Origin of the sequence: Chroococcidiopsis cubana SAG 39.79 (assembly GCF_003991895.1) — a bacterium.
GTDB lineage: Bacteria > Cyanobacteriota > Cyanobacteriia > Cyanobacteriales > Chroococcidiopsidaceae > Chroococcidiopsis > Chroococcidiopsis thermalis.
In genome coordinates, this window is record NZ_RSCK01000008.1 from 1 (window position 1) to 115,343 (window position 115,343).

The following is a 115,343-nucleotide window of genomic DNA, read 5'->3' on the forward strand; positions in this document are numbered from 1 at the left end:
AAGGGGGACAAGGGGGACAAGGGGGAACTCGCTCTTCCCCACGACCGAAGGGAGTGGGGATTAGGGGGCGCAGGGGGACAAGGGGGACAAGGGGGACAAGGGGGACAAGGGAGAATAACAACCAACTACCAACTACCATTAACCGTCAACTACTAACTACCAACTACCAACTACCAATTACCCACACCCTTCATGAAAGCACTAGTTACTGGCGCTAACGGTTTTACAGGTTCTCATTTAGTCCGTGCTTTAACCCAACGAGGAGATACTGTTGTTGGTTTGATACGCAAGTCTAGCAATCTTTCCCGTCTGGCTGACTGCCCCATAGAGCTAGTTTACGGCGATATTAGCGATCGCCATGCTCTGCGCGCTGCTATGGCTGGTGTAGACGTGGTGTTTCACACGGCGGCTTATGTGGAATTAGGCATAGTCGATGCAGCTAAGATGGAACGGGTCAACGTAGAAGGAACCCACGCTGTCTTAGATGTTGCCCAAGAATTGAAAGTAGGAAAAGTCGTTTACTGTAGCACTGTAGGAATTTACGGCGATACCCAGGGAAAAGTGATTGATGAAACTTTTAATCGCACTCAAACTGACTTTTCCTCTGCTTATGACGTGACTAAATACAAAGCACAAAAGTTAGCCGACCAATTTGCTGCCCAAGGTTTACCTGTAGTTAGTGTCATGCCTTCGGGTATTTTTGGCTCTGACGATCCCCATTTCGGACCCGTACTGAAACAATTTCTTAAAGGCGGACTGAAATTATGGGCGGGGGGCGATCGCATTACGGGTATCGTTCACGTCGATGACTTAGTAGAAGCGATGCTTTTAGCTGCTGAAAAAGGCAAAACTGGCGAACATTTCATTATCTCTGCCGGAGATTTGCCTACGAAGGAAATGTTTCAAATTATCTCCCAAGAGTCAGGAATTCCCGTTCCCAAGGAAGCACCTAAATCTCTTGTAAAGCTTGTCGGTAATGTTCTCGATCCAATTGGCAGACTGCTAAAATGGCAACCTCCCCTCAGCCGCGAACGAGTTCATTACGTGTACGATCGCTGCGTGCGGGTTGATGCGACAAAGGCAAGAAAAGAGTTAGGCTGGCAACCGCGATCGGTGGAAGAAGTATTGCGTCAAATTGTGAAAGAACTAACGCAATCATCGGTATAACGCTTGTAGGGGCGCACAGTTGTGCGCCCCTGCCCAAATCGAAATTTTTATTGGGGTGCGTTATCTAACACACCCTACGATTCCTACTTCTGCGTCAACATCCCATCTTCTAAATAGCTGACGCGATCGGCAACGTCAATAATTCTGGGGTCGTGCGTCACCATCAAAACAGTGCAACCTTGCTCTTTTGCCAAATTGCGAAGTAACTGAATTACGTTGTGACCGCTTTGAGAATCTAAAGCTGCTGTGGGTTCGTCTGCCATAATCAACTTGGGATTACCAGCCAAAGCACGGGCGATCGCGACTCGCTGTTTTTGTCCGCCGGATAGATCGCTAGGTTTTTGATTCACCTGCGCCCCTAATCCTACTTGTTCTAGCAAAGTTCGTGCTTGTTTTTGGGCGATCGCACCATTAATCCCCTTATAGTTCAGCACTAACTCGACATTTTCTGCTGCCGTTAGCGCCGGAAATAAGTTAAAACCTTGGAAGATAAAACCAATATTATGTAATCTAAATTTCGCCAGCTTTTCCCGAGACATTCTAGTAATCTCTTTGCCAAGCAAGTAAACGCATCCTTCTGTTGGCGTAAGCAATCCTGCCAAAATTGAGAGTAAGGTTGTCTTACCCGAACCGGATGGTCCCATAAGTAATTGAATATCACCAGCTCGAATTTCGAGATCGATCCCCTTCAGCACGGGATACTGCTGTTGTCCTGACTGAAATGCCATTTCTATCCCTTTAGCGACAATGGCTGACGATTCTGGGATATTTGCACCACAGTTCGATTCCGCCGATCTTTTGCGGTGCTTGATTGAAGGCTTAATTGCAGTGGCGAAATTGATTAAAGAGGCTGTCATTATTGCAAATATTGAATCGATATGGTTTTAACTTCACGAAAATTTGGAGTAGCCAGGAAAAATATTAAACTTTGTAATGCATGAATGTATTCTACTTACCTTATTTATTTCTCCCTATATAGCTTTCGGAATAAATGAAGCATTTATGAAGTTGTATATAGATATTGTAAATAGTTTTTTTCTCTCCCTGGGAAGAAGGAAATTATGCCTTAAAGACGATTGCCGGATCGACCCGCGTTACTTTTTGAATGGCAAAGATTGCCGAACCGACACAAATTGCTACCGTAATGCCAAACACGGCGATCGCCGTAGCAGGGGTAATCAAGATCGTGATACCCTGCGTCGCAAAAGTCCATGCACCGACTCCAAAGCAAAGAACTATACCTGGGATATAGCCCAAAACCGCCATCCAAAGCGATTGTTCGATAATTACGCCATATATAGTCCAATCGGATGCCCCCATTGCTTTAAGCGTGCCAAACTCGCGCAAATGGTCAGAGACGGAAGAATAGAGAATTTGACCCACAATGATGCCCCCTACGATAATGCCTACAGTTGCACCCAACCCCAAAATAAAACCCACCCCCGTTCGGCGCTGCCAGAACTGCTGCGTTTTCTTAATCAACTCAGCTTGAGTATATGCAGTGGTATTGGGAATAGCTGTTTCTAATCTCTGCTTGAGCTGTTGCAGGTCTTGCCCAGATTGAGCGCGAATTAAAATGAAAGAAATCGTATCTGAAGCTGCTAGCTGACGTGGTTTAGCTTGAGGACTCTGTTTCTGATTTGTCGGTATACTCGTACATTGAATGTCTTCTGAACCAGTCTGCAACTTACAGGACAACCTAGCATTCTGACCACCAGTTGCATAAGCATTGGCATTCTCTAAAGACGTGAAAACAAAAGGATTAGAAGTAATCGAGCGATTACCTTGAGTCAAGCCTACCAAACGCACTGGTAGAGAACCGAGTTCTGCTATGTCGCCAACTTTGCTCACGTTTAGCGATCGCAACGTGCTAGTATCTGCGATCGCTGTGTAAGGTTGTTGCAAAGCTTGCCTACTACCCTGGATCAAATTGTTGGGGTTAAATAGTTGTCCTTGCGGATCGAAACCAATCACCCGTACCAAATTGATATCGCTGCTGGAATGTCGCCAAACAGCACTCTTAAAAATCAGTGCTTCAGCGCGTGCTACTCCTGCTACCTCCTGAGCTTGGTCTAATGTTGTTGCTGGTAGCGGCAAGCTGAGTTCTGGCTGGACTAATGTATCAGAAGTTACCCAAATATCAGCATTGGCATTATATATTAACTGTGCTGCCGATCGCGTAAATCCATTGAAGATACCTGTTTGAATAGTTACCAGGCTCACGGCGAACATAATTCCTGCTTGCGCTACCAAAAAGCGAGGAATATCTTCCAGCAGGTTTTTACGAGCGAGTGAAACCATAAGACAAGAGCGTGTATAGGAATATCTTACCGAGCAACAACTTTTGTTTTTCTGACAGTAGACAGTTTGTTATTTGTCATTTGGAATTGGTAATTGGTAATTGGTAGTTGATAGTTGACGGTTAATGGTTGCTGGTCACTGGTCACTGGTCACTAGTCACTGATAACTGGTAACTGCTCCCTAGACTTGAAACCATGCAGTTAAGGCTACTGCTAAAGCATCAGCAGCGTCGTCTGGCTGAGGGATGTAGTCTAGATTTAATTCGCGGGCTACTGCGAGTTGGACATCGCGTTTATCGGCATTGCCCCACCCCGTCAGCGCTTGCTTAATTTGGGCGGGAGTAAACTCGATGTAGGGGATGTTGTGCTGGGCTAGGACAAGCATTAAAACTCCCCGTGCTTGAGCTACGGAAATAGTACTAGCCATGCGGTAAAAGAACAGCTTTTCAATTGCTACTAAGTCCGGTTGCCATTCTTGAAGTATGGTATGTAAATCTTCATAAATCGTACAAAGTCGGCTGCCGATCTCGTTTTTAGCAGCAGTTTGAATTATGCCAAAGTCTAGCAACTTGACCGAAGTGGCGATCGCTTGGGTCGGAATTGGGGCAGACTTTAATGAAGTTGCTGTTGCGATCGGATCTCCTACTGGCGTACAAATAGCACCGAAGCCTAAAATTGCTAGCCCGGGATCTAATCCCAGAATCCGTTTTTCTAGGCGTTTTTCCAGCCGTTGTTCAATTTGTTGTTTCGATCCCACTGAACCCTTTTACCTCGTTCCCATGTCTAGATTGCTATCATTGTTCCGCAAGTTCTCTTTTGCAAGTTCTCTAAAGTGACTTAGTTTCTAGTTGGTCGATCGTCTGATATACATTGTCATATCTACCTGCATCAGATTCACCTGCGTTATGTCCACCTGCCACGTATCCAGTTATGCCTTTTAATACTCCTAAACGAATTCTCAAGTATTTTCGGCAGGACTCCCGCGCTGTCACTCCCTATCGTGTCAACCAATGGTTTAAGTGGTTATCTCCTGGTTTATCAATCAAGCGCTGGTTATTAATTAGTGCTAGTGGAGTGTGTTTTGTTGGTTTAGGTTTGGCAATCTGGATTAAACTAACACCAATTTTTTATGCAATTCAATTAGTTGAAGGGTTTCTCAATAAAGTTACAACTATTTTACCTAGCTATATTAGCGGTCCTTTAGTTTTGTTATTGGGCTTTTTGTTAATTCTCTGGGGGCAATCTCGAACCGTAGGTTCAATTACTGAGGTATTCCGCACGGATGGCGATGAAGAACTGATCGATTTACTGTTGAACTATCGCCGCTTAAACCGAGGACCAAAAATTGTGGTTGTGGGTGGTGGTACGGGACTATCAACGCTATTACGGGGATTGAAAACATACAGTGCTAACATTACTGCTGTTGTCACCGTAGCGGACGATGGCGGTTCCTCTGGAAGGTTGCGTCGCGAAATCGGCGTTTTACCCCCAGGAGATATTCGTAGTTGCCTAGCAGCGCTAGCATCAGAAGAAAAATTATTGACAGAACTATTTCAGTATCGCTTCAAAGCTGGAGATGGATTAGTCGGACACAGTTTTGGCAATTTATTTTTGACCGCTATGAGCGATATTACTGGAGATTTGGAACAGGCGATCGCGGCAAGTTCCAAGGTTCTTGCTGTCAGAGGTCAAGTGTTGCCAGCAACTCTCAGCGATATGCGTTTGTGGGCAGAATTAGCGGACGGTCGCCGGATAGAAGGGGAGTCTAATATCACTCATGCTAAGGGTAGTATTATCAGACTCGGTTGCACTCCTACCAATCCCCCAGCACTACCCAAAGCCTTGCAAGCGATCGAGGAAGCAGACTTTATTGTTATTGGTCCTGGCAGTCTTTACACTAGTATCATTCCTAATTTGTTAGTACCAGAAATCGCCGCCGCGATCGCCAAACGGTGTCAAAAAGGCAATCCTCCGATTCCCTGTATCTACGTCTGCAATATCATGACTCAACCAGGTGAAACTCAAGGTTATTCTGTTGCAGATCACATTCGCGCGATCGATCGCGCTTGCGGGCGACATTTATTTAGTGCTGTACTCGTACAAAAGCAATCTCCTTCAGAAACTAGCTTAATCCGCTACGCTCAAGAAAATTCTCATCCTGTCTTTCTCGATCGCGAAGAAGTAGCACAGTTAAAGCGACGAATTATCCTTGCTAACGTGATGGATGAAGACGAACAAGGTTTAGTACGTCACAACCCGCAACGCTTGGCAGGAGTCCTATTTCGCTGGTACAGTCGGGCGAGTAAGATGAGAGGATGAGGTTAAAAGTCAAAAGTTAAAAGTCAAAAGTCAAAAGTCAGGAGTCAGGAGACAGAAGTTATGACTAACCAGTAGTAACTGATAACTGATAACTGATAACTACTCATTCAAATCATGAGAGAGACAATTGTACTTTCGTTAACAAATGCAGCAGCAACGCGATCGCTTGGTGTTAATTTAGGGCGCTGTTTGCCTGCTGGTAGTACGATTTTGTTAGAAGGCGATCTAGGTAGTGGGAAAACGACTTTGGTACAGGGGATTGGTGCGGGTTTGGGGATTCACGAGCCAATCCAGAGTCCTACTTTTACGTTAATTAGCGAGTATTTAGAAGGTCGGATACCTTTATATCATTTCGATTTGTATCGTTTAGAACCAACAGAAATTACAGAATTACAACCAGAAATTTATTGGGAAGGAATAGAGTTTGCCCCTGGAATTGTGGCAATTGAATGGGCAGAAAAGTTAGATTACAAGCCGTTAGATTATCTCCTGATTCGACTGATGCATCGAGGCGATCGCGATCGCATAGTTGAACTTACCTGTATTGGAAACTTTCAATTAGATTATGCCTTTATTACCTGAATTAATCGCCGTAGCCGTTTTACAATTTCTAGTGATTATTGCACCTGGAGCAGATTTTGTGGTGATTTGTCGTAATAGTTTAGTTTATTCGCGGCGAACGGGAATTTATTCTGCTCTCGGTTTAACTTTGGGAATTTTGGTTCATGCTAGTTATTCTTTAATTGGGATTGGTTTTATTATCTCGCGATCGATTGTTTTATTTGCTTTGATTAAGTATTTAGGTGCTGCTTATCTAATTTACCTTGGTTATAAATCATTAATAGCGAAACCACAACGGCAACTAGATCGGCAGTCTAGACGCTCGCAGACTAGTCAAGATCTTAGTAAGCTAGCAGCCGTTAGAATGGGTTTTGTTAACAATATTCTCAATCCTAAAGTGACTTTATTTTTTTTAAGTTTATTTACTCAAGTTATCAACCCGCTTACACCTATACCCGTTCAAATTTGGTACGGCTTGCAAATGGGAATAATGACTTTTACTTGGTATACATCAGTAGCGCTCGTCATGTCTCACCCCATACTTAAAGAAAAATTACTTTCAGTTACCCATTATTTAGAAAAGGCAATGGGAGCAGTTTTAATTGCTTTAGGAATCAGGGTTGCATTATCGGGAGTAGAGAAATAAATTATCGCCGCGCCGACTGTTCGACTGGATTGCGATCGCAAATTTCATAACGTCCTTTACCAGTAGTTTTTGCCCGATACATAGTGAGGTCAGCCTTGTGTAACAAATCTTCCGGTCGTTCGTAACCTGTAAGATTAAAGGCAACGCCAATACTAGCGCTAGTATCGATCGTATGTCCGCCGAAGTGAAAAGGTAAATTTAATTCTCGTTGAATGCGCTCGGCAACATGTACGGCATCATTCGTATTTTTAATATTTTCTAGTAAGATAGTAAATTCGTCTCCTCCTAACCTGGCTACTAAGTCGTCTGGGCGCAGACAAGCTTGCAGACGATGTGAAATTGCAATTAACAAGCGATCGCCAATTGCATGTCCTAGAGTATCGTTAACTGATTTAAACCGATCTAAATCAACAAATAAAACAGCTAATAAAGAATGTTCTTGTTGACTGCGATCGATCGCGCTATCTAAACGTTGCATAAATAAAGTACGGTTAGCCAATCCAGTTAAAGGATCGTGCGAAGCCTGATGCATCAGTTTTTTCTCAGTGATGTGACACGCGAGAATTTCGGCGCGGAGTTGCTGATTGACTTCTGCCAATTCTCCAGTCCGTTCGCGAATTTTATTTTCTACTTCGTCGTAGGCTGACTGTAAGGCAACTTGCGATCGTTGTCGTTCCCAAGCTGATAATGCCAAAGCAACTAAATTCGCGATCGAAGCTGTAAAATTTTGTTCTTCAATTAACCATTGGCGTGATGTTTTCTTGTGTCCGTGGCAGACAATACCTACAATCCTACCATTGAGGTAAATTGGTGCGTTCACCATTGCGCCAATTCCAAGTTTTACCAAAAATCGCTCTGCCATTTTTTTGGTTTTGGGTTCGGTGCGTACATCTGCTGTTGCTAATGCTCGCTCTTGACGCAAGGCTTTAAAGTAACCAGGATAATCTGACGCTTGCCACTCCATCCCTGTTGTATACGCAGCAGTACTGCATTGATATAGAGCCGCACACTGTAATTTTCTGCCTCCAGGACTATACACCCACACGCTGGCATACTCCACCTCTAGAGTATCGGCTGCTGCTGCCGTAATTTCACGTAAACGAGCGTTGAGGTCGCTATTTTCTGCCGTTTGTCGCTTAGCTAGCTCGGTTAAAATCTTGCTGTATTTGTAATAGCGTTCTTCCCTCGCTCGTTGTTGATATTGAGAATCTGCTAAGGCTTGCAGCATATGATTAATTGCATCTGCTAAGCTTGATAGTTCATCTTTATTTGCTGCTATATTTTGGGATACTGCATCTCCCGTGCTGAGACTGCGAACATTGCTGCTGAGGCTAGAAAGCCTTGAAAACACTAATCGATCGAGTAGCAGTAGCACGATCGCGCTCACGCTTACACTAACGACCAATAAGCATAAAAATAAGTAGCGAATGCTAGCTTGTCCTTGATGGTAGATATTTCTGGGCATTTTAACGCTCACAATGACAGCAGGTTGCCCGTAAATATCCCTAATCAGAGTATATCCAGCAATAGTTTCTTCGTTGAGAGGACGCACCAAAACTTGCTGCTGCAATAAAGCAGTCCTTGCTGCTTGGAGATCGGCAGGTAGGCGATCGTCATTAACTGCCTGTAGAGCAAAATCGAGATGAGTGCGTTCGGATATGCGAGCGATCGCATCGCGGTTGAGATAGCGACCGAGAATTAAGACTCCATGACTCAATTTGCTCCGATCTGTTTTGCGAATCGGTCTGACAGCAATTAATATTGGGGTACGTTGAAGCAGAATTAATCCGGCGATCGCATTATCTCCCCGCAACAGTTCCTTGCTAGCCAAATGTTGCTGAAGATCGCTACCAACGGGTAAGCATTTTTGACAGGTCGGCTCGGAAAATTTTCCGTAAACAATTTCCCCCGATGAATTGACAAAAGCTACTAAGTTTAGCTGGACGTTAGTGAGACTAAGATTATCTACATTATTGTCAATATAGCTTTGATTCGAGTTGTCAAAGAACACGTAAGTTTCGTCCCATTCAGCCCAATCTGTAGCAATCAGATTGACTCGAAAAATTTCTTCATCCAAAGCTTTTTGGACTCACTCAACCCGAGCGCGAGTCTCCTGTTGCTCTAACTGGATAAAGCTACCAAGTAAAACGGTAGCCGAGGTAGTGTAAAGAACTGTAACCAGGCTAACTATAGTAGTTCCGACAATTGGCAGTATTTTTTGGCGTAGTCTCATGGGTTTGACTTTGCTAACCCTTAAAAGCTTGACTAAAGAAGTTTCCAAACCCCATAATTGCAGCACGGCTAAGTGTAATTTCAACCCAGTTATCGCCTTCAATAATTTCAATTTAAAAAAGTAAATTTAAAAAGCGATCGTCTGCTACCAATGAGGATTGTTAACCCGTCGAGGTGAATAACATTCTTAGGAAATCATAAAGTTCTATAGGGCTACCACCGTAAATTTACTGATGTCGTGAACTCCTAACATTTCCTATTTTTAAGTCCTCCGTAGGTTTGCGGTATTATCTTATTTGATATGAGTTTTAGAATTTATTAATATTTAGCTATTTAAAAAATATATCCGTAAATTTGCTGAAGTTGTTGTTAGGGAGCAGGGAGGAAGAGAGCTGAGGGAGCTGAGGAAGCGCAAGGTTGCGCTCGGGAGCAAGACAATTCGCAATTCGCAATTAATTCACCACACCCCACACCCCACACCCCACACCCCACACCCTTTCTTCACTGATAACTGTCAACAATTACTCGCCAAAACTCAAAGCTTGCCCTCTAACTTGAGTATTTAACTTGCCGCGATCGTAGACGAGTTGACCGCCGACAATGGTGTAGGCAGCCCAACCAGTTAAATTCCAACCTTCAAAGGGACTCCAGCCACATTTTGTCTGTAATTCTTCTCGTCTGACGGGATGGTAGTTATTCAAATCGACGAGGACGAGATCGGCATCATAACCTGGGGCGATCGCCCCTTTATTAGGTATTTCGTAAGCTTTGGCTACAGCTGTAGACATCCAATGAGATACCTGGGCGACGGTACAGCGCCCTTGCATTGCCTGTGTCAGCATGAGAGGCAAAGATGTTTCTACCCCTGGCATACCAGAAGGTGTATTGGGATATTGCTGGGCTTTCTCTTCTAAGGTGTGTGGCGCATGGTCTGTGGCGATAAAATCGATGACACCATCGAGTAAAGCTTGCCAGAGAACTTCATTGTCGTGAGGCGATCGCAGGGGTGGATTCATCTGCGCCCAAGTCCCGATTGTTTCGTAAGCACTGGTATTAAGTAACAAGTGCTGGGGTGTAACTTCCGCCGTTACCCAACTCGGTTTGTCTTGCCGCAATAACTCCGCTTCTTCTGCTGTAGACATATGGAGAATATGCAGGCGACGTTGGTACTTTTTCGACAGTTTGAGCGCTAATTGTGTCGCTAGAAGCGCGGCTTGATTATCTTGAATTTGCGAGTGAATTGCCGGATCGTGAATGCCAGCAAATTCCTGTCGTCTTTGGTTAATGCGGGCTTGATCTTCAGCATGAACGGCAATTAAGCGATCGCCCCGTGCAAAAATTGCTTCTAAATACGCTTCTCCATCTACCAATAATGCCCCGTGCATCGAACCCATAAAAATCTTGATCCCTGGTGTGGGGTGGGCAGTCAGCAAGTCGGGGAGATTTTCAGCAGTTGCTCCGATAAAAAAGCCATAATTGACTACACACTTTTGCGCAGCTCGTTGTAGCTTGTCATCTAGCGTTTGTTGAGTCGTCGTCAGCGGACGAGTGTTAGGCATCTCCAAAAATGAAGTCACTCCACCCTTAGCACAAGCACAGCTAGCGGTGAATAAATCTTCTTTATGTTCCAGTCCTGGTTCGCGAAAGTGGACTTGCGGATCGATCGCCCCTGGTAGCAAAGTTAAACCCGTTGCGTCAATTTCCGTCACGGCTGCGTCGCTGGGAGTGGGAATATTTGGGGCAATTTCAACGATCTGGCGATCGCGAGTCAGAACATCTCCCAAGAGAAATTCTCCAGAGGGCAACAGGATACGAGCGTGGCGAATGAGTAAGCTAGAAGTAGATGACATATAGAAGTGGTAAGTCGGAAGTTGGGAGACAAGGGAGACAAGGGAGAAAGAAATTTACAATCTCCACACCCTACACCCTACACCCTACACCCTACACCCTACACCCCACACCCCACACCCCACTAGCCACTAGCCACTAGCCACTAGCCACTGATAACTGATAATAGAGAGAATACAATTTCTATAGATCCGATTAACAAGCAACATTTTTCACCAAGTTACGTTTTTTTACCTACTACCCCCTAAACACAAGATTTAGCATCTATGTCGCGAGTCCAAAATCAAGTGCCAGAGCAGAATTCTCCTCAAGACAACGAAGGTTCGTGGATTGGAGAACTAGGCAGAACAATTATCTTGAGTGTAATTTTGGCTTTGGGTATTCGTACCTTTGTGGCAGAAGCCCGCTGGATTCCCTCGGAATCAATGGTTCCGACACTCCAAAAGTATGACAAGCTGATTGTGGACAAAGTCAGTTATCATTTTGTCGAGCCGGAACGGGGCGATATTGTAGTATTTTCACCTACAGAGACAATTAAAAAAGATAATCCTAACCTGAAAGACGCTTTTATTAAACGCATTGTTGGACTGCCAGGGGATAAAGTAGAAGTTAAAGGAGAGCGGGTCTATATCAACGATCGCCCCTTACAGGAAAAGTATATTGAAGCTCCGCCACAGTACCAGTACGGACCTGTCACCGTACCACCGAATTCTTACCTAGTTTTAGGTGATAACCGCAACAACAGTTATGACAGTCATTTTTGGGGATTTGTCCCTAGAGATAATATCATTGGTCGGGCAATTGTCCGGTTTTGGCCTCTCAACCGAATTGGAGAGTTGAATTAAATTAGACTCTACAGCCAGATTTTGACAACGCGACCGTTGACTTGTTGACCCAACCAAGGGGTATTGTGAGAGCGAGATTTTAAAGTCTGCTGCGTCACAGTCCAAGTGTGTTGGGGGTCGAAGAGAATCAATTCCGCTGGCGAGTTGGGAGCGATCGCATTTACATTCTGTTGCAAGCACTCAGATGGACGGTGACTTAAGGCTTGCCATAACTCTAAGGCGGAAAATTCTCCAGTTGCTACGAGATTTTGCCAGAGTAAGGGTAAAGCGAGTTCTAAGCCAATTGCCCCAGCAGGTGCTTCCGCAAAGGCAACCGTTTTTTCTTCATAGGTATAGGGCGTGTGGTCGATCGCGATCGCGTCTATAACCCCCGTCCGCACGCCTTGGCGTAGGGCTACAACATCTTCAGGATTGCCTAAAGGTGGTTCTACCCGTAAAGCAGGATTGTAACTGCTCAAGGCTTTGGTATCGAGCAATAGATGCATCCAAGTCGTACTAGCGGTAATTGGTAAACCGCGTGCTTTTGCCGTTGCGATTAACTCAACGCTACGGGCAGTAGAAACCCGCATCAGATGCACGGGAGTACCAATCGCGGCAACTAATTCTAGCAGAGCAGCCAGAGCAGTTGTTTCGGCGATCGCGGGGTTTCCTGGTAAGCCAGATCGCATAGAGTAAACACCCTCTCGCACCACTCCATTGCCAACCAGACCACGGTGACAAGCGCAGAGCGCTACTGGCTTATCTAAAGGTTTGAGATATTCCAACATCCGCCGCAACAGCCCCCAATTTTCAATTGGCTGACCGTCAGCAAAACCCACAATTCCCGCCGCTCCCAATTCTGCTAACTCCGTCATTTGCTGTCCCTGGACTCCGGTTGTGAGCGCACCCCAAAAAGAGAGCTGGGGGAGCTGAGGGAGCTGAGGGAGCTGAGGAGACAAGGGAGAGGGGGAAGACAAGGGAGCAAATTTCTCAGTTCTTCCTTGTCCCCCTTGTCCCCCTTGTCCTTTTCCCAGTAGCCTAGACACCACAGCCGAGTTATCCACAGGCGGAACGGTATCGGGTAACAAATTAACGCGCGTGAAGCCGCCAGCAGCAGCAGCTGCTGCAAGAGTTGCCAGCGTCTCTCGTTCTTCAAACCCTGGTTCTCCCGAATGGCTGTAGAGATCTACCAGCCCCGTGCCTAAGATCGAGCCTTGACAGTCATTAACTTGAGTATCAGCTGGATAATCGGTCAATTGTGGCGCTATTGCCGCGATCGCGCCATCTACAATTAACACGTCACATGCTTGGCGATCGCTCCCCGTCACCGGATCGATAACCCGTACTTGTCGTAGTAATTCACTCATCGTCATTTGTCATTTGTCATACCCTACGGGAAGGGCTTCGCCCTATGTCATTTGTAATAAATCGTGGTTAGTTGTTCTTGGTTTTGACTTTTGACTTTTGACTTTTGACTTATTCATGACCAATGATATTTACAACGCTCCAGCTGCGGTCTTGTCGAGTACGCCTCCGCCTAAGTGGGTGGTAATATTCATTGCTTGCAACACGGGTAAACCATTTAAGCCTTGAGGATAATCAATGACTGTCACGGCTCCGTTACCTTGGCGGAAGTTCCAAAACTGAGCGGTGGATAAACCTAAAACGTGGCATAGCAAAACTTTGTTTGTGGCATCGTGTGCCACCACTATACCTGTCTGAGGGCGATCGGTGACCGAAGATAGCATTGTCTGCCAATCAACAACGCTGCGTTCCCAGACTTGCTGTAAATTTTCTCCTTCTGGCATTTGCACCTCACCTGGTACTGTCCGCCACCGTTCTAGTTCCCCTGGAAATGTTTGTTCGATTTCTGCTTCTAATTTTCCTTCCCAAAGTCCGTGACCGATTTCTCTGAGTCCGTCATATAACTTCAGTTGAGTTTCCGGGTGATGCTGCAAAATAATTTCGGCTGTTTCCTTGGGACGCAGCATCGGACTGCTGAAGGCAAAATCGAGTTTTACGGTTTTGAGAAATTCTGCGGCTTTACGGGCTTGTTCTCTGCCATTGTCATTGAGGGGAACGTCTATTTGCCCTTGAAATTTGGTCTGGCGATTCCACTCGGTTTCGCCATGCCGAATCAGTAAGATTCTTTGTCCTTGATGGTTCGGTCGGAAAGATGGTAAAACATCTCTGCCCAGGTGGGCGAGTTGATTCATTGATTCAAGCTGTACGGAACCGCCTTGACCCTGACTTTCACTAGGCGGGAAGGGGGGTTTAAAATTTAAAACGCTAATCCCGCAATTGGATTGTTGGATGGAATGATAGCGGCTGGGAGAAATGCCAATTGCGGTACTGAGGAGGGCGCGGTTAATGCCGTTGTGTCCCACAATTAAGATAGTTTCCCCAGCATGGCGGGAGAGAATATCTTGCCAAAATTGCCGTGCTTGTTGATAGAGGGCGAGGACGGGAAAATGCTCTTTTGTGCCTTGAGGCGTTTGTAGCTCCATTTTGAATTCGTGAGGAAACTCGTGCCACAAGCGGTAGTCTGTGGGAAATTTCTCCTTGACTTCATGGACTGTGAGCTTTTCCCATAGGGGTAAGTCAATTTCTAGTAATTGTTCTGTAACTGTTAGAGGTGTTGTCGTGGCGAAACAGTTGCGAACGATTTCTGCTGTTTGTCTGGCACGTTGCAGCGGGCTGGAGTAGATAGCGGCAAAGTTGAGATTGCTAAGGGCTGCGCCGACTTTGAGAGCATCTTCACGCCCTTGTTCTGTTAAGACTGAAACATCGCTACGTCCTTGGATGCGACGTTCGGCGTTATAGCTGCTTTGTCCGTGGCGCACGATTACAACACGAGTGGTCATTTAGATAAGAGCTAAGGTTTAGAATTCAAATTTATTGCCAGGGTCATTTTAACTTGCAGCGATCGCCATCGCTAGGGAAAAATTTTTCCCCCTGGCTGTTTCTTGCCATAATGCTCAAGAAGGGCGATCGCATTCTAGAGTGTGGCATGACAATTAAGCGGGTAGTTTTAAGTGTGTTGACGGTGTTAACAGTTTTACTGGCTGGAGCATCTTTATGGCAAAGTTGGCAGCAGCCCCAGTTTCAAAGTCGCTTGGAACTCTACGAAACTAATCTTCTCTTGCGTGCTGCCGAGTGGCAACCCCAAGATAGTGGGGGTAAAGATTTGACTAATGCTCGTAAAGCTTTGTTGGGAGATAAGCCCATAGAATCAGCAATCGAGCAATATCAGGAAGCTAAGACTTCAACCCAGAAAAACATTAAGAAAGCTTTAGCACAACTCAAACAAGCGCGATCTCTACCTGAATCCGCACCAGCTACTCCTCAGCCTAAATCTGCCACTCCACCAGTGACAGAAACGTCTCGTGCTAACCAAGAGACTATATCACAGCGATCGCTCGCTCGACTAGAAAAACTCAACGCCGAACTCACCTTACGCTTGGGAATTCTCCAAGCACAGCAAGGAAAGACGGCGGAGGCGGTGAAGACTTGGGAAGAGTTGATAAGACAAGGGGGACAAGGGGGACAAGGGGGACAGGGGGAGAGTATTTCACTTACGACACCCCACACCCCACACCCCACACCCTACACCCCAATTATTGAAACAGCTAACGCCCTCATCGGACTGTGGAGCAATCCGGCGCGGTTGTTGCCTGACGCACAGCAGTTGATTCAAACTAATTTAGACGGATGGTTTCGCGATCGCGCTTTGTTGCGTCTCTACGAACTTCAGCAACGACAAGATGCATTTGCACAACTACAAGCGACACAACAAGAATTAGCCGAACGAGCGATTGTCAAGCTAGCAATTATTGGTAGTTTACCCTGGTTGGCAGGCGTGACTGGCTTAGGGTTGCTGATTTTTTTGATAGCTCAGAGATTGAGAAAAGGCAAAGAATCTGTTCTATCTCGAAATGAAGATACAGTTTGGGTTACACCTTGGACTGGGGAAATAGTTTGGCAAGTATTTATTGTCGGTTTTTTCCTGATGGGACAAGTGTTAATTCCCCTAACACTTTCATTTCTTGGTGTCAAGCCTGTAGGCGGACAAATTAGGATTCAGGCTTTCTACGTTTTGGTTAATTACTTACTACTAGCTGCGGGAGGGCTGGGAGTTTTATATTTATCGATTAAATCGTTTTTTCCCCTCCCTGAAGGCTGGTTTCGTTTTAACTGGCGAAGTAACTGGATATTATGGGGTTTTGGTGGGTATTGCGTTGCTTTGCCTTTGGTATTGATCGTGTCAATTATCAATCAACAATTGTGGCAAGGGCAAGGCGGTAGCAATCCGCTCTTATCGTTAGCGTTGGAAGCACGAGATAGTGTAGCTTTGAGTATATTCTTTTTTACTGCCGCGATCGCTGCTCCTTTGTTTGAAGAATTTCTGTTTCGCGGTTTTCTGTTACCTTCTCTTACCAGATATATGTCTGTTTGGTGGGCAATTATTTTGAGCGCTTTCTTGTTTGCCTTAGCTCATCTCAGTCTTTCAGAAATTTTACCGTTGATGACGTTGGGAATAATTTTAGGGATAGTTTACACGCGATCGCGCAATCTTTTAGCACCAATGTTGCTGCACAGTTTGTGGAATAGTGGGACGCTGGTGAGTTTGTATATTTTGGGGAGTGGTGCTACTTGAGAAAGTCAAAAGTTAAAAGTCAAAAGTCAAAACTTTGGAAAAGAGAGTATAGGCAATTGCATCAGCTTGGCAAAAATTCAAAATCCAATATTTGCGACAAGCTGTAGGGACATTCAATAGGAAAATGCTGTAAAAATATTGTTGTTTCTTCTGCGGCTTGCTCGCTTGCCCTAGTATAAACAAGCGGTAAGACTTCTACTAAGAAATCGCCAGCTAAACTCGGATTATCTTGTAATAAATCACTCAGTTCAGTTCTAGCATTGCGAATCGAAGCTTTCCAACTATTACTACGATGTTCTGGTTGATATTGCCATTTGAGCAGATGCATTAATAAAATTACTAAATGGCTTTTTACTGCCCTTTTTTCGCTTCTGCCCAAAGTCTCGATTTCCTCAATTAAATTATCCCAGTCTACCAAATTATATTGTTTATCTTTTATCATCTGGACAGTCTGTTGCGTCCATTGATAAAAGTCTTTTTCGTAAAGATTTTTCATGGTACGATTATCACTCTACTGTCCTATTAAGGTCATCTGCTGCTAGCGTAGCATAAGGTGAGTTGAGTATTGTGTGGAAAAAAGGTTACATGCGATCGCACAATCTTTTTGCTCCAATGCTGCTATGTCCGAGAGCTTGAGTCAGCAAAATTTAAGAAATATTAAATTCGCGATGGTTTTGATGCATGTAGTAGCTAACTGGGAACGCTATCTATTGAAATAGCCAGCAATAGTAGTGCTGCTTGTCAGGTAGGTAATACCTATTTTGACTAATATCAAAAAATCAAATTTTTCATTCCAAACTTGGAACTTTAGTTGATTTTATCGGAATCATGAATAATTCTATCTATGCATTTCACTTTTCAATAGCCAAACTTAGGTCTGACATAGGTAAAAATGCCTTTTTTAAGCAGACAATTCACATCTACACAGATCGAGTTGTAGCCGAGATTTGTGGGGAAACAATTGATATTACTCAACTAGATTTGACCGATATGGGCGATCTCAATAAATGGGACAGGGAAAAACAGTATTTTTTTCAAGTAATTTTAAATGATGGTAGAAAGCTAGTTGGCTATGTTGAAAAGGAAAGAAGGCAAGAATTTATGACGGCAAAGAAAGCCATAAAAGCTGCTAAAAAAGCTTATAAGGACAGCAATTCTAACTCGGATAACTCAGCCAAAAAATCTGGTTATAGAACTTCTGGGATAGCTAGACAAATTGAGTCTCTTTCAATACTTCATGCCCAAGGTGTCATAAATGATGCTGAGTTTGAAGCCGCGAAAAGAAAAATTCTTGGTATTTAACTTAGCTTGTAAGTTTTGAAAAAGCTTTAAATTTGGTTAAAAACAATTTGTACGAATCAGCAGGCTTTCTCTACTGGTGGCAATAACGCTAGAGTGGTTACTGAGCCTTTTTTGCAAGTCACTCTTAGTTGTCATATGCAACTTGTCCCAAAAACCGAACCACAGCCAGTAGATACTAGCGCGATCGCCACGTCAACCGAAAGCATTACTCTGGATGTCCAGGGAATGAAGTGCGCGGGTTGTGTCAAAACTGTAGAAAAACAATTATCTCAACATCCCGGCGTAATTTCTGCTTGCGTGAATTTGGTGACGGAAGTTGCAGTTGTAGAGTGCGAAACTGGTGCAGTCGAACCAGCCGCCTTAGCAGAAAGATTAACGGCGGCGGGGTTTACAACGCAAGCAAGGACAGCGGAAACAGCACAAACAAACGTTGGCGAAGATGTTGAAGAAAAGCATCGCCAAAAAATGCGATCGGCACAGAGACAACTGACAGTAGCATCCATACTGCTCGTTCTCTCTAGTATCGGGCATTTGAGCGAGTTAGGCGGACCAGTCTTACCGATTTTAAGTAATATCTGGTTTCACTGCGGTTTAGCTACAGTTACCCTACTCCTACCAGCACGAGAAATTTTAGTAGATGGCTGGCGAGGATTACGTCACAACGCGCCGAATATGAATACTTTAGTGGGCTTAGGCGCACTAACGGCATATACGGCAAGCCTGATAGCTTTACTCTTCCCTCAACTGGGTTGGGAGTGCTTCTTTGACGAACCCGTGATGTTGCTGGGATTTATTTTACTGGGCAGGACGTTAGAACAACAAGCCAGAGGACGCGCCGCCACCGCATTTAGAAATTTACTTGCACTACAACCCCAAGTTGCACGATTAATTCCAAATCCAGAAAAAGTCACGTCCCAGGGACAAAATACGAGTATTGAAATTCCTGCCGATCGCGTCCGTGTTGGAGAATGGTTGCAAGTCTTACCATCGGAAAAAATTCCCGTGGATGGAGAAGTGGCGATCGGACAAACAACAGTAGATGAGTCGATGCTGACAGGGGAATCGATTCCCGTGATGAAACAAATCGGGGATACTGTAGCAGCGGGGACGTTAAATCAATCGGGTGCGATCGCCATTCGCGCCACTCGTACAGGTAAGGATACCACCCTATCTCAAATTGTGGCATTAGTAGAAGCAGCCCAAACCCGTAAGGCTCCAGTGCAGAAATTAGCCGATACGGTAGCTGGTTATTTTACCTACAGCGTGCTAACAGTTGCAGCTTTAACATTTACCTTTTGGTACTTTTTCGGCACTCATATTTGGTCTGATGTCTTAACTGTGACAGATTGGCATCACGCGCATCACTCGCTACACACTCAACATTTAGCTCATTACTACGCCACGCATCACTTCTGTACGGGCGCACAGCCGTGCGCTCCTACGCACTATTCTCCCTTATTGCTCAGTTTAAAACTAGCGATCGCGGTGATGGTTGTTGCTTGTCCCTGCGCCTTGGGACTCGCTACTCCTACAGCAATTTTAGTCGGTACGGGTATGGCAGCCGAACGGGGATTGTTAATTAAAGGTGGGGATGTCCTCGAACGAGTACACCAACTGGACACAGTGGTATTTGATAAAACTGGAACCCTAACCACTGGGTGTCCCGTGGTGACGGATTGTATTGAAGTCGGGAGTCGGCAGTCGGGAGTCGGGAGTCGGGAAGACAGCGACAAGGGAGAAGATCTAGCCACTAGCCACCAGCCACTAACCACTCACTCCTCACTCCTCACTCCTCACTCCTCACTCCTACAATTAGCAGCAGCGGCGGAAAGCGGATCGATTCATCCTCTGGCGACAGCAATTCAACAGGTAGCCAAGCAACAGGGTTTATCAATTCCAGTAGCGAGTGAATTTCATACCGCACCAGGATTGGGAGTATCTGCTGTAGTCGAAGGACAACAGGTACTCCTGGGTAATGAAGACTGGTTGACTCAACAGGGAATAGCGATCGATGAAGCCACGCAAACCCAAGCTCAAACACTTGCAGCCGCAGGTAAAACAACGATCTACATTGCTGTAGCGGGGCAGTTAGCAGGTCTAATTGCGGTGATGGATACCCCCAGACCAGAGGCAAAGAAAACCGTTGAGAGCCTGCAAAAAATGGGGCTGAGAGTCATTATTTTAACTGGAGATAGACAAGAAGTTGCGAGTGCGATCGCCCAACAACTGGGCATCAAGCAAGTCTTTGCCAACATCCGCCCCAACGGAAAAGCAGGAGTGATTCAAGAACTTCAGGAAGGTAAGCAAGAAAGCAGGGGAGCAGAGGAGACTAGGAGCAGAGGAGAAATCCAAAATTTCCCTACCCCTCACTCCTCACTCCTCACTCCTCACTCCTCAGTAGTCGCAATGGTAGGGGACGGAATCAACGATGCGCCAGCCTTAGCTCAAGCTGATGTGGGGATTGCCTTGCAAGCTGGAACAGATGTAGCGATGGAGACGGCTGGGATCGTGCTGATGGGAACGAAATTAACCGATGTTGTGGAAGCAATTCATCTTAGTAGAGCGACATTTAACAAAATTCGCCAAAATCTATTTTGGGCATTTGCTTATAATGTTTGCGGAATTCCCATCGCAGCAGGTGTATTACTACCAATATCGGGATTCGTCCTCAGTCCTGCGGCGGCGGGAGCGCTGATGGCATTTAGTTCTGTTAGTGTCGTCAGTAACTCCTTGTTATTACGTCGTTTAAAAAATAGACTCGATCTCAACTAATCGAGGTTAAACTAGGTCAAGAATGATTACTCAAGAGTGTGGTTGAGTAATGGATACCTCAAAAGGTTACATATTCTAGAGAGTCAAAACCTACAACAAATCACAACCCGCTTTCAATGCCTTCACAACCCAATCAGAACCATCTACTAATTATAGAAGACGATCAAGGGCGCAAAGAGTTTGTTTTAGACGGTCCTGTTTATTCTATTGGTAGAGACTCCCGCTGCGATATTCGGCTGTTTTCACAGTTTGTATCTCGCCGCCATGCCACTTTAGTTCGATTGCCACAGGAGGATGGCAGTTCCTTCTATCGAATTGTAGACGGTGATGCTAAGGGCAAGCCGAGTGCTAATGGATTATTAATTAACGGTCGCAAGCTTCAAGTCCACGACCTGCAAGATGAGGATGAAGTTGTTTTTGGTCCGAGGGTACGGGCAATCTACTATCTCCTCAAACGCGATACTATTCCCTCAGCGCCACTAGATGAATATGACGTGACGCTGATTGGACCCAATATGATGCCAGATTTTGACGATTAGACCAATTCGCAAAACAGCAACCTGGATGCAAACTCATGCAGGAAGGCAGAAGGTAGAAGGCTTCGATCTGAATCGACTAAACCGCAGTTTCTACTAACTGCCATTGGCAATTATCTACGATCGCCTGCTTGACTAAATTAAATATTTGGTAGCAGTGATTATCTGTTTGAAGTGGTAGTTCTTCATTTTTGACAATCAAATCTACCCGTGTTGCTGAGGTAGTAGCGGTAGTTTTATCGATGAGTGCTTCCACCTTGACTAGCTTTGAAAACGAGACTTGACCCAGACGTTCTCGCGCCATCATGTAATCGCTGTTATCGTGTTGAATATCTAAATGGCACGAGTGCAAAACTTGACTCAATAATTGGCGCAAAAACTCTACATCATCTGCAACTGTAAACGAACAAGTGTAGCGAGCCATAGCAAACACCCCTCACCTGGGTAATGGTCGCTACTATAATAGCCAAGCTTTCATTGAGTGTCCCTGAAAAATTACGTAGACACCTCCAGTCAAGTTGCTGCTCCAAAAGTCAAAAGTCAAAATTAACTTTGAGTTCTAAATTGATTTGGTCAATCAAATGGTGACTAAATGTTGGAATTGATGTTGGAACTGAAGGTATTGAGAAATTATTTCAGCAGATATTGTGGATTGCCGAGCGACAGCAAGCATCCTCAACAGCAAACTTTTAAGAGAACGCCATTGCTCGGACTATAATCCAAAATCTCAAATCTAAAATTTTTAGATTCTACCTCCGTTTAAGAAAGCTGCTAAAGCCTCTTCCCAACTGGGAATGAGTTTGGCAGTTTGCACGGAGTTAGCAGTAGCATGGGTGGATGGTTGTACTTGATTCGTGCCAGAAGTTGTGATGCGAACGATTCGCTTTTGCACGTATTCAGCAATTTTGTCATTAAAAATGCCAATCTGCCGATCGAGAAAATCAATGTGATTTAGGTGATTGGCAATTAGGAACCGATGGTGCGATCGCACGGGTTGAAAATAGGAATCCTGCGGCTGCTGCTGGCGTAGATCGATCGCGATATCGCTGACATTAGAAGTATTCGTTTCTCCTTCGGCGATCGCCACTAGTAAAGCACGGGCAGAGATGTGCATGATATCGCTAACCATAGATACGAGTTTAACGTTGGCTGATTCTAAAACTTTGTAAAGGCGATCGACCACACTCAGGCGTTCTTTGACTAAGAAATGACGCTGGCGCATCAAGTCTCGTAAGTCTCTTTGCGGTACGGGGTGAATAAAACTGTTGCGGATCAAACCATGACGCAGCAATTCGGCTAGCCATTCAAAATCCGGCGTATCGGTATTACGTCCTGGCACATCTTTGATCCGCTGGGCATTGACAACTAAAACGCTAAAATTAGCCTCCAGAATGTGATAAACCGTTTTCCAGTCTTCACCAGTAATATCTAATGCGATATGAGTCACGCCATTGCTTCCTAGCCAATCAGATAAAGCTAGTAAGTCCGGCACTTTATTGTTGAAGCTGTGCGTCTGACTTACCCTCTCTCCTTTTGAGTTTGAGGTAATACAGCACGCCAGTACAGCTTTTTTCTGGACATCCAAACCCGCACAGTAAGGGTGTATTACTTCCATATAAATCGGACAGCTAGACTAATTTAGTTAGGCTAGCGGAGCAACAGCATAGTGTGCAACTAGTTAAACTACATACTTGTATAAAAAGGGCTAAAGGGGAGTCGCAGAAGAGAGCTGAGGGAGCAGAGGGGCAGAGGGGCAGAGGGGCAGAGGAAGCAGAGGAGCGACAAACAACCATCAACCATCAACCCATTACCCATTACCCATTACCCATTACCCATTATCATTTCAAATACTGTTGAAAGAAATTCATAGTCATTTCCCATGCTTCTTTGGCTGGGGCAGCGGCGTAGCTATCGCGGCGATCGCTTAAAAAGCCATGTCCGGCGTTGGGAAAGACGGTGAGAATATAACGTTTTTTGGCTTGGGAAAGGGCTTGGCTAATACGGGCATGTTCGTCGGCGGCTATCATCTCATCATCCGCGCCGTAAATTAACATAATGGGCGATCGCATGGCATCAACTCGATCTAGTAGGGGCTTCCGCCCTATTCTGTCCACGGCGATGCCACTACCGTAAAAACTTACTACTGCTTTAAGCCGAGCGGCGTGAGCGGCATTGGCTAAAAATGCATGTCTGCCACCCATACAAAAACCCGTCACGCCAATTTTATCGGCAGCTACCTCTTGGCGTTTGGCTAAGAAGTCTAAACCTTGTCCGACTTCAGCCATTACGGTGTCGTCATTTAAAGATTTGAGTTTGGCTACTGCTGCTTGTATATCCTTGTAGTCATAAACATCGCCATGATAGAAGTCGGGGGCAAGGGCAACATAGCCTGCTTGGGCAAAGCGATCGCAGACATTTTTAATATTTGGGTTTAAGCCAAATGCTTCCATAAAAACCATGATGGCGGGAAAAGTGCCGCTGCCTTGAGGACGAACGTAATATCCCTGTAAATCTTTACCCAAAGTAACCGTTTCGCCTTTGGCTGTAGGTTTGGTTTGAGCGTTGCCCTTGCCTACCTGTACCAGTAGAGGTGTAGTAGCAACACCAGCAGATAAAATCAATAAATCGCGTCTGTTCATGAGGTTCGGTCAATAAAAAAAATAACGATTGGGATTTAGCTTAATTCGAGCGTGCATCACCGTAAACAAGTTATTCTCTTACAGCAATAATTGCTGGTACTTGGCGCTACTCTCCACGCTCAGCGCTGGCGTGTCTAGCAAAAATATGTACGATCTATAAAGACAACCATTCATAAATCTTCATACCCCCTCGTGATTACTCCGCAGCTAGCATCGACGGCATCTATCGAGAAACAGATTTGGCACTGGCAAGGCTACAAGATTCAATATACCGTCATGGGCGAGGGTAATCCCTTGATGCTCGTACATGGCTTCGGTGCTTCAATCGGTCACTGGCGCAAAAATATCCCCGCGTTGGCGGCTGGTGGTTATCGAGTCTTTGCCATAGACTTACTTGGTTTTGGTGGTTCTGATAAGCCGCCACTCAACTATACGATGGAAGTATGGCAAGAACTACTAAAAGATTTTTGGACGGAACACATTCAAAAGCCTACGGTATTTGTCGGTAACTCGATTGGGGCGTTGCTAAGCTTGATGACAGTTGCCAACCATCCAGAGATAGCTGCTGGGGGAATTTTAATTAACTGTGCGGGGGGATTATCTCACCGTCCCCACGAACTCAATCCACCTTTACGAGTGGTGATGTCGGCGTTTAATCGCTTGGTACGTTCTCAAATTACGGGAAAAATTATTTTCAATCGGGTTCGCCAAAAGCCCCAGATTCGCCGGACTTTACTTCAGGTTTACCGCAACCGAGAAGCCGTAACAGATGAACTAGTAGATATTTTACATGCGCCTTCCTGTGACCCCGGAGCGCAACAAGTATTTGCTTCCATTTTAGCTGCGCCTCCTGGTCCCACCATTGCAGAACTTTTACCGAACGTCCAGCATCCTCTCTTGGTGATTTGGGGTGCGGACGATCCTTGGACACCAATTACTGGTGCTAAGATTTTTCAACAAGTAAAGGAGAAGGGGCACAATGTTGAAATTGTTCCCATTCCTAATGCTGGTCATTGTCCTCACGATGAAGTTCCAGAATTGGTCAATGCGCAAATATTAGAATGGCTTGATAGTTAACATGTAGAGACATTACATGTATCGTCTATAGCGGTTTTCAATTGGATGCAATACACGTCTGGTAGGGGCGCTTTCTCTGTGCGCCCCTACAAATGTTATCCACACAATCGAGAATTGCTATAAACTCTTCTGGCTTATCGAAAAATGCAGGCAATAAAAAACCTGGCTGCTGCGATCGCCCGTTCAAATGAATGTATACAGTAGAGACTTTCCACAGAAAGTCTCTACTGCCTTTGGATCAAACCGACGACTTTTCCAGCATCAACTTAGAACGCTTCAGCAGTTCGGGTACGGCGACGGGATAATCGCCTGTGAAACAAGCCGAACAGAAACTATTAGGGTCTTCTCCTGTGGCTAACAGCATTCCTTCCCAACTGAGGTAGGCAAGGGAATCGACTTCAATTTGTTTGCCAATTTCTTCCACTGATTTAGTCGCAGCAATCAACTGGTCTTGATTATCCGTGTCAATGCCGTAGAAACAGGGATGAGTGACAGGAGGGGAGGAAATTCGCATATGCACTTCTGTTGCACCCGCCTCGCGTAGTGTCTTAACGAGTTTGCGGCTGGTCGTTCCGCGCACGATAGAATCATCAACGATGATGACTCGTTTTCCAGCCAAGACATCTCTGAGGGGATTCAGTTTCATTTTGATGCCTGACTCGCGCATCATTTGAGTTGGTTGGATGAAGGTGCGCCCAACATAGCGATTTTTAATCAACCCCTCGGCATAGGGAATCCCAGAGGCTTGAGAAAAGCCAATTGCGGCGGGGATACCGGAATCAGGTACGCCCATGACCATATCTGCTTCCACAAGAGATTCTTTTGCCAGTTGTCTGCCCAATCGCAAGCGATAGGTGTACAAGCTTTCATTGTGCATGACGCTATCTGGACGGGCAAAGTAAATCATCTCAAAGATGCATAGTTTGCGCTGGGGTTCTTGCGCCCAGTGATAGGAGGCTATGCCTGCCTCAGTAATCCATACTAGTTCGCCTGGTTCTACGTCTCGCAGGTATTCTGCACCAATAATATCTAACCCGCAGGTTTCAGAAGCTAAAACGTAGCGATGGGGATTGTTGCCCAACGTGCCGATGACAAGGGGACGAATGCCGTTCGGGTCGCGCACTCCCATCAACCCTGCTGGGGTTCCGACCACTAAACTAAAAGCGCCGTGGCAGCGTTTGCAAGCGGTAATTGCCCCATCTAACCAATCTTCGCCATCGTTAACTGCTTCGGCGATCGCAAAGGCGATCGCTTCTGAGTCTGTCGTCGTGTTAAAGTTACACTGCCGCTGGAGTAATTCGTCTCGTAAAGCTTTAGTATTGACTAAATTTCCATTATGTGCTAAAGCAAAACTGCCTAAGCGAGTTTCGACCACCGCAGGCTGGGCGTTCACTACCCGACTAGAGCCAGTAGTAGAGTAACGGGTATGACCGACTGCCATCCTACCAGGCATTTGTTGCAAAATTGACTCGTTGAAGACTTGAGAAACCAGCCCCATTTCTTTGTGTAGGTGAATTGTCGTGCCGTCAAACGTAGCAATTCCGGCTGACTCTTGCCCTCGGTGTTGTAGGGCGTACAAACCGAAGTAAGTAAGTTTGGCAACGTCCTCTGCGGGTGCGTAAATGCCGAAAACGCCGCAAGCTTCTTCTTGCTTGTCAGAGGGTTCTGAAGGATGAAGCGATCGCATGTCCATACTGTGACTTACATCCTGCATACTTCCTGAAGTGGGCTGGTAGAAATCCATGCTACAGTGTTGCTCCTGAGCGGCGAGTTGACTTTGTGGAATTGACTTGGCGAACTAGATAATCCAAACTCATGAGTTTGAAAACATTAACTAATACTTAAAAAAATGTTAATCAAGATACATACAACAGTATCGTCATAAATTTTGTTAAGAGCAAGATTTTGGTCAATTATTTTTTTGTCACTTAGCTACGGCAGGGTAGCTGAGTCAGATAGCCGCCGTTCGATAGCGTTGAAAAAGCGATCGCGCATCATCTCAATCGTAGCGGTTATAATTGCCTGTCGGTCGGTTGTGAAAACCTGTAAATCTTGGGTAGGACTGCCGACATGACCGAGTTTTTGCCAGTTATCTCCCAGTTGCTCTGCTAAATAGGATTCCCAGACTTGTTGATGTTGTGGTGAGACGGAAACCAAAATTCGCGCCCCACCTTCACCAAATAAAATTTCATCCCAGCGTTGCGGTAAATCGTCGGTTAACCCCAGGTTAATTTCAGCCCCCAATCCAGTACTGATGCAGGCTTCGGCAAGGGCGACTATCAATCCACCTTCAGCAACGTCGTGCGCTGACTTTACCCAACTTTGTTGAATGCCTTCTCGACAGGTAGCTTGGACGCGCCGTTCGAGGTCAAAGTTTACTTGGGGTGGCTTTCCGGCGACTATGCCGTGAATTATGGCAAGATATTCGGATGCACCCAGTGTGATTTTAGATTTCAGTGGAAGTCCCAGAAGATAAATAATATCTCCTTCGGTTTGCCAGCCTTGGGTACAGGTTTTAGATAAGTCGGGAATTAAGCCCACCATCCCGACTACGGGAGTAGGGTAGATTGGTTGTGGCTTGCCTTCAGAGTCGAAGGTTTCGTTGTACAGGGAGACATTTCCGCCAGTTACGGGGGTTTGAAATTCTTGGCAGGCTTCTGCTAAACCGCGACAAGCTTCGCCAAGTTGCCAATAACCAATTGGTTTTTCAGGACTACCAAAATTGAGGTTATCTGTCACCGCAACTGGTTCCGCCCCTACACAGCTCAAATTACGGGCGGCTTCTGCAACAACTGCCTTTGCACCTTCATAAGGATCGAGGTAGACGTAACGCGGGTTGCAATCGACTGTGGCGGCTACGCCTTTGGAGAATTCGGAATTCGGAGTTCGGAATTCGGAATCATTTTTGACTTTTAACTTTTGACTTTTGAATTCTTCTAATGGGCGCAATCTGACAACTGCGGCATCTGCACCACCGGGAAAGATGACTGTATTATTTTGGACTTGGTGGTCGTATTGACGATAAACCCAACGTTTAGAGGCGATCGTTGGGGTATCGAGTAAAGTTAGTAATATCTGGTTCCAATTTTGGTGCTGACCTTGGATGTTAATTCCAGCAATGGTACAGGTTGGTAGAGATTCAGCCTGCCACTCCCAAGCTTTACGGGCATATTCTGGCGGTTCGCTCAATATTTCTCGGTGGTAGAGGGGTGTGTTTTCTGCCAATGCGTTAGCAGGAATTTCAGCAGCTACCTTGCCCTGAAATAAAATTCTGACAATTGGCTCCTCAATTACCGTACCAGCCACGACAGCATGAAGTCCCCAACGGTGGAAAATATCGATTAATTCCTGTTCTCTACCCTTGTGGGCGACAAATAACATTCGTTCCTGAGATTCCGAGAGCAGATATTCATAGGGAACCATGCCCGTCTCGCGCACGGGAATTCGATCGAGGTCGAATTCAATGCCTACCCCGCCTTTAGCCGCCATTTCGGATGTCGAACAGGTAATCCCTGCTGCACCCATATCTTGGGCTGCAACGACAATTCCAGTTTTAAATGCTTCTAAACAAGCTTCAATTAAAGATTTTTCTAAAAACGGATCGCCCACTTGCACGGCGGGACGGTCTTGTTCTGACTCTTCGCTCAATTCTGCACTGGCGAAACTCGCTCCTTTCATCCCATCGCGTCCGGTGGTGGAACCGACATATAAAACTGGATTCCCCGTACCAGATGCTCCCGATTTGACGATCTCCGGCGTTTCCATCAATCCTAATGCCATCACATTGACTAAGGGATTACCAGAGTATGCCGGATCGAAATAAACTTCTCCCCCGACTGTGGGGACTCCCACACAGTTACCGTAATGAGAGATTCCTGCAACCACACCGTTGAATAGCTGTCTGGTACGAGCATCATCTAAGGAACCAAAGCGCAGAGAGTTAAGTAAGGCAATGGGACGCGCCCCCATCGTAAAAATATCGCGCAGAATGCCTCCGACTCCAGTTGCAGCCCCTTGAAATGGTTCTACGGCTGAAGGGTGATTGTGCGATTCAATTTTAAAAGCCAGTTGCAGCCCGTCACCCAAATCGACAACACCTGCATTTTCGCCTGGTCCTACCACAATGCGTTTACCAGTAGTAGGAAACTGTTTTAATAGCGGTCGAGAATTTTTGTAACAGCAATGTTCCGACCACATCACACCAAACATGCCTAACTCTGCTTTATTAGGGTGTCGTCCCAGTCTTCTGACAATTTCTTCGTATTCTTCCGGCTTAATGCCTTCAGCAGCGATTTCTTCAATGGAAAAAGGTGCGGCAGGAGTGGCAGACATAAGGACGTTGCGCAAAGAGAACAGAAAATCATTCTATCTCTATCTCTATATTTGTTGATGGTTGATGGTTGTTGGTTAACTGATAACTAGTCACTGGTCACTGGTCACTGGTCACTGATTAATTGCCCGATCGCTTCTACTAATTCATCGGAAACGACTGGTTTGGCAAGATGAATTTGAAAACCTGCGGCGATCGCGCGATCGCGGTCTTGTTCTCTAGCATATGCTGTTAAGGCGATCGCAGGAATTTTTCCGCCTTGTTCTGGAGGTAATGTCCTGACTTTCTGGATAAATGTATAGCCGTCTGTGGCTGGCATCCCAATATCGCTCACTAAAATATCTGGTAGCGATTTTTCCAACGCTTCTAGTGCTGCTACTGCCGAATCAACGACGATTGACTGCGCCCCATATTCTTCTAGAGTCAGTGCTAAAAATTCTCGCGTATCGCGATCGTCTTCTACGACTAATACTTGTATGTTGTTGAGTCGGGAGTCGGTACGGGCGCACGGCTGTGCGCCCGTACAGGGGAGTTGGGTGTCATTAATTCCGAATTCCGAATTCTGAATTCCGAATTCTACTGTCTCTAGCAGGGGTAACATAACTCTAAATGTTGCTCCCTGTCCGACTCCTAGACTTTCGGCGCAGACTGTTCCCCCATGCAGTTCTACCAAGTGACGTACTATTGCTAAACCCAGACCTAAACCGCCATAACTGCGAGTAATCGATGCATCTGCTTGGCGAAAATAATCGAATATATGGGGCAAAAATTCAGCACTAATACCAATTCCGGTATCTGTAACTGCGATTTGGGCGTAGTTAGTTGTTGGTTGTTGGTTGTCGATCGTAGACGCTAACGCTAAACTCTGTGAAGGTTGACAGTTGACGGTTGATAGTTGTTGCTTCTCTGCTCCTCTGCCCTCTTCCCCCTGCTCCCTGCACTCCCAGGTTCCCTGCTCCCTGATAGTTGTTGTGGGCGCTACTGTTGATAATTGCAATTTCACTTCTACGCGCCCGCCGGATGGAGTGAATTTGATGGCATTGGAAAGGAGATTCCAAACAATCTGCTGCAACCGACTCGGATCTCCTAAGACGATTGGTTGTTGGTTGTTGGTAGTTGGTAATTGAGAGTGGCTAGTAGCTAGTGGCTGGTGGCTAGAATTGCTTCCTTGTCCCCCTTCGCCCCCTAATCCCCACTCCCTTCGGTCGTGGGGTCCCCGAGTTCCCTCTTGTCCCCCTTGTCCCCCTTGTCTCTCTTCTCGACTCCCGACTCCCGACTCCCGACTCCCTGCTCCCTCAAACACTAGTTCGATGCACTTAGTTTGAGCTGAGAGACCAACGGTTTCTAAAGCATTGGTAATGACTGTTTCTAAATTGATAGGTTGGGGATTGAGGGTGAGTTTGCCGCGAATGATGCGCGAGATATCTAACAAGTCTTCAATCAACCGAGTCTGTAATTGAGCGTTACGTTCGATCGTTTCTAGGGCGCGGTTGAAAATCTCAGGGCTGAATTTACGAGTCCGTAATAATTTCGCCCACCCCAGGATTGCATTGAGGGGCGATCGCAATTCGTGGGACAGTACGGCTAAAAACTCGTCTTTAACTTGATTTGCTCGTTTAAGTTCCTCGGCTTGCTGTTGCAGTTGAGCTTCTCGCGCTCGTAATGCTTGTTCTGCAAGTTTGGACTGGGTGATATCGCGGGTGATTGCTAGTAAGGTTTGCACCGAACCGTCTGGATTAAATTCTGGTACGACTCGCGTTTGGTAATAACGAATGCCATTGCCCGGTGCGGGAAAATCATATTCAAAAAAGTCTTCTTTTTGAGTTGCAAAGACTTGGCGCAAACTCGACTGCCAAAGCGTACAAATTTCTGGTGATACACCCACTTCAGCATGAGTTTTTCCAACATACATTTCGGGTGGCTTGCCTGTAGCTTGTGCGACTACCGGATTCACGTACAGATGACGCAAATCTCGGTCGAATCGAGCAATAATATCGGGAGAATTTTCCACCAAAGCGCGAAATTCTTCTTCGCGACGGTTGAGTTCTGCTTCGGCAACAACACGGGCGCGACGTTCTGCTGCTTCGCGTAGCGATCGCTCTACGGCAGGAATCAGGCGTTCTAAGCGTTGTTTCAGTACGTAGTCAGTTGCACCACCTTTGAGGGTTTCAATTGCCACTTCTTCGCCCATTGTGGCTGTCACGAAAATGAATGGCACGTCTGGGCAGAGCTGTCGAGCCATGCCCAGGGCAGAAATGCCATCAAAACCAGGCAAGGAATAGTCAGACAGAATCAAGTCAAACCCACCCCGTTCGAGTGCCACTTGAAACTCCGAACGGGTCTTCACTTGAATCGATTCGCACTCAATCTCGCTTTCTGCAAGTAACGCAGTAATCAGTTCTGCATCCAGTATGCTGTCTTCTAGAATCAGAAACTTGAGTGACATCATTCTATTCCTTGATTTGGTCGATCGCTACGAGCGTTAGACAGTGAACCAGGAGGCGGCTCGTTAATAATTGCCCAAAACAGCCCTAAACCTTGAATTGCACCCACAAATTCACGAAAATCAATTGGTTTAACTACATAAGCGTTTGTACCTAATTCATAACAGCGAGTTAAGTCTTGTTCTTCGCGGGAAGAAGTCAAAATCACTACAGGCACGGTTCTCAGAAATCTATCTGCTTTCAATTGCCCTAGAACTTCTATCCCATCAACCTTTGGTAGTTTTAGATCGAGTAGCACCACAACGGGATTGCCTTCACGTCGCAATCGATACACGCCTCGGCGGTACAAATAATCTAAAGCTTCTTCGCCATCGCGGACAACGACGACTTCGTTACCTAAATGGTTTTCTGCTAGGGCAGTCAGGATTAACTCTACGTCGTTAATGCTGTCCTCCACCAGGAGAATGCGCTTTAATTCCATTGTTCGCTCTCTACTCTCCACCCCTCACTCCCAGTCTTGGTAACGAGAAGAAGAACGTTGCTCCTTTATCTATTTCTCCTTCTGCCCATACTCGCCCGCCATGACGGTGTATGATGCGCTGAACATTAGCTAATCCTACTCCCGTACCTTGAAAGTTGGGGTCGCTGTGCAGGCGTTGAAACACTCCAAACAATTTATTTACGTACTGCATATCAAAACCGATACCGTTGTCTCTTACGAAAAATACCACCTCCTGAGACTCTGATAAAATTTGACTCCCAATAGTAATTTCTGTCTGCGAGTTTAACTTAGTATATTTAAGCGCATTTTCAATCAGATTCCGCCATACTAACCGTAACATTGCCGGGTCGCCCTGAACGCTCAGTAAGGCTTTAATCTGCCAGGAAATTTGGCGTTTCTTAGTTTCTAACTCTAGTTCTTGCAATACCTCCTGCACCAGTAAATTCATATCAATATTGGTAAAGCGCATTTCCATGCGTCCCATGCGGGAGAAGGATAATAAGTCATCGATCAACTTGCCAGCTAGTTGAGTCGTGTCCACAATGATATTGAGGTAGCGCTGACTTGTCTCATCTAGCGTGGTGTTGGATTTAATGCGCTTTTGTAGCAGATCGACAAATCCGGCAATGTGACGCAATGGGGCGCGGAGATCGTGGGAGACTGAGTAGGAGAAAGATTCTAATTCTTGGTTAGCGGCTTCAAGTTGTGCCGTGCGCTGCCTGACTCTTTCTTCCAAAGTTGCGTTCAGTTTATGCAGAACTTCTGCTTGTTTGCGCAGTTTGTGTTCTAAATGTTTGCGTTCGGTGACATCATGTCCCACTGCATATAACAGTTTTGATTCAACATCGGGTACAGAACTCCAAATCAGCCATTTGTAAGAACCATTTTTACATAAAAAACGATTTTCAAAGTTGATAGTAATAGCTCCAGTTGAGAGTTTTTCGACCTCAGCAAGAGATTTTTCTCGATCTTCTGGATGAATCAAATCGATATATGGTGTCTGAAGAATTTCCTTTTGAGTAAAGCCGAGAATGGTTTCAAACGCAGGATTGATCCGCTTAAAATAACCATCTAACCCAGCGATACAAAGCATATCTAAGGAAAGTGTAAAAAAGCGATCGCGTTCGATTTCAGCATGTTTGCGATCGCTAATATCTAAAATAAATGCGACTGACTGTTCCCGATTTTCCCCCAGCAAGGCATAACCCAGCATCACAAAAACCCGCGTTCCATCTTGGCGAATATACTCTTTTTCATAGGGCGTACAAGTTCCCTTAGTTCGTGCCTCGGCAATTCTCTCAGCATCCAATGGTAAATATTCTGGGGGAGTCAGATCGTTCCAGCGCACTCTACACGCCTCTAAATCGGCACGAGTGTAACCAATAATGTGCAAAAAGGCATCATTGGCATAATTTATTCCGCCATGAATGTCTCCGTATAAAATGCCGATGACATCTGATTCGACAAATAGTCGTAATCTAGCTTCACTCTGACGCAATGCATTTTCTGTCAACTTGCGATCGCTCACATCAGCTGCCATGCTGATAACCAATCGTCTACCATCTGCCAGACGACCCAAGGGAGCAGAACTAAAATCCCAAGTCCTCTTTTCTCCCTGCTTGGTAGTAATTGAGAATTCCCCTTCTTCTAGCCTTCTGTCTAAGCTGTACAAGCGCTCTATGCTTGCTTTAACTGTATCTTTCGCTGCTCCATAAGCTTTTTCCGTCCAAGCTGCAATTGTGGGAATTTCATCAGCAGTGTAACCGGATAATTCCGTCCAAGCTTGGCTAATTTGTACGACTTCGCCATCTTCGGCATGGATAACGATTGGAAATGGTGCATTGACAACAGCACGGCGAAAACGTTCTTCACTTTCACATAAAGCAATTTCAGCTTGTTTGCGTTCTGTCAAGTCAATCACAAAGCAAGCACTATAGCCGTTTTCTCCACCCTCAATTTGAGTAATACCAAGCAGAATCGGCACGCGAATCCCGTCTTTACGAATATACTCTTTTTCAAAGGGAGAACAAGCACCATATGCTTGAATTTCTGCGACTCTCTGTCGATCTAATGCTTCATACTCTGGTGGTGTCATGCGATTCCAATATAGCTTTCCTGCTTCCAACTCGGTACGGGTGTACCCCATCATGGAGAGAAAAGCGTCATTGGCTTCAAAAATTCGCCCGCTAAAGTCACCAAAGTAGATGCCAATGATATTTGATTCTACTAGCCTTCTAAACTTGGCTTCACTCTCCTGTAAAGTGGCTATTGTGCGTTGACGATCGCGATCTATTCGGTTCAAAGATCTGGCATTGTGCCAAATTACACTGATATAGACCGCAATTAGCAATAATACCAGCAGTGCGATCGCGAAACCTGGATCGTAGAGTTTCCAGCGGTATCCCTGCAAAATCAGCCAACCCAAAATTATTGGAATTGCGATCGCGCTAGGAATCAGACGACGCGCAACTATGCCCCCATTCAATTCGCTTGTGACAACTGCCATAAAACCGCGATCGAGATCTACCAACAACGTACCTGCACCGAGCAAGAGAAAAATTATTGCCGTGTGCCAACTCATTGATGTGGAGTAGACAATAAACCGATAAAAAACTTCTACGCCATAGGCATATCCTATGAGAGCAAGTAAGGCAATTAAAATAACAGCAAGACTTAAAGCTTGAGCCAAGAAAATGCGATCCCCCCCTGCCCCCCTTAAAAAGGGGGGTGGAAAAGGTGGGTTTGTCTCCCTTGATAGGTGAGATGGAACAGGTGGATTTGTCTCCCCGGGAACGGAGGATTGACTTGCCCCCCTTTGTAAGGGCGGTTGGGGGAATCGAACAGCCAACAGCCACAGCGCCCCGCCTAGCAGCACAAAATTCAAAGCAGTATTATCTGCCATGCGACCAGGATAAGGATTTGCTGGAGACAACGGTAAATCTCGAACCAGCAACTCATCAATCCCCAAATTCCAATTAAATATGTATTGGCAAAGAGTGAGCAAACCAATTAAGGCGACAGCAGCAGCGCAAATCTTGGCAATTAGGGAGTCGGGAGTCGTTATTCTAGTAGGGGCGCACAGCTGTGTGCCCCTACCATTGCGAACAAACAAAGACACGCCAGCTAAAATAAAAGCCACGGCTGTATTAGCTTTCATCGTGGCTGTGCCTAGAATCGCGCTTTTGAAAATGGCAATATCAAATATCCAGCCAATCAGAGTTAGACAGCCAACACCAAACGCGATCGCGCTAGCAACTCTTACTAGTAATTGACTGTGACGCAAGTTAGCCATATGTTTCTGTCTCAGGTTGAAAGCGATCGCTTGCTATGCCAAAACAGTGTCACCATTCTACTGCTCACTCCAACGCCGACAGAAACATCGCTCCCTCTAAAACTTAACTTAAGGGAGACAGCCACTCTGAATAAATCTCTCCTACGATAGATATATTCAGTTGTCAGTTATCAGTTGTCAGTTATCAGTGAAGAAAGGGTGTGGGACGTGGGGTGTGGGAAATTTGTTGTTGGTTGTTGGTTGTTAGTTATCGCTCCTCTGCTCCTAGTCTCCTCTGCTCCCTCAGCTCTCTTCTCCTTTGTCCCCCTTGTCCCCCTTGTCCCCCTTGTCCCCCTTGTCCCCCTTGTCCCCCTTGTCCCCCTTGTCCCCCTTGTCTCCCTTGTCCTCTTCTTCCCGACTCCCGACTCCCGACTCGCTTTTCAATATTCCCACCTGACTCAACACGCGCATCGGTCCTAATTCTTTTAAGATTTGCATTTGTCGATCGTTACGCACGAACATTGTGCCAGCAAATCCCAAAGAGTTGATGGCAATCGACTCAAAGCTTTCTTGGGAACGGGGAATCAGCAGCATCCATTGGCGCGTTACGAGCAAGTTGTAAGCTCCTGCTTGGATGTTCTTCGAGCCGATGTCATGCTTTAGCCCCACTGCATTGAGCATTTGGTAGTAATAATTGAGCGTTACTGTGGCAGCTGCTTGAGGAGATTTTGTTTGAATTGGTTCTAGTTGTACGAAAGCATGGACAAAAGGCAAGCTGGGTAGAGTTTCGACTGTACCGCGATTAGTAGTTACCAACAAAGGTTCGAGGGGAATTTGAGGAAAATCTGCGGGTGTGAGTGGCAGGGGAACGATCTGCAAATGTTTGTGACGTTGGCTTGCGCCTGCTGTCTTGCCACCGTTATAGAATGTCAGTCCGTTAAATTCCGCCAGACATACCCACATGGCAGTAAAATCAGCGAGAGTTAGTAAGGCTTCTTGTTCTTCAAAGGCGCGGGTAATTAGCAACAGGTGACAATCGACGACATTGAATTTGTTTAACAAACAAACATGAGTTTCGGAGATGTCTGCTACGTATAAGTTTTTATCGTAGGGTAGAAAGGGATTAAAGTCTTTATCAGTCGTAGCATTTTGCCGATCCTGTTTTTGCTTTGCCTCGTCTTTGCGATTGAGATTGGTGGCTGTTCTGACCAGGAAACGCACGCCTTGCTGTTCTACAAACTGATATTCGGTGGGAATGGTGACTAGAGCCCCGCGTTCAAGGGCATGTTGGGTTATTGCGATCGCCCTATCCAGTAGCGTCCCAGGTTGTAGTATTATTCCGCGTGCATTCATGTCCTCTTGCATTATCAAATTTTGGATCGGCAGCGTAACTTTAGGGTTTGTCACCCTAGCTTTACCCAATAATGTACTCGATCGCCGCGCTCTAACACAAAATAACTCTTGTCGTATGATGGTACGCGATCGAGGTAGGCGATCGTACAGTCAGAGCAGTTTTCAATTGGGTAAAACACACGCTCTGTATGGGCGCACAGCCGTGCGTCCATACAAATGTCACTCACAGACAGCAATTAACTATACCGAACGTACTCGTCGCTAATCTTGAAGTAGGACGCATTCAGATTTATAGAATCGGGTGAAATACCCTGCAAGATCGCAATCAGATTTGGTTGGGTTTCTCCTACATTATTTGCATAGATTGCCGTGCCTGCTGGCAAGCCTTCCGGTGCTGCGCCCAAACTGTATTCAATTATGTACTGAGATTCAGTTACAGGGCGGTTGGTTTTTGCCAAAAAGATTGTATCTTCATACTTATTGAAGTCAGTTATCAAAGCGTAGCTATCCCCTGCTTCATAGTAAGTTCCTGAACCAGGTCTTCCGCCACTACCTGCAAGGACAAATGTATCTTTTCCCGATCCTCCTGTTAAAACATCTTTCTCTGAATCGCCACGGCTGGAATCAACAGTACCGCGTAACCATCCACCACCAGCACCAATCAAGAGATCGTCCCCAGATCCTCCATCTAAAACATCACTCCCGAACTCGCCAACTAATATATCTTTGCCATTACCTCCATATATGCGATCGTTGTCGTCTTTTCTCACACCATAATCAGGACCAGAAATGACTCCATAGCCATCGCCAGCCAGGAGATCGTCGCCATCATCGCCATAAATCGAATCGTTACCATAGCGACCGTAAATCGAATCGTCACCAGCACCGCCATAGATGCGATCGCTGTCACCAGTTCTGATTCGATAATCGTCGAGATCTCCTACTATTACATCGTCGCCTTGACCACCATAGATGACATCTTCACCAAATCCACCCTCTATATAGTCATTGCCGTTGCCTCCCTGTAAGGTGTCGTTTCCGTCGCCACCGTATAGCTTGTCATTGCCACTGCCACCGTACAACGTGTCATTACCGCTGCCACCCCCCAGAGAATCGTTATCTTCGTCACCACATAAGGTATCGTTACCATCTCCACCACTTAGAGAGTCGTCACCCGCTCCACCATAAAGGAGATCGTTGCCTTTGTTCCCATCAATAAAATCTTTTCCAGCTTTGCCATAGATTCTGTCGTTGCTATCTGTACCAGTTAAGGTATCGTCTAAGTTCGTACCAAAGATATTTGCCATGTCATCAGCCTTTAATCTTAATTAGTCTACGTAGCAATCAAAAAAACTAGCACTTAGGAAATCTGGAAATAAGACCCGCTTAAACTTACGGAGTCGGGAGAAACTCCTTGCAAGATCGCAATGAGATCTGGTTGCGCTCCTAAGTTGTTCGCATATATTCCCGTTCCCTGCGGTAAACCTTCCGGTACTGCACCCAGACTGTATTCGATTGTGACTGGGGGATAGACTACGGGACTGCTCTCAGTTTTGGCTAGCGAGATGACATCTTCGTTCTTGTTGAAGTCGGTAATGAGAGCGTAGTCACCATTGCCATTACCTATGTAAGAAGGTCCTACACCAGACCGTCCAGAGCCTCCCGTAAGGATAAATGAATCTTTTCCCGCTCCACCTGTCAGAGTATCAATTTCACCTCTGCCACGACTGACATCACCATCCCAGTGAAATACTCTTCCTCCAGCACCATTGATGTAGTCGTCTCCATCGCCTCCATTTAAAGAGTCGTTACCGAACTCTCCAACTAAGGTGTCTTTGCCTTTACCACCGTACAAGCGGTCGTTATCATTGCTGCTATTACCGATGAGTCCGCCGCTGATGATGTCATCGCCATCCTCACCATAAATTTCGTCGCTTCCAGCACCACCAGCAATGCGATCGCTTCCAGCACCACCATAGAGGCGATCGTTGCCTACCTCACTGTAGTAATCGCCATAAATTTCGTCGTTACCAGCACCACCATAGAGGCGATCGCTCCCAGCACCACCATACAAGGTGTCGTTATCAGCTCCTCCTTGCAAGTTATCGTCACCAGCACCACCATAGAGGCGATCGCTGCCGTTACCACCATACAAGGTGTCATTTCCGTCTTCACCTTTGAGGGTGTCTGCACCATGACTACCATCTAAAATGTCGCCACCTAAACCGCCAGATAAAGTATCGTTTCCAGCTTTGCCATAAATTTTGTCGTTGCCATCCGTACCAGTTAAGGTATCGTCTAAGTTCGTACCAAAGATATTTGCCATGTCGAGCAACCTTGAATTCTAAGAATTCTAATTAGTTTATGTAGATGTTTTTACCCTGCGATCGCCTTTCAAATTGCCACAACAAAACTATCCAAATAGTGTTTGGTTTTCAATGAATTAAAGCGTTAAATATATGCCCAGCCAAAAACTAGTAAGCGATCGACTTACTGAAGTTAATTGATGCAATCCTCGATAAATTATCGCGCTTTGTCTTTACTTACAAGCAACACAGTCGATCTACAAAAAACTGGATATTTTGCAAGTTAAACTGATGCGGTAATACTGACAATATAATGCTATTTCTACGTTATGTCATCTCATTTATCATATTTTTTTAACAAATGTTTTTGTCCATTTTTCTCTATTTGAATAAGCTAAAAAAGCCTAGCCATTAACTAAGATAGAACGTATCAATTTTAGCTGTAAACTTTCCGTGGTAGCTGTTAATAGTTAATACTTGATGGTTGATAGCACTGAATAACGTACATCGAAGAACCATTTCTCAATAGCCAAAGTGACAAGCTTATGACTTAGATAGAATTCGCTACAGCACGAATAGAGTTAAATCAAGTGAAAATACTGAGACATAAATAAAACGTTAGTTTATCTACTAAAATTAGAGCGGAGCGGTCGCGTGAATGCTACACAAAATTACCGAGTTTTTTTAACTCAGTGCGCCGCGATATAGATAGGCGATCGCAATTTTGGCAAGTCAGCGATCGCCTTGTTCAGTTAAGCTTGAGTAAGGCAAAACTGATTATTAAGAATACCGAACATACTGGAAGTAGGATGCATTCAAATCAAGCGTGTCGGGAGAAACACCTTGCAAGATGGCAATTAGATCTGGTGCTGCACTCGTATTGTTAGCAAATTGAGCGTAAATTCCCGTTCCCGATGGCAAACCATCAGGCGATGCACCCAAACTATAGGTGACATCTGTAAACAGAAATGATGGTCCAGAGATATCATTGCTACTGAGTGTAATGATATCTTCATTCAAATTAAAGTCAGTAATTAAGGCATAGTCGTTGTTGCCATAGCGATAGGAAACACCTCGACCATCGCGTCCAGCACCACTGGATTCAAGTCTAAACTTATCTTTTCCGGCTCCACCTGTAAGGGTATCAATTTCGTTAGATCCGCGACTGGCACTACTAAATAGCTCTAGTCCAAAACCACCCGCACCATTGATGATGTCATCTCCAGCTCCACCATTGACAACATCGTTACCAAACGAACCTTCTAAATCATCGTTCCCATAGCCGCCGTATAAGCGATCGTTACCGACATAACCGTTGAGAAAGTCATTACCTGCATCGCCGTACAAGGTATCGTTATCATTACCCCCCGTACAAGGTATCGTTACCGCTACCCCCGTACAAGGTATCATCACCTGCATCGCCATTCAAAAAATCGTTATTTTCATTGCCATATAAGGTGTCTTTGCCATCTCCACCCAACAGGCGATCGTCACCTACTCCACCATAAAGGAGATCGTTGCCTTTATTCCCGTTAAGGTTGTCATTTCCGGCTTTGCCATAGATTCTGTCGTTGCCGTCTCCACCAGTTAAGGAATCGTCTAAATCTGTACCAAATATTACGGACATGATGTCAATCCCTCACTCAAAATAGTCGTAAATCGTAAAAAGTTAGTCTTGGTGTGTCTCAATTGCCAGCACAAACTTGTCATCCATAAACCATAGGAATGACTGAGTTTTGCTGGCTATTTCATGCGGGTAGGATACAAAGCCAGTTTTTATATTTCCCGAACCAACCCACTCAGTTTACATATTCTTTATATTTTGCGATCGCTATCTTTATATATTTGGGATTTTCAGAAGAAATATTCGTATCTAACGTGTTTGTGCCTTAGATATCTGTATTTCAAGCCCTTGTTTTATGTATAAAACAAAACACAGTAAACTTATGTTTTTTAAATTTGACTATAAAAAAAGTGAGTGCGATCGCAACTTTGGAAAAAATAAATATGTATAAACACGAGTAAATAGACAATTATTAAACCTTAAGAAAGCTACGATCTATAACCAACCTTTTTTGTCGAAATAAGTTCCACTTTTTGTAAAAAAATACCGCTCTACATGCATAAGCCGATAGAGGAAACAAATTTCCTGATTTTTCTTAATCATCTTACTTAAATTCAGAAAAAGTGTATTTTGATACTTGGGAGAACAATCTTGACTTTCCCGTACACCTAATGTTTCCGTAGGATAGATAAAAGATTCACCTACAACGACAAGACTATCTGTGGCTAATCAAGAAGAAACTGCCCTACCTCTAGCGCAAACACCCCTCTATCACCTCGCTTTAGAGCTGAAGGCAAGGTTAACGAGTTTTGGTGGCTGGGAAATGCCCGTGCAGTTTGTTGGGATCGGACAAGAACATGCTGCGGTCAGGACAACGGCGGGAATGTTTGATATTTCCCACATGGGTAAATTCGTCCTACGGGGAAAACAGCTAGTCGCTCAACTGCAAAACTTAGTCCCATCCGATTTGAGTCGGTTGCGATCGGGAGAAGCACAGTACACGGTGCTATTAAATCCGCAAGCCGGAATTATCGATGACATCATCTTCTACTACCAAGGGGAAGATAATGACACGCAGCAAGGAGTATTGATCGTCAATGCGGCAACCACCAGTAAAGATAAAAAATGGTTGTTGCAACACCTCGACCCAGAGCAGATAGAACTACAAGACATTTCACGCCAGAAAATCTTAATTGCAGTGCAAGGACCGCAAGCTGTAGCACATTTGCAAAACTTGGTAGAAGCAGACTTATCTCAAGTCAAAGCCTTCGGGCATTTAGAAACCAAGATCTTAGGAGAACCGAGTTTTATGGCTCGGACTGGTTATACCGGAGAAGATGGATTTGAAGTGATGTTAGAACCAGAAGCAGGCGTGAAGGTGTGGCGATCGCTCGCTCAAGCCGGAGTCATTCCCTGTGGACTAGGGGCGAGAGACACCCTACGATTAGAGGCAGCTATGGCACTTTACGGACAAGACATTGATGATAATACCACTCCCTTAGAAGCAGGTTTAGGCTGGCTCGTCCACCTCGACACCAAAGGCGACTTTATCGGGCGCGATATCCTAGAGCAACAGAAAACAAACGGAGTTTCACGACGATTAGTAGGGTTGCAAATGCCAGGGCGACACATTGCCCGCCACGGATACCAAGTCTTATCTGAAGGTAAAGTCGTAGGAGAGATTACCAGCGGCACTTTATCCCCTACTTTAGGCTATCCGATCGCCCTTGCTTACGTTCCTACACCCCTCAGCCAGCCAGGGCAAACCTTAGACGTAGAAATCAGAGGTAAGACCTATCCAGCGGTAGTTGTGAAAAAACCCTTCTATCGGGCTAAGAATCGTCCGGGGAAATAAATACTTGATTTTTTGTAGAGACGTAGGATGCTACGTCTCTACAAATAGATAGGCGATCGCGTCTATAGTAAAGCATATTAATTAACGATAGATCCGCGATTTGGTTGAGGAACTGACATGGAGTTGGAATATCCAAGCGACCTAAAATATCTTGACTCGCACGAATACGTCCGCATGGATGGCGATATCGCTACGATTGGCATTTCTGCTTTTGCTGTCGATCAGCTAGGTGACATTGTATTTCTGGAACTTCCTGAAGTTGGCGATCGCGTCACTAAGGGAGAAACCTTTGGTTCTGTCGAATCAGTCAAAGCCGTAGAAGATATGTACTGCGCCGTGACTGGTACGGTCGTCGAACGCAATGAAACTGTGCTGGAGACACCAGAACAACTAGCGGACGATCCCTATGGCGAAGGCTGGTTACTGAAAGTGCGTGTCGAAGATGCCAGCGAATTAGACGAGGCGCTAACTGCTGAAGAATACCGTACCCAGGTAGAGGGAGCGTAGCGAGGGGCTGGGTAAACAAGGGGGACAAGGGGGACAAGGGGGACAAGGGAGACAAGGGAGAGGGGGGAGACAAGGGAGACAAGGGAGAGGGGGGAGACAAGGGAGACAAGGGAGAGGGGGGAGACAAGGGAGACAAGGGAGACAAGGGAGACAAGGAGCGATAACTAACAACCAACAACCAACAACCAACAACAAATTTCCCACACCCCACACCCCGTACCCTTTGTTCACTGATAACTGGTCACTGGTCACTGGTCACTGATAACTGCTCCCTGCTCCCTGATTAACAACTGACTTCTTCGATAACTGAGAACCGAACGAAATATTGCAGAATATTAATAAGACACTACTGGAGAAGCTATTTGTGGTACTAGACAGTCCTCGTATTCAACGCGATCGGCAGCAAAAACAAATAAGCAGCGAGTCAATTTCATTTCGACAAAGACACATTGGACCTCAACCGATTGAGGTTGAGCAAATGCTAGAAGTGTTGGGGCTACCGACCCTTGATGCTTTGATTGACCGGACAGTGCCGCAAGCCATTCGCCAACAGCGATCGCTGCAATTGGAAGGCGATCGCAGCGAACATGCGGCTTTGGCGCAGTTAAAGGCGATCGCCTCGAAAAACCAAGTATTTCGATCGTTTATTGGTATGGGATATTACGGCTGCATTACTCCACCAGTAATTCAGCGCAATATTTTGGAAAACCCAGGCTGGTACACTGCTTATACTCCCTACCAACCAGAAATTGCTCAGGGACGACTAGAGGCGCTGCTGAATTTCCAAACGACAATTATTGACTTGACGGGGTTGGAAATTGCTAACGCTTCTTTGCTGGACGAAGGCACAGCCGCCGCCGAAGCCATGACTATGAGTTATGGTCTGTGCAAAACGAAGGCAAAAGCTTTCTTTGTCTCTCAGAACTGCCATCCGCAGACAATTCAAGTCGTGCAGACCCGTGCTAGACCACTGGGAATTAACGTGATTGTTGGCGACCACCAAACTTTTAAGTTTGACGTGCCAGTATTTGGCGTGTTGCTGCAATATCCAGCCAGTGACGGTACGATTTACGACTATCGGGCATTTGTGGAACAAGCCCATGCTGCCGGGGCATTGGTCACTGTCGCCGCCGACCCTTTGAGTTTAACTTTATTGACTCCCCCAGGAGAGTGGGGTGCTGATATTGCGGTAGGCAGCACGCAGCGCTTCGGCGTACCGATGGGTTATGGCGGACCCCATGCAGCATATTTCGCCACGAAAGAAGAATTTAAGCGACAAGTTCCAGGGCGGATTGTCGGAGTTTCTAAAGATATCCACGGGAAAACAGCCTTACGCCTAGCACTACAAACTCGCGAACAACATATCCGCCGCGACAAAGCCACCAGTAATATTTGCACGGCGCAGGTCTTACTGGCAGTCATGGCTTCGATGTATGCTGTGTATCACGGTTCCCAAGGACTGAAGCAAATTGCTACCAGAATCCACAAACTTACAGCAATTTTGGCAGCAGGATTAAAGCAGCTAGGCTATACCATCAGTTCAGAATCTTTCTTCGATACATTACGAATTAATTTGGTCAGTCATAACTTAGATGATATTTTGCAGGCTTGCCAAGCTAAGAAAATCAATATACGAATATTTGATGAAAAGTCTGTAGGTATCTCTTTAGATGAAACGATCGCAGAAGCCGATTTAACCGACCTATTCGAGATTTTCGCAGGTAATGACAGCCTACCCTTCACCATCGAAGAATTGGGGGCGGGTTTGACAGATCGATCTGGGGGTAGTCAGAGATCTCGGCAAAACCCGCCCCTACAAGCACCCACAGAACTGACTCGCACCAGCGAATTTCTCACCCATCCTGTTTTCAATCGCTACCATTCGGAAACAGAATTGCTGCGATACATTTATCGATTGCAGGCAAAGGATTTGTCCTTAACAACATCGATGATTCCCTTGGGTTCCTGCACGATGAAACTGAATGCAACGGCAGAGATGATGCCCGTCACCTGGCAGGAATTTGGCAATCTGCATCCGTTTGCCCCACTGTCGCAAACGCGAGGGTATCAGATTTTATTTCAACAGTTAGAAGCATGGTTAGCGGAAATTACGGGTTTTGCTGCGGTTTCTCTGCAACCTAACGCTGGTTCGCAGGGTGAATATGCTGGTCTGCTGACGATTCGACACTACCATGAAAGTCGGGGAGAAGGACATCGGAATATTTGTTTGATTCCCCAATCTGCCCACGGTACGAACCCAGCTAGTGCGGTGATGGCGGGGATGAAAGTGGTGGCGATCGCCTGTGACGAACAAGGTAACGTAGACATAGAAGATTTGCAGGCAAAGGCGGAAAAGCACAAAGACGAACTCGCCGCGTTGATGGTGACATATCCCTCCACCCACGGCGTGTTTGAAGAACAAATTAAAGACATTTGCGCGATCGTCCATGCCTACGGCGGACAAGTCTACATGGATGGGGCAAATCTCAACGCCCAAGTCGGTTTATGTCGCCCTGGGGATATTGGGGCAGATGTCTGTCATCTCAACCTGCACAAAACCTTCTGTATCCCTCACGGTGGTGGTGGTCCTGGGATGGGTCCAATTGGTGTAGCAACTCACCTCGCCCCCTTCCTCCCTGACACTTCTATTGCCCAAATCAGTAGCGATACTCATCCCTCACTCCTCACTCCTCACCCCTCCAAGATTGGAGCTATTTCCGCTGCACCTTGGGGGAGTGCTAGCATCCTGACAATTTCGTGGATGTACATCGCCATGATGGGCGGTGAGGGGTTAACAGAGGCGACTAAAGTAGCAATCCTCAACGCCAACTACATCGCCCGCAGACTAGAGCCATACTACCCCGTACTGTACAAGGGTAAAGCTGGTTTTGTCGCCCACGAGTGTATTTTAGATCTGCGATCGCTCAAGAAAACTGCCTCAATTGAAGTCGAAGACATTGCCAAACGCTTGATGGACTACGGCTTCCACGCCCCAACAATTTCTTGGCCCGTTGCAGGGACGATGATGGTAGAACCCACAGAAAGCGAATCGAAGGAAGAATTGGATCGATTCTGCGATGCCATGATTGCGATTCGCCAGGAAATTGCTGAGATTGAAGCAGGTAAGGTCAGTCGGGAAGATAATTTATTAAAAAATGCTCCCCATACTGCCGAAAGCCTGCTAGCAAGCGATTGGCAACATCCTTACACCCGCGAACAAGCCGCATATCCCGCCCCCTGGACGCGAGAACACAAGTTCTGGGTTGCCGTGGGACGAATTGATAGTGCTTTTGGCGATCGCAATTTCGTCTGTTCCTGCCAACCGATGGAGGCGTATTCTGGGGTGTAGGGTATAGGGTGTGGGGTGTAGGGGAGCCAGTGCGGGAGGTCGGTGCGTTGCGGGGGTGGCGCGATCGCGGACTTCGTCGCCCCCCGTTGTAGCAACTGGCGTTGTCGGGTGTGGAGATTGTAAATTTCTTTCTCCCTTGTCCCCCTTCGCCCCCTAATCCCCACTCCCTTCGGTCGCGGGGAAGAGCGAGTTCCCCCTTGTCTTCCTTGTCCCCCTTGTCCCCCTTGTCCCCCTTGTCCCTCCGTTATCATGCCTTCTACGACCAAATCCTCCCCAGGCTTGCACACTTCTAGATTGCTGCGGCAGTTTCTAGAACGGCACGCCGAACAAGAGTATGTCAGTTTAGGGGAGTTAGTGGAAGAGTTGGGCGATCGCGCTTATGGTCCTTTACTGGTCATCTGCGCTTTACCAGAAGCATTACCCCTCCCTGTGGCGGGTGTATCGGCGATTATTGCAATTCCGTTAATGCTGGTTTCGGCGCAATTAAGTTTGGGTTTTTCTCGTCCTTATCTACCAAAATGGCTAGCTAAACGGCGTTGGAAGCAAAAAAATTTAGCTAAGGTAGTAGAAAAAGGGCTGAATTACCTCGCAAAAGCTGAAAAAATCGTCCGTCCCCGTTGGGGTTTTATCACTTCGCGATTGGCGCAAAGGTTGTTAGGATTATTTATCTTATTGATGGCGATAGTTATTGCCTTGCCTATCCCGCTAGGAAATATGCTGCCCGCGATCGCGATCGTTGTCATTAGTCTAGGTATGAGTGAAGGTGATGGCTTACTCGTCATTGTGGGAGTCGTGGCAGCTAGTATTATTCTGGCAGTCATGGTCAGCGCGATCGGTTTTGTTGCTAATAGTTTGAGAAGTTCTTTTCAACAACTCCGACAACAACTTAATTTTTAGTCAAATTAAAAGTCACGCATCAATACCCCAATATTTTTAATAATGAAATAGAAGTTGGGGAGATTTTTTACCTTACTAATTGTAAGATTAAGCCAATAATTCCCCCAGCTAAAACTAGCCAAGCAGAATTAATCTTGAAGCGGAAAACAGCGATCGCGCTAACAATTGCTAAAACTACAGTCACGATATCTATCAATGCTGTGCGTCCCAAAGTATATGAAACAACAGCCATCAAGCCCAAAGATGCAGCATTCACTCCATCTAAAAAACCACCAACTAAAGTAGATTGACGTAGTTTTGGAACCCAGGGATTGATAATGCCAACGAGTACAAACGCAGGTAGAAAAATTCCGATTGTAGCCGCGATCGCCCCTGCATGACCAGCTAAAAGATAGCCGATGAAAGTAGCAGTAGTAAACACGGGACCAGGGGTAAATTGACCGATTGCAACTGCATCTAAAAGCTGTTGAGATGTTAGCCACTGATTGCGTTCTACCAAATCTCGTTGCAAAAATGCCAGTAAAACATAACCACTGCCGTACAGCACCGAACCAATTTTGAGGAAAAATAGAAACACATTCAGCCAGCCTACAGGTGGAGTAGGGGTTGTATGACCTGCTTGTGCCAGCGGCAAAGATAGCGGCAACAGCCAAGCTGCCGCATTACCCCGACTACGCCCCAGACTTTTTACCAACATCACACTCAGTCCCGCCAGTAACAGCAATACGATTTCATCCCAGCCAAAAAAAAAGGCGACTATGACCGCTACTGCTACTATCCCCGTTGGTACGTCCTTAATTGCTTTTTGACCTAACTTCCACAATGCTTGTAAGACGATCGCGATGATAACGGGTTTGATCCCGTAGAGCAATCCTTCAGCTTGGGGTAAAGTTTGATATTGCTTGTAGGCGATCGCCAATACCCAGACGATCGACATGGCAGGTAAAATAAAGCAGGTTCCCGCGATAATCAAACCGCGCCATCCTGCCCGTTCGTAGCCGATGTGAATAGCTAGTTCTGTAGAATTGGGTCCGGGAATTAAGTTAGTTACGCCCAGCAAATCGAGTAGTTTCTCGCGACTCATCCACTGCCTGCGCTTTGCCACCTCATCATCCATCATGGCGATATGTGCGGCGGGACCACCAAAGGCGATCGTACCTAACTTGAGAAATACTACTGCTAATTCTCGCAGTCTTTGCTTTTTTTGCTGCGAATTGAGGGCAGTATAGGGAATTTGCTGTTCTTCCGGTCGAATTCCTTCAGTTTCCTGAGACATCGGTTATCAGTTATCAGTTTTTCTACAATTTCGCCAACGCTTTACGAGCGATCCGAGTCACGTACAGAGTTACCGTTACCGTAGCAATAAAACCAATTATCCGAATTATCCATACGACAGTTGAATTGGTGGGGCGATCGCTACTGCTAATTGTGGCAAGGCTACCAGCTAGAGAGCCAAGATAAACATACATGACTGTCCCAGGCAACATTCCCACCGAGCCAAGGAAATAATCTTTGAGCGAAACTTGAGTGATGCTAAAAGCGTAGTTTAACAGGCTAAAGGGAAATATTGGTGAAAGTCTGGTTAACAAAACAATTTTGAATCCCTCTTTTCCAACTGCCTCGTCAATGGCTTGAAATTTTTGCTGACTGGCAATTTTTTTTGCCACCCATCCCCGCGCCAGATAACGCCCAACTAAAAAAGCTGCGGTGGCTCCCAAAGTCGCACCGATAAATACATAAATCGAACCGAAAACTGCCCCGTAAACAACCCCCGCACCCAAGGTAAGAATTGTGCCTGGAATCAAAGCAACCGTGGCAATGACGTACAGCAAGATAAACGCGATCGCGCCTATAGCACCAAGATTTTCTATTCCTTGCAAAGCTTGCCGTAACAGTTCTGGTAAATTAATCTCCATCACGCCGAGACTTGAATTGCACCGCTACCACTCAACCCAAAAGCAGCATGAATTGCCTGGAGTGCGGCAACTCCTTGTTCTTGAGCGACGACACAACTAATTTTAATTTCGGAAGTCGCGATCATTTGAATATTAATTTGTTCTCGTGCCAAGGCAGCAAACATCTTTGCCGCGACTCCTGGTTGACCGACCATTCCCGCACCGACGACGCTGACCTTAGCGATCGCAGTATCTACCACGACTTGTCCCCAGCCATGCTCCGACGCTGCTTGTTCTAAGGCTTGCTTCGCAGCTGCCGCATCCATCTGCGCTACCGTACAAACAATATCCCGCTTCGGCACGCCGTCCGCAATCCGACAGCGTTGAGATTGAATAATCGTATCCACGCTAATATTCTCCCGCGCCAACAATCCGAACAATCTCGCTGCTAACCCAGGGCGATCCGGTACTTGGAGAATTGCTAAACGGGCTTGGTTGATGTCTAAGGCTACACCGCGTACTGGGGGAGTGGGTAATTGGTAGTTGGTAGTTTTTTCTTCCTCGTCTCCCTTGTCCCCCTTGTCTCCCTTGTCTCCCTTGTCTCCCTTGTCCCCTTGTCCTTTCACCTCAATCCGCTCGTCTCCCACACCAAAAGCAGATCGCAGGGCTGCGACAGCGCGATCGCCGTCGCTGGCATCGATAACGCAACTGACTTTGACTTCTGAGGTAGAAATCATTTGAATGTTAACTCCTGCCTCAGCTAGGGTCGAAAACATTTGCGCCGCTACCCCAGGACGACCGATCATGCCTGCCCCGTCGATGCTGACTTTGGCAATGTGCGGCTGCACCATCACTTCTGCTTCCTCCGATTTCGGGTCGGGATGGGAGCGCAACACGGGTGCGATCGCGGCGGCGACTGCTTCTGTTTGCCTGAGTAGCGAAGTCGTGACGGTAAAAGCAATGTCGTTGCTGTTGCCTTCGTGGATCGACTGGACGATCAAATCTACGTCTAAGCCTTGACGGGCAATCTCGCTAAATAGCCGTGCTGCTATTCCTGGGCGATCGGGGACGCGCAACAAAGCAATTCTAGCTTGATCTGCGTCCAGTTCTACCCCATCAACCGGACGGGCAATTTCTAAATCTACCAGCGGACGGGGTTGAGGTTTGGGCGAAACCACCCAAGTTCCAGGATCGCTCGTCCAACTGGAACGCACGACCAGGGGTACGCCGTAATTACGAGCAATTTCTACCGCTCTCGGATGTAAGACCTTTGCCCCCAAACTGGCAAGTTCTAGCATCTCGTTGCAAGTAATTTCTGTCATTAACTGCGCTTCTGGGACGAGACGGGGATCTGTGGTCAGAATCCCTGGAACATCTGTATAAATTTCGCAACAATCGGCGCGAAGTGCTGCTGCTAGCGCTACGGCTGAAGTATCGGAGCCACCCCGCCCCAAGGTGGTAATTTCTAATTCTTCCGTACTGGTAATACCTTGAAACCCAGCAACAACCACAACTTTACCAATTTTCAGTTGCTTTTCAATCCGAGATGTTTGAATGTGTAAGATCCGCGCCCGCGTGTGTTCTGCTTCGGTGACGATCCCCACCTGAGCGCCCGTGAGCGAAATTGCTGGTTGTCCCAATTCTTGTAATGCCATGCTTAACAGGGCAATCGTCACCTGTTCTCCTGTTGAGAGCAACATATCCATTTCCCGGCGACTGGGATTAGCGGAAACTTCATGCGCTAGTTTGACCAGTGCATCGGTAGACTTACCCATCGCAGAAACGACAACCACCAAAGCGTTTCCTGCTTTCACTGTTTGGAGAACGCGATCTGCCACAGCTTGAATGCGTTCCACCGAACCGACCGAAGTACCACCGTATTTCTGGACAATCAGAGCCATAACTTTGAAAAGGGAGCAGAGGTAAGGGAGCAGGGAGCAGAGGGGACAAGGGAGACAAGGGAGCAATTCTAGCTACTAGTCACCAGCCACTAATCACTATTAAGATTAGCGCATAAGATTAGCACGAATTAAGGAGCGATCGCCTCGTTGCTACAACTGCTCGATCGATTGCATAAATACGGGGCAAACATCGCCGATTCCCTTGATTAACGGTAGGGTGACTGTAAAAGTCGTACCCATTCCCACCGTGCTTTCCAAGGTAATTTCACCGCTATGTGCAGTAACACATTTTTTCACAATTGCCAATCCTAAACCAGTCCCAGGAATCTTCTCGGCATTATGAGCGCGAAAAAAAGGCTGAAACAGCTGTGCTTGGTCTGCTTGAGGAATACCGATCCCTTGGTCTTGAAATCGAAAGATCGCAGTTTTTTCTTCAACGATCAGTTCAAACTGTACCTGACCGCCAGCAGGAGAATATTTAATTGCGTTGTTGAGTAAATTACTTAAAATATGTTTTAACAAACTCTCATCCCAGACCGAACCATGCAAGCGATCGCAATGGTGGCAACGAAAAGTTAAGATCGAGTCTTTCGCGTTGGTGCTTAATTTTGCTTCCTCTACAAGTTTGTTGCAAAACTGCTCTAATTCCATTGGGATGAGCTTGCATTTGAGTTTGCCTGCTTCAGCTTGGCTCAAAAGCAAAAATTCATCTAATAGCCTAGCCATGTCGTTAATGGCAGAACGAATCAATTGAAAGTGAGCGAACTTTTTTTCTTGGCTTAATTTTTGGTCGTTATTTTGTAGCAATCCAGTTGCTAGTAGAATAGTCGTTAGGGGACTGCGAAAATCGTGCGAGAGGATGGAAGCAAAATCAGATTTAAACTGATTCATTTCTTTGGCTTTAACTAATTCGGCAGTGCGTTCCTGCACGCTCACTTCTAAAGCTTGATTGACTGTTTTTAACGCTTCAGCTACCTGCTTGCGTTCGATCGCATAGCATAAAGAACGTATCAGCACGCCTGAATTGACCTGTCGTTTGACAAGATAATCCTGCGCTCCCTGGCGGACTGCTTCTAGAGCCAGATCGTCATCATTCGTATTTGTCAGCACGACGATGGGAAGGCTGGGAACGGCTTTGAGTAATGGTATGAGCGATCCTAACCCAGCGCTATCCGGTAGAGTTAAGTCTAACAGAACAACATCAAAGCAATTCTCTTGCAATCGGTCGAGCGCTTCCTGCAATCGCTGGGCGTGTACTAGTTCAAACTGCTTGACTGGAGACTCCTTCAGCAGCTCTCGCATGAGTCTGGCTTCTGCCAAGTTGTCTTCAATCAACAGAACTTTTACCGGAGTCATGGTGAAGTCAAAAGTCAGAAGTCAAAAGTCAAAAGTCATACACATAATTATCGGCATACGAGGATTAATTTACAGGCAAAGTTACGGTAGAAAGCCAAAACTCTTCAATTCCTTTGACAATTTGAAACAATTGGCTGAGGTTGCGAGACTTGGTAATGTAGCAGTTGACGTGTAAATCGTAGCTGTGACAAATATCTTCCTCGTTTTTGGAGGTAGTCAAGATCACGACAGGGATACGTCGCAGTTGGGGATCGGCTTTAATTTCTGCCAAAACTTCCCGACCGTCTTTCTTGGGTAAGTTGAGATCGAGCAGAATTAAATCTGGGTGGGGTGCGTCGGTATATTCTCCTTCTTGACGCAAAAAAGCGATCGCATCCATCCCGTTTCGTACAGATAAAACTTGGTTGGGGATGGTACTGCGTTTGAGTGCTTCTTCCACCAAGCGGACATCAGCTTTATTATCCTCTACTAGGAAAATGGTTCTGAGTTTTTCTGCCGTGCCTGTACTCATATTTCTTACCTCCGGCGGGAATTGTAAAGTAGAATGTTGCACCTTGACCTAATTCTGAAGCCACCCAGATATCTCCTCGATGGCATTCAACGACTTTTTGGCAAATTGCCAAACCCATTCCCGTACCGGAATATTCATCTCTGGTATGCAAGCGTTGGAAAATGACAAAAATGCGATCGCTAAACTGGGGATCGATACCGATCCCGTTATCTTTAACGGAAAATAACCAGGCATCTTCTAGTGGTGAGACACCAATATGAATCATAGGTGGCTTGTCGCTACGAAACTTGATCGCATTCCCAATCAGATTTTGAAATAGCTGAAGCATCTGCGTGCTATCTGCTAATACTGTTGGTAGTGGATCGTAAGAAATTGTAGCTCCCGTTTCTGAAATTCGTCCCTGTAAGCCACTGAGAGCGCGTTTTAAGGCTACCTCCAAATCTACGGGTTGAAATTCGACATTCTGTCGATCTACCTTGGAATAAGCTAGTACGTCATCTATGAGCGTCTGCATGAGGCTGACTCCCGATACCGCATAGCTAATAAATTCTTTAGCATCTTCATCGAGCTGTTCTTGATAGCGCATCTCTAACAACTGGACGTAATTCGCAACTTGATTTAATGGTTCTTGTAAGTCGTGGGAAGCGACGTAGGCAAACTTTTTCAGTTCGGCATTAGAACGTTCTAAATCGTAGGCGATTTGTGATAGTTCTTCTGCTTGTCTTAAAACTATCTCAATTGTGGCTTTACGCAGATCGATCGCGGCTTTGATTTCTACTTTCTTCCACGGCAAAGATTTACCCTGTACGGTTTCTTGCCATAATTGAAAGGATTTGCGGGGAGACAAATATACGCTGTCATTCTCCCGACCGAATTCAAATGCCTCATGTGGATTACCACCCCAATTCACTGTTTGGATGACTTCAGGACGAAACCATAAAATATAGCTTTTGTCGGCAATAGGAATCGCTAACAAGCCACTAGCAACATGTTTGTAAATTTCTGCTTCTGGAAATACTAGTGGTAGGGTATCCGTGTAGAAAACTTCCTCATCTCGAAACTGGTATCTTAACCACTGTAAGATAACATTTAAGTTCTCTTGCTTTGGAACTTGCCCAATCGTCGTCCATTCGTTATTAAAATAGATGGCTGCTCCTTGAGCGTCAACTAATTCTAATAAGTTCGGTTCTTGTTTAACTAAACCATCAATCCAGTTTTCGGCTTGCGACATATATTCGACTAGTTGCGATCGCACATATGTGATGTGAAGGTTATAGTCGTAATCGTCTGTTTCTTCTATTGCCGAAATTTCGGCAAAAATCATTCGTCCGAGAAACTCGCAAGCTTTACGTAGCTCGTAAGATACATATTTAGGCGATCGATGGTGACAAGCAATTAACCCCCAAAGTTTGTCTTCTTTAATTAAAGAAATTGTTAAAGAAGCACCCACTTCCATATTATGTAAGTACTTAAGATGACAGGAAGATGCACTTCTTAAGGTTGAATGAGTCAAATCTAGCGGACGTAAATTTGTCGGGTTAATTAAAGGAAAAAGTTCTACTGGTTTAGCATGAGCGTTGGGAATTATTCTAATCCAATTGGAACAAAACAGTTTTCTTGCTGGTTTAGGAATATCCGACTCGGGAAAGTGCAATCCTAAGTAAGCTTCCATATCATCTAATTTTTCTTCGGCAATGACAACACCATGTCCGTCGTTGTCAAATTTATAGAGCATCACGCGATCGAATCCCGTGACTTTACGTACTTCTTGAACGATAACTTGACCGAAATCTTGTAATTTTGTTGTTGTCGCCAATCTATTAATTGAGGCTCTAGCTAGGTGATAAAAACTTAAAAATGGTATATTTTCTTGAGTCAGAGCTGGTTCTAATTCTAAAATTAGAAATTTATCGCGGTTGCGGTGGAAAATGCCGTCAAATACTACGTAATCGTCTCCTTTAAGTCTCAACCAAATTTTTATAGGGTTGAGCAGATCGAAGTTTTCTTCTGCTAGTCCTAGTTTGATTCTTTCTATTTGATAAGAGTCGAGCAGATCTTCTAGATTCTGCAAAACCAATTCTTCAGGGGAAATTCCAAAAACAGAAAATGCATTAGTACTGACTTGTAAAATTTTGAGGTTTGGCTCTTCTAAAACTAGAATGACTCCGTGTGATTGAATTTGGTTAATTAGTTGAACTGGTTCTTCATCCCAAAGGGAAAATTCAACATCTGTTACTTGCAAGTTTTCTGACACAAAGAGCCTCCCCTGAAAAGTCAAAGGTTAAAAGTCAAAATAATGGAAACTATGTTGCACGACTTTTTGTTGAGTTGAGATGCAAAATTAAGAGTAAAAGCAAAATTATGTGTTGTCATAATGCAATTTTTCTAGTAGGTTGACGCATGACACTACTAGCTTTATCCGTAATATTTATTAGTCGGTCTATATAAGTAAATTTATGGAAAACGGTTGCTTTTCTCTATTTCCTCAAATGTTACTCGCGCCAACAGCTTAACATAGCGTTTTTTGCGATCGAGGTAAATGTTAAGAAAAATTAGTAGTTCTTGAATTCAGTGACTAATTATGATGAAAAATAGCTGCATTTTTGCAATACAAAAGCTAGCTAGGTAATTGGTAAATGTTAGTTGGTAGTGGGTTTACAGGTTGAAAAGCGCGATTATTATTTAGTTGCTAACCCTTCGTTGTGAATTATGTAGAAAATATTAAAAATAGCAGAATTGGGCAATAGTTCGTGCTATTTGCTAGCGAGCTAAAAATCAAGCCAGCTTGACTAATTTATCGCCATAATCTGTCGTTACTATGAGCGATCGCGATTTTATAGTAGCGATTTTATAGTAGGGTGGGCAATGCCCACCTATACTCAATTGGCTTTTATCTACAGCAAATTAGTTAAGCTAACACGCAAATTATTAAAAATAGCTGCAATATCGCTAATTCAGCCAATAAGAGTAAATACTTAATCTCATCAAGAATTGCGAAGCACAAACATTGCGATCGCCCCCTCACAAGCCATTTCATCCTACTGTTCCTCAAAGTAATAGAATGAAGATCTAGAATTGCAGTTGCAATATAGTTGCATTGAGTACAGATTCCGTAACAATTTCTACAGAATTGGTGACATAAAAATCTGTATTCATGAAGAGTTTGTCATCTTGACCCAATAGAAAGCTTTCTATGAGTTCTTCGATCCGCTTCTTAATGTGCGCCCCCGACCACTATGATGTGGACTACGTGATTAACCCCTGGATGGAGGGTAACATTCACAAGTCCTCCCGCGATCGCGCCGTCGAACAGTGGCAAAAGTTGTTCCATGTCCTAAAGGAACAAGCCGTTGTCGATTTGGTGCAACCGCAACCAGGCGTACCAGACATGGTATTTACTGCGAATGCAGGCTTGGTTTTGGGGGATACAGTTGTCCTCAGCCGATTCTTCCACAAGGAGCGTCAGGGAGAAGAACCATTCTTCAAGCAGTGGTTTGAGTCCAAAGGTTACACGGTACACGAACTGCCTAAAGACTTACCATTTGAAGGTGCTGGAGATGCACTGCTAGATCGGGAAGGACGCTGGTTATGGGCTGGGTATGGCTTCCGTTCCGAACTCGATTCTCACCCTTATCTCGCCAAATGGCTTGATATTGAAGTGTTATCCTTGCGCTTGATGGACGAGCGCTTCTACCACCTCGATACCTGTTTTTGTCCCTTGAGTGGCGGTTATCTCCTCTACTATCCTCCCGCTTTTGATTCCTATTCCAACCGTCTGATTGAAATGCGGGTTCCAGCTGAAAAGCGGATCGCTATCAAAGAAGCCGATGCGGTGAACTTCGCCTGTAACGCCGTCAATATCGACTCGGTAGTGGTGATGAATAAGGCGAGCGAAGATTTAAAAGCTCGCTTGACTAAACTGGGATTTCAGGTAATTGAAACCCCGCTGACAGAATTCCTCAAAGCTGGGGGAGCCGCCAAATGTCTGACGTTGCGGGTGACAGAACCAGTACGGGAAGAAGTCCACGCCAGCACGCCTGTGGAAAGTCGTGCTGTCCGTATGGAAGGACATTTGTTGGATTCCGGTTTAATCAACCGCGCTTTAGATGCGATCGTGGAAAATGGCGGTAGCTTCCAAGTGCTGAATTTTAGCTTGGGAGAACAGCGACAAAGCACGTCTTCGGCTGAGGTGAAGGTAACAGCGCCATCGCGCGACGTGATGGAAGAGATTATATCTCAGCTAATCGATTTGGGTGCTGTGCCGCGTCCGCAAGAAGTTTGCGACGTGAATATGGAACCCGTACATCAAGCGGGTGTAGCTCCCGATGATTTTTACGTGACGACGATTTATCCGACAGAAGTGCGGGTAAATTGCGAGTGGGTGAAGGTGCAAAATCAGCGCATGGATGGCGCGATCGCAGTTACATTTAATTCTGGTAGTCCCGTGGCTCGGTGCAAGTTATTACGGGATCTAGAAGTCGGCGAACACGTCATCGTTGGAATTGAAGGAATTCGTACCATTCGCAAGACGGAATCGCGGGAACAGCGCAACAAGCAAGAATTTAGTTTTATGTCGGCTGGAGTCTCCAGCGAACGTCGCGTCGAATTAGTGGTGGAACAAGTTGCTTGGGAACTGCGACAAGTGCGCGACCAAGGTGGTAAGGTGGTTGTCACGGCTGGACCCGTAGTAATTCATACAGGTGGCGGGGAACACCTATCGCAGTTAATCCGCCAAGGCTACGTGCAAGCTTTGTTGGGTGGAAACGCGATCGCCGTCCACGATATCGAGCAAAATATGATGGGGACTTCCCTCGGTGTTGATATGAAGCGAGGAGTCGCCGTACAGGGAGGACACCGCCACCACTTGAAGGTTATCAACACGATCCGGCGTTATGGCAGTATTGCTAAGGCTGTCGAGCAAGGTGTATTGCAAAGCGGAGTCATGTACGAATGCGTCCGTAACAACGTCCCCTTCTGCTTAGCGGGTTCGATTCGAGATGATGGTCCTTTACCTGACACCGAGATGGATTTAATTAAAGCTCAAACCGAATATGCTCGGTTATTACAGGGAGCAGATATGATTTTAATGCTCTCCTCGATGCTGCATTCGATCGGTGTAGGGAATATGACTGCTGCTGGGGTGAAAATGGTCTGCGTCGATATTAACCCCGCCGTAGTCACAAAACTGAGCGATCGCGGTTCGGTTGAATCTGTGGGTGTAGTAACGGATGTAGGATTATTCCTGAGTTTGTTAGTACAGCAGTTGGATAAGTTGACCAGTCCTTATCACTTGGTACAAGTCTAATCTCAAGTGATAGGGTGCGTTTTGAAAACGCACCTTACTAAGAATTACTGTCTGTTGGGTAGCACAGCCGTGCTACCTATTTTTGTCGAAATCCGCAATGGTACGGTATGCACTCACGGCTAAATTTACATATTGTAATAATATGAACGAAATTTATTTTCAGGTAATAGCTATCTGTAACTTATCCTCTGCTGGGTCAATAGATAACAGAAAAAATTATGCAACCTACCATGTCATCTCTTTCCAATCGCGATTTTAAAAATAATCCATTTCTCTCCCCAGGTGAATACTGTACCTGCCATATTGGTATATCAGAATCAGATGAGCGGATGGCTGCAATTATAGTCAATAAGCAATACTATAGTTTTTTTAAGTCAGTTAAAGATAGAGAAAAAGCCTTAAGTGTAATTAATAAGCTTCAAGAAAAAGGCAACGATGCTTTAATTGTTAAAACCCCTAAAGGATTTTCAATTTGGGTTTTAGAACCTACAGCATATTTGTGTAAACCGAAATGAGCAGTAGAGGCGCACAGCTGTGCGCCCCTACCCTGTCACAATTACGGGAAGAAGAACACGACATAGGCAAAGAACCGAACATCCCTCAATGAGTGCCTTTGGTAGCCTAATATTGGGTTGAGAAAAGTCAACCCCCGATAAATAAACAGCTGTTGAGTCGGAAATTCAGTTAACACACATTAGCTAGAGATACAGCAAAGTTCGGAGGTAATTATGGCACTAGTACGTTGGGAACCATTCCGCGAATTTGAAATGGAACCATTCCGCGAATTTGGCAGCTTACAAAGAGAAATGAACCGTTTGTTTGACAGCTTGTCACCTCGCACTGGTGGTAATGGTGGGATGGCGTTCGTACCCGCAGCTGAATTGCAAGAAACACCAGAAGCAATTCACCTGAAACTCGAAGTTCCTGGAATGGAAGCTAAAGATTTAGACGTACAAGTAACATCTGAAGCTGTTGCAATTAGCGGCGAACGTAAATCTGAAACCAAGACTGAAGAAAAAGGTGTAACTCGTTCTGAATTTCGTTATGGTTCGTTCCGTCGCGTCATTCCACTGCCAACGAGAATTCAGCATGAAAACGTCCAAGCTAACTATCAAAATGGCGTTCTAACTCTCACATTACCGAAAGCAGAAGAAGAAAAGAATAAGGTTGTGAAAGTTAATATCGGATAAATTCTCAGTCAGGTAGGTGAATTCCTACCTGACTATTTACTGTTTGTAATACGAAGAGATTGAGCGAATAGAATTCGCGACTACACAGGCTAAGTCCGCCGTTGACTCGAATCGCGATCGCAACTAGCCTCTAAATTAGCAAATTTAATATTTTCGTCTGGTTTCTACCGCTAGCTGCTTCAATATCCCTGGTACAGTCGATTGTAAGGCGTGGCGGATCGCTTCTAATTGCTCTAAATCTACTTCGTTCGTCCATTCATCCATAAAAAACTTTTTAACTTCAATCGAGAGGACGCAAGCAGAATCAGGAAACTTTTGATGTACCCAAGTAGGAAAATGTCCGCCGTAAAATTTGACATTTTCTCTTACGTCAAGTTGCCTTCCCAAAAAATCAAAGTTGCGAAGATCCGAGAGAAAACTTTGGATGATAGAATGCCAGCGATCGCGATCCAGCGTGGCAGTGCCTAAATTGATTTCTGGATTATATCTCGGATCGGCAGGTTCAGCATCCCGTCCCAAACGGCGATGATTGTAAGTATGCAGTTCAAATACAACAAAACGTCCGTGACGGCGTTCTAAATCTCTAAAAATTCGTTCTAAATTAGCATAAAAAGTATCGTATTCAGCTAAGGAACGGGCAAGAATTTCAGCTGATGGTACGGATTGCCAAACTTCCAAACCCCATGCATCTCTGGGGTCAATATAAACTGCTTTTTCTCTAGGACGGTTGAGATCTAATTCAAACCGCGATCGCTTTACCACAATTTGCGTATCTGCGATCGTCGTCCAAGCCGCCGTAAATGGGTCTTCTTCTCGCCAGCGATCGGCTTCGCTGATGACCATTAAATCTGCAACTTCCTGCCTGACATCATGACCGTCATGTAAAGCTACAGCCGCGATCGCGCCATTTCCAACTCGCTCTAATACCCAGCAGGGATTCATCAGTTATCAGTTATCAGTTATCAGCAAATAGAAAGTAAGTAGCAGTTTTAAAAGTATTATTTGACCTAATTTTTAGTAAATTGGTTTTTCCTTTGCTAAATACTCATTAGCATTTTTATTTTCTCGTATGTAGTGTACTATAAACTGTAATGAATCACACTTTTTAACTTCTGACTTCTGTACTGGTGGGTTTACCAAAAAACTTTGTACTGAACGGAAATTATAGGTAAACCCGCCCTTACGACTTCTTTTGTGGTAGTCTGCAAACATGGGCAAGGTTACACGCGGTACGATCGCGGCTGGAGATGCAAGAACCGCCGCAGCAGGAATTGAAATGTTTCGCCTGGGTGGGAATGCTTTTGATGCAGCCGCCGCTGCTGTTTTAGCTTCATTTGTCACCGAATCATCGCTGACTTCTGCTGCTGGTGGAGGTTTTCTGTTAGCGCATACTCAGAACAATCAGAATATTTTATTTGATTTCTTTTCCCAAACTCCGATTCATAAAAGACCTCAACAAGAAGTTGATTTTTATCCAATAGACGTTAACTTTGGCGATGCTATTCAAGAATTTCATATTGGACTGGGTGCGATCGCTACGCCAGGAAATATTGGTGGTATTTATCACGTTCAACAAAAGTTAGGTAAATTACCTTTTTATGTCGTTACCGAACCAGTAATTCACTATGCTAAATATGGTATAGAAGTGAATGAGTTTCAAACTTACTGCTGGCAAATTTTACAACCAATTTTGACAGCTACCAAAGCAGCACGACAAATTTACGCGCCGCAAGGCGTGTTGCTGGAGGTAGGGGATAAATTATTCATGCCTGATTTTGCCGCAACTTTAAATTATCTTGCCGAACGAGGGGTGCAAGAGTTTTATCGAGGAGATATTGCCCGACAATTAATTAAAGATTGTCAAACCGATGGCGGTTATTTAACTGATGCAGATTTAGCAGAATATCAAGTCATTGAAAGAGAACCGCTGACGATTAACTATCGAGGGAATACACTATTAACAAATCCACCTCCTAGTTCGGGAGGAATGTTGATTGCTTTTGCTTTAGAATTATTGGCTCAACTCGATTTATCTAAAATTGGTTTTGGTACGCCGCTACACTTACAAATTCTTACAGCAGTCATGCGATTAACCGATCGCGCTAGAAAAGAAAAGTACGATACTAATGTTTATCAAACTAATATAGCAGAAACATTTTTAGCTGCTGCTCAAATTACCGAATATGCATCGCAATTAAATTCAGTTGTGAATAAATGGGGTAGTACTACCCATCTTAGCGTTGTAGATGATGAAGGAAATGCCGCTAGCGTCACAACTTCTAATGGAGAGGGTTGTGGTTACATTATTCCAGGTACGGGCATCATGCTAAATAATATGCTAGGTGAGGACGATATAAATCCACATGGTTTTCATCAATGGCAAGAAAATGTCCGAATTTCTTCAATGATGTCGCCCACAATTGTATTAAAAGACAATCGCCCTGAAATTGTTTTAGGTTCTGGTGGTTCTAAGCGAATTAGAACGGCTATTTTACAAGTTATTTCTAATATTATTGATTTTCAAATGCCTGTAGATCTAGCTGTGAATAGTTCTCGCCTGCATTGGGAAGATAATGTCTTGAATCTGGAACCAGGGTGGAATGAAGAAGCGATCGCTAACTTAATTTCTGCTGATGAAACATCCCTATTATGGAACAAGCAGAATATGTTTTTTGGCGGCGTGCATACAGTCATGGAAGATGAGTCGGGAATCATTTCAGGTGCGGGAGATAAACGACGCAATGGTGCGATCGCATCTATCTAAACCCCCCTTGATTGAATGTCGGCTGGTAGGGGCGCACAGCTAGCTGTGCGCCCCTACATATGAATTAACCAAAGTCCCCTTTTTAAGGGGGGTTGGGGGGATCTAAAGTCCCCCTTTTTAAGGGGGGTTGGGGGGATCTAACCTACCAATGCTTCCTCTTTAATTTTTGCCCCAAAATGTTCGACCAATAAGTCCCGCACCACTGATTTTAAATCTTCACAGGCAACCCGTTTCATCACCTCTTTACCTAAGTGGGCATCCTTACCAACCTTGCCACCCATCCATATATCTACTGCCTCCACCGTGCGATCGTCTTTGCGCGTTTTCGTGCCGATAAAACCAATATCTGCAACTTGAGGTTGACCGCAGGAATTCGGGCAACCAGTCCAATGAATTCGCACTGGTTGAGTTAAGATTAACTCTTGTTCGAGTTCCTTAACTATTGCTAAAGCGCGGTTTTTAGTTTCAATAATGGCAAAACCGCAAAACTCATTTCCAGTACAAGAAACTAAGCCTCGATTTAAAATTCCTGGCTCAATTGTAAAACGCTCTTTTAGCAGAGGTTCGGCTAAAAATGCACTCAAACGTGTATCGGGAATATGGGGAATAATTAAATTTTGCTCGACGGTGAGGCGAATTTCTCCATTGCCGTAAACCTCTGCCATTCGCGCCAGTTCAAACATTTCATTTGCATACAAGCGACCGACAGGAACGTGCAATCCGACATAATTTAATCCTGTTTGTTTTTGGGGATAAACTCCAATATGGTCGCGTTTTTCCCAGTCAATTTCATCTTTTTCTGCGGCTGTAGCTAGCGGTTTACCGAACCGTTGTTCTACCTCAGCGCGAAACTTTTCTATTCCCCATTGGTTAATTAGATGCATCATGCGGCACTTCTGGCGGTTTTCCCTCGGTCCATTTTCGCGATAGACCATCATCATCGCCAAAGTTAAAGCAACCACATCTTCGGGAGGAATCCAAGCATCAAGGGGAATCGCCGATACATATTGATTGGGGGCAAAATAACCACCGACAATGATGTTAAAGCCTAGTGTCCCGTTTTTATATGCTGGAAGCAAGCCGAGGTCGTTAATTTCGGCGTGAACCGAGTTATCGCGACCACCAGCCACAGCTATGTTAAATTTTCGGGGTAAATCGCTCAGTTCGAGATTGCCTTCACCGTTGTTAGTAATGGCATCTTGGAGAATGCGGCACAATCCGCGCGTGTCAATGAGTTCGTTGGCATCGATACCTGCAACAGGGGAACCCGTAATGTTCCGCACGTTGTCCATCCCTGACTGGACGCAGGTTAGACCAGCTTGTGCTAATAGGTTGATAATGTTAGCAATATCCTCGATGCGGATGCCGCGTAGTTGTAAGTTTTGGCGCGTGGTAATGTCTGCGTTACCCTGGTCTTGAAATCCCGCACCTTGACAGTAGCGTTGCACGATGTCTGCAAGTACTCGCATTTGAGTACTGGTTAAGATGCCGTTGGGTATCCGCATCCGCATCATAAACTTACCAGGAGTCACTGGACGATGGAAGAAACCCAACCACTTAAGTCCGAAATCTCGCTCGAACTCGTCCATTGCTTCCCAGCCAATCTGGGCAAAGTGTGCTAGTTCTTGTTTGAGTAATAAGGGATGTTTCTTAGCTTTGGCTTGTTCGACTTTGTTTAATTTCTGTTTTTTAACTGCTTGTGTCATCGATCTAGCCTACGAGAGTTACTTTACAGCAAGTGCGATCGCAATTTCCGCGTCAGATCGGGTTGTGCGGCAAAATCCTTTTGATGCTAGATTATTCGGCTTTGGTGAATGGGTTCGTAGGCTTTGTTACCAATACTCTAATTTCGTGCTGGTTCTCTACCTATGGAATTAGTACATCTATCTACAGAGTTATTTTTTTGAATATGTTATTAGTTGTTAAATTCTATTGCGAACGAGCGCGATCGCATTTAGCTCGCTACAAAGACTAAGGGCAGAATGACAGTAAATGTAGTCCCTACACCAACTTCACTCTCTACGAAAATTTCACCATTGCAAGCCTCAATACACTTTTTGGCGATCGCAAGTCCTAAGCCAGTACCAGGATTGCTCCCGACGTTGCTAGCACGGTGGAAGGGTTGAAATAGCTGTTGTAAATCTGCTTTGGGAATACCAATTCCCCAATCTTGAATCTGAAAAGTTACTATTTCCGGTCGAGCAATTAAATTAAACCGTACTCTACTACCTGCGAGTGAATATTTAATTGCATTGCTGAGTAAATTACCTAAAATATGCCGCAGCAAATTTTCATCCCATAATGCTGCTTCTACTTGCCCCTGACAAGTGAAAATCAGATCGATCTGTTTCTTAGCTGCACTCAGTTCTAGTTCTGCAATAAGTTCTTGGCAAAATTCTTCAATATCTAAATAGGCAAGTTGACATTGTAGTTGTCCTGCCTCAGCTTTACCTGCTAAAGACACTTCGTCCAATATTTGCGCCATATTTTTAATTGCAGCATTAATATGTTGAAAATGAGTCAGTTTTTGCTTTTGAGTTAATTTTTCGTCGCTATTCTGTAGCAATCCAGTTGCTAAGAGAATAGTTGTCAGCGGGCTGCGAAAATCATGCGACAGCATTGAAACAAATTCAGATTTGAATCGATTGAGTTGCTTCTCTTTATCTAACTCAACTGCACTTTCTTGTACTTGGGTTGCTAAGGCTTGATTCTTGGCTTGTAAAGCTGATGCTGCCTGCTTGCGCTCGATCGCGTAACATAGCGATCGCACCAACAATTTAGCATCGATCTGCCGTTTAACTAAATAGTCTTGCGCCCCCTGGCGCACTGCCTCAATTGCCAATTCGTCATCGTTCGTATTCGTGAGAACGACTATCGGTAAGTTAGGGGCTTGTTGCAGCAAGAGAGGTAAAGATGCCAACCCTTGGCTATCTGGTAGAGTCAAATCTAATAAAACTGCATGGTAAGGATGTGAAGATATTAATCCTTTCTGGAGTTCTGCTAGGGCATCTCCCAAGCGTTTGACGTGTACCAAATGAAAGTGCCTGAGATTGGCTTGCCGCAAAATCTCTTGTAAAAATCTAGCTTCTGCCAAACTATCTTCAATTAACAAGACTTTTACTAAACTGACAAGCATAGCTTTCTGGTTTTTCCCCTCCTTTAGTAGCAATAATTGTTTGGGCTAAATACTAACTATGCTCCTACATTAGCAATTATGTGCTTGAAATCCGAGATCTCGATCCCCCCTAACCCCCTTAAAAAGGGGGGAAATAGCTCCTTTGTTTAAGTAAATTTGCTTCCAGAAGCCTCTGTGTAACTTTTTCTTAGCCCCCTTTTTAACTCAGTTGGGAGATCGTGATGGCAGCGTAACGGTAGAGAGCCAAAACTCTTCAATTCCTTTGACAATTTGAAACAATTGGCTGAGATTGCGAGATTTGGTGATGTAGCAATTGACGTGTAAAGCGTAGCTATGGGCGATATCCTCGTCATTCCGAGAAGTCGTGAGGACGACAACGGGAATGCTTTTGAGTTGAGGATCGGCTTTAATTTCTGCCAAGACTTCTCGCCCGTCCTTTTTGGGTAAGTTGAGATCCAGCAGAATTAAATCGGGGCGAGGTGCATTTACAAACTCGCCCTCTTGACGCAAAAATGCGATCGCGTTGACTCCATCCCGCACCGACATCACTTGATGCGGTACGGAACTATTTTTTAACGCCTCTTCAATTAAACGGACATCGGCTCTATTGTCCTCTACCAAAAAGATCGTTTTGTGCTTTGCGTCCGTTTCTCCGCTCACGATCGCGCCCTCCTACGGGTAGCGTAAAATAAAATGTTGCCCCAGCCCCAAGTTGCGACTCCACCCAAATTCGTCCTCGGTGACACTCGACAATCTTTTTACAGATTGCTAAACCCATTCCCGTACCTGGATATTCGTCTCGTGGGTGCAAGCGTTGGAAGATCACAAAGATGCGATCGCTAAATTGTGGTTCAATACCCATTCCATTATCTCGTACTGCAAACAGCCACTCATCTTCTTCTTGACGCTGTGCCGAGATGTGAATTTCTAGTGGTTTGTCACTGCGGAATTTAATTGCATTACCAATCAAATTTTGAAACAGTTGCATCAATTGGGTGCTATCTGCCATGACAGTTGGTAATGGATCGCGGCTAATTTTCGCCCCACTTTCGGTAATGCGTTGTCTTAAATTACCTAAAGCACGGTCTAAAGCCGTATCAACTTCCGTCAGTTCAAACTCAACTCCCTGCATTTCTACTTTAGAATACGCCAGCACATCATCGATCAGCGTTTGCATTAAGCTGACTCCCTCGACAGCAAAGTTAATAAATTCCTTCGCGTCTGCATCAAGTTGCGATTGATAGCGCATTTCTAGCAACTGGACGTAATTTGCTACCTGATTTAGCGGTTCTTGTAAGTCATGAGAAGCAACGTAAGCAAATTTTTTCAATTCAGCGTTCGATCTTTCCAAATCAGCTGCTAATTGTGCTAATTCGTCAGCTTGGCGCAGTACGATATTGACAATTGCTTTTCTTAGTTCCAGCGCGGCTTTAATTTCTACTTGTTTCCAAGGTAAAGAGGTGAGACTGACTGTTTCTTGCCATAATTGGAAAGATTTGCGCGGACACAATCGCAGTCCATTCTCTTGATTCAATTCGTAAGCATTATGAGGATCGCCGCCCCAATTTACTGTTTGAATCACTTCGGGACGGAACCATAATACGTAATTGCGCTTAGAAATTGGAATTGCTAATAAACCACTAGCAACATGTTTGAATCTTTCTGCATCGGGATAAACTTGCGCTAAAGAATCTGTGTAGAACACTTCTTCTTGAACGTTATTTTTCAGCCACTGAACTAAGAAATTTAAGTCTTCTGCTACGGGAGTTTTACCAATTGTCGTGCAAGTATTGCCAAAACAAATTGCTGCACCTTGAGCATCAGCTAAGTTGAGAAGGTTTGGTTTGTGTTTAATCAAACCATCAACAAAGTTCTCTTCTTGAGACATATATTCGACTAAAGCTGACTGCACGTAAGCCAACTGTCGCCGATAGGCAAAATCTTCCGTTTCTTCCCTAGAAGCAATTTCAGAAAAGACCATCCGTCCCAAAAATTCGCACGCTTTGCGTAATTCGTAAGAAACATACATGGGTGTTTGATGGTGACAAGCAATTAAACCCCAAAGTTTTTGGTCTTTAATTAACGAGATCGTCAGCGAAGCACCTACACCCATATTGTGTAAATATTCAAAATGACAAGCTGCGGCACTTCTAAGAATGGAATTCGTCAGTTCTGTAGGTTCTTTGCTAATTGGATTAATTGCTGGTACGAGGGTTACAGGTTCGCAGCGACTATCAGGAATTAAACGAATCCAATTAGATGCAAATAGTTTTCTGGCTGGTCTGGGAATATCAGATTCAGGAAAGTGTAGTCCCAAATATGGTTCCATGCTATCGAGTTTTTCTTCAGCAATGACAGAACCATGTCCGTCGTTATCGAATTTATACAACATGACGCGATCGAAGCCAGTCACGTTGCGAACTTCTTGGACGATAATTTGACAGAACTCTCTGAGATTTGAAGTTTCTTCTAAGCGATTAATAGATGCTCTAGCTAAGTGGTAAAAACTGAGAAAAGGAATATTTTCTTGGGCTAGCGCTGGTTCTAATTCTAAAATTAGAAATCCTTCTATATTGCGGTGAAATACGCCATCAAATACAGAATATTCATCGCCTTTCTTTCGTACCCATAACTTAACGGGATTGATGATATCGAGATCTTCTGTTGCGGTTAAGCCAGTCTGAATTCTTTCTAACTGAAAAAGATCGATAAATTCTGATAAAGGTCTTTGTAACATTTGTTCGGCAGCAATTCCGAACGTAGCGATCGCATTACTACTAATTTGTAAAATAGTCAGATCCGGTTCTGCTAAAACAATTAAAATTCCATGCGGTTGAATCTGATTAAAAGTATGAATTGCTGGTTCTTTTAAACGGGTGATATCGATACCTTGAGCTTGAAAATCGATGACCATATTACTTCTCCTAAGTTGATGACGGGAGCAGCAATAGAGATGCGATCGCTCTTTTGATTTTTTGGCGATCGACCATCTTGGTATTATCTCAATGTCGCTCCCGTGATGTGTGAAAAAATACGTCTGCTCTGTCAGTAACGCAAAGCTCTCGGAGATCCCCCAACTCCCTTAAAAAGGGGGCTTTGTTCCCTCTTGTTTAATGAGACTTTATTCCCCCCTTAAAAAGGGGGCTAGGGGGGATCTTGTTTTAACCGAAAAGTATTAAACCCACCTCTACAATTCAATCTTTATTCTTCAGGGAAGTGTATCATGTTCGACAAAACAAAACTCTGCGCGATCGCGTTTTGTATCTTAATTAATGTGAGCTAATTTTGCAGGAATATAAACTTTTTATAAAAAATTCAATTTAAATAAATTTTTCGTTACAAATACCTTCGTAATGTAAGGGTGGGTTTACTTATATTGTGGTATGAAAGTTTCCCGTGTAGAGACGTTACATGTAACGTCTCTACACGGACAATTGATTTCACGATTCATCTAGGTTGCTATATATATGGAAACAATTTAATTATGAATCGATGTAGATAGTTACCTTTAGCCTCTGGTGAGATATTTATCTAAATCTGGTACGTCTACCCAACTGCGTTGTTGGTGAGAAGCATGGCTGAGATCCATTAACAATTGCGAGTAAACACCTTCGCGAATGGAAGGAATTAGGGATTCTCCGCTATCAATTCCTTGCACCCATTGATTAACCACGCGAATAAATGGAGCGATGCGTCCGTCTGTATAAGTTTTGTCAAATCCCAACCGCATGGGAATTTCCAATTCTACTGGCGGTTGTCCGGCGGAAGCACCCCAGAGGTGAAAGCCGTGGACGTAATCTTTTTGATTTTGACTGCACAATACTAAAGTACCGCGATCGCCATACACTTCTACTGAGTGCGTGCGATTTGCATACACTGCCGAACTAATATTAATTTGGCAAGGCGTACCGTCTGCCAGCTCTAGCATCAGCATACAGGTGTCATCAGCATCTACTAGCTTCATTTCCCCCGTCAGAGGATCGAGCCGTTGAGGAATGCTAGTACTGAGCTGGGCGCACAGTTTTTGCACTGCACCAAACAACCAATTCATGTAATCAAAAGTATGGGAAGCTAGCGCCCCCAAAGCCCCACCACCCATATCTTTACGAGAATACCAATTCCAGGGGCGGGAAGCATCGGCGCGACTGGGAACCAACCAATCAATTTTAATCAGCCGTTTCTCACCCACATAATCTTCCGCTAGTAATTCAGCTAACCTTTGCCATGCGGGAACGAAGCGATATTCAAAATCTAGAGTCACGACGAGATTGTTAGCTTTGGCTATATGGTACAGTTCTCGCGCTCCTGTAGCTGAGAGCGTGGTGGGTTTTTCTAATAACAGGTGCTTACCTGCTTGCAGTACTGTTTTTGCCATTTCGTAATGTAGAAACGGCGGGGTAGAGATGCTAACTGCTTGGACTTCTGGTAGAGCGACAATTTCTTCTAGCGCAGAACTCGCATGGGGAATATTATGAGTTTGAGCGATCGCCTGAGCTTTGTCGCGATCGCGGTGATACACTGCTACAACCTGCGTCCGAGGATGAGCCTTAAACCCAGGTAAATGAACTTTTTGTCCAAATCCCGTTCCGACTACCGCCACACCAATTGAAGACATAACCCAATCTCATGCCACTGCTCTTTCTTATTGTGCGACAGATAGGCAGTGTAGAGACGTTACATGTAACGTCTCTACACTGCTTTTGACTTACTAGTAAAACACTTCTGACTTTTGACTTGTGACTTCTGACTTCTCCCTCGTTTCTTCTAAAGTCGAGTGGTGATTTGCGGTTTGGCGTTGGGAAATGTCGGTTGGCTGTACGCTGTTGGCTTTGAGAATTTCCGCGTTGAAGCGATACCCTACGTTACGTACAGTTTGAATTAAACTCGGTTGGCGCGGATCGATTTCGACTTTTTTCCGCAATGACAAGACGTGAGTATCGATGGTACGGGGATTATCTATAGCATCGGGCCAAGCACGCCGCAGTAATTCGGAGCGGCTGAGGGGTAAACCTCCAGCTTGCGCCAAGACGTAAAGTAAACTAAATTCTTGAGGCGTGAGGTCGATGTATTCACCTTTGAAGTAAACGCGACGCTGGACTAGATCTATTTGCAAAGTGCCGTAGTCCAAGTAAGCTGGTGCGGCTGGCGTGCGTTGACGGCGAATCAGCGCTTCGATTCGCGCCAAAAATTCCTGCATCCCAAAGGGTTTGCACAAGTAATCGTCTGCTCCTGCTTTTAAGCCAGTGACAATATCCGCTTCGGTGTTGCGGGCAGATAGCATCAGAATCAGTGGTTGCTGCTGTTGCTGTAGCCAACGGCAAAACTCTGTCCCGTCACCATCAGCTAATTCAGCATCGAGGATCACTAGTGTGGGTTGGCGCGTTAAAAATACGTCTCGCGCTTGATAGAGACTAGCTGCTTGATATACTCGATAGCCTACCTGTTGTAAGTGCCAACTGAGTAGCGATCGCAGATGTGGATTTCCCTCTACAATTTCTATACAAACCGAGGTCACAGGTGCAAGATTCCTTTTATACGTGACTCTCAAGGTATCAAAGCCTGTGTCAAGCTTTTGTAACAGCTGCTACCTCAGGATCAACTCTCTAGCAGTCTTGACGAGAGAACAGACATCGGCTAGTATATCTTTCTAAAACTAAACTTAAAAAAACTTAATATTTTGAGACTCGAGCGGTCGCTCAAGCATCTAACATAAAATTGGTCAAGAATGACACGCAGGAAAAATCGCCCTAGAGATACAAACTTTTTGGTATCAATTTGGTCTATGATGAAATAAATGAGACAAAAATTATATACAGTACAGTCATTGTTCGACTATTAGTTAGTATAGAGGACTCAAGATAAAATCGACTTGCTAAAACTGAATACACTCTTACTAAGAAGAAATTCATAATTTCTATGTCGCTAGTAAGCGCGATTGCTGCTTGAAAAACTCAGCTTAGAGCAGACAACTTAAAAGTTCTATCCCGGCAAATCCCTTTAAGAAACACATTTTCAAGGCACAATCGATCCCTTCATCTTGCGCTATGTTACAAGATACTCAAACAATTCGCCACTATCAAAAACTGACCGATGCCCTGGTCGAAATGTGGCAAAGAGGCTATCGCACAGACGATTTACGTTTGTATTTAGACGGCTATCTCGCAGCCATGAGGCATTCCAACATCCTCGAACCCTATCTAATTCATCGTTTAGAGGAAGAAGCAACCCGCTTTCTATACGATCCGTATAACTTTGAAATGCCGGTTCAGCCAGAACCAGAATCAGACTACTATTAAGTTATTGTAGATTGGCTCGAAATAGGATTCAGTGGAAAATCAGATCGAAATTTTGAATTTTGAATTAAATTGGGCTTCTTCCGAGCGGGTAAGGTCAAGCTTAGATCGGTCAGCTATTTATGCTGATGCTTAAAATTGGCTAAAAATTGCCAACAATTAAAAATCCACTTTGCCGCAAATGAATAGGGGCATACAACTGTACGCCCCTATACGCATTTCTATCCAAATCGTTAATTGTTAAGAAGCAAGTGCGACTTCTACCATCTGTTGTAACTCGCCACTTTGGTACATTTCAATCAGAATATCAGAGCCGCCCACAAATTGACCGTTAACATAAACTTGAGGAATGGTAGGCCAATTGGAATACTCTTTAATTCCTTGTCGGATTTCAGAGTCTGCTAAAACGTCAACAGTCTCGAAGGGAACTCCCAGAGTGTTAAGAATTTGCACGACATTGTTAGAAAAACCACACTGGGGCATCAATTTATTGCCCTTCATGAAAACCAAGATTTTGTTTTGTTGAACGAGATTATCGAGTCGCTCTTTCAATTCTGGAGTCATAGCTGTTATTCCTAGTCTTGAGGATGAGATATTAGCGCTACCGTAGAATTATGGGAGAAGCCAGCTTACACCACTTGGCTGACAGCTTGCCAAGCTTGGGGTGTGTAAGTCCTTAGTGCTAGGGCATGGATAGCTTCTGATGACATTGCTTGATTGAGGGAACTGTAGACGAGTTGGTGCTGTTGTACTCGTCCCTTACCTTCAAACTGGGAAGAAACGACTACTACTTGGTAATGATCTCCACCCCCAGTCAAGTCTTGTACTTGAACTTGGGCATCTGGGATCGCTACCTTAATCATTTCCTCAACTTGCTGAGGACTAATCATTTCAATTCCTAATTGCTGAACTCTTTTCTAATTTAACTATTTCTAAGGATAGATGAGCGATCGCCCCGGCGCTACTGTTTTGGAGCAGATTGTTCGGCAGGCTTAGCTTCACTCCGTTGCGGCGCATTACCAGTATCGCCAGTACGCGGAAAAGGCGTGTCAACAAATCCTAACTCGAATAGTTGTTGATAGGCTTTTTTGCCCAAATCTCTAGTTGGGTTTTGACTGTTAACAATCTGAACCAGCAGCGGTACGGCAAGTTCTGGCTTGTTTTGCGCTCGATGTACCAATGCCAGTTGGTAAGTCGCATCATCGCGCATTTGGGCAGTATCCAAGGCTTTCTTACGCTGGCTATCGGCAACGCGATTGTCAATACCTTGAAAGTTACCAGCTAGCTGTTGGTAGAAATTAGACATTTGATTGAAAACCTGACGCGCCTCCTGCAACTTTTTCACCGCTGTGTCGTAGTTTTGAGAGGAGATAGCGCTGCTAGCTTCCGACATCAGCCGTTGACCTCCAGCCACGCTCAAAACGCTATTATTCTGGGCAGAAGGTTGAATAATGTTAGGATTTTTTGGATCGATAGGTTGAGCTTGGTTAGGAGTAGCTGGTGCTGGTGGCGTTTGCGCCTGGACGTAAGTTGGGGACAGCAAAGTAATAGCTGCGATCGCCGAAAATAATGTTATGCAGCTATGGTAATGGAAGCGTTGAGTTCCAGCAGAAATCATGGCTTAATTCCGTGCGCTAAAAAACACAAGACCGATTTTGAACTTCGGGTATCTTATCAGGTATCAGTTATCAGTTATCAGGAAGTCGGTGTAGAGCCGTTGCAGGCAACGTCTGTATGGGAAGTCGGGGATAGAAAGCAGTTACTTTCGACTTTTAGCTTTTGACTTTTGACTTTTGACTTTTGACTTTTGACTTTTGACTTTTGACTTTGTTCCCTCGGCGGCGATACCTGAAGCTATTGTTTTAAATAAAAGATTCCTTTCTTTCAGAGTATAGGGAAGGAGCGCTGTCTTGCTCTACGGTTGCTTGCGTCTTACTGCCCAACTGTTTAAGTGCTAGTTCTAAATCTTGTGTCAATTGCTTCGCATCTTTTTTAATCGAACCCGTGCTGTAATCTCCTACTTGGATAGGAGAACCAATACTAATCCTAACCTGAGATCTCCACGGTACGGTGGGAGGATTATAGTAAATACCGAGCGGTAAGATTTTGACACCTAAATTTGGCTGACTTGATTCGGCTTGTAGTGCTAGGCGAGCTAAACCAGGTTGAAGAGAATTCAGCATACACTCGCGATTTTTTTTCAGGTCGCCACCTTCAGGAAAAATGACTAGCATTTCTCCTTGTTGTAGTAATTCTACGCCATGTCTGAGAGTAGCAATAGATGGACGCTTCACATCAACAGCAAACCCTCCGAGATGGCTAATAAACCATCCTTGGATACCCTTCATTTCGTCTATGGACACCATAAAACGCGGATCTCGCCCGGTTGCAACCTTACCCACGATTGCAGGAACCATGAGCGCATCCCAACGAGAACGGTGGGTAGGTGCTACGATGACAGGACCTCCATTCGGCAAGTTTTCCCATCCGCTAACTTCAATCTTGTCAAAATAAAAGGGGAAGACCAAACGCCGTCCGATAGGATAGACTATGGGCGTTAACCAAGGCGAAACGTGAGAGCTTGCAGCCACCTTGGTCTTTTTAGTTGTCCCAATATCAGTGTGCGAGGAATCGAGCTGAATCATGAGGGTGGCGAGTGTGTAAGCGAACGTAAAGTTATATGGCTTTAATTCCACCCTAATTTTTTTTAGTCGCGATCGCTACACATAGGGGACAGTTTTAGCAGTGAACAGTGACCAGTGACCAGTGACCAGTTACTTTTCTCCCCCTACTCCCTGCTCCCTGCTCCCTCTCTTCTGGCGGAACCAATCTTGCAGTTGTTGACGACAGGTAGATTCTAAAATGCCAGCGAGAACGGGGAGACAATGGTAGGAGCAGGCGCTATCGGGAATGTTGGTGACGGTGCGAATAGCTCCAGTTTTCGGATCGTCTGCACCATAGACAAGTAAACCAATTCGTGCTTGGACGATCGCTCCCGCACACATGGGACAAGGTTCTAGGGTAACGTATAGGGTACAGCGATCGAGATGCCAGTTTTGTAAGGTTTTACCAGCTTGGCGCAAAGCAATAATTTCTGCGTGGGCGGTGGGATCGTTGTCTCGTTCGCGCCGATTTTCTGCTTCGGCAATGACGTTACCGTTTGAATCGATAATTATTGCGCCCACGGGAACTTCTCCGGCTTCCCCGGCAATTTGGGCAAGAGCGATCGCCCGTTGCATCCATTGGCGGTGGATGATGTATTCTGGGGCTTCAATCATGTTTCTGCTGTTTTTTGTTCGCACATAGTAGGGGCGCACAGCTGTGCGCCCCTACTACAGCGTGCATCCCTACGAACGTTTCTACAAATATTAGGCTGGCTGAGCGAGGAGAGGATCTAATTTGCCTTCGCTATCTAGTTTGTAAATATCGTCGCAGCCACCGAAATGCTCGTTATTGATGAAGATTTGCGGAACGGTGCGCCGTCCGTTGGCGCGTTCTGCCATTTTATTTCTCGCTACATCATCACCATCAATCTTGTATTCCGTGTAGTTGACACCCTTCCACCACAGTAGTAGTTTGGCGCGGATGCAGTAGGGGCAAGTCTGCCAGGTATAAATCTCAACGTTGGCTTTGACTCGCTCTGGATGACGGTTGAGAATCGGATTGAGGAAATCCAACATAGTTATATTATTGGCAATCTGGGCAGAAATTTACGAACGCGATCGCATATTAATTCTGATTATACTTAACTACAGTCAGCCTACGTGAGAGTTTGGTAATTGGTAATTGGTAATTGGTAATCGGTACTATCTCTCACCTTCACTGTAAGTCTTTAATTATGCCTCTATTGGTATTTTTACTGGCGATCGCTAGAAACTCACAAATGACTAATGACTAATGACCAATGACGAGCTTGGAGATTTAAGTTTTGGGTATTGAATTACGTAGTTATGTATTTATAGACAGCTTACAACCTCAACACGCAGCTTACATGGGAACGGTGGCAGCAGGTTTTTTGCCATTACCAGGTGATGCTTCTCTGTGGATTGAAGTCTCGCCAGGGATTGAGGTGATCCGATTAATGGATATTGCCTTAAAATCTGCTTCTGTGCGTCCAGGGGTGCAGGTTGTAGAACGGCTTTATGGATTGCTAGAAGTCCATTCTAGTCGCCAGGGGGAGACGCGGGCAGCGGGTAAGGCGGTGATGGAAGCAATGGGAGTACGCGAACGAGATTGCCTCAAGCCACAAGTGATGTCGAGTCAGATTATTCGCAATATCGATCCGCACCAAACACAATTGATTAACCGCACCCGCCGAGGACAGATGATTTTGGCAGGACAAACGTTGTATGTATTAGAAGTTCAACCTGCGGCTTATGCAGCTCTAGCCGCAAATCAAGCAGAAAAAGCAGCTTTGATTAATATTCTAGAGATTCAAGCGGTGGGTAGTTTTGGACGGCTTTACCTGGGTGGGGAAGAACGAGATATTATTGCGGGTTCGAGTGCGGCGTTGGCGGCGATGGAAAATGCCCACGGGCGCGAACTTCCTACTGTTGGTGGGCGCAAGGAGTAGCAGGAATGGCAAATCGGGAGCATCTGGCGCTACTGCAACAGGGTGCGGTTACTTGGTTAGAGTGGCGCAAGCAAAACGTGCAGATTGTACCTGACTTGAGCGCGGCTAATTTGTGTGGGGCTAATTTTAGGGGTGCTAATCTTACCAAGGCTAATCTAAAAAGAGCCAATCTCGATCGCGCTAAACTGATTGCAGCTAATTTATATGGGGCTAATCTCAGTGCAGCTAGTTTGTGCGAAGCTGAATTGATTGACGCTAATTTGCAAAAAGCCGAATTAGTTGACGCTCAGTTAATTTCGGCTCAAATGATGGGTGCAGATTTAGCTTATGCCAACCTGATAGGAGCAGATTTGCGGGGTGTCGATTTAAAAGCCGCAGATCTCAGCCATGCTAATTTGACGGCGGCTGAATTTATTGGAGCTACTCTTAGCGAAGCAGACTTGAGCGTGGCGAAATTAAGTCGGGCTAGTCTGGTTTATGCTAATTTAACTGGGGCTAATTTCAGTCATGCTAATTTGAGTAGTGCTAATTTATATGAGGCTGAGGCGATCGCTACTTATTTTTATCGCGCTAATTTATGTCAAGCTAATTTGAGTGAAGCTCATTTTGGTGGGGCGTATTTGTTTGGTGCTGATTTAAGTGCAGCAGAGCTTTATCTGACGGATTTGAGATGGACGAATTTAAGTAAAGTTAATTTTACAAATGCTAATTTAATTAGAGCAGATTTGCGGGGCGCTAATTTGAGTAGGGCTATTTTTATAGGGGCTAATTTAACCGAAGCTAAGTTGGATGGAGCTAATTTGAGTAAGGCGATTTTTCAGGGGGCAATTATGCCTGATGGTAAGGTTCGTCATTAAAATGGGCGATTAAAATCGCAGCTACACAAACTAAGTCCGCACAGGCGGACTAGGCAACAATGGAAGATTTGAAACCTGCGGAGGCAGGTTTTGTCTGTTATAGCCGCGAATTCTATAACAATTGCTAAACCATAAGTACAAAAATACTAAAAGACGGTCAAGAAAATTGAAGTTGCGATCGCCTCCTCAATTCCCTTTTACCCCTTACCCCTTACCCCTTACCCCTCCCTAGCAGCAAAACTTAACAAAACCTGAGTAAATACTTGTAGTCCACGGGGTTACGCCGTTTGGTAGACTTATGTACTGATACAGCCGCAAAACAACAGCAGCAAACAGAGCATTGGGAGGACAGACCGCGTGGAAAATACTCTAGGTTTAGAGATTATTGAAGTTGTAGAACAAGCAGCGATCGCATCTTCCCGTTGGATGGGTAAAGGCGAGAAAAACACTGCTGACCAAGTGGCTGTAGAAGCCATGCGGGAGAGAATGAATAAAATTTACATGCGGGGTCGGATTGTCATCGGTGAAGGCGAACGGGATGAAGCCCCCATGTTATACATTGGCGAAGAAGTCGGGATTTGTACCCGTGCCGATGCCAAAGATTACTGTAACCCAGATGAATTAGTTGAAATTGACATTGCCGTTGACCCTTGTGAAGGGACTAACTTAGTCGCCTACGGACAAAACGGCTCGATGGCTGTGTTGGCGATCGCCGAAAAAGGTGGTTTGTTTGCTGCTCCTGACTTTTACATGAGAAAGCTCGCAGCACCAGCCCCAGCACGCGGTCATGTCGATATTAATAAATCGGCTACCCAAAACCTCAAAATCCTCTCAGAATGCCTCGGACGCGCCGTAGAGGAGCTAGTTGTGGTCGTGATGGATCGCCCTCGCCACAAAGAACTCATTCAAGAAATTCGTCAAGCAGGGGCAAGAGTACGCTTAATTAGCGATGGTGATGTCTCCGCCGCGATCTCCTGCGCTTTCTCGGGAACGAACATTCATGCCTTGATGGGAATTGGCGCAGCTCCGGAAGGCGTGATTTCTGCTGCTGCATTGCGCTGTTTGGGCGGGCATTTCCAAGGACAATTGATCTACGATCCAGAAGTAGTCAAAACTGGTTTGATTGGCGAAAGTAAAGAGGGAAATATTGCCCGTTTGAAAGAAATGGGAATTAATGACCCAGACCGAGTTTACAATGCTGAAGAGTTAGCTTCGGGTCAAACCGTCCTGTTCGCTGCTTGTGGTATTACCCCAGGTACGCTGATGGAAGGTGTCCGCTTCTTCAAAGGTGGAGCCAGAACCCAAAGTTTAGTTATCTCCAGCCAATCTCGCACGGCGCGGTTTGTAGACACGATCCATATGTTTGACGAACCAAAGACACTGCAACTGAAGTAGGAAGAAAAGGGAGCAGGGAGCAGGAGCGATCGAGCAGGGAGAATTCGGAATTCGGAATTAATGAAGAATTCCCTCGCCCCTCACTCCTCACCCCTAGCCCCTCATTTGGGAGGAGACATGAACATTGCGGTTATCGGGTTAAGTCACAAAACAGCCCCAGTAGAAGTTAGGGAAAAGCTGAGTATTCCAGAATCGCAGTTGGAAGGCGCGATCGCTCTTTTGTGTAGCTATCCGCATATTACCGAAGCAGCAATACTTAGCACTTGTAATCGTCTGGAAATTTATATTGTTACTCCAGAAACGGAACAAGGGATTCGAGAAGTGACCCAGTTTTTGGGCGAACATAGCAAATTACCAGTCCGCGATTTAAGACAACATTTATTTATTTTGCTCCACCAAGATGCAGTCATGCACTTGATGCGAGTCTCGGCTGGTTTGGATAGCTTGGTGTTAGGAGAAGGGCAAATCTTAGCTCAGGTAAAACAAACTCACAGTTTAGGACAACAATATAACGGTATCAAACTCATTCTGAATAAGCTGTTTAAACAAGCAATTACGGCTGGCAAACGGGTACGTTCTGAAACTAGTATCGGTACTGGTGCGGTTTCGATTAGTTCTGCGGCAGTAGAATTAGCCCAAATGAAAGTTGCTAATTTGGCTGCTTGCCGAGTGGCGATCGTTGGGGCGGGTAAAATGTCGGAGTTACTCGTCAAACATTTGGTGGCAAAAGGTGCGAGTCAAATTTGTATTTTGAATCGTTCTTTAAAGCGATCGCAAGCTTTAGCTAATCAGTTTCAACATGCAGATTTAAAACTTTGTTTACTATCAGAAATGATGCCAGTGGTGGCAACATCAGATTTGGTATTTACTAGTACCTCGGCTACAGAACCGCTGATCGATCGCGCTAAGCTGGAAATTGCTTTAGAACCAAATCGCCCGTTGATGCTATTTGATATCTCCGTACCGCGTAACGTACATGAAGATGTCAACAATTTAGACAACGTACAAGCGTTTAACGTAGACGATTTAAAGGCTGTGGTGGCTCAAAACCAAGAAAGCCGTCGCAGAATGGCAATGGAAGCTGAAAAGCTGCTGGATGAGGAAGTAGAAACATTTGACGTGTGGTGGCGATCGCTGGAAACTGTTTCTACGATCAGTTGCTTGCGTCATAAAGTCGAAACCATTCGCGAACAAGAGTTAGAAAAAGCTCTATCGCGTTTGGGTTCGGAATTTGCCGAAAAGCACCAAGAAGTAATCGAAGCTTTAACTAGAGGAATCGTAAATAAAATTTTGCACGATCCGATGGTACAGTTGCGATCGCAGCAGGATATTGAAGCGAGGCGGCGTTGTATGCAGACTCTTCAAGTCCTGTTTAATTTGGATGCTGAGGAACAGTTTGGTTAGTTTGTCATTCGTCATTTGTCATTTGTCATTCGTAGGGGCGGGTTCACCAGGAATCTTTGAATAAATACAAGGATCTTTGTCAGCCCGTCCTAACCACAATTTCAGAGCCGGAACAGAGCAGGGTAAGCTAGATTACGTGCTGTGCTTGCCTTGAGGGAGTTAGGCTTTATGAAAACGCTGGAAGAGATTAAGCAGTGGCTTGTACAAAACAAGTCATTGTTGCAGGAACGTTACAAAGTTCGAGAGTTAGGGGTTTTTGGTTCTTACGTTAGGCAAGAACAGACCGAAACTAGCGATGTGGATGTGCTAGTGGAGTTTTTTGAGACACCAAGCTTGTTGAAATTTGTCAATTTAGAGAACTATCTCAGCGATAATCTGGGAGTCAAGGTCGATCTGGTGCATAAGGCTGGTTTAAAACCACGCATTGGAGAGCGGATTTTGGCAGAGGTCGTCTATCTGTGAGTAAGCGGGAAGTTGCAGACTACTTGCAGGATATTTTGGATGCTGTTGCTGCGATCGAGCAGTTTACGACAGGCATTAACTTTGAGGATTTCTCACAAAACCTGGAGAAGGTGTTTGCCGTTTCAAGGGCGATCGAAATTATTGGCGAAGCCGTGAAGCGAATCCCCGATTCAGTGAGAAGCCAATATCCTGATATTCCCTGGCGAGATATTGCTGGAATGCGGGATAAACTGATTCATGATTATTTCAATACGGATATAGAAATTATCTGGAAAGCGGTTCAAGAAGACGTTCCTCAGTTGAAAACAATGATTTCGGAAGTTTTGCGAGATGTAAAAGACTTTTCTTAATAAGATATTGTGTAATCCGATCGGCCAAGTAAGGCAAACGTTATCTTAAGGATGAGAGCCTGTACGATCTAGACAATCCACCAGAACCCGATGTGCTAGCAGCAGAGATCGTTGAAAATTTGGAGACGAGTCTGTAGAGACGTTACATGTAAAGTCTCTACAGGACATCGACAGAAGCATCTTGGTGGAACCGAATCACCCGTGAAAGTGAAAGCCGATTATTCCCAGAAGGGCATACTGTCAGTGCGATGCTACCTTGACCGGAATCTAGTACTTGCTTGACAGTACAAATTTGTCTCTTGCTATTACAATAGGCAACAATGCGATCGCCAATCTGAATGTTTAATGCTTGAATTTTCATTGGACTACCAGAGTATGAGAAGCTTGCTGTCCAGCTTTCTGAGTCCAAATATCACCGGATAATCGTAGATGAGACATCTTGACCTCAAACGGATGTGGTGGTTCTAACGCAAATGAGTTAAAACCTTTTTCATGAGACTGAACCAAGCTAACTATCCAGGGCAGAAAATCTAAGATTTCTTCTGGCAATAGAGTTAACTCGAAGTACCAACGCTGATTCGGTTTTCGATAGTCTTGATGCTGTTTCGTAAATGTAGCTATACCAGCACCTTTATTAATAGCTAACTTCAGCAGAAATGGACGGTTGGGGATTAATTCATCAGGTGATAAGTGGACGTAAATATATACATAGTTTAATCTTTGTTGACGATCTACCCAAGAAGCTATAGAAGGATTACTAGCGGATGAGTTACTGTTAGTAATAATTACTGGAACTCTCATCTCTGTAGCAAAGAGAGAATAAAACTCACGCCTTAATTGAGTAACAATGCGTATTGCTTCTGGAGTCATATTTTAAGTGTTTTTTTACTTAAGTTGCTTTCATTTTTGGCTATTTTGTCAATACTAAGTATGGTGTTTGTAGTTGCGAAAATGCAGTCACTCCAATCTAGCTGTGTTCCTTTGTTATAAAATCAACTAGGCTAGAATTTAGCCAACCTGCTCCGCAAGCTATGTTCAAAAACAAAAGGGCAGACTCCTTGTCTACCCTCAAACCTTAGAGTCAAATTCTTTGTATCAAAGTTTAGTAACGACGAGAGTATCCCCCGTTGTTGCTTCCACGTCTACCATCAGACGAGCCTCTGTCTTCTCTAGGCTTTGCTTTATTCACCTTCATATTCCGCCCCATCCACTCAGCGCCATCGAGGGCATCAATAGCAGTGGTTTCTTCGGCATCTGTATCCATTTCTACGAATGCAAAACCACGCACTCGACCTGTTTCGCGGTCGGTTGGTAATTGAACTCTTTTTACAGAGCCATACTGTGCAAAAGCAGCGCTGAGGTCTTCTGGCGTTACCTCATATGATAAGTTACCTACATAAATTGACATACATTGTCTCCAAAATCAGAAGGTGCAGAGATTCAGATTTCGGAGAGAAGCCTGTTGATTTTAATCACAAACAATACAACCGAATTTCATTGTCTCGTCTATATGCTACCGCATTATGAGATTTTTGGACGATCGCGATCGCCGCGATCGCGATCTCAATGGCGCGCTAGTTGACCTTTTAGAGCCAGCTTCAATTTTTGTCTTTTCGCCAGCGTCCCCTCACCAAGCGGATTTCGTCGTAGGAATAATCCTCACCTAAATATTCTCGAATTGGGGTAAGGGAAATATCACCCAGTTTTTCTAAAGCTTGACAAATTTTAATCTGGCGATCGCGATTCACTAAACGATCTAAATCTACATCTTGATTCTTTTCCACCAAATCTGACAGGTGGCGGATAATTGTTGTCGGGCGCAAATCTCGCTTTTGGGCAATTTCTGCTACGCTTAATCCTTGTTGATATAAATGTAATGTAAATTGTTCGGTGTCAGTTGGTATATTTGAAGTTTGGGTTTGAGTTTGAGTATAAGCCTGAATTTCTATTAAGAACTTTTTGCCATACTGAGCTATTTTATGTGAGGTCACACCCGAAAGTTGGGCAAATTCAGTTAAAGTTTGTGGTTGCTGCAATGCCATCAATTTCAGCGTAGAATCGGCAAAAATGACATAGGGTGGAACTGATTGTTCGTCTGCAATTTCTTTACGCAGCGATCGCAATTTTTGAAATAACATTTCGACTTCAGCCGTTCGTGCTTCTAACGGTTGAGCCGAGAGATTTGGGGTGGTATCGATTGCAATTGAAACTGTCCGCTGTCGCCGCATGACTTCCCAACTTGCAGCATTAAGTTTTAAAACAGAATAACCATCAGTTGTTTGATCTAGTAAACCTTGGTGTAGTAGCGATCGCCCTAACAATCGCCATTCTTCTACAGTTTTATCTTTGCCAATTCCGTAAGTTGAAAGTTTATTATGGTTGTATTGCAAAACTTTTTGATTTTTAGAACCGCGCAAGATATCAATAATGTGATTCATGCCAAATTTCTCTTTGCAGCGCGCCACGCAAGAAAGAAATTTCATCGCCTCGATTGTCCAGTCCACAACTGGTTTAGGTGCAAGACAATTATCGCAACCGCTACATTGTCCGGCAAATCTTTCGCCAAAATAGCCTAAGACAATTGTGCGCCGACAATCTGTCCCTTCAGCAAAATCTATGACCTGACGCAACTGTTGACGGGCAATTCTTTGTTCTTGCAAATCGGTTTTTTGGTCGATTAAATATTCAATTGTTTTGATATCACCGTAACCTAAAAATAGAGTACAACGGGCTGTTTCACCATCTCTTCCCGCCCGTCCCGATTCTTGATAGTAACCTTCAATATTTCGAGGTAAATCGTGATGGATAACGAATCGTACATCAGGTTTATTAATTCCCATCCCAAAGGCGATCGTTGCTACCATAACTCTGACATCATCGCGAATAAAACGGGTTTGATTTTCCGCTCTTTCTGTATCGCTTAAACCTGCATGGTAAGGTAGAGCCGCAATTTTGTCTTGTTGTAACTTAAAGGCAATCTCATCTACTTTACGACGACTGAGACAATAGACAATTCCCGATCCTTCCGATTGACGAATAATTTGTAAAAGTTGGCTGTAACTTTGCTTTTGTTTCGGTTGAACTTCGTAGTAAAGATTAGGGCGGTTGAAACTCGCAATATGAATGCTAGGTTGTGATAATCCTAACTGTTGAATAATATCTTGACGAACTCTATCTGTGGCTGTGGCGGTGAGGGCGAGGGTTGGTACACCAGGGTAACGCTGACGCAACTGTTTTAACTGGCGATATTCGGGGCGAAAGTCGTGTCCCCACTCCGAGACGCAGTGGGCTTCATCGATTGCAAAAGCTGCAATCCCGATTTTCTCGCGAATTAAGTCGAGAAAAGGCAGAAATTTTTCGTTTAACAGGCGTTCTGGGGCGACGTAGAGGAGTTTAGTTTTGCCGCTGAGAATCGCTTGTTCCCGCGATCGCACTTGATGTAAGTTGAGGCTGCTATTGAGAAATGTTGCCCCAATTCCGTTATCTCGCAGCGCCTCCACCTGGTCTTGCATGAGGGCGATCAGGGGGGATACGACTACAGTTAAACCTGGCTGTAACAGGGCTGGCAGCTGAAAGCAGAGAGATTTTCCGCCACCTGTAGGCATGACAATCAGTTGATCCCGATTTTGCAGCGCTTGTTCGACGATTTGTTTTTGTCCAGGGCGGAAGCTATCGTAGCCGAAGTAGTGTTTGAGTGCTGCGTCCAGGGATTGAAACCGAGGCATGGTTGAGGTAGTGTGCGGGATTACTATATTGTATTTTGCCCTAATTCTCGATCGCGCCTTGCCAACAAGCGATCGCGTATTCCCTCTGGACTGAATCGTCTTTCCGCCTCCTGACGTACTTCAGTTGCACGGTGCTGGCGTTCTAAAAGATACGTATCAACTTCGGCTTTATGTCGCAAGTAATAACCAATTATTGAGTAGACATCTGAAAGCTGAAGTGATGGATACTGTTCTACAATTTCTTCTGCCGTAGCACCTTCAAGAAAAGCAGTAACAATTGTATCTAGCGTGACACGAGTTTTACTGACGCGAACAACACCATTCGCATCGGTTACGAGTGGGATAGGTTCATTAACAAGAGTAAGTGACATTTTGGTGTCTAAATTATGAGTAATATCAGGATGAGCGATCGCCACCTTAAATCCTATCAGGCAAATCCTAGTTATTCATAGCTGAAGAATTGCTGACAGCGATCGCAGCCTACCCATTTCCCGCAGATTCTTAATATCTTGTTCAAAATCTTCTACATCATAATGAACTGGAATCTGACGACTATTAATAAATTTACTACAGATTTTGAATCATTATATTGATTTTTAATAATTTTCACGTATGACATTCTAAATTTATGACTAATACAATTGCTTATATGAGTTGATTGGCAGATGATTTATTAGTAATGGTTAATGTCCTTGAGGAATTTGTCTCTGTATGTCGAACAGAAATTCAGCCTGACGCACAAAAGAATATTATTAATTTCTTTAAAGCGGTCGTCCCATTTCCTTACGATAAAGAATTGTTCTTACATACGTATTTATATCTCAATATTCACCAAATATTTCCTGAGTGTCAGGAGTTGCTATTATTTGAAAAATCTCCTTTGAAAGGTCGTACCGATTTGGGTAAGTGTGATTTTGTTTACCTTGCAGATAAGGGTATTCTGTTTTTAATAGAAACTAAATATATTGATACAGAGGCAACAGGAAGCACAGCAAGAAATACAAGAAAAGAACATCGAAAGAAAGTTTTTGAGCAAGTGATAAAATTAAGAAATGCATTCAGTCAATTCCACAATTTACGAAGTGATTTATTTAAATGTGGAATATTTACGACAGATATAGAGCTTCAAAAAGATATACGCGACTTTAATCGTAGGCAACCGTTTATACCCTACCGCATTCACATCAAAGGCGGACAGACTTACGATATTCGTCACCCAGATCGAGCATCAGTATTACGATCGCGTATCATTATTGGTATTGATGGGGAGAATGGTACTGCCGATCGCGCCCTTACATATAGCTCTAGTTCATATCGTGCGCCTTCAAGAACGACAAGGCTTTATTAGACCAACAGAAATCTCTGCGATCGCTCTAGTCTAGAAACGAGAGAAAGCCAGTATCATATTCAGGTACAAGCTGCGGTATTTTAATATACATAAATTTGCAGTAGGGGCAAACAAACAAGACAATAGCGAAAGCTGGCTCGGGTGGGACAACTGCTTGACTTCAGGAGGGCTTAGACTTTATGCTCTATGAAAAAAGTCAAAGCGATAAGCGATATAAATCTGCAAGTAGCTTAATTTTCTAAAGATTATTACTGGCAATTGACAATTTGCTTCTAGTACTATTAAGTATTCACAAATTCTCTTATTCTTAATTAATCAGAATTAGTAACCGAGTCGATGGAGTGAAATGCCAGGAGTAGAACTGCTCGATTCAGCAGGTAGCATTTGAGGCTGACCTGCTCTACCGAGAAGGTGAGTCGGCGCGAACATCATGCGTCGATACGAACTAGATTGTCACATACCAACTACCAACACAAGCATCTGCCACATGGAATCGGCAATGACTGAGAGTCATTTATATACAGTGAAACTAAACAACTGGCTACAAGCTTGGAGCCAAGGGCAATTAAGGAACGGTAGGTTGAAGATTCAAGACTCCAATGGACGGCAGCAGTGGAGTTTGTATTTTCACTTGGGTCATCTGATTGGGGATGCAGGCGGAGTGCATCCCCGGCGGCGTTGGCTGCGTCAGTTGGCGCAGTACTGCCCTCAAATTCAAGTCGATCCGATACACCTTTACCAAGAACAAAAATATCGCGGCGACGATTATGAGTTTTTAGCTGCATTGATGAGCAAAAGAGAGATACTGCGCCAGCAAATGGTATCGGTGGTTCAAGGTAGCGTAGCAGAAGTCTTATTTGATATTCTGCAACAGGAACAGTGGCTGCGCGATCGCTCCCTTCCGCCCCTGAGCTATACTTTTACTCCCGAAGAAAACTTATATGCTGCGCCTTTAGTTTTTCTCTCTCCAGATCGTTCTTGGCAGCAAGCAAAGCAGGCTTGGCAGAAATGGTGTCAGGCGGGACTAGAAGAGTTTTCACCGAATGTGGCTCCGTTGATCTGGCAGCGCGAAGAATTGCAGCAACAATCTTCACCCGTCGTCTACCGCAGTCTGGTATCGATGGTAGATGGTAAGCGAACGCTGCGAGATTTAGCCTTGAGATTGCGACAAGACCCGATATTACTCACCCAATCTCTGCTCCCCTATATCCGGCGCGGCTGGATGAAGTCGATTGAAGTGGGGGATATTGGCGAGAAGCTGGAACACATCATCAAGAGAGGTTCCCAGTCTTCTACCGCACAGCCAAAGACGACGAGTCCTCTCATAGCCTATATCGATGACAGTCCTAGAGATAGCCAGTTGTTAGGCAGAATTCTCACCCAAGCAGGCTATCGATACATCAGCTTGCAAGACTCCGTGCTTGCCCTACCAATGCTTTTAGAACATAAACCTAGTTTAATTTTCTTAGATTTGGTGATGCCGATCGCCAATGGTTACGAAATTTGCGCCCAAATCCGCCGAACTTCTGTATTGAAAGATACACCCGCCATTATTTTAACCAGTAACGACGGGATTATCGATCGCGTCCGTGCCAAAGTCGTGCGATCGACAGAATTTATCTCAAAACCAATCGAAGCGCCGAAAATCCTCAACGTGGTGAGAAAATATTTAGAATTCGGCGATTGAAATACTCGCGTTGCCGACGAGAAACCAGCGATGGAATATGGAATTGATTGAAATCGACCGAGCCTTGTTGTCGCGAGTGGGGGTGGTAAGCGGGACAATTGAATTGGAGCAATTGGTAGGAGAGAGTTTGTGAGTACAGTTTTGTTAGTAGAAGATAGTTTGACTGATGCCGAACTATTAACCCGCTATCTCAGACAAATAGGATTAACGGTAATTGGCGTGCAAAGCGGTGAAGAAGCCGAGGCACAGCTAAGATTGCAAACACCAGACTTGGTGATCTTGGATGTCATTTTACCTGGTCAAAGTGGATTTGAACTCTGTCACAGCTTGAAAACAAATGATGCAACCAAGAAAATCCCAATCGTGATTTGTTCTTCCAAAGGTACGGAAGTCGATCGCCTGTGGGGTTCTATGTTAGGTGCAAATGCTTACATAGCTAAACCAGTAGACCAACAACAATTACTGCAAGTCATCCAACAGTTTATTTTATAGTTTTAGAGAACTTATGGAGATACTTGATTCTCTAACTAAAACGAGTTCGTTACGACTGGATGGAGTAGCACCATCCTCCCAGGAAAAGTTTCTCCGCTGTCGCCTCGGCTCCCAAGATAGCGGTTTGCTGGCTTTAATTCATGTTGCCGAAGTTATACAAATTGTATTAGCAGAAATATTACCCGTACCCGCCATGCCTGAATGCATTTTGGGAATTTGCAACTGGCGGGGAAAAATGCTGTGGCTAGTCGATCTGAATCTCTTTCTCGACTATCCGCCCCTTGTCACCTCAGAAATCGCCAGCGTCCCGCTGATGGCGATCGTCATGCAGATTGAAGGACAGTCAATGGGTCTAGTGGTATCGCAAGTGCAGGATATCGAATGGCACGATCCGAGTCAGATTCAACCAGCAACAGCAAGTTTATTTGCTGCCAAAACCTTACCCTTTTTACAAGGATACTTGCCTCAAGCCGATGCTATAGTCCTCGACCCCGAGGCGATCGCCCGTTGTCCGATGTGGCAACTGCATAGGGGATAGGGGAGAATTCAAAATTCGGAATTCGGAATTCGGAATTGAAGATGCACCACGCACCGCGCACTACTCTCTACTGACAACTGATAACTTTGTACAGACGTTACATGTAACGTCTCTACACTGATAAATACTCACTACTCACTCTCCTAACAACTAACAACTAACAACTAATGCAATTTAAAAATTTATTTAAGCAAGAACAGGAACTTCCAGAGCAGAGACAACAATATCGCGGTAGCACAAAAATACTGCCACCTTTAGATAGCACGCAGCAGTCTGCTAGTGACGCAGTTGCAGATGCAACTCAACCTACCGCACTAGTCAATGCCATGAAAGCGGAATTAGAACAAGCGGGATTGTTGAATGCACCGGAAGCTAGAGCTAAGTTTCTCCAGTTGGAGCAATTGGCACAAATGCTTCAAATGGGAATGAAAGACCAGGATGTAGCAACTGCTAGTAGCTTCAAAAGCGAACGGCAACGATTGAGCGCGATCGCCAGCGTGATGCGACAAGCGGCAGCAGAAGACGGACTGTTACCAACGACAGCTCATCTGGTGTGTCAGTATCTGCAAGCCGACCGAGTATTAATTTATCGTTTTTTGGATGAGGAAAAAGGTGTTGTTTTAGCAGAGGCAATGGTGGGAGATTTTACCCCGAGTTTGGGGGAAACTCTAGCAGTGCGGATGTTTGGGGCAGAAAATTTACAAGCGTACCAACACTCGCCCGCGATCGCTCTAGCAGATATTTATCAAGCTTCCTTGAGTCCCTATCAAATTCAATTGCTAGAACGGTTTCAAGTTTGTGCTAGCTTAAGCGTCCCGATTGCTTTGCCAGAGGGAGGATGGGGTCTGTTGGTGGCGCAGCAATGCCAGAGTCCTCGTAGTTGGACGGAAAGCGAAATCAGTCTGCTGGATCGAGTTGCCACTGAATTAGCCTTGCTCGTACAACCAGAAGAATACAAGATTCTTTTGCGATCGCTTGGCGAACAGCAAAAAGTCTTAGCGCGGGTGATTGAAAAAATTCAAGGTTCCCCCGACATTGGCAGTATATTCCGCACGACTACTCAAGAATTACGCCAGTTACTCAAAGCAGATCGAGTGGCAATTTATCGTTTCAATCCCGATTGGAGTGGGGAATTTATTGCGGAGTCCGTCGCTGCTGGCTGGGTTTCGGTGATTGAAGCGCAGGAGGGAGACGAGGTTTTAAAAAGCGATCGCGCCAGCCAAGACCGCTGTACGTTAAGAAACTTAACAGCCTATACTCCTAACGCCGATGCCGATACCTATTTGCAAGATACAAAAGGTGGTGGCTACGCTAGAGGGGAAAAATTTAAGCGCGTGGATGATATCTACACGGCGGGATTTTCTCCCTGTTATATCGCCAGCTTAGAGAAATACCAAGCGCGGGCATATGTCATCGTTCCCATTTTCCAAGATACGAAACTATGGGGACTGCTAGCTGCTTATCAAAATTCTGGTCCCCGCCACTGGCAAGACGGGGAAGTCAATATCATGCTGCAACTAAGCAATCCCCTGGCAATTGCTTTGCAACAGGCAGAAGTCCGTCAGCAATTGCAGTCTCAAGCCGATCGAATTGCCCAAGCTGCCGAACGGGAACGTACCGTGACTCGGATTATCGATAAGATCCGGCAGTCTTTGAATATCAATAATATATTTAGAACCACGACATACGAATTACGCCAATTACTCAAAGCCGATCGAGTCGCGATTTATCGCTTCAATCCCGATTGGAGTGGGGAATTTGTGGCGGAATCCATCGCTCCTGGGTGGCGATCGCTACTAGAAGCGCAAAAACAAGACGATAGCCTCCAGCATAACTTTACGGACGATGAAGGCTGTGTCGTCAAAGATATACCTGCGCCAGGATCGACTACCGTTGATACTTTCTTACAAAATAACAAGGGTAGTTCGCTGCGAGACAAGCAATATCTTCAAGTCGATGATGTTTACAAGGCTGATTTTTCGGCGTGCTATATGGAATTGCTCGATAAATTCCAAGCCAGAGCCTACATTACCATACCAGTTTATCAAGGAGATAAGTTGTGGGGCTTATTGGCTGCCTATCAAAATTCTGGAGCGCGCCACTGGCAAGCAGAGGAAATAGAAATTATGCTGCAAGTACGTAACCCTTTGGGGATTGCGCTACAACAGGCAGAAGCATTACAGCAAGTCCAAGCAACATCGGCAAAATTGAGCCGTGCGGCAACTATAGAACAAGCCGTGACTCGAATTACCAGTCGCTTGTTGCGATCGCTCGATACGGAGTCGGCGATTTATAAAATTATTCCGAAAGAAGTGCGGCAAATGCTAGCAGCCGAGCGCGTAGTTTTGTATAAATTCAAGCCCGATTGGGGCGGCGAGTTTGTCGCAGAATCCGTGGCGGCTGGGTGGAGTAGCTTGCTAGAAGTCTTACCCGTAATTGAAGACAGCCACTTACAAGACACCCAAGGCGGACGCTATCGCCAAGGAGGAACTATAGCTGTAAACAATATTTATACAGCAGGACACTCTGCTTGTCATGTGGAACTGCTAGAGCAAATGGAAGCCAGAGCCTACACGATCGTCCCCGTCTTCGTTCAGCAGGAACTTTGGGGTTTACTCGCAGCCTATCAGAATTCTGCGCCCCGTGAATGGGAAGAAACAGAAGTCAGTGCCTTAGCACAAGTAGGCAACCAAGTCGGCGCAGCGTTACAAAAAGTAAATTATCTAGAACAAATTCGCACTCAGACAGAACAGTTGCAACAACTCGCCCAAAGGGAAAAAGTAGCCAAAGAACAACTTCAGCAAAGGGCGATGCAGCTACTCGTTGCCGTGCGCCCCGCTCTAAATGGCGATCTGACAGTCCGCGCTCCCATCACAGATGATGAAGTTGGGACGATCGCGGATGCTTACAATAATACCTTGCAAAGCCTGCGGCGAATTGTCATGCAATTACAAACGGCATCGACACAAGTTAGCCAAACTTCCCAAAATAGCGAGTCGGCAATGTCGGCACTGACGATACAAGCACAACAACAATTGACAGCGTTGCAGCGTGCCATGACCGAAATTCAAGCGATGGTTGATGCTACCACAGTTGTAGCTGCCGATGCCGCACAGGTAGAAAAAGCGGCGCAACGCACCCACCAGACCGTACGGCAAGGGGATGCGGCAATGAACCGCACGGTGGAGGGGATTCTTGCCTTGCGGGAGACAGTAGCAGAAACCAGCCAATTAATCCAGCGCTTGAGTGCCTCCTCGCAAAAGATTTCTAAAGCCGTAGACGCGATCGGTAACTTTACGACTCAAACTCAACTTCTCGCCCTCAACGCCGCGATTGAAGCGACTAGAGCCGGAGAATACGGTCGAGGCTTTGCTGTAGTTGCCGATGAAGTGCGATCGCTTGCCCGTCAGTCAGCCACAGCAACCACAGAAATTGGCAAGCTCGTGCAAGAGATCCAAGCCAGCACGGCGCAAGTCAGCCAAGCAATGGAAACAGGCGTGCAACAGGTGATCGCCAGCAGTCATTTAGTCAGCGATACCCGCTCTAGCCTCACTGCGATCGTGGAAGCCACCGCCGAAATCGGTCAACTCGTTGCCGGGATTAATCAAGCCACCCAATCGCAAACTCAGCAGTCCCAGTCCGTCACCCAAGCCGTATCCGAAGTGGCAAATATTGCTACCAGAACCTCCGACGATGCCACTCTGCTATCTATCGCCTTCCACGAATTACTCATCATGTCACAAGAACTACAAGCCAGTGCTAGTAAGTTTATTGTGAGTCGGGAGTAAGGAGTCGGGAGTCAGGAGTGGCTAGTGACTAGTGGCTGGTGGCTAGTCATTGCGACTTGCGACTTGTAACTTGAATTGTCTCCCTTGTCTCCCTTGTCCCTCCCCAACCCCTAACTTCTAACTCCTCACCCCTAGTATGAACGACTCGCTCCACGAACAAAGCTATGCTTACTTTCTCCAAGAAGCACCGCAATTGTTGCAAGTTTTGGAAGAGGAATTATTGAATCTGAAAGCCGAGTGGAGTATGAATAAGGTTCATACTCTCATGCGGGTAACTCACACGCTTAAAGGCTCGGCGGCTTGTGTTGGTTTGGACAGTATCAAGCAGATCGCACACTCTTTTGAAGATATTTTCCGCCACCTGTGCCGACCGGAAGTTACGCTCGATCGCGAAACGGAAGCCTTACTATTTGAAGCTTATGACTGCCTGCGTACCCCTTTGATGGCAGAAATTACTGGCAGCCACAGTCATGATGCCGAAGTCTTCGATCGCGCTGCCGCAGTTTTTAGCGAATTGCAAGCAAAACTAGGAGTTAATTTCGCGTCAGAAGTTGAAATTCCTAACTCAGATGAATTGGGGTTTGATGTCACCAAATCTATTTTTGAAGTTGGAGTAGCTCAACGCCTGGCAGAGATCGATCGCGCTTTAGCTGGTGGGGAAGTGGAGACGATCGCGATCGCGCTGCAAACTCAAGCCGAAGTCTTTTTGGGCTTGGCAGAGTCTTTAAATTTACCGGGATTTGGAGCGATCGCCAGTGCGGCGATCGCAGCTTTGGCTGGCGATCCCGACAAAGCGATAACCATTGCCCAAATAGCCCTAGCAGACTTTCAACAAGGGCAAGCATCCATCCTAGCAGGCGATCGCAGTGGAGGTGGGAGTCCTTCGGCGCAGTTGTTGGAATTGGTGGGAGGAGAGGACAAGGAAGACAAGGGGGACAAGGGGGACAAGGGGGACAAGGAAGACAAGGGGACAAGGGGACAAGGAAGCTTTTCTTCCCCAACTCCCCCAGCTCTCTTCTCCCCGACTCCCACTCTCCCACTCCCGACTCCCGAAGATGAAAACTCCTTGTTAGAGTCAATCTGGACGATCGCCGAACCTGTAGAGGATGAGGAAGCAGAACCATCAGAGCCGTCAGAGACAGTCACCACAGCAACCAATACTAACTCCGAGCGATCGGTGTCGCCACCTTCATCTTTAGCGAAAAGAGATGCAGCTATGTCGGATACAGTCAGAGTTAATGTCGGGCATTTAGAGCGGCTGAATTATTCGATTGGCGAATTGCTGACTAATCAAAACCGCCAGACTTTACAAGATGAAAAACTACAAGGCAGGATGCAAGGGTTACTTGAATTAATCCAACAGCAACAGCAAATGTTGATGGAACTCAAGCAGCGCTTGGACTTACAGGAAAAAGATAGTTCTAGTAAACTTGCCGTGTTGGTGCAATCTTTATTAGCAAATGGAGCGCAACTGCAAGCAACTGGGGATGAAATTGACATTTATACTCGTCAGTCTAGCCAGATGTTGGAAAAACAAAGCCGCTTGTTAAATAGCGTGCGAGATGAGTTTTTGACAGCGAGAGTTATTCCCATCAGCGTTGTTTTCGATCGCCTGCCCCCTATTTTAAGACAACTAGAAACTCTGCACGATAAGTCTGTAGCGTTGGATTTCAGCGGTAAAGAAGTATTAATAGACAAAGCCGTCGCTGAAAAACTTTACGACCCCCTTTTGCATTTGGTGCGCAATGCCTTCGATCATGGTATTGAGCCTAAGTCTAGGCGATCGCAATTGGGGAAAGCGTCAACGGGTCGAATTGCCATTCGTGCTTTTCATCAAGGCAGCCACCTGACAATTGAAATCCAAGATGACGGACAAGGACTCAATTACGATCGCATTCGCCAACGAGCGCTCGAAATGGGTTTAGTTTCACCAGTTGACGCTAGCAGTCTCAGCGAAGTTCAGCTAATGGATTTTATTTTTGAACCAGGCTTTTCGACTGCGGCTCAGGTGAACAACCTTTCAGGACGAGGTGTGGGACTAGACGTGGTTCGCGCTCAGTTACATTCTCTTCAAGGAGCGATCGCGGTTTATTCTCAACCCCAACGCGGTACGACTTTCATCCTCCAAGTTCCCTTAAGTTTGACAATTGCGAAATTATTTCTCTGTCAGGTTGGTTCTACTACCTATGCTTTACTCGGAAGCGCGATCGAGCAAATCTTACTACCTCAACCAGAACAATTGCGCCCTTGGCGGGGAGGTAAGGTATTGCGATGGGGTGAAGCAAATGCAGAACAGTTAATTCCTGTTTTACCCCTGAAAGGAATTTTGCCCTACTTTGCACCGCTAACGTCTCCTGCTGATAGTTCCACCGCTCTACAAGGACGCATTGTATTGCTACGCTATCAAGACCAACTTATAGCAGTAGAAATAGACCAGGCGATCGGCGAACAAGAATTGGTGATTCGACCTCTAGACCCGACGATCGTTCCGCCTAGCTATGTTTATGGTGGTAGTATTTTGGCTGATGGCAAACTTACCCTGGCAATTGACACTACTGCTTTAGCAAAGTACGTACTAGAGCGACAAGTAACTCAGGGCATGGGGCAGGTGAGGAGTGACAAGGATAGCAGTCTACTAGGTAGCGTTACGCCTATGCGCTCGATTGGGGAATTACCATCGAAACAAACTGCTGTGGGAGCAAAAATCTTGTTAGTCGATGATTCGCTCACTTGGCGACAAACTTTAGCACTGACGCTACAACAGGCTGGATATCTAGTGATACAAGCAGATAACGGTCGCGAGGCAATGACACAAATGCGATCGCATCCCGATTTTGGGGCGATCGTCTGCGATTTAGAAATGCCAGAAATGAATGGCTTGGAATTACTCCACTACTGTCGTCAATCTTCAAGTTTTGCCCAAATTCCCTTTTTAATTTTGACTGCTAATACTGATGCAGAAAATCGGACGGCAGCAATGGAATTAGGCGCAACTGACTATATCAATAAATCGCGATCGCACCAGGAACTTTTGGCAACTGTGGCTCAGTTAGTTCGATAAAGTGTCATTGGTCATTTGTCATTCGTCATTTGTAATTAGTGAGTGGCTGATTTTGACTTTTGACTTTTAACTTTTGACTTACCTACATCATTTGCCGCGATCGCACTTCTCTGACAAACTGTTCTGGATTATCTGGAGTCAGGACGATCGTGCGCTGCGGAAATCTCAAAATTACAGATCGCAGGGGATCGGTAGCATAAGCTTGATAGGAACCAAGGCGATCGTTGCGAAACCGTCCAGTTATCGCAAATAATCCCCCATTTCCCCACGTTCGTAGCGAGTTGTCCATAGCGTGCGGATTGCTCTCAGCATTGATTAGCTGCGTTAATGGAATCTTAGAATTCCAGCCAAAGCGCTGAATGTAAAGTGCGTCATTTGTTAGTTTGTATCCTCTAACACCGAACAGCGCCGATGCAATAAGAATTGCTAGAGGTAGTACAACCATTGCTAGTAGCCAGAAAAAATTGTTCCGTTCTTCCCCTACTAATAAGCCAATCAAAGCTACCCCTAGCAAAATAGAGCTAAAGAGCATAGTACTGAAAATGAGTGACTTATCCCAAGGGGCATTAAAAACCGTACCCGTATACATAAGTTCCCTCCACTTTTCAAACTTCAGAATAGTTTGACTGTAGTATCGATCGCCAACTACCAACTACCCATTACCAACTACCCATTACCAATTCATATCAAAATCTTTCTTCCCCTTGACACTTGCCTACCTCTTTCGGGCTAACTTATGCTGCTCGAAATGCTGCTAAACGAGCCTTTTCGACCGCTAATTATAGGCGTTGAAAAATGTTAAGTTGGCAGAGCGCGATCGCCTAAACTCATTATTTACTCAACTCTTGTAGAAACCTTGTCAGCTCTCAGCAATACGCAACCTCTAGCGGCTGTAACAGAATTAACCACCACCCACCAGCCGCCGATAATTTCTAAACCCGTCCTTCGGACTAGCCTCAAGGCTTCTACTATCGATGGTGTTTTTGCTGCCATCTTTTCTAGCGTTACCAGTGGTGTCTTACTAACTAACTTTTTGCTTCAGTTGGGGGCAAATCCTTTAGAAGTTGGAATGCTCTCTTCGATTCCAATGCTGACGAGTTTACTACAACCATTAGGAGCATACTTAGCCGAACGAAGTAGCAGCCGTCACTTTTTTTGTTGGTGGACTTTTATCCCCGCACGACTGTTATGGTTAATTCCCATCGCAGGTATTTGTTGGATCGGTTGGTTTAATGCTAACTCTCACCAATTAGTCAGTTTGACTTTGGTAACAATTTTTGCTAGTAACATTCTTGCAGGCTTAGGGACTTCCTCATGGTTGAGCTGGATGGCGGCTTTAGTCCCCCATCGCTTGCGGGGTCGATATTTTGGCTTGCGCAATAGTGCGGCAAGTTTGACGACTTTAATCGCCGTACCACTAGCCGGATTTGCGATTTCAATTCTGCCTGGTAGCACCATTCAAGGATACGGGATCGTCTTGGGATTGGGAATTATTGCAGGAATTCTCAGTTTGGCGTGTCAAAATTTTATGGTCGATGTCAATCCCCAATTGCCACCACCATCGCTGTTATCGCCATCAAAATCAAATGCTCTAGCAGTAGCAGAAGTCATACAACCGCCGCCAATTTTTAGCTTGTTCCGAGATTTAAATTTTGTCAAATTTCTGCTGTACTTCGGTTTGTGGGCATTTGCGGTTAACTTAATCGTGCCGTTCTATAACCTTTACTTGCTAGACAATTTAAAACTAGACCTCAATTGGGTGTCTTTATATACGAGTCTCCATGCAGGCACGAACTTGGTGATGCTGCTTATTTGGGGTAAGCTAGCCGATCGCCTGGGGAATCGTCCCTTATTGTTAATAGTAGGGATTTTAGTTGGAGTTTTACCTTTATTTTGGCTGGGAACGGGAAATAACTTATTATCGCTGTGGTTGTGGTTGCCGCTCATTCACCTGGTTAAAGGTTCCCTGTGGGCAGCAATTGACTTGTGTAGTAACAATATCCAAATGGAATTAGCACCCAAGTCCCATCCTTCCAGTTATTTTGCGATCGCTGCTGCCACTGCTGGGGTATTTGGCGCTTTGGGGACAACTGTAGGCAGTCAACTCACAACTTTAGATGCGATCGGCGGTCTACCTGGAGTATTTATTATTTCTGCTATTGTGCGCTTACTTGCTTTATTTCCCTTAATTTTCGTCCGCGAACCGCGCAGCCAGCCTCTTACGCAAGTTTTGCGTCACTTACGGAAACCGCAATTAGTAACACAGGAGCCTGCAACAAGCGCGACTAATTCTGCACAATAAAGGTGAGTAGTGAGTGGTAAGTAGTGAGTAGTGAGTCGTCACCTCCGACTCCCGACTCCCAACTCCCGACTCCCGTTTTCTCACCCGAATCAACAGCATGAATCAAGTAGATTACCTCCGAATTAGCTTAATCGATCGCTGTAACTTTCGGTGCCAGTATTGTATGCCCGAAGGTGCAGAGCTGGATTATATTTTGCGACAACAGCTATTGACGGCTGAGGAATTGCTAACTTTAATTCGCGAGGTATTCATTCCAGTAGGGTTTACGCGATTTCGATTGACTGGCGGCGAACCGTTACTGCATCCGCAGGTTGTGGAAATTGTCCGGGCGATCGCAACTCTACCTCAAACTCAAGACCTGGCGATGACAACAAACGCATTTTTGTTGGCAAACAAGGCACAAAATCTCTACGATGCCGGGTTAAGACGGATCAATATCAGCCTCGACTCCCTCGATCCTGAAGTGTTCGATCGCATTGTGGGCAGTCGCGGACGTTCCCGTTGGCAGCAGGTTTGGGACGGCATTCTCGCCGCGCATCGGGTGGGTTTCGACCCCTTGAAATTGAATGTCGTCGTGATTCCTGGGGTAAATGATTGCGAAGTCTTAGATTTAGCTGCCCTTACCCTAACTCGTTACTGGCACGTCCGGTTTATTGAATTTATGCCTATCGGTAACTCACAACTATTTGGCGATCGCGGTTGGGTTGCTTCGGCTGAGTTACGCCAGCGCATCTGCGAGGCTTACGGCTTAGTCGAGTCGCAAGTGCGGGGTAATGGACCTGCTGACGTATTTCAAATTCCTGGGGCAAAAGGGACGCTGGGATTTATCAGCCAAATGTCAGAATGTTTTTGCGATCGCTGCAATCGGATGCGTCTGTCTGCCGATGGCTGGTTGCGTCCCTGTCTGCTCAACGAAATGGGACAAATTGACCTTAAATCTGCCCTGCGCGCTGGCGTTCCTACTACTGAAATTCGCGATCGAGTAGCCCAACTACTTGCCCTGAAATCGGAGATTAATTACAAACAAAGAGAATCTGGAACATCTGCCGGAACTTATGCCCGTACCATGTCGCAAATTGGCGGATAGTAGGGGCGCACAGCTGTGCGCCCCTACCCCCAATTTCTGCGCGCCCCTACCCCCAATTTCTGTGCGCCCTCATCCAAAATCAAACGGGTAAAAATCAACAAGCCCTCCAATTGACGGAATCGGAGGGCTTGATATTAAAAATTACAAAACTTAATCATAGGATCGTCAATGGCGCACCGCAGCCGCACGAGTGCAGCCATCGAAATTAAGCCTGTCTGGAATAGTATTCAACTACCAACAGTTCGTTCACTTGCAGGGCGACCCATTCGCGCTCAATGACGCTGTTAACTTTACCTTCCAGCTTATTCTTATCAAATTCGAGGTGGCTGGGTAGGTTTGCTAAACCAGGATACTGGAGATTATTTTCTACTAACTGCCGCGATTGCGCTTTATTTTTGATCCCAATGACTTCCCCTGGACGACATTGATAGCTAGCGATATTAACTTCACGACCGTTTACCATAACGTGACCGTGATTGACTAGCTGCCGCGCTGCTGGGATTGTGGGAGCCATACCCATGCGAAAAACGGTATTATCCAAACGCATTTCCAACAGTTGCAACAGCACTTGTCCGGTAGAGCCAGTCACTCTTCTTGCCCGCCGCACGTAACGCAGCAACTGCTTTTCAGTCAAGCCGTAGTTAAAGCGGAGCTTTTGCTTTTCTTCCAAACGAATAGCATACTCAGAACGCTTCTTGCGAGCCTGTCCGTGTTGTCCAGGTGGGTAGGAGCGTCTGGCATTTTTCCGAGTCAAACCTGGCAGATCGCCCAGGCGACGAACAACTCTTAGTCTTGGTCCTCGATAGCGGGACATTCAATCTTCCTCTGCTTAATTCTGCGCGAACTATTCCAAAACTATAATTATAAGTCTAAAAGCTTGTGTCTGAAAAGCCCTGGTTAGTGGCTAGTGGCTAGTGGCTAGTCGTAGAATTCTTCATCTAGTCACTAGTCACCAGCCAATAGTCACTGACAACTGGTCGCTGATAACTCATAATTGATAACTGATAACTGATACCCTCAAATTGTAGTTATTTACAAATTTCTTGGTGGGAGTGTTATGGGGAAAACAATGTATTTAGTGGCTGGCTCTTTGGCGATCGCCGGTTGGATCGGTAGCAATTTTCCTGCAACTGGGGCTGAAATTGTCACCGACTCTTTACGCAACGGCTATCGTGCTTGTACGGGGCGAATGCTCAATTCTGGAGTTTCACCGGAAGCAGCAGCAAGAGCCTGTGCGGGAGCGCTTTACCCGAAGGATGTCGCTCGTTGCGTGACGAGAATTGAGGGGCAGACGGAAATTTCTGCCCAAGATGCTTTAGCAACTTGCACCCAAGCCCGCCGACCTGTAGAGTTGTCAAGATGTGTCGTTGGCATTAGCGAAAATAGTCAAGGGCAGCCCGTACCAGGAGTATTAGATTTTTGCGGTCGCAGTTTATTACCAATTCGTTATGCTGAATGTGTCGTTGGATTGCGGCGAGAAATTAATGAGTTAGCTCCTACCCAAGCAATGGAAACTTGTATTAGTGCAGGCGATCGCCCTTTGGATTTTGCACCTAATTTTATTCCCCAAGGTCAATTACAACCACCAGTCACATCTCCGGCTCTGACTACACCTGCAACACCCGAACAAACTGCTCCCGCGCCAGATGCACCTTAGAACGGAATTCGGAATTCGGAATTCGGAATTCGGAATTATTCCTGTACGGGCGGGTTTTGCGGCAAGATTTTTGGTCGTAGCCATGAATTGTTGACTAAACCCGCCCCTACGGTTTCCTGATAACTGATAACTGATAACTGATAACTGATAACTGACTCCCCGTTATGAACCAAGAAATTAAATTACTCGTCCTCGATATTGATGGGACGATCGCGGGTAAGTCAAATCAAATTCATGCCAAAGTTAAAAAAGCGATTCAAGCAGTGCGGGCAAAAGGCATACAAGTGGCTGTAGCAACAGGACGAATGTATCGTTCTGCCCTACGTTTCCATCATGAGATAGGTTCGACTTTGCCTCTACTTGCCTATCAAGGTGCTTGGATTCAAGATCCAGCTACCCAGAAAATGCACCGTCATTGGACTGTTGCCAAGCAAACAGCAATTCAACTGTTAGATTACTTCGAGCAACCTGAATTGCGATCGCTGCTTTCGGTTCATTTCTATATCAACGATTGCCTCTACGTGCGCGAACTGACTTCTGAAACTCGACTTTACTCCGAACGCTCTGGGATTGAAGCGATCGCGGTGGGAGATTTACGCCAAGCTTTAACAACAGAACCAACAAAAGTATTAGCTCTGTGCGACGATACCGAAATCATCGATAACTTACTCAGCAGTCTGCGCCAGCAATATACCCCTGCTGAACTGTACCTGACTAAATCCGTTGCTACCTTCTTTGAAGCAACCAACCCTTCGATTAATAAGGGTGTAGGCGTGCGTTACTTAGCTGAAGAACTCCTGGGAATCACTGCTGCTAACGTGATGGCAATTGGTGACAACTTTAACGATGTAGAGATGCTAGAGTATGCCGGGATCGGTGTAGCGATGGGTAATGCTCCATCTGACGTACAGGCGATCGCTCAGTGGGTAGCGCCTAGTGTCGAGCAAAATGGTGTTGCAGTTGCAATTGAAAAATTCTTACTTTAAATCAGTCATTTGTCAGTTGTCAGTTGTCATTGGCAAGCGTTCTACTAACGACGAATGACCAAAAATCAGAAAGGACACCAACGACTGTCCGTGTTTCGTCTTGGTGTCCTGACTGGTTCGCTCCTCACACACCCTTATATTAGAGTAATGTTCTTGATTTGTCACCCCCTTGAACGCTAATTTCTACCTAAAGACAGATAAGATTTGCCTATAGAGCAAGATGCCTTATACAGTGACCAGTGACCAGTGACCAGTGACCGGTGACTAGTGACCAGTTTTATACTGTTCGCTAGTTCAAAGTTCTAAGGGTGCGCAACTATTTAGTACTTCTACTAATAGAATTCTGAATACAGATTGAGCGATCGCTATTAAGCCAAGTCGCCCTTGTGCTAAGTTGAGATTTTGATTTTTGACCTCTCCCCAAATGCGACATTGACTATAAAAAGTTTGAAAAGCTTGACTCAGATTCAGAGCTACTTTCAACCAATTTAAAGACTTGCGAGTAGGATCGGGGCAATAGAGAGCGTCTAATACTCCAATCGATTCGAGGAGTAAATTTAACTCGGATGGGTGATGCAAACAAATTTTTGCTTCACTCAACCAAGGAATAGGTTGAGGTGATATGACCTGTAGACATGAAGACTTAATGTCAGAGTTTTTTGACTTAATTATAATTATTTTCTCCTCATGAGCCATTTTCAATAGAGAACAACAACGAGCATGAGCGTATTGGATGGGAAATAGGGAATAGGAAATTGGTAATTGGTAATTGGTAATTGGTAATTGGTAATTGGTAATGTCTCCCTCAGCTCCCTCAGCTCCCTCAGCTCCCTCAGCTCTCTTCTCCCCCCTGCTCCCTAAACAGGGTAGTGTCTCAATCCAGTGTTGCAACCAAGCAGCCAGACTGGGTTGAGGTAATTCTAGGTCGATCCACCCTGGGGGAACAACTTGAAGAATCAAGTTTTGTTGACAATCTTGTTGGGCAATTAGCTGCGATATAGATTGGGCAACTTCTATAGTTGGGGAGTTGACAAGTTTACTTAATTTAAACGCGATCGCGCACCTGTAAACAACCGGGCGCTGTTTAGATAACTGTAAAGGAATATAACTTTTGCGATCTGTTAAGGATGGAGTGTCTAATATATACAAACTTAGCGCTGCTTGTATCTGCTGTAACAGCGCTTGCTTAGGTGTTAACTCAGCTAATGGAGGCGATCGGTGATCCACTTTTAATTTATAGTTAAAATCCCTATCCCTACCTGGGGGATTTACCAAGGTTCCATGCAAACGAATTGCTTAACCCCTATTTTTTGAATGGCTACCTGAGAATACTATGCCCTAGCGAAATTTACTATTACTGGAGCGTTCGTTCATCCGCGATCGTACTGAAAGATCTATGAGTTTTCGCTAAAAAATCTGGTGATTTCAGTAGATTTACGGTACAAAAAAACTCAGTCCTATGTTGTTGACAATATTTTGTCACAATTTTCCCTAGCTCAACTACAATCATTTGTACAACTGTTACTTGCAATTCCCTGGTTTGATTGTTTACACTTATCTGTTGTTTTAAACATGAACTATACGGATAAAAAAACTGAAAAGCAGGAGACTTGATCGAGTAATTGAGTGATTGAGAATACTAGGATTGTGTTGCAAGACAGATAAAACAAATCTATGGCTAAGTTCGCTTAGCTGCGATTGCTATTACTGGTTTGAGGAGTGGAGTTCACCTGCCAACCAATTTGGCAATAGGTGAGCTTCACAGTGACGTTTCGTCTATCGCCAACTGCTGCAAATTATGCATTCCCCATCCGCTTCTCCAGAGTCGCAAAGACCATTTTTAACCTGGCAACGGATTCTTGACTGGGCGCAGGAACACTATCGCGTTCGCTCTTTTAGTAAAGACGAACGCATTCCAGCTCGACCTGGACTGCTCTATCTCGTTCAAAGAGGTGCTGTGCGACTTGTAGGTACAGCTCAAGTTAGCGCAACTAGTCAGCTATCATCTCGGCGCATCAACAGAACACCTGAAGAAGCTTTTTTAGGCTTTGTTGGCGCTGGACAGCCGTTTGAAATTGTTGCCCAATCTCCGTTTACGCTCCAAGCTTATGCCCACGTAGAACCCACTTTAGTCGTGTGGATGTACTGGCATGACTTGGATAACTGGCCCCACTTTCGGCGGGAAGTTCTCGATGCATTTCGCTACCAACATCAGCGCAAGTTACTGTGGCTGAGTGCTTTAGGACAGCGACGGACGATCGATCGTCTCTTGGGATTCTTAACCCTGCTGGTAGAAGAATACGGACAACCAGCGACAAGTGAAGAAGATCCCGAGATTCTGCGCGGATACTCTCTACCGTTTACGCTGACGCACGCCCAAATTGGTAGTGCGATCGGTTCGACGCGAGTTACGGTGACTCGTTTAATGGGTAAGTTACGCCAACGCGGTTTACTTATCGCCCAAGAAGATAATCTCATCTGTTTGCCAGCCGATTCAATCAATCGAGCTAGTTGAATTATAGAGACGCGAAACTTCGCGTTCTCTATAATCCTATGCCTAGCGCATTCGCACAAATCCAGCGTTAGCGATCGCCGACTGTCCTTGCTGCGTCAGCAGTAATTTAGCATAAGCTTCTCCTGCTTGCTGTGCTAAATCGTCATCCTGCTTGACGACAACGTACAGGTTACGTGTCAGAGGATATTGTCCGGTTTGAAAAGCATCTGTATTGAGCTGATTGCGCCGCTGAGGACAGTTATTCGCTGTTACTAAAGGTTCTTGGTAGGGAGGAGTAAATTGCCCTGATTGACGACCTAGCGGTAAGGGTCTAATCCTACACTGAGGTACGATTTCTGGAGCCGAGGCGTAGTAAATTCCGCCACGGTTACTAGCTAGCTTTTGGAGAGCTTGAGTTGTCGTACTGACAAATTCAACATTAGCAGCTAATGCTTGACCTGCTAAAACATCCTGTACGAAAAGCTCGACCGTACCACCCTCGCTCATCGGACGAGAATAAGGTTGAATCGGCAGGTTAGGACCACCGAGTTGTTTCCAGTTATTTGCCTTACCAGTGTAAATTGCTTGCAGCTGTGCCAAGGTTAGTCCTGGTATATTTAGGCTGGGGTGAACTGCGATCGCTAAACCATCAATTGCTACCGGAATTTCTTTTAAATTAAATCCTCTTTGCTGAGCGCGAGATACCTCTCGATCTTGTAAGGGTCGAGACGACTGAGCAAAGGTAAGCCTACCTTCAATCAGCATCCGAATACCAATACTAGTTCCTGGGGAAGCATTTGTCGGTTCTACAAATCGTAACTGAAATTCTGGATAAGCTGCCCTAATTTGCGGATCGATCGCTTGTCGAATTGCTGCCCAAGAAGTACTACCACCATAGCTGAATAACCCTTTAGGAATGCCTGAAACACTGCTAAAACTTGAGCCAGTCAATTCTGGATCTGAAGTTATATCGGATGTGTTGGGGGTGGAAATAGATCTTGGCTGAGGATCGCTGAGTTCGACACTAGTGCTAGAATTTCTCGTCAGCCACCAAAAACCACCAGCTAAACCCCCAGCTACGATCAATAGAGTCAGAACGAGAACAGCTGTTTCATTTTTTTGCGACGACATAACAGAATGATAAGTGCTGTAATAAGTGCAACATATACTTGCTTGCGTACAGATTATCCCCGCAGCAAAGCAGTGTTGCATCCCTGTGAGATCGCCTCTAATTCAAGCGATCGTCCTATGATGAAATCAAAGTACTTAAGTTAAGTGTTTTGCTCTCAGTAATCCTATGAATTAAACTCTTATGTCTGTTTTATCATAACCTAACCTTAATCTTGTCAGGACGATTAACTATATATATTTAGCGGCTTTTGGCACAAATAGTATACACACAACTACATAAAGTCACGATCGTTGGTCATGAGAATAGGGGTAAGGGTAAGAATTTCTTACTTACGACTTACGAATTACAAATTACGACTTATTTAACCTAGTGATTAGAGTGTCTGAAAAGATCGTCGCAGTAAAATAACCAAGCTATACCCAAAATAGCTGTAGTTACGCTAGCAATTATCCCCGCTATAACCCAGCCGAATGCTCCTACTAATATAATTAATCTTCCTAGTAAAGCTAAAACTGCTTTCGCCGTAATGAATGCAGTAACGGCAGAAATTATACTAATCAGTCCTAATTCTAAAAGTATAGATTTAGTATCCTTAGTTGCTAGTTCCTCATCAAAGTATATATCCCAGACAACAGTACACATAGCAACATCAGCAACCGTCAAAAATATTTGCTTGAATAATTCTAAATTTATTGCAGGAGTTACTGTGACTATCCCCGCAGCAAAAATTGTAGCTAAAATTACTATAACGGCTCGTTTTCTTTTTAGATAGATCTGACTCATAATTAATTTCCTGAATCACAAGCTTTTTAATAAAGAAGAGTCAGAAGTGGATATAGCAATTCTAAATGAATCGTGAAATCGATTGTTCCTGTAGAGACGTTACATGTAACGTCTCTACACACATGGAACGTCTCTACAGGGAAAACGTTCACAAATCAATTTGGATTGCTATATTAGTTTTTATACCAACAAAATCAACATTTTACATCAGAAAAGTTTTTGATTTCGTAGCATTAATTGCAGCTTTTTCACAATTAATTTTCTAACTTCTGCCTCCTTCTACAGATTACAACCAGTGTTTTGGATAAGTTCTACCTGGCATGAGATTGTTAAAAACAAAAGTACAAAAGACTAAAACAATTGAACCTGCTAATACTGGCGTGAATAGAAAACTCCATTCAGCACGGCTCATCACTCCTACTAAAGCAACTGCTCCTCCTGGTGGATGGAGAGTTTTTGTCAGTTGCATGACTTTGATTGCTGTAGCAACAGCTAAAGCCATTACCCAAGGTTCTGAGCCGAATAAATGTACCATAATTAAGCTGACTAATCCGCCGAGAAAATTGCCTACAATACAGTTGCGTGGCTGTGCTAGAGGACTATCGGGTGCAGCAAATAATAAAACGGCAGCCGCTCCGAAAGGAGCTGCGATTAGAGGATAATGCGTACTAACGCTGATGTAAGCTAGCGCGGCAATGCCAATAAAACTACCTATGTAAGAAAAAACAATTTGCTTTAAAGGAAAGCGGGGTTGATATTTAGAGCTGCCGTGAATTTTAGCCAAGAAGTTTTTGAGTCGAGCCGATTTAAATCGAAAGCTCCATGTAGACTGGGAACGATTTTTTCTCAAAGCAGCTAGTTCAGCTGTGAGTTGCTCTAGTTGTTGCTGCCGAATGATTAATTGCTGTTGCTGTTGTTCTAGTTGCTGTTGATACTGCTGGAATTGTTGTTGTTTGCTTGTCAACTCAAAGGTGGACATAGCTTTGGTAAGTTTTGTCATAGAGCTAGTATTTGTATTTGGTTTCGCCGCAGTTTTACTAATGTCTTTCATACTTCGATCGCTAAATAATGAATTGCAAAAACTTAGATTAATTCTGTGATATTGCGATCGCACTACTATAAATTGTGTTAACTGATACGGAATATTATTACTCATGAAAGAAGCGCATTTTGAAATTGCTCTAACCGCATACAATCAACGAAAAAGTACTATTTTATACTTGCAACTTAGAGCAAACTACGCTCGCAATAACGCTAGAACTATCAAATAAATTAAATGGATAAATTAATTTTTTCAAAAAATATTGACAGCGATCGCTAGCTACTAGAGCAATCCTATTTGATTCATGAATGTGGAGCAGGCTAGAAGCCTACTTTACAAATCATTTAGAACTGCTATAGCTCGCTCAAATATTTATCGCTGTATAACTATATTTAATTATTGTAGTTAAAATCTGACAAGACATTTCAGAATCGATCGAAGTGTTCTTTGTTTATTCGATGGTATTCAAATTTTTTATTTCAAGAGAGTTAATCTTGTATTTTAATTTTATTCATCAAAATTTTAATTGCTCTTAGTGTTATGGAATAGCTTTGAGATTTATCGTATTTTTACTGTAACTTTGGTTGCAGCATTTTTGCTGCACGGTTGAGTAAAATCTGAAGATTAGCTTTTTAGCTTCTGTGCCTCTGCATGGAAATGCTAGTAAAGCTATAGATTGTGACTTGATACAGAGGCAAATTTGTTTGTTGGGTTAGTTTTAATTGTTACGTAATGAGAGCTTAATTTGTTACGCAATAGTAGCGAAACTAAACCAAGCGATCGCGATTTAACTTGAAAATGTGGTTGTTGAATTGCTAATTCATGGGTGCTGTTGAGATAGAACGAAACTGATGATAGAAATTACAGCAAGCGTTTTTTGTACGAGTCTGGGTGCATTCTTATTCAGAAGAGAAATAATTCCTCGTTCCTTTCCCAATTTGCTAGGTCGCCTTCTTTACTGGCTGGGTGTACCTTTGCAAATTTTAGTACTGACGCGCAAGTCAAATTTATCGCAATCGATTTGGTTGCCCCCAATCTTGACAATTGCAATATTGCTGTTGGGTTTGGGCTTAGCTTATGTCAGTTTACAGCTACTCAAACAACTGACTCAGTACCGCTCGGTTTCATGGGTAAAACAATTGTCCGATAGTTTTTATCCTAACGATCGCGCTGAACAAGGTAGTTTTGTCCTCGCTTCAATTTTGGGAAACACCGGCTTCATCGGGTTAGCGATCGTTCCAGCTTTTGTCAGTCAAGACTATTTAGTTTGGGTAGTGTTGTATGGCGTAACGCACAATCTAATTGGTAGTTACGGACTGGGAGTATTTTTAGCAAGTTATTTTGGGCAAACCACAGCAAATAATAAATGGAAAGCTGCATGGCGAGACATTTTGCGCGTTCCTGCTTTATGGGCGTTTGCGCTGGGTTACTATAGTAAACCTTGGCAAATTGTCAGTTTCATCGATCCCTTACTTCAAGCAATAGTCTATTTAGTCATACCTGGAGCTTTTTTGTTGATTGGGATGCAATTATCACGGCTTCAAGGAATTGAAAATCTACGAGGGGCGATCGTTCCCAGTACGATCAAGACATTTGTTCTGCCCATTTTGGCAGGAATGGTAATAACATGCTTGGGATTTCCCCACGAAGCACGCTTGGCTTTAGTCTTGATGTCTGGAATGCCAAGTGCTTTCGCCAATGCGATTTTAGCAGAAGAGTACAACCTCAATCGTCCGCTAGCTGCCAGTACGATTGTTCTCAGTACGGTTTTGCTACCACTGGTACTTCCCCTATGGTTGTATTTATTTAGATAATAGAGACTCTGCGTGGAACTTCTCTGCGTCGTCTCTCGATCAACGAAGGCTCGTGTCAACCGAACTAGGTAGCGGAGTAAAATCGTAACCAGTGCCGGAGTATCTACCAGGCTGAACTCTGACTAGAGTTCCTGATTCTTGGCGATCGCCTGACGGTAAAAACTTGACTATCCCAGTTGCCCCTTTAAACATAAAACCAGTATTAGATAAAGCTTTCTGTAGCTGTTCGCGATTCGTACTCGCTTTTAAACCCGTGAAAACAGCAATTGTTGCATCGTAAGTCAATGCAGTTCGCCAATTACCAGCCCCACCCCAAAACCGCTTAGCATTGGCAATGAAAGAACTATTGGGGAAAGCAGAAGGATGCCAAGGTACAGAAAGCACCATAGTATTAACATCAGCTTGTCCTTGCTGCAACGTGTCGTACGTATACATTGTGTGGCTGCCGAACAAAGTCAATCGACTGCGATTTGCTTGCGCTACTTCCACTGCACGACCCATTCTATTTACATCTGGTGCTAGCAGCAAAGCTTCTGCTCCATCGCTGACTGCTTGAGAGGGAATTTCGCTAGGGTTAAAATTAGTAGCAGCAAAATCGCAGGGGGTACTGGTGATATAACCGCCATTTTCAAACACGCTAGAAGTGAACTCCTCTTGAAACGAGCGACTTGCTTCTGCCTGAGAATCCGCACAGATCGCAATTCTGGTTTTGCGTGCTGTTTTCACGACGTAGCTAGCCAAAGCATCGGCGATTGCTCTTGAATTTGGCGTAGTCCGAAAGATAAATCTCCCAACTCCACTTAAGTTACGCGCTACGCTCGTGGGCGAGATCATCACCAAACCGCTTTTTTGATAGATGGGAGCAGCGGCGATGGATGCATCACTAGAGTTATGTCCTACTACTGCGAGAATATCTGGATCGTTGGCAAATTCAGCCGCGATTTGTTTGGCAACAATGGGGTTATTATCGTCGTTGGCAACTTGCACTTGAACCAGCTTGCCGCCAATCCCACCACCGTGATTAATTTCGTATTGTGCCTGTGCCAGGCCCCGCAGCATCTCTCTGGCAACGTTTAAGTTACCTCCTACAGGAACGCTAACACCGATCTTAACTGTATTGCTAATTGCAGCTGCCGAAGCATTATTTAAATAAATCCACGTTTCGGGATCGTTGCGCTTCACCTGCAAAGCCGCATTAAATTTGGTGACTGCCGTGGAAAAATCTCCTGCGGCAAAAGCTTGTACCCCTGCTTGTTTGTCTGGATTATTGTCGGCAGTAAATAAAACTTTATTACCTAAACTAATTCGCTTTTGCAAAGCTGGGTTGCGGTTGGGGGGATTGAGCAATCCATTGAGAGATGGTTGAGTTGCTTGTTGCCCTCCTCTACCACTGCGATAACTCAACCAAAAAATTAGCGGACCGATCAAGCAGAGGGCGATGAGATAGAGAACCAGGACAGTGTTTTTTTTGCTTTGCAACATAAAGTTTGGAACGGGAGTTAAGTCAAGTATTGTTAGACATTTCTAGATAACTTTCCCAGCCTCATATTTTCTGTATCGCCATGACTTGGTACAACCCAGATGTCGAAGAATCTATAAGGATCTAAATCATATTCTTTTTAGCAACAGCACTTTGGGCGATCGCAATAATAGTACGAGATGAATACCCACAAACAAAGCTACAGCTTGAAAGTTGGTTTTTTTAACATATAGATAAATAATATTTGATTTGACCCATAACCAAACAAAATAGAGCCACAACTACTTGCGTACCAACCGTAATTTTACGGAAAAAATATAATGCAGCTGATTTTAACCGTGAAATTACTTACGCAAATTTACTGAGTCTGAGCCTATACGTATAAGAGATTTACCTAACTATAGCAGTAAAGAGTTTGGCGATCGCGCTCCGCTCAATCTGTATCTTCTGTAACTACTTCCCACTTAATTGCAGTCACTTTTACTTGCGATCGCAACTGCATGACAATCTCTTCCATCAACAGATCGTTGCGACCATTGGAAGTATATTCTGCCTTGATTTCTACTGAAGAGAAGTTATCGAGATCTTTACTGTTAATATTTTTACTAGACAATTCATTCAATATCATTTGTCCTGGTGTGGTTTGTGCCAGTAGCACAGCCCTCACAGCTACTTCGTCTTCAGTTAAACAAATGAGGCGACAGCAATAGCGAGTTTCTGCTTTTGTGTGCGTAATCAATTGCTCGTCTAACTGCTGAAACCACTGTACCATCGGGCGCAAAAGTAGATTTGCTCCTACCACTGCTAAAGTGCCAAAATAAGCTTGAAATAGCAATCCCGCCCCGACCAAACTACCCACGGCAGCAGCACACCAGAGGGTAGCTGCGGTATTGAGTCCGCGCACGCTGGTTCCTTCCCGCAAAATTACACCGCCACCCAAAAAGCCAATGCCAGAGACAACTTGGGCTGCTATACGTGTAGGACTGGCATCGCCGGGAATCATTGCCGAGAGCATGACGAACATAGCAGCACCAAGAGACACCAACACATTTGTTTTCAGTACCGAGCGAGTTCGCCGCCATTGTCTTTCGCTGCCAATTGCCGCACCGAGAATGAATGCCAGTAGCAGGCGAATTGCAAAATCTACCCAAGTCATTGTTTTTTTCGTTTGGTTGCACCCAAATTGCTATTGTCGCACTGGTACGAAATCATAGCCAGTACTTGTATTGACTTGACGCACGACTTGTACTAGCTGCACTGGTGCGTTACTATCGCCAGAGGGAAGAAACTGCACTGGATTAGCTGCGCCAGGAGTGGAAAAATCATTACTAGTCAGAGTTTGTTGAATCCCTTCACGAGTAGGAGACTTCTGCATTGCCGCAGTCAAAGCCTTGGTTGCATTGTAGGCAAGAGCAGTACGCCAGTTGACCTCAGCTCCCCAAAACTGTCGTGACTGACGCACGAACTGAGATTTCGGATCGGTATCAATATCCCACGGAATAGCAACTACCATATTCACAGCCGCGTCTCCTGCGACCTCTAGCGTGGTTGAGTTGTAAATGGCATCACCACCTAGAAGTTGCAATCGTCTGCGGTTGACTTGCACGACCTGTAGGGCTTTATCGATAATGCTAGTACTAGACCCAGTATTAGGTGCTAACATCAGGACTTTTGCCCCTTGCTTGATGGCTTGGTTAATGCTGTTAGCTGGGCTAAAACTAGGGTCTGATAAGTCAAACTCAGATGTGACTTTTCCACCTCCGAGTAGAACCGCTGTGACAAACTCAGATTTTAAGGATTGGCTGTAAGCACTTTGGGGATTGAAAAAAACAGCAGCATTCTTTTGCTGTAAATTGGTCAGCATATAATTTGCCAAAGCTCTTGCAGCAATATAATCGCTGGGAACGGTACGAAAAATGTAGGGACTGATGCCGGAAAGTTTAACAGAAGTACTGACAGGAGAGATCGCGACTAACTTTCCCTCATCATATATAGGTGCAACGGCAAGGGTGACTTGACTTGCCCAGTGACCGATAACTGCCAAAATTTCAGAAGTGTTGACCAAAGTTGAAGCAACTTGTTGAGCTTGGTCTTCTTGATTGTTGTCGTTGACGATCGCCACTTTCAAGGGAACACCATTAATATTCCCCGTTTGATTTGTTTCGGTCTGTGCCTGCGCAACGCCACGTAGAACTTCCAAACTTCCATTAGGACTAGTACCAGTGGGAACGACAACAGCAATTGCGTAGCTTTTGCGATCGCCTATCTTGGCATTGTTAAGGAAAATTAGGGTTTCGGGATCGTTGCGATTTTGTGTTAATGCTACTTGCAATTTCTCGGTTGCAACACTCCAATTTCGAGCCGCGATCGCCTCTATTCCTTCCTGTTTTGCTGGTAATATCTTCCCTGAAAATAACGTTTTCTCACCAAAACTAATTGGTTTTCCAGTTGCAGAAGTACCATCTGTAGGAGTCGAGTTAGATTGATTTCCAATACCGACAAACGATTTGCCAAAAAAATTACTGAATAGTAAAGCTCCTCCCCCTACTAATCCGAGCGTAATTAGTAGCGATAGTAGCAGAAGCACTGTTTCATTTTTACGCGACATATTAGAACTAGGGAGTAGGGAGTGGGGAGTAGGGGAAGACAAGGGGGACAAGGGAGACAAGGGAGAGGGGGGAGACAAGGGAGACAAGGAGAAGTCGTAAGTCAGAAAAGTGATGATTAACTGATAACTGGTCAGGAGTCACTGGTCACTGGTCAGGAGTCACTGTCACCCCACACCCTACACCCTTTCTTCACTGATAACTGATAACTGATAACTGATAACTGTCACAGAATTCGATCGAGTAGTTGATAAATTATTTTAAATAAAGCTGTGAGGGCAACTGCAATTAGTCCGCCACCGATCGCCAGAACCAAAATGCTAGAAACGCTGAGATTGGCGTGCAGGGCAGGAATAAAAACCACCACTACCAAGGAAATTACTGAAATAATTAATAAATCTACTTTTTCGATCCAGCGACGAGATAAGGCAAAAACTAGACCGCTCAAAATCACAGCGGCGATTGCCCAACCAAGAGCGGGAGAGGGAAAAAGGCTGGAAAGCGCGATCGCCAGCAAAGCACCTTCAAAACCGCTAAAAGCCGCTCCCGTTAAAACCTCCCACAGAGCAAAACTAGGTCGCCTGGTTATTGGTGGGGGAGTAGATGGTATAGGGGTGGGGCGATCGAGCTGGTGCAGAGCGGTAAGGACTTCGGCAGCTGACTGATAGCGCTGCTGGGGTTGAGCTGATAGCATCTTGGTCAGAATGCTGGCAAGCTCACTGCTAACTTCAACATGCATTCGCCAATGCCATTGATTGCGACCGGCATCATATAAATCTGTAGGTTTTTTGCCAGTGAGTAGGTTGACTGCGGTTACAGCCAAGGCATACAAGTCCGTAGAAGGGTAAACTTCCCCGCCTGAGACTTGTTCGGGAGGGGCAAAACCCATAGAATAAATTCCGGTCGAAGCAGATTGCGCTCCTCCTGCTTGGCTCGTCACTTGTTTGACCGCACCAAAATCGAGTAAGTAAAGCTTACCGTGGCGATCGCGGATGATATTAGAAGGTTTGATATCCCGATGAATCGCTTTTTGTTCGTGAACGAACTGTAAAACGGGTAAAATGGCGTAGAGCAGTTGCAAGACCTGCGATTCGGAGAACCGACCTTGAGATTCTAGTTCTGCTTCTAGAGTTTCACCGTCGATAAACTCTTGAACGAGATAAAAAAAACGTTCCTGTTTATTGGGTTGCCAACTCGGGACGCTCAATTCAAAAAAAGCCAACAAATCGGGGATTTGGTCGTGGCGATCGCCGAGTTGTTCTAAGGCGACTGCTTCCCGTTCAAATAGGGTTTGGGCAGTCATCAGCTGAGTCGCGCTCAAGTCACCAGAAGGCTTGAATTGCTTCACGACACACTGACGCATCCCAGGCGTGTAGCGATCGCGTGCCAAAAAAGCCGCACCAAATCCCCCTTGTCCTAGTAGTTTTACCGGTAGATAGCGCCCCTGTAAAATTAGCGGCATACCGCAACAGGTGCAATACTTTTGTTCTGTTGTTTTGAGAATGGCGCTGTTATCGAGATCGGTAAAATGATTGAGCGGACGGGGACAGCCTAAACGAGTGCAGAAAACTTCCATGAACGGCAAAGGCTAGGGGCTAGAAAGATAAGTGGCTGGTGGCTAGTGACTGGTGACTAGTGACTGGTGTTTTCTAGCCCCTAGCCACTAACCACTAGCCACTCCTATAGCTTTTAATTTAGCTGTCTAGCTCAAACAACTCAATTCACTTCCTCGACCTCTGGCGTTACGACTTCTATAGTTTCCTTGGCAACTCGCGGCGACTCTAACAGTTCCTTGCCCCAACCTGGAGTTGTAAATTGGGGTAAAATCTCGCGGATAAATGCATCAGCTGCTTTCGAGCGATAACGGTTGGGGTTTAAAATTGCTGCTAGCGTCCGTCGCACCACGACTCCCTCAATTGCAGAGCGGTGCAAGATACCCATTTGTAGCTCTTTGGCGATCGCAGAGACGGAAACAAAAGCCGCTCCTAACCCTGACTGCACGGCGTTTTTAATTGCCTCAATTGAATTGAGTTCCATTTCAATTTTGAGTCGTCGCGTATCGATCTCGCAGCGAGTTAATACAGAGTCAATGACTTTGCGAATGGTCGATTGGGAATCGAGAGCGATGAACTGAAGTTTATAGAGGTCGTCTTTATAGATTTTCTCGGCTTTTGCTAAGGGGTGCAGCACTGGTAATATCAGGGCTAGCTCATCTTCGGCGTAAGGAGCGATCTGTAAAGATTCATGTAACTCTGAGGGAATTTCGCCACCGATGATCGCTAAGTCTACCTGTCCGTTTGCCACGCTCCAAGCAGTGCGCCGAGTTGAGTGGACGTGCAACTGTACCGCGACATCAGGATATTTTTGCCGAAACATGCCGATCATGCGGGGTAAAAGGTACGTGCCAGTAGTTTGAGAAGCACCGACAATCAGAGTTCCGCCTTGAAGGTTTTGCAGATCCTCAATTGCCCGACAGGTTTCTTGACAGAGGCTGAGAATTTTTTCGCCATAGTTGAGCAGCAAATACCCTGCTTCTGTCAGTTGCGCTCTACGTCCGCCTCGGTCGAATAAAGGCACGTCCAATTGCCGCTCTAAGTTTTGCACCTGCAAGCTCACCGCAGGTTGAGAGACATAAAGACTGTCAGCGGCACGCTTGAAGCTCCCTTCAGCA

The 115,343-nt window shown here is 45.1% G+C and carries 95 protein-coding genes (1 of these 95 running past the window's edge); 39 read left to right on the forward strand and 56 right to left on the reverse strand.

The window, feature by feature from the left end:
- Positions 1-192: 192 nt before the first annotated feature.
- Complete coding sequence (locus DSM107010_RS07285; RefSeq protein ID WP_015157249.1) at positions 193-1,167, forward strand: NAD-dependent epimerase/dehydratase family protein; 975 nt, start codon at positions 193-195, stop codon at positions 1,165-1,167.
- Positions 1,168-1,250: 83 nt separating this feature from the next.
- Here DSM107010_RS07285 and DSM107010_RS07290 read toward each other — a convergent pair whose 3' ends face one another.
- From DSM107010_RS07290 to ruvC, 3 genes are all read right to left on the reverse strand, one after another.
- Entirely contained in the window at positions 1,251-2,024 is a 774-nt protein-coding gene (locus DSM107010_RS07290) for an ABC transporter ATP-binding protein (protein ID WP_015157250.1), read from the reverse strand.
- A 202-nt stretch (positions 2,025-2,226) separates the two neighbouring features.
- Positions 2,227-3,468: an FtsX-like permease family protein gene (locus DSM107010_RS07295; protein ID WP_106168586.1), complete on the reverse strand. Its 1,242-nt coding sequence runs from the start codon at positions 3,466-3,468 to the stop codon at positions 2,227-2,229.
- 180 nt (positions 3,469-3,648) lie between these two features.
- Complete coding sequence (gene ruvC / locus DSM107010_RS07300; RefSeq protein WP_041463549.1) at positions 3,649-4,194, reverse strand: crossover junction endodeoxyribonuclease RuvC; 546 nt, start codon at positions 4,192-4,194, stop codon at positions 3,649-3,651.
- Between the two features lie 203 nt (positions 4,195-4,397).
- Between ruvC and DSM107010_RS07305 the strand changes: the two genes are divergently transcribed.
- The 3 genes from DSM107010_RS07305 (at position 4,398) to DSM107010_RS07315 (ending at position 6,993) form a co-directional block, all read left to right on the forward strand.
- Positions 4,398-5,786 carry a gluconeogenesis factor YvcK family protein gene (locus tag DSM107010_RS07305; protein ID WP_015157253.1) on the forward strand — a complete coding sequence of 463 codons (1,389 nt, stop codon included), beginning with the start codon at positions 4,398-4,400 and terminating at the stop codon, positions 5,784-5,786.
- A 114-nt stretch (positions 5,787-5,900) separates the two neighbouring features.
- Positions 5,901-6,368: a bifunctional alanine racemase/tRNA (adenosine(37)-N6)-threonylcarbamoyltransferase complex ATPase subunit type 1 TsaE gene (locus DSM107010_RS07310; protein WP_015157254.1), complete on the forward strand. Its 468-nt coding sequence runs from the start codon at positions 5,901-5,903 to the stop codon at positions 6,366-6,368.
- Positions 6,352-6,993 (forward strand): LysE family transporter, encoded by a 642-nt coding sequence (locus tag DSM107010_RS07315; RefSeq protein WP_106168585.1) that lies wholly within the window; start codon positions 6,352-6,354, stop codon positions 6,991-6,993. The genes DSM107010_RS07310 and DSM107010_RS07315 overlap by 17 nt, the downstream gene beginning before the upstream one ends.
- A gap of 1 nt (position 6,994) precedes the next feature.
- Here the strand turns inward: DSM107010_RS07315 and DSM107010_RS07320 are convergent, their stop codons facing one another.
- On the reverse strand, positions 6,995-9,070 hold the full coding sequence (locus DSM107010_RS07320; RefSeq protein WP_106168584.1) for a diguanylate cyclase domain-containing protein: 2,076 nt from the start codon (positions 9,068-9,070) through the stop codon (positions 6,995-6,997).
- Between the two features lie 676 nt (positions 9,071-9,746).
- Positions 9,747-11,075, reverse strand: a complete 1,329-nt coding sequence (locus tag DSM107010_RS07325; RefSeq protein WP_127022670.1) for a dihydroorotase — start codon at positions 11,073-11,075, stop codon at positions 9,747-9,749.
- Between DSM107010_RS07325 and DSM107010_RS38225 the strand changes: the two genes are divergently transcribed.
- Positions 11,069-11,215, forward strand: a complete 147-nt coding sequence (locus tag DSM107010_RS38225; protein WP_158631747.1) for a hypothetical protein — start codon at positions 11,069-11,071, stop codon at positions 11,213-11,215. The two genes, DSM107010_RS07325 and DSM107010_RS38225, sit on opposite strands and share 7 nt — an antisense overlap.
- A gap of 124 nt (positions 11,216-11,339) precedes the next feature.
- Positions 11,340-11,918, forward strand: a complete 579-nt coding sequence (lepB, locus tag DSM107010_RS07330) for a signal peptidase I (protein ID WP_015157258.1) — start codon at positions 11,340-11,342, stop codon at positions 11,916-11,918.
- Positions 11,919-11,926: 8 nt separating this feature from the next.
- Here the strand turns inward: lepB and DSM107010_RS07335 are convergent, their stop codons facing one another.
- Both DSM107010_RS07335 and DSM107010_RS07340 read right to left on the reverse strand, forming a co-directional pair.
- Positions 11,927-13,270 (reverse strand): dihydroorotase, encoded by a 1,344-nt coding sequence (locus DSM107010_RS07335; RefSeq protein WP_106170402.1) that lies wholly within the window; start codon positions 13,268-13,270, stop codon positions 11,927-11,929.
- Positions 13,271-13,393: 123 nt separating this feature from the next.
- Entirely contained in the window at positions 13,394-14,761 is a 1,368-nt protein-coding gene (locus tag DSM107010_RS07340) for a histidine phosphatase family protein (RefSeq protein ID WP_106170400.1), read from the reverse strand.
- Between the two features lie 146 nt (positions 14,762-14,907).
- On the opposite strand from DSM107010_RS07340, the gene DSM107010_RS07345 reads away from it, so the two are divergent.
- Positions 14,908-16,554, forward strand: a complete 1,647-nt coding sequence (locus DSM107010_RS07345; protein WP_127022673.1) for a type II CAAX endopeptidase family protein — start codon at positions 14,908-14,910, stop codon at positions 16,552-16,554.
- Between the two features lie 61 nt (positions 16,555-16,615).
- On the opposite strand, the gene DSM107010_RS07350 is transcribed toward DSM107010_RS07345, so the two are convergent.
- Positions 16,616-17,050, reverse strand: a complete 435-nt coding sequence (locus tag DSM107010_RS07350; RefSeq protein WP_106168971.1) for a DUF29 domain-containing protein — start codon at positions 17,048-17,050, stop codon at positions 16,616-16,618.
- Between the two features lie 332 nt (positions 17,051-17,382).
- On the opposite strand from DSM107010_RS07350, the gene DSM107010_RS07355 reads away from it, so the two are divergent.
- From DSM107010_RS07355 to DSM107010_RS07365, 3 genes are all read left to right on the forward strand, one after another.
- Entirely contained in the window at positions 17,383-17,856 is a 474-nt protein-coding gene (locus DSM107010_RS07355; RefSeq protein ID WP_106168972.1) for an SHOCT domain-containing protein, read from the forward strand.
- 135 nt (positions 17,857-17,991) lie between these two features.
- Entirely contained in the window at positions 17,992-20,628 is a 2,637-nt protein-coding gene (locus DSM107010_RS42095; protein ID WP_106168973.1) for a heavy metal translocating P-type ATPase, read from the forward strand.
- A 116-nt stretch (positions 20,629-20,744) separates the two neighbouring features.
- Entirely contained in the window at positions 20,745-21,167 is a 423-nt protein-coding gene (locus tag DSM107010_RS07365) for an FHA domain-containing protein (protein WP_015157263.1), read from the forward strand.
- 76 nt (positions 21,168-21,243) lie between these two features.
- Here the strand turns inward: DSM107010_RS07365 and DSM107010_RS07370 are convergent, their stop codons facing one another.
- From DSM107010_RS07370 to DSM107010_RS07380, 3 genes are all read right to left on the reverse strand, one after another.
- On the reverse strand, positions 21,244-21,588 hold the full coding sequence (locus tag DSM107010_RS07370; RefSeq protein ID WP_106168974.1) for a hypothetical protein: 345 nt from the start codon (positions 21,586-21,588) through the stop codon (positions 21,244-21,246).
- A 318-nt stretch (positions 21,589-21,906) separates the two neighbouring features.
- Positions 21,907-22,779, reverse strand: a complete 873-nt coding sequence (locus DSM107010_RS07375; RefSeq protein WP_106168975.1) for an IS110 family transposase — start codon at positions 22,777-22,779, stop codon at positions 21,907-21,909.
- Between the two features lie 223 nt (positions 22,780-23,002).
- Positions 23,003-23,803, reverse strand: coding sequence for a dienelactone hydrolase family protein (locus tag DSM107010_RS07380; protein ID WP_181246494.1), 801 nt, complete (start codon positions 23,801-23,803; stop codon positions 23,003-23,005).
- Positions 23,804-23,995: 192 nt separating this feature from the next.
- Between DSM107010_RS07380 and DSM107010_RS07385 the strand changes: the two genes are divergently transcribed.
- On the forward strand, positions 23,996-24,880 hold the full coding sequence (locus DSM107010_RS07385) for an alpha/beta fold hydrolase (RefSeq protein ID WP_106169572.1): 885 nt from the start codon (positions 23,996-23,998) through the stop codon (positions 24,878-24,880).
- A 238-nt stretch (positions 24,881-25,118) separates the two neighbouring features.
- Here the strand turns inward: DSM107010_RS07385 and purF are convergent, their stop codons facing one another.
- From purF to DSM107010_RS07415, 6 genes are all read right to left on the reverse strand, one after another.
- A complete protein-coding gene (purF, locus tag DSM107010_RS07390) occupies positions 25,119-26,594 on the reverse strand; it encodes an amidophosphoribosyltransferase (protein WP_371934097.1) in 1,476 nt (491 codons plus the stop codon).
- A 218-nt stretch (positions 26,595-26,812) separates the two neighbouring features.
- Positions 26,813-29,212, reverse strand: a complete 2,400-nt coding sequence (gene purL, locus DSM107010_RS07395) for a phosphoribosylformylglycinamidine synthase subunit PurL (protein WP_127022676.1) — start codon at positions 29,210-29,212, stop codon at positions 26,813-26,815.
- 104 nt (positions 29,213-29,316) lie between these two features.
- A complete protein-coding gene (locus tag DSM107010_RS07400; protein WP_127022680.1) occupies positions 29,317-31,659 on the reverse strand; it encodes a hybrid sensor histidine kinase/response regulator in 2,343 nt (780 codons plus the stop codon).
- Entirely contained in the window at positions 31,656-32,135 is a 480-nt protein-coding gene (locus tag DSM107010_RS07405) for a response regulator (RefSeq protein WP_106166698.1), read from the reverse strand. Before DSM107010_RS07405 ends, DSM107010_RS07400 begins: the two co-directional genes overlap by 4 nt.
- 10 nt (positions 32,136-32,145) lie before the next feature.
- The gene (locus DSM107010_RS07410; protein WP_127022682.1) at positions 32,146-35,448 is read right to left on the reverse strand and encodes a PAS domain-containing sensor histidine kinase; all 3,303 of its coding nucleotides are present in this window, start codon (positions 35,446-35,448) and stop codon (positions 32,146-32,148) included.
- Between the two features lie 282 nt (positions 35,449-35,730).
- Positions 35,731-36,780, reverse strand: a complete 1,050-nt coding sequence (locus tag DSM107010_RS07415; RefSeq protein ID WP_241994153.1) for an ATP adenylyltransferase family protein — start codon at positions 36,778-36,780, stop codon at positions 35,731-35,733.
- Between DSM107010_RS07415 and DSM107010_RS07420 the strand changes: the two genes are divergently transcribed.
- The gene (locus tag DSM107010_RS07420) at positions 36,779-37,045 is read left to right on the forward strand and encodes a hypothetical protein (RefSeq protein WP_127022688.1); all 267 of its coding nucleotides are present in this window, start codon (positions 36,779-36,781) and stop codon (positions 37,043-37,045) included. The genes DSM107010_RS07415 and DSM107010_RS07420 overlap by 2 nt on opposite strands.
- Here DSM107010_RS07420 and DSM107010_RS42100 read toward each other — a convergent pair.
- The 4 genes from DSM107010_RS42100 to DSM107010_RS41145 all read right to left on the reverse strand — a co-directional run bounded on the left by DSM107010_RS42100 (position 37,017) and on the right by DSM107010_RS41145 (position 40,713).
- Positions 37,017-38,087: a calcium-binding protein gene (locus DSM107010_RS42100; RefSeq protein ID WP_106169104.1), complete on the reverse strand. Its 1,071-nt coding sequence runs from the start codon at positions 38,085-38,087 to the stop codon at positions 37,017-37,019. The two genes, DSM107010_RS07420 and DSM107010_RS42100, sit on opposite strands and share 29 nt — an antisense overlap.
- A 53-nt stretch (positions 38,088-38,140) precedes the next feature.
- A complete protein-coding gene (locus tag DSM107010_RS07430) occupies positions 38,141-39,106 on the reverse strand; it encodes a calcium-binding protein (protein WP_106169105.1) in 966 nt (321 codons plus the stop codon).
- 760 nt (positions 39,107-39,866) lie between these two features.
- Positions 39,867-40,496: a calcium-binding protein gene (locus DSM107010_RS42105; protein ID WP_277871318.1), complete on the reverse strand. Its 630-nt coding sequence runs from the start codon at positions 40,494-40,496 to the stop codon at positions 39,867-39,869.
- On the reverse strand, positions 40,447-40,713 hold the full coding sequence (locus DSM107010_RS41145) for a calcium-binding protein (protein WP_277871317.1): 267 nt from the start codon (positions 40,711-40,713) through the stop codon (positions 40,447-40,449). Before DSM107010_RS41145 ends, DSM107010_RS42105 begins: the two co-directional genes overlap by 50 nt.
- Positions 40,714-41,371: 658 nt before the next feature.
- Between DSM107010_RS41145 and gcvT the strand changes: the two genes are divergently transcribed.
- From gcvT to DSM107010_RS07460, 4 genes are all read left to right on the forward strand, one after another.
- On the forward strand, positions 41,372-42,505 hold the full coding sequence (gcvT, locus tag DSM107010_RS07440; protein ID WP_106169106.1) for a glycine cleavage system aminomethyltransferase GcvT: 1,134 nt from the start codon (positions 41,372-41,374) through the stop codon (positions 42,503-42,505).
- Between the two features lie 117 nt (positions 42,506-42,622).
- On the forward strand, positions 42,623-43,012 hold the full coding sequence (gcvH, locus tag DSM107010_RS07445) for a glycine cleavage system protein GcvH (RefSeq protein ID WP_015157278.1): 390 nt from the start codon (positions 42,623-42,625) through the stop codon (positions 43,010-43,012).
- Positions 43,013-43,376: 364 nt separating this feature from the next.
- Entirely contained in the window at positions 43,377-46,361 is a 2,985-nt protein-coding gene (gene gcvP, locus DSM107010_RS07455) for an aminomethyl-transferring glycine dehydrogenase (protein ID WP_106171017.1), read from the forward strand.
- 279 nt (positions 46,362-46,640) lie between these two features.
- Complete coding sequence (locus tag DSM107010_RS07460) at positions 46,641-47,258, forward strand: exopolysaccharide biosynthesis protein (RefSeq protein ID WP_241994154.1); 618 nt, start codon at positions 46,641-46,643, stop codon at positions 47,256-47,258.
- A 67-nt stretch (positions 47,259-47,325) separates the two neighbouring features.
- Here the strand turns inward: DSM107010_RS07460 and DSM107010_RS07465 are convergent, their stop codons facing one another.
- The 6 genes from DSM107010_RS07465 to DSM107010_RS07490 form a co-directional block, all read right to left on the reverse strand.
- Positions 47,326-48,534: a chromate transporter gene (locus DSM107010_RS07465; RefSeq protein WP_106218606.1), complete on the reverse strand. Its 1,209-nt coding sequence runs from the start codon at positions 48,532-48,534 to the stop codon at positions 47,326-47,328.
- Between the two features lie 22 nt (positions 48,535-48,556).
- Positions 48,557-49,174, reverse strand: coding sequence for a TVP38/TMEM64 family protein (locus DSM107010_RS07470; RefSeq protein ID WP_106168228.1), 618 nt, complete (start codon positions 49,172-49,174; stop codon positions 48,557-48,559).
- Positions 49,174-51,054 (reverse strand): aspartate kinase, encoded by a 1,881-nt coding sequence (locus DSM107010_RS07475; protein WP_106168227.1) that lies wholly within the window; start codon positions 51,052-51,054, stop codon positions 49,174-49,176. The genes DSM107010_RS07470 and DSM107010_RS07475 overlap by 1 nt, the downstream gene beginning before the upstream one ends.
- 150 nt (positions 51,055-51,204) lie before the next feature.
- Positions 51,205-52,410, reverse strand: coding sequence for a hybrid sensor histidine kinase/response regulator (locus tag DSM107010_RS07480; protein WP_015157284.1), 1,206 nt, complete (start codon positions 52,408-52,410; stop codon positions 51,205-51,207).
- 64 nt (positions 52,411-52,474) lie between these two features.
- Positions 52,475-52,921: a response regulator gene (locus DSM107010_RS07485; RefSeq protein ID WP_015157285.1), complete on the reverse strand. Its 447-nt coding sequence runs from the start codon at positions 52,919-52,921 to the stop codon at positions 52,475-52,477.
- On the reverse strand, positions 52,869-55,175 hold the full coding sequence (locus DSM107010_RS07490; protein WP_106168226.1) for a sensor histidine kinase: 2,307 nt from the start codon (positions 55,173-55,175) through the stop codon (positions 52,869-52,871). The genes DSM107010_RS07485 and DSM107010_RS07490 overlap by 53 nt, the downstream gene beginning before the upstream one ends.
- A 939-nt stretch (positions 55,176-56,114) precedes the next feature.
- Here DSM107010_RS07490 and argZ point away from each other — a divergent pair.
- The 3 genes from argZ (at position 56,115) to DSM107010_RS07505 (ending at position 59,416) form a co-directional block, all read left to right on the forward strand.
- A complete protein-coding gene (argZ, locus tag DSM107010_RS07495; protein WP_015157287.1) occupies positions 56,115-58,226 on the forward strand; it encodes a bifunctional arginine dihydrolase/ornithine cyclodeaminase in 2,112 nt (703 codons plus the stop codon).
- A 218-nt stretch (positions 58,227-58,444) separates the two neighbouring features.
- On the forward strand, positions 58,445-58,741 hold the full coding sequence (locus DSM107010_RS07500) for a hypothetical protein (RefSeq protein WP_106168225.1): 297 nt from the start codon (positions 58,445-58,447) through the stop codon (positions 58,739-58,741).
- A gap of 213 nt (positions 58,742-58,954) precedes the next feature.
- On the forward strand, positions 58,955-59,416 hold the full coding sequence (locus tag DSM107010_RS07505; protein WP_015157289.1) for an Hsp20/alpha crystallin family protein: 462 nt from the start codon (positions 58,955-58,957) through the stop codon (positions 59,414-59,416).
- Between the two features lie 144 nt (positions 59,417-59,560).
- Here the strand turns inward: DSM107010_RS07505 and DSM107010_RS07510 are convergent, their stop codons facing one another.
- Complete coding sequence (locus DSM107010_RS07510) at positions 59,561-60,358, reverse strand: N-formylglutamate amidohydrolase (RefSeq protein ID WP_127022694.1); 798 nt, start codon at positions 60,356-60,358, stop codon at positions 59,561-59,563.
- 268 nt (positions 60,359-60,626) lie between these two features.
- Between DSM107010_RS07510 and ggt the strand changes: the two genes are divergently transcribed.
- Entirely contained in the window at positions 60,627-62,180 is a 1,554-nt protein-coding gene (gene ggt, locus DSM107010_RS07515) for a gamma-glutamyltransferase (RefSeq protein ID WP_127022697.1), read from the forward strand.
- A gap of 137 nt (positions 62,181-62,317) precedes the next feature.
- On the opposite strand, the gene DSM107010_RS07520 is transcribed toward ggt, so the two are convergent.
- The 6 genes from DSM107010_RS07520 to DSM107010_RS07545 all read right to left on the reverse strand — a co-directional run bounded on the left by DSM107010_RS07520 (position 62,318) and on the right by DSM107010_RS07545 (position 70,831).
- Positions 62,318-63,886: a ferredoxin--nitrite reductase gene (locus DSM107010_RS07520; RefSeq protein WP_127022700.1), complete on the reverse strand. Its 1,569-nt coding sequence runs from the start codon at positions 63,884-63,886 to the stop codon at positions 62,318-62,320.
- Positions 63,887-64,134: 248 nt separating this feature from the next.
- Positions 64,135-65,316 carry a hybrid sensor histidine kinase/response regulator gene (locus DSM107010_RS07525; RefSeq protein ID WP_106167449.1) on the reverse strand — a complete coding sequence of 394 codons (1,182 nt, stop codon included), beginning with the start codon at positions 65,314-65,316 and terminating at the stop codon, positions 64,135-64,137.
- A 204-nt stretch (positions 65,317-65,520) separates the two neighbouring features.
- On the reverse strand, positions 65,521-65,976 hold the full coding sequence (locus tag DSM107010_RS07530) for a response regulator (protein WP_106167448.1): 456 nt from the start codon (positions 65,974-65,976) through the stop codon (positions 65,521-65,523).
- Positions 65,921-68,230: a sensor histidine kinase gene (locus DSM107010_RS07535; RefSeq protein WP_106167447.1), complete on the reverse strand. Its 2,310-nt coding sequence runs from the start codon at positions 68,228-68,230 to the stop codon at positions 65,921-65,923. The genes DSM107010_RS07530 and DSM107010_RS07535 overlap by 56 nt, the downstream gene beginning before the upstream one ends.
- 594 nt (positions 68,231-68,824) lie before the next feature.
- On the reverse strand, positions 68,825-69,931 hold the full coding sequence (locus DSM107010_RS07540) for a Gfo/Idh/MocA family protein (RefSeq protein ID WP_106167446.1): 1,107 nt from the start codon (positions 69,929-69,931) through the stop codon (positions 68,825-68,827).
- A 93-nt stretch (positions 69,932-70,024) separates the two neighbouring features.
- Positions 70,025-70,831 carry a response regulator transcription factor gene (locus DSM107010_RS07545; RefSeq protein WP_015157297.1) on the reverse strand — a complete coding sequence of 269 codons (807 nt, stop codon included), beginning with the start codon at positions 70,829-70,831 and terminating at the stop codon, positions 70,025-70,027.
- 529 nt (positions 70,832-71,360) lie between these two features.
- On the opposite strand from DSM107010_RS07545, the gene DSM107010_RS07550 reads away from it, so the two are divergent.
- Entirely contained in the window at positions 71,361-71,612 is a 252-nt protein-coding gene (locus DSM107010_RS07550; protein ID WP_015157298.1) for a DUF6761 family protein, read from the forward strand.
- Between the two features lie 237 nt (positions 71,613-71,849).
- Here DSM107010_RS07550 and grxD read toward each other — a convergent pair whose 3' ends face one another.
- The 6 genes from grxD to grxC all read right to left on the reverse strand — a co-directional run bounded on the left by grxD (position 71,850) and on the right by grxC (position 75,289).
- Complete coding sequence (gene grxD, locus DSM107010_RS07555) at positions 71,850-72,173, reverse strand: Grx4 family monothiol glutaredoxin (protein WP_015157299.1); 324 nt, start codon at positions 72,171-72,173, stop codon at positions 71,850-71,852.
- Positions 72,174-72,238: 65 nt separating this feature from the next.
- Positions 72,239-72,499 carry a BolA family protein gene (locus DSM107010_RS07560; protein WP_015157300.1) on the reverse strand — a complete coding sequence of 87 codons (261 nt, stop codon included), beginning with the start codon at positions 72,497-72,499 and terminating at the stop codon, positions 72,239-72,241.
- Positions 72,500-72,570: 71 nt separating this feature from the next.
- Complete coding sequence (locus DSM107010_RS07565; RefSeq protein ID WP_015157301.1) at positions 72,571-73,227, reverse strand: hypothetical protein; 657 nt, start codon at positions 73,225-73,227, stop codon at positions 72,571-72,573.
- Positions 73,228-73,471: 244 nt separating this feature from the next.
- Positions 73,472-74,254, reverse strand: coding sequence for a lysophospholipid acyltransferase family protein (locus DSM107010_RS07570; RefSeq protein WP_106167445.1), 783 nt, complete (start codon positions 74,252-74,254; stop codon positions 73,472-73,474).
- A 129-nt stretch (positions 74,255-74,383) separates the two neighbouring features.
- Positions 74,384-74,887: a tRNA adenosine(34) deaminase TadA gene (gene tadA, locus DSM107010_RS07575; protein WP_106167444.1), complete on the reverse strand. Its 504-nt coding sequence runs from the start codon at positions 74,885-74,887 to the stop codon at positions 74,384-74,386.
- A gap of 90 nt (positions 74,888-74,977) precedes the next feature.
- Positions 74,978-75,289, reverse strand: coding sequence for a glutaredoxin 3 (grxC, locus tag DSM107010_RS07580; protein ID WP_015157304.1), 312 nt, complete (start codon positions 75,287-75,289; stop codon positions 74,978-74,980).
- Between the two features lie 248 nt (positions 75,290-75,537).
- Between grxC and DSM107010_RS07585 the strand changes: the two genes are divergently transcribed.
- The 6 genes from DSM107010_RS07585 to DSM107010_RS07610 all read left to right on the forward strand — a co-directional run bounded on the left by DSM107010_RS07585 (position 75,538) and on the right by DSM107010_RS07610 (position 80,650).
- On the forward strand, positions 75,538-76,182 hold the full coding sequence (locus tag DSM107010_RS07585) for a beta-carboxysome protein CcmP (RefSeq protein ID WP_015157305.1): 645 nt from the start codon (positions 75,538-75,540) through the stop codon (positions 76,180-76,182).
- Between the two features lie 5 nt (positions 76,183-76,187).
- Positions 76,188-77,039, forward strand: a complete 852-nt coding sequence (locus DSM107010_RS07590) for a pentapeptide repeat-containing protein (RefSeq protein WP_106167443.1) — start codon at positions 76,188-76,190, stop codon at positions 77,037-77,039.
- Positions 77,040-77,396: 357 nt separating this feature from the next.
- Positions 77,397-78,434 carry a class II fructose-bisphosphatase gene (gene glpX, locus DSM107010_RS07595; RefSeq protein ID WP_015157307.1) on the forward strand — a complete coding sequence of 346 codons (1,038 nt, stop codon included), beginning with the start codon at positions 77,397-77,399 and terminating at the stop codon, positions 78,432-78,434.
- Between the two features lie 117 nt (positions 78,435-78,551).
- Positions 78,552-79,838: a glutamyl-tRNA reductase gene (locus tag DSM107010_RS07600; protein ID WP_015157308.1), complete on the forward strand. Its 1,287-nt coding sequence runs from the start codon at positions 78,552-78,554 to the stop codon at positions 79,836-79,838.
- A 168-nt stretch (positions 79,839-80,006) separates the two neighbouring features.
- A complete protein-coding gene (locus tag DSM107010_RS07605; RefSeq protein ID WP_015157309.1) occupies positions 80,007-80,300 on the forward strand; it encodes a nucleotidyltransferase family protein in 294 nt (97 codons plus the stop codon).
- A complete protein-coding gene (locus DSM107010_RS07610; RefSeq protein ID WP_015157310.1) occupies positions 80,297-80,650 on the forward strand; it encodes a HepT-like ribonuclease domain-containing protein in 354 nt (117 codons plus the stop codon). The genes DSM107010_RS07605 and DSM107010_RS07610 overlap by 4 nt, the downstream gene beginning before the upstream one ends.
- Before the next feature lie 157 nt (positions 80,651-80,807).
- On the opposite strand, the gene DSM107010_RS07615 is transcribed toward DSM107010_RS07610, so the two are convergent.
- The 5 genes from DSM107010_RS07615 to DSM107010_RS07635 form a co-directional block, all read right to left on the reverse strand.
- Positions 80,808-81,011, reverse strand: coding sequence for a hypothetical protein (locus DSM107010_RS07615; RefSeq protein WP_015157311.1), 204 nt, complete (start codon positions 81,009-81,011; stop codon positions 80,808-80,810).
- Entirely contained in the window at positions 81,008-81,520 is a 513-nt protein-coding gene (locus tag DSM107010_RS07620) for a hypothetical protein (RefSeq protein WP_106167978.1), read from the reverse strand. The genes DSM107010_RS07615 and DSM107010_RS07620 overlap by 4 nt, the downstream gene beginning before the upstream one ends.
- Before the next feature lie 232 nt (positions 81,521-81,752).
- Positions 81,753-82,058 (reverse strand): RNA recognition motif domain-containing protein, encoded by a 306-nt coding sequence (locus DSM107010_RS07625; RefSeq protein ID WP_106167977.1) that lies wholly within the window; start codon positions 82,056-82,058, stop codon positions 81,753-81,755.
- Positions 82,059-82,248: 190 nt separating this feature from the next.
- Positions 82,249-84,375, reverse strand: a complete 2,127-nt coding sequence (gene recQ / locus DSM107010_RS07630) for a DNA helicase RecQ (RefSeq protein ID WP_106167976.1) — start codon at positions 84,373-84,375, stop codon at positions 82,249-82,251.
- A gap of 23 nt (positions 84,376-84,398) precedes the next feature.
- The gene (locus DSM107010_RS07635; protein WP_106167979.1) at positions 84,399-84,746 is read right to left on the reverse strand and encodes a DUF433 domain-containing protein; all 348 of its coding nucleotides are present in this window, start codon (positions 84,744-84,746) and stop codon (positions 84,399-84,401) included.
- Positions 84,747-85,033: 287 nt separating this feature from the next.
- On the opposite strand from DSM107010_RS07635, the gene DSM107010_RS07640 reads away from it, so the two are divergent.
- From DSM107010_RS07640 to DSM107010_RS07665, 6 genes are all read left to right on the forward strand, one after another.
- On the forward strand, positions 85,034-85,723 hold the full coding sequence (locus DSM107010_RS07640) for a hypothetical protein (protein WP_127022703.1): 690 nt from the start codon (positions 85,034-85,036) through the stop codon (positions 85,721-85,723).
- A gap of 430 nt (positions 85,724-86,153) precedes the next feature.
- Positions 86,154-87,410, forward strand: coding sequence for a response regulator (locus DSM107010_RS07645; protein ID WP_084739193.1), 1,257 nt, complete (start codon positions 86,154-86,156; stop codon positions 87,408-87,410).
- A gap of 129 nt (positions 87,411-87,539) precedes the next feature.
- Positions 87,540-87,902, forward strand: coding sequence for a response regulator transcription factor (locus DSM107010_RS07650; RefSeq protein ID WP_015157319.1), 363 nt, complete (start codon positions 87,540-87,542; stop codon positions 87,900-87,902).
- Positions 87,903-87,915: 13 nt separating this feature from the next.
- Entirely contained in the window at positions 87,916-88,440 is a 525-nt protein-coding gene (locus DSM107010_RS07655) for a chemotaxis protein CheW (RefSeq protein WP_106167974.1), read from the forward strand.
- Positions 88,441-88,607: 167 nt separating this feature from the next.
- Positions 88,608-92,228, forward strand: a complete 3,621-nt coding sequence (locus DSM107010_RS07660; protein ID WP_127022706.1) for a GAF domain-containing protein — start codon at positions 88,608-88,610, stop codon at positions 92,226-92,228.
- A 136-nt stretch (positions 92,229-92,364) separates the two neighbouring features.
- Positions 92,365-95,289, forward strand: a complete 2,925-nt coding sequence (locus DSM107010_RS07665; protein WP_127022709.1) for a hybrid sensor histidine kinase/response regulator — start codon at positions 92,365-92,367, stop codon at positions 95,287-95,289.
- Between the two features lie 82 nt (positions 95,290-95,371).
- Here DSM107010_RS07665 and DSM107010_RS07670 read toward each other — a convergent pair whose 3' ends face one another.
- On the reverse strand, positions 95,372-95,878 hold the full coding sequence (locus DSM107010_RS07670; protein WP_015157323.1) for a PH domain-containing protein: 507 nt from the start codon (positions 95,876-95,878) through the stop codon (positions 95,372-95,374).
- 267 nt (positions 95,879-96,145) lie between these two features.
- Here DSM107010_RS07670 and DSM107010_RS07675 point away from each other — a divergent pair, with 267 nt between their 5' ends.
- Together DSM107010_RS07675 and moaA are read left to right on the forward strand one after the other, a co-directional pair.
- Entirely contained in the window at positions 96,146-97,591 is a 1,446-nt protein-coding gene (locus tag DSM107010_RS07675) for an MFS transporter (protein ID WP_106169585.1), read from the forward strand.
- Between the two features lie 97 nt (positions 97,592-97,688).
- Positions 97,689-98,678 carry a GTP 3',8-cyclase MoaA gene (moaA, locus tag DSM107010_RS07680; RefSeq protein WP_015157325.1) on the forward strand — a complete coding sequence of 330 codons (990 nt, stop codon included), beginning with the start codon at positions 97,689-97,691 and terminating at the stop codon, positions 98,676-98,678.
- Between the two features lie 205 nt (positions 98,679-98,883).
- Here moaA and rpsD read toward each other — a convergent pair whose 3' ends face one another.
- Entirely contained in the window at positions 98,884-99,492 is a 609-nt protein-coding gene (gene rpsD / locus DSM107010_RS07685) for a 30S ribosomal protein S4 (protein ID WP_015157326.1), read from the reverse strand.
- A 243-nt stretch (positions 99,493-99,735) separates the two neighbouring features.
- Between rpsD and DSM107010_RS07690 the strand changes: the two genes are divergently transcribed.
- Positions 99,736-100,335 (forward strand): hypothetical protein, encoded by a 600-nt coding sequence (locus DSM107010_RS07690; protein ID WP_015157327.1) that lies wholly within the window; start codon positions 99,736-99,738, stop codon positions 100,333-100,335.
- Between the two features lie 164 nt (positions 100,336-100,499).
- Positions 100,500-101,321 (forward strand): Cof-type HAD-IIB family hydrolase, encoded by an 822-nt coding sequence (locus tag DSM107010_RS07695; RefSeq protein ID WP_015157328.1) that lies wholly within the window; start codon positions 100,500-100,502, stop codon positions 101,319-101,321.
- A 294-nt stretch (positions 101,322-101,615) separates the two neighbouring features.
- Here DSM107010_RS07695 and DSM107010_RS07700 read toward each other — a convergent pair whose 3' ends face one another.
- Positions 101,616-102,548, reverse strand: coding sequence for a DALR anticodon-binding domain-containing protein (locus tag DSM107010_RS07700; RefSeq protein ID WP_106168504.1), 933 nt, complete (start codon positions 102,546-102,548; stop codon positions 101,616-101,618).
- A gap of 571 nt (positions 102,549-103,119) precedes the next feature.
- Here DSM107010_RS07700 and DSM107010_RS07705 point away from each other — a divergent pair.
- Positions 103,120-103,836: a Crp/Fnr family transcriptional regulator gene (locus DSM107010_RS07705; RefSeq protein ID WP_015157330.1), complete on the forward strand. Its 717-nt coding sequence runs from the start codon at positions 103,120-103,122 to the stop codon at positions 103,834-103,836.
- Between the two features lie 42 nt (positions 103,837-103,878).
- On the opposite strand, the gene DSM107010_RS07710 is transcribed toward DSM107010_RS07705, so the two are convergent.
- The 3 genes from DSM107010_RS07710 to DSM107010_RS07720 all read right to left on the reverse strand — a co-directional run bounded on the left by DSM107010_RS07710 (position 103,879) and on the right by DSM107010_RS07720 (position 106,781).
- Positions 103,879-104,946, reverse strand: a complete 1,068-nt coding sequence (locus tag DSM107010_RS07710; protein WP_106168503.1) for a PstS family phosphate ABC transporter substrate-binding protein — start codon at positions 104,944-104,946, stop codon at positions 103,879-103,881.
- Between the two features lie 367 nt (positions 104,947-105,313).
- Positions 105,314-105,730, reverse strand: a complete 417-nt coding sequence (locus DSM107010_RS07715; RefSeq protein WP_015157332.1) for a hypothetical protein — start codon at positions 105,728-105,730, stop codon at positions 105,314-105,316.
- Positions 105,731-106,016: 286 nt separating this feature from the next.
- Positions 106,017-106,781, reverse strand: a complete 765-nt coding sequence (locus DSM107010_RS07720) for an HPP family protein (protein WP_127022712.1) — start codon at positions 106,779-106,781, stop codon at positions 106,017-106,019.
- 842 nt (positions 106,782-107,623) lie between these two features.
- Between DSM107010_RS07720 and DSM107010_RS07725 the strand changes: the two genes are divergently transcribed.
- A complete protein-coding gene (locus DSM107010_RS07725) occupies positions 107,624-108,586 on the forward strand; it encodes an AEC family transporter (protein ID WP_106168502.1) in 963 nt (320 codons plus the stop codon).
- 39 nt (positions 108,587-108,625) lie between these two features.
- Here DSM107010_RS07725 and DSM107010_RS07730 read toward each other — a convergent pair whose 3' ends face one another.
- The 5 genes from DSM107010_RS07730 to DSM107010_RS07750 form a co-directional block, all read right to left on the reverse strand.
- Positions 108,626-110,068: an ABC transporter substrate-binding protein gene (locus tag DSM107010_RS07730; RefSeq protein ID WP_127022715.1), complete on the reverse strand. Its 1,443-nt coding sequence runs from the start codon at positions 110,066-110,068 to the stop codon at positions 108,626-108,628.
- A 431-nt stretch (positions 110,069-110,499) separates the two neighbouring features.
- Positions 110,500-111,222, reverse strand: a complete 723-nt coding sequence (locus DSM107010_RS07735) for an MgtC/SapB family protein (protein ID WP_106171014.1) — start codon at positions 111,220-111,222, stop codon at positions 110,500-110,502.
- A 30-nt stretch (positions 111,223-111,252) separates the two neighbouring features.
- Positions 111,253-112,674 carry an ABC transporter substrate-binding protein gene (locus DSM107010_RS07740; RefSeq protein WP_106171011.1) on the reverse strand — a complete coding sequence of 474 codons (1,422 nt, stop codon included), beginning with the start codon at positions 112,672-112,674 and terminating at the stop codon, positions 111,253-111,255.
- A 224-nt stretch (positions 112,675-112,898) separates the two neighbouring features.
- Entirely contained in the window at positions 112,899-114,248 is a 1,350-nt protein-coding gene (locus DSM107010_RS07745; protein ID WP_127022718.1) for a serine/threonine-protein kinase, read from the reverse strand.
- 140 nt (positions 114,249-114,388) lie between these two features.
- On the reverse strand, positions 114,389-115,343 hold the 3' portion of the coding sequence (locus DSM107010_RS07750) for a LysR family transcriptional regulator (RefSeq protein ID WP_015157340.1). It continues 53 nt past the right edge of the window; only the last 955 of its 1,008 coding nucleotides appear in the window; the start codon falls outside the window, past its right edge; its stop codon occupies positions 114,389-114,391.

What these genes read in the sequence shown, in the direction of transcription:
- DSM107010_RS07540 (WP_106167446.1), bottom strand. Translation starts at nt 69,931, where the DNA reads ATGTCTTCAATTGGTGTGGCGGTAGTCGGAACGGGATTTGGACAAAAA.
- DSM107010_RS07375 (WP_106168975.1), bottom strand. Translation starts at nt 22,779, where the DNA reads ATGGAAGTAATACACCCTTACTGTGCGGGTTTGGATGTCCAGAAAAAA.
- DSM107010_RS07500 (WP_106168225.1), top strand. Translation starts at nt 58,445, where the DNA reads ATGCAACCTACCATGTCATCTCTTTCCAATCGCGATTTTAAAAATAAT.
- DSM107010_RS07475 (WP_106168227.1), bottom strand. Translation starts at nt 51,054, where the DNA reads ATGGCTCTGATTGTCCAGAAATACGGTGGTACTTCGGTCGGTTCGGTG.
- DSM107010_RS07505 (WP_015157289.1), top strand. Translation starts at nt 58,955, where the DNA reads ATGGCACTAGTACGTTGGGAACCATTCCGCGAATTTGAAATGGAACCA.
- DSM107010_RS07370 (WP_106168974.1), bottom strand. Translation starts at nt 21,588, where the DNA reads ATGGCTCGCTACACTTGTTCGTTTACAGTTGCAGATGATGTAGAGTTT.
- DSM107010_RS07570 (WP_106167445.1), bottom strand. Translation starts at nt 74,254, where the DNA reads ATGATTCAGCTCGATTCCTCGCACACTGATATTGGGACAACTAAAAAG.
- tadA (WP_106167444.1), bottom strand. Translation starts at nt 74,887, where the DNA reads ATGATTGAAGCCCCAGAATACATCATCCACCGCCAATGGATGCAACGG.
- moaA (WP_015157325.1), top strand. Translation starts at nt 97,689, where the DNA reads ATGAATCAAGTAGATTACCTCCGAATTAGCTTAATCGATCGCTGTAAC.
- DSM107010_RS07400 (WP_127022680.1), bottom strand. Translation starts at nt 31,659, where the DNA reads ATGATGTCACTCAAGTTTCTGATTCTAGAAGACAGCATACTGGATGCA.
- rpsD (WP_015157326.1), bottom strand. Translation starts at nt 99,492, where the DNA reads ATGTCCCGCTATCGAGGACCAAGACTAAGAGTTGTTCGTCGCCTGGGC.
- DSM107010_RS07410 (WP_127022682.1), bottom strand. Translation starts at nt 35,448, where the DNA reads ATGGCTAACTTGCGTCACAGTCAATTACTAGTAAGAGTTGCTAGCGCG.
- DSM107010_RS07340 (WP_106170400.1), bottom strand. Translation starts at nt 14,761, where the DNA reads ATGACCACTCGTGTTGTAATCGTGCGCCACGGACAAAGCAGCTATAAC.
- DSM107010_RS07325 (WP_127022670.1), bottom strand. Translation starts at nt 11,075, where the DNA reads ATGTCATCTACTTCTAGCTTACTCATTCGCCACGCTCGTATCCTGTTG.
- DSM107010_RS07510 (WP_127022694.1), bottom strand. Translation starts at nt 60,358, where the DNA reads ATGAATCCCTGCTGGGTATTAGAGCGAGTTGGAAATGGCGCGATCGCG.
- purL (WP_127022676.1), bottom strand. Translation starts at nt 29,212, where the DNA reads ATGTCTGCCACTCCTGCCGCACCTTTTTCCATTGAAGAAATCGCTGCT.
- DSM107010_RS07735 (WP_106171014.1), bottom strand. Translation starts at nt 111,222, where the DNA reads ATGACTTGGGTAGATTTTGCAATTCGCCTGCTACTGGCATTCATTCTC.
- DSM107010_RS07285 (WP_015157249.1), top strand. Translation starts at nt 193, where the DNA reads ATGAAAGCACTAGTTACTGGCGCTAACGGTTTTACAGGTTCTCATTTA.
- DSM107010_RS07535 (WP_106167447.1), bottom strand. Translation starts at nt 68,230, where the DNA reads ATGGTCATCGATTTTCAAGCTCAAGGTATCGATATCACCCGTTTAAAA.
- DSM107010_RS07635 (WP_106167979.1), bottom strand. Translation starts at nt 84,746, where the DNA reads ATGTCACTTACTCTTGTTAATGAACCTATCCCACTCGTAACCGATGCG.
- DSM107010_RS07560 (WP_015157300.1), bottom strand. Translation starts at nt 72,499, where the DNA reads ATGATTAGTCCTCAGCAAGTTGAGGAAATGATTAAGGTAGCGATCCCA.
- DSM107010_RS07645 (WP_084739193.1), top strand. Translation starts at nt 86,154, where the DNA reads ATGCGTCGATACGAACTAGATTGTCACATACCAACTACCAACACAAGC.
- DSM107010_RS07660 (WP_127022706.1), top strand. Translation starts at nt 88,608, where the DNA reads ATGCAATTTAAAAATTTATTTAAGCAAGAACAGGAACTTCCAGAGCAG.
- DSM107010_RS07365 (WP_015157263.1), top strand. Translation starts at nt 20,745, where the DNA reads ATGCCTTCACAACCCAATCAGAACCATCTACTAATTATAGAAGACGAT.
- DSM107010_RS07520 (WP_127022700.1), bottom strand. Translation starts at nt 63,886, where the DNA reads ATGACACAAGCAGTTAAAAAACAGAAATTAAACAAAGTCGAACAAGCC.
- DSM107010_RS07625 (WP_106167977.1), bottom strand. Translation starts at nt 82,058, where the DNA reads ATGTCAATTTATGTAGGTAACTTATCATATGAGGTAACGCCAGAAGAC.
- DSM107010_RS07480 (WP_015157284.1), bottom strand. Translation starts at nt 52,410, where the DNA reads ATGACTCCGGTAAAAGTTCTGTTGATTGAAGACAACTTGGCAGAAGCC.
- DSM107010_RS07730 (WP_127022715.1), bottom strand. Translation starts at nt 110,068, where the DNA reads ATGTTGCAAAGCAAAAAAAACACTGTCCTGGTTCTCTATCTCATCGCC.
- DSM107010_RS07600 (WP_015157308.1), top strand. Translation starts at nt 78,552, where the DNA reads ATGAACATTGCGGTTATCGGGTTAAGTCACAAAACAGCCCCAGTAGAA.
- DSM107010_RS07695 (WP_015157328.1), top strand. Translation starts at nt 100,500, where the DNA reads ATGAACCAAGAAATTAAATTACTCGTCCTCGATATTGATGGGACGATC.
- DSM107010_RS07335 (WP_106170402.1), bottom strand. Translation starts at nt 13,270, where the DNA reads ATGACGATGAGTGAATTACTACGACAAGTACGGGTTATCGATCCGGTG.
- grxC (WP_015157304.1), bottom strand. Translation starts at nt 75,289, where the DNA reads ATGTTGGATTTCCTCAATCCGATTCTCAACCGTCATCCAGAGCGAGTC.
- DSM107010_RS07550 (WP_015157298.1), top strand. Translation starts at nt 71,361, where the DNA reads ATGTTACAAGATACTCAAACAATTCGCCACTATCAAAAACTGACCGAT.
- DSM107010_RS07725 (WP_106168502.1), top strand. Translation starts at nt 107,624, where the DNA reads ATGATAGAAATTACAGCAAGCGTTTTTTGTACGAGTCTGGGTGCATTC.
- DSM107010_RS41145 (WP_277871317.1), bottom strand. Translation starts at nt 40,713, where the DNA reads ATGTCCGTAATATTTGGTACAGATTTAGACGATTCCTTAACTGGTGGA.
- DSM107010_RS07690 (WP_015157327.1), top strand. Translation starts at nt 99,736, where the DNA reads ATGGGGAAAACAATGTATTTAGTGGCTGGCTCTTTGGCGATCGCCGGT.
- DSM107010_RS07470 (WP_106168228.1), bottom strand. Translation starts at nt 49,174, where the DNA reads ATGGAGATTAATTTACCAGAACTGTTACGGCAAGCTTTGCAAGGAATA.
- DSM107010_RS07605 (WP_015157309.1), top strand. Translation starts at nt 80,007, where the DNA reads ATGAAAACGCTGGAAGAGATTAAGCAGTGGCTTGTACAAAACAAGTCA.
- lepB (WP_015157258.1), top strand. Translation starts at nt 11,340, where the DNA reads ATGTCGCGAGTCCAAAATCAAGTGCCAGAGCAGAATTCTCCTCAAGAC.
- DSM107010_RS07565 (WP_015157301.1), bottom strand. Translation starts at nt 73,227, where the DNA reads ATGATTTCTGCTGGAACTCAACGCTTCCATTACCATAGCTGCATAACA.
- DSM107010_RS07670 (WP_015157323.1), bottom strand. Translation starts at nt 95,878, where the DNA reads ATGTATACGGGTACGGTTTTTAATGCCCCTTGGGATAAGTCACTCATT.
- DSM107010_RS07465 (WP_106218606.1), bottom strand. Translation starts at nt 48,534, where the DNA reads ATGTCTCAGGAAACTGAAGGAATTCGACCGGAAGAACAGCAAATTCCC.
- ggt (WP_127022697.1), top strand. Translation starts at nt 60,627, where the DNA reads ATGGGCAAGGTTACACGCGGTACGATCGCGGCTGGAGATGCAAGAACC.
- DSM107010_RS07715 (WP_015157332.1), bottom strand. Translation starts at nt 105,730, where the DNA reads ATGAGTCAGATCTATCTAAAAAGAAAACGAGCCGTTATAGTAATTTTA.
- DSM107010_RS07745 (WP_127022718.1), bottom strand. Translation starts at nt 114,248, where the DNA reads ATGGAAGTTTTCTGCACTCGTTTAGGCTGTCCCCGTCCGCTCAATCAT.
- purF (WP_371934097.1), bottom strand. Translation starts at nt 26,594, where the DNA reads ATGCAGGATGTAAGTCACAGTATGGACATGCGATCGCTTCATCCTTCA.
- DSM107010_RS42100 (WP_106169104.1), bottom strand. Translation starts at nt 38,087, where the DNA reads ATGGCAAATATCTTTGGTACGAACTTAGACGATACCTTAACTGGTACA.
- DSM107010_RS07615 (WP_015157311.1), bottom strand. Translation starts at nt 81,011, where the DNA reads ATGAAAATTCAAGCATTAAACATTCAGATTGGCGATCGCATTGTTGCC.
- DSM107010_RS07345 (WP_127022673.1), top strand. Translation starts at nt 14,908, where the DNA reads ATGACAATTAAGCGGGTAGTTTTAAGTGTGTTGACGGTGTTAACAGTT.
- DSM107010_RS07420 (WP_127022688.1), top strand. Translation starts at nt 36,779, where the DNA reads ATGTCCTCTTGCATTATCAAATTTTGGATCGGCAGCGTAACTTTAGGG.
- DSM107010_RS07430 (WP_106169105.1), bottom strand. Translation starts at nt 39,106, where the DNA reads ATGGCAAATATCTTTGGTACGAACTTAGACGATACCTTAACTGGTACG.
- grxD (WP_015157299.1), bottom strand. Translation starts at nt 72,173, where the DNA reads ATGACTCCAGAATTGAAAGAGCGACTCGATAATCTCGTTCAACAAAAC.
- DSM107010_RS07710 (WP_106168503.1), bottom strand. Translation starts at nt 104,946, where the DNA reads ATGTCGTCGCAAAAAAATGAAACAGCTGTTCTCGTTCTGACTCTATTG.
- DSM107010_RS07665 (WP_127022709.1), top strand. Translation starts at nt 92,365, where the DNA reads ATGAACGACTCGCTCCACGAACAAAGCTATGCTTACTTTCTCCAAGAA.
- DSM107010_RS07720 (WP_127022712.1), bottom strand. Translation starts at nt 106,781, where the DNA reads ATGAAAGACATTAGTAAAACTGCGGCGAAACCAAATACAAATACTAGC.
- DSM107010_RS07740 (WP_106171011.1), bottom strand. Translation starts at nt 112,674, where the DNA reads ATGTCGCGTAAAAATGAAACAGTGCTTCTGCTACTATCGCTACTAATT.
- DSM107010_RS07525 (WP_106167449.1), bottom strand. Translation starts at nt 65,316, where the DNA reads ATGCTTGTCAGTTTAGTAAAAGTCTTGTTAATTGAAGATAGTTTGGCA.
- DSM107010_RS07355 (WP_106168972.1), top strand. Translation starts at nt 17,383, where the DNA reads ATGAATAATTCTATCTATGCATTTCACTTTTCAATAGCCAAACTTAGG.
- DSM107010_RS42095 (WP_106168973.1), top strand. Translation starts at nt 17,992, where the DNA reads ATGCAACTTGTCCCAAAAACCGAACCACAGCCAGTAGATACTAGCGCG.
- DSM107010_RS07350 (WP_106168971.1), bottom strand. Translation starts at nt 17,050, where the DNA reads ATGAAAAATCTTTACGAAAAAGACTTTTATCAATGGACGCAACAGACT.
- DSM107010_RS07620 (WP_106167978.1), bottom strand. Translation starts at nt 81,520, where the DNA reads ATGACTCCAGAAGCAATACGCATTGTTACTCAATTAAGGCGTGAGTTT.
- DSM107010_RS07295 (WP_106168586.1), bottom strand. Translation starts at nt 3,468, where the DNA reads ATGGTTTCACTCGCTCGTAAAAACCTGCTGGAAGATATTCCTCGCTTT.
- DSM107010_RS07315 (WP_106168585.1), top strand. Translation starts at nt 6,352, where the DNA reads ATGCCTTTATTACCTGAATTAATCGCCGTAGCCGTTTTACAATTTCTA.
- DSM107010_RS07415 (WP_241994153.1), bottom strand. Translation starts at nt 36,780, where the DNA reads ATGAATGCACGCGGAATAATACTACAACCTGGGACGCTACTGGATAGG.
- gcvH (WP_015157278.1), top strand. Translation starts at nt 42,623, where the DNA reads ATGGAGTTGGAATATCCAAGCGACCTAAAATATCTTGACTCGCACGAA.
- DSM107010_RS07705 (WP_015157330.1), top strand. Translation starts at nt 103,120, where the DNA reads ATGCATTCCCCATCCGCTTCTCCAGAGTCGCAAAGACCATTTTTAACC.
- DSM107010_RS07655 (WP_106167974.1), top strand. Translation starts at nt 87,916, where the DNA reads ATGGAGATACTTGATTCTCTAACTAAAACGAGTTCGTTACGACTGGAT.
- DSM107010_RS07380 (WP_181246494.1), bottom strand. Translation starts at nt 23,803, where the DNA reads ATGAACAGACGCGATTTATTGATTTTATCTGCTGGTGTTGCTACTACA.
- DSM107010_RS07305 (WP_015157253.1), top strand. Translation starts at nt 4,398, where the DNA reads ATGCCTTTTAATACTCCTAAACGAATTCTCAAGTATTTTCGGCAGGAC.
- argZ (WP_015157287.1), top strand. Translation starts at nt 56,115, where the DNA reads ATGAGTTCTTCGATCCGCTTCTTAATGTGCGCCCCCGACCACTATGAT.
- DSM107010_RS07405 (WP_106166698.1), bottom strand. Translation starts at nt 32,135, where the DNA reads ATGGAATTAAAGCGCATTCTCCTGGTGGAGGACAGCATTAACGACGTA.
- DSM107010_RS07590 (WP_106167443.1), top strand. Translation starts at nt 76,188, where the DNA reads ATGGCAAATCGGGAGCATCTGGCGCTACTGCAACAGGGTGCGGTTACT.
- DSM107010_RS07310 (WP_015157254.1), top strand. Translation starts at nt 5,901, where the DNA reads ATGAGAGAGACAATTGTACTTTCGTTAACAAATGCAGCAGCAACGCGA.
- DSM107010_RS42105 (WP_277871318.1), bottom strand. Translation starts at nt 40,496, where the DNA reads ATGATACCTTGTACGGGGGTAGCGGTAACGATACCTTGTACGGGGGGT.
- DSM107010_RS38225 (WP_158631747.1), top strand. Translation starts at nt 11,069, where the DNA reads ATGACATATAGAAGTGGTAAGTCGGAAGTTGGGAGACAAGGGAGACAA.
- recQ (WP_106167976.1), bottom strand. Translation starts at nt 84,375, where the DNA reads ATGCCTCGGTTTCAATCCCTGGACGCAGCACTCAAACACTACTTCGGC.
- DSM107010_RS07290 (WP_015157250.1), bottom strand. Translation starts at nt 2,024, where the DNA reads ATGACAGCCTCTTTAATCAATTTCGCCACTGCAATTAAGCCTTCAATC.
- DSM107010_RS07485 (WP_015157285.1), bottom strand. Translation starts at nt 52,921, where the DNA reads ATGAGTACAGGCACGGCAGAAAAACTCAGAACCATTTTCCTAGTAGAG.